The organism is Nonomuraea sp. 3N208, from assembly GCF_052245935.1.
Lineage (GTDB): Bacteria > Actinomycetota > Actinomycetes > Streptosporangiales > Streptosporangiaceae > Nonomuraea.
This window is the reverse complement of the sequence record NZ_JBQQBR010000032.1, coordinates 1-112062: the sequence shown is the minus strand read 5'-3', so window position 1 is coordinate 112062 and position 112062 is coordinate 1. Positions and strand designations below refer to the sequence as shown.

Annotated in this window: 107 protein-coding genes and 1 riboswitch (1 of these 108 only partly in view); of the genes, 56 read left to right on the top strand and 51 right to left on the bottom strand. The window is 70.4% G+C overall.

Going from position 1 to position 112062, the window contains the following annotated elements; translation table 11 throughout:
* The 5 genes in view from ACTWPT_RS39870 to ACTWPT_RS39850 are tightly spaced (at most 19 nt apart) and all read right to left on the bottom strand, a layout consistent with a single transcriptional unit that may run on beyond the window.
* Nucleotides 1–152, bottom strand: the start of a protein-coding gene (locus ACTWPT_RS39870) for an MmgE/PrpD family protein (RefSeq protein WP_443182709.1). It extends 1255 nt beyond the left edge of the window; only the first 152 of its 1407 coding nucleotides appear in the window; it begins with the start codon at nucleotides 150–152; its stop codon lies beyond the left edge, outside the window.
* Nucleotides 142–477 (bottom strand): DUF4387 domain-containing protein, encoded by a 336-nt coding sequence (locus tag ACTWPT_RS39865; RefSeq protein ID WP_443182708.1) that lies wholly within the window; start codon nucleotides 475–477, stop codon nucleotides 142–144. Before ACTWPT_RS39865 ends, ACTWPT_RS39870 begins: the two co-directional genes overlap by 11 nt.
* The gene (locus tag ACTWPT_RS39860) at nucleotides 470–1852 is read right to left on the bottom strand and encodes an acyclic terpene utilization AtuA family protein (RefSeq protein WP_443182707.1); all 1383 of its coding nucleotides are present in this window, start codon (nucleotides 1850–1852) and stop codon (nucleotides 470–472) included. Before ACTWPT_RS39860 ends, ACTWPT_RS39865 begins: the two co-directional genes overlap by 8 nt.
* A gap of 19 nt (nucleotides 1853–1871) precedes the next feature.
* The gene (locus ACTWPT_RS39855) at nucleotides 1872–2822 is read right to left on the bottom strand and encodes a phosphoglycerate dehydrogenase (RefSeq protein ID WP_443182706.1); all 951 of its coding nucleotides are present in this window, start codon (nucleotides 2820–2822) and stop codon (nucleotides 1872–1874) included.
* The gene (locus ACTWPT_RS39850; protein WP_443182705.1) at nucleotides 2819–4099 is read right to left on the bottom strand and encodes an MFS transporter; all 1281 of its coding nucleotides are present in this window, start codon (nucleotides 4097–4099) and stop codon (nucleotides 2819–2821) included. Before ACTWPT_RS39850 ends, ACTWPT_RS39855 begins: the two co-directional genes overlap by 4 nt.
* A 110-nt stretch (nucleotides 4100–4209) precedes the next feature.
* Between ACTWPT_RS39850 and ACTWPT_RS39845 the strand changes: the two genes are divergently transcribed.
* Nucleotides 4210–4953: a GntR family transcriptional regulator gene (locus tag ACTWPT_RS39845; RefSeq protein WP_443182704.1), complete on the top strand. Its 744-nt coding sequence runs from the start codon at nucleotides 4210–4212 to the stop codon at nucleotides 4951–4953.
* Nucleotides 4954–5087: 134 nt separating this feature from the next.
* On the opposite strand, the gene ACTWPT_RS39840 is transcribed toward ACTWPT_RS39845, so the two are convergent.
* Nucleotides 5088–6212 (bottom strand): tartrate dehydrogenase, encoded by a 1125-nt coding sequence (locus tag ACTWPT_RS39840; RefSeq protein ID WP_443182703.1) that lies wholly within the window; start codon nucleotides 6210–6212, stop codon nucleotides 5088–5090.
* Between the two features lie 173 nt (nucleotides 6213–6385).
* Here ACTWPT_RS39840 and ACTWPT_RS39835 point away from each other — a divergent pair, with 173 nt between their 5' ends.
* The 3 genes from ACTWPT_RS39835 (at nucleotide 6386) to ACTWPT_RS39825 (ending at nucleotide 9696) form a co-directional block, all read left to right on the top strand.
* A complete protein-coding gene (locus tag ACTWPT_RS39835) occupies nucleotides 6386–7300 on the top strand; it encodes a LysR family transcriptional regulator (protein WP_443182702.1) in 915 nt (304 codons plus the stop codon).
* A 63-nt stretch (nucleotides 7301–7363) separates the two neighbouring features.
* The gene (locus ACTWPT_RS39830) at nucleotides 7364–8347 is read left to right on the top strand and encodes an alpha/beta hydrolase (RefSeq protein ID WP_443182701.1); all 984 of its coding nucleotides are present in this window, start codon (nucleotides 7364–7366) and stop codon (nucleotides 8345–8347) included.
* A gap of 107 nt (nucleotides 8348–8454) precedes the next feature.
* A complete protein-coding gene (locus ACTWPT_RS39825) occupies nucleotides 8455–9696 on the top strand; it encodes a helix-turn-helix transcriptional regulator (protein WP_443182700.1) in 1242 nt (413 codons plus the stop codon).
* Here the strand turns inward: ACTWPT_RS39825 and ACTWPT_RS39820 are convergent.
* The 3 genes from ACTWPT_RS39820 to ACTWPT_RS39810 all read right to left on the bottom strand — a co-directional run bounded on the left by ACTWPT_RS39820 (nucleotide 9664) and on the right by ACTWPT_RS39810 (nucleotide 12542).
* Entirely contained in the window at nucleotides 9664–10050 is a 387-nt protein-coding gene (locus tag ACTWPT_RS39820; protein WP_443182699.1) for a DUF2255 family protein, read from the bottom strand. The genes ACTWPT_RS39825 and ACTWPT_RS39820 overlap by 33 nt on opposite strands.
* A gap of 91 nt (nucleotides 10051–10141) precedes the next feature.
* Nucleotides 10142–11983 (bottom strand): glycoside hydrolase family 15 protein, encoded by a 1842-nt coding sequence (locus ACTWPT_RS39815; RefSeq protein ID WP_443182698.1) that lies wholly within the window; start codon nucleotides 11981–11983, stop codon nucleotides 10142–10144.
* 82 nt (nucleotides 11984–12065) lie between these two features.
* Nucleotides 12066–12542 carry a pyridoxamine 5'-phosphate oxidase family protein gene (locus ACTWPT_RS39810; protein ID WP_443182697.1) on the bottom strand — a complete coding sequence of 159 codons (477 nt, stop codon included), beginning with the start codon at nucleotides 12540–12542 and terminating at the stop codon, nucleotides 12066–12068.
* Nucleotides 12543–12717: 175 nt separating this feature from the next.
* On the opposite strand from ACTWPT_RS39810, the gene ACTWPT_RS39805 reads away from it, so the two are divergent.
* The 8 genes from ACTWPT_RS39805 to ACTWPT_RS39770 are packed head-to-tail and all read left to right on the top strand — an operon-like array spanning nucleotide 12718 to nucleotide 21760.
* A complete protein-coding gene (locus tag ACTWPT_RS39805) occupies nucleotides 12718–13509 on the top strand; it encodes an IclR family transcriptional regulator (protein ID WP_443182696.1) in 792 nt (263 codons plus the stop codon).
* Between the two features lie 7 nt (nucleotides 13510–13516).
* A complete protein-coding gene (locus ACTWPT_RS39800) occupies nucleotides 13517–14785 on the top strand; it encodes an ABC transporter substrate-binding protein (RefSeq protein WP_443182695.1) in 1269 nt (422 codons plus the stop codon).
* Entirely contained in the window at nucleotides 14782–15678 is an 897-nt protein-coding gene (locus ACTWPT_RS39795; RefSeq protein ID WP_443182694.1) for a carbohydrate ABC transporter permease, read from the top strand. Before ACTWPT_RS39800 ends, ACTWPT_RS39795 begins: the two co-directional genes overlap by 4 nt.
* Nucleotides 15675–16529, top strand: a complete 855-nt coding sequence (locus tag ACTWPT_RS39790) for a carbohydrate ABC transporter permease (RefSeq protein ID WP_443182693.1) — start codon at nucleotides 15675–15677, stop codon at nucleotides 16527–16529. Before ACTWPT_RS39795 ends, ACTWPT_RS39790 begins: the two co-directional genes overlap by 4 nt.
* Before the next feature lie 8 nt (nucleotides 16530–16537).
* The gene (locus tag ACTWPT_RS39785) at nucleotides 16538–19099 is read left to right on the top strand and encodes a hypothetical protein (RefSeq protein WP_443182692.1); all 2562 of its coding nucleotides are present in this window, start codon (nucleotides 16538–16540) and stop codon (nucleotides 19097–19099) included.
* Nucleotides 19096–20190, top strand: coding sequence for a glycoside hydrolase family 88 protein (locus tag ACTWPT_RS39780; RefSeq protein ID WP_443182691.1), 1095 nt, complete (start codon nucleotides 19096–19098; stop codon nucleotides 20188–20190). Before ACTWPT_RS39785 ends, ACTWPT_RS39780 begins: the two co-directional genes overlap by 4 nt.
* Nucleotides 20187–21008, top strand: a complete 822-nt coding sequence (kduI, locus tag ACTWPT_RS39775; RefSeq protein WP_443182690.1) for a 5-dehydro-4-deoxy-D-glucuronate isomerase — start codon at nucleotides 20187–20189, stop codon at nucleotides 21006–21008. Before ACTWPT_RS39780 ends, kduI begins: the two co-directional genes overlap by 4 nt.
* Nucleotides 21005–21760, top strand: coding sequence for an SDR family oxidoreductase (locus tag ACTWPT_RS39770; RefSeq protein ID WP_443182689.1), 756 nt, complete (start codon nucleotides 21005–21007; stop codon nucleotides 21758–21760). The genes kduI and ACTWPT_RS39770 overlap by 4 nt, the downstream gene beginning before the upstream one ends.
* A 38-nt stretch (nucleotides 21761–21798) precedes the next feature.
* Here the strand turns inward: ACTWPT_RS39770 and ACTWPT_RS39765 are convergent, their stop codons facing one another.
* Nucleotides 21799–22641 (bottom strand): NmrA family NAD(P)-binding protein, encoded by an 843-nt coding sequence (locus ACTWPT_RS39765; RefSeq protein WP_443182688.1) that lies wholly within the window; start codon nucleotides 22639–22641, stop codon nucleotides 21799–21801.
* A 94-nt stretch (nucleotides 22642–22735) separates the two neighbouring features.
* On the opposite strand from ACTWPT_RS39765, the gene ACTWPT_RS39760 reads away from it, so the two are divergent.
* Both ACTWPT_RS39760 and ACTWPT_RS39755 read left to right on the top strand, forming a co-directional pair.
* Nucleotides 22736–23662, top strand: coding sequence for an AraC family transcriptional regulator (locus tag ACTWPT_RS39760; protein WP_443182687.1), 927 nt, complete (start codon nucleotides 22736–22738; stop codon nucleotides 23660–23662).
* Between the two features lie 38 nt (nucleotides 23663–23700).
* Complete coding sequence (locus ACTWPT_RS39755) at nucleotides 23701–24951, top strand: ferritin-like domain-containing protein (RefSeq protein WP_443182686.1); 1251 nt, start codon at nucleotides 23701–23703, stop codon at nucleotides 24949–24951.
* A 27-nt stretch (nucleotides 24952–24978) separates the two neighbouring features.
* Here ACTWPT_RS39755 and ACTWPT_RS39750 read toward each other — a convergent pair whose 3' ends face one another.
* Nucleotides 24979–25413 carry a RidA family protein gene (locus ACTWPT_RS39750; RefSeq protein WP_443182685.1) on the bottom strand — a complete coding sequence of 145 codons (435 nt, stop codon included), beginning with the start codon at nucleotides 25411–25413 and terminating at the stop codon, nucleotides 24979–24981.
* 125 nt (nucleotides 25414–25538) lie between these two features.
* Here ACTWPT_RS39750 and ACTWPT_RS39745 point away from each other — a divergent pair, with 125 nt between their 5' ends.
* Entirely contained in the window at nucleotides 25539–26174 is a 636-nt protein-coding gene (locus tag ACTWPT_RS39745) for a LysE family translocator (protein ID WP_443182684.1), read from the top strand.
* A 7-nt stretch (nucleotides 26175–26181) separates the two neighbouring features.
* Here the strand turns inward: ACTWPT_RS39745 and ACTWPT_RS39740 are convergent, their stop codons facing one another.
* Nucleotides 26182–26520, bottom strand: a complete 339-nt coding sequence (locus ACTWPT_RS39740; protein WP_443182683.1) for a hypothetical protein — start codon at nucleotides 26518–26520, stop codon at nucleotides 26182–26184.
* A 174-nt stretch (nucleotides 26521–26694) separates the two neighbouring features.
* Here ACTWPT_RS39740 and ACTWPT_RS39735 point away from each other — a divergent pair, with 174 nt between their 5' ends.
* Nucleotides 26695–28101 (top strand): PhoX family protein, encoded by a 1407-nt coding sequence (locus ACTWPT_RS39735; RefSeq protein ID WP_443182682.1) that lies wholly within the window; start codon nucleotides 26695–26697, stop codon nucleotides 28099–28101.
* 84 nt (nucleotides 28102–28185) lie between these two features.
* On the opposite strand, the gene ACTWPT_RS39730 is transcribed toward ACTWPT_RS39735, so the two are convergent.
* On the bottom strand, nucleotides 28186–28752 hold the full coding sequence (locus tag ACTWPT_RS39730) for a hypothetical protein (RefSeq protein ID WP_443182681.1): 567 nt from the start codon (nucleotides 28750–28752) through the stop codon (nucleotides 28186–28188).
* Nucleotides 28753–28969: 217 nt separating this feature from the next.
* Here ACTWPT_RS39730 and ACTWPT_RS39725 point away from each other — a divergent pair, with 217 nt between their 5' ends.
* Entirely contained in the window at nucleotides 28970–29530 is a 561-nt protein-coding gene (locus ACTWPT_RS39725; RefSeq protein WP_443182680.1) for a TOPRIM nucleotidyl transferase/hydrolase domain-containing protein, read from the top strand.
* Between the two features lie 112 nt (nucleotides 29531–29642).
* On the opposite strand, the gene ACTWPT_RS39720 is transcribed toward ACTWPT_RS39725, so the two are convergent.
* A complete protein-coding gene (locus ACTWPT_RS39720) occupies nucleotides 29643–30500 on the bottom strand; it encodes an alpha/beta fold hydrolase (RefSeq protein WP_443182679.1) in 858 nt (285 codons plus the stop codon).
* Nucleotides 30501–30577: 77 nt separating this feature from the next.
* Here ACTWPT_RS39720 and ACTWPT_RS39715 point away from each other — a divergent pair, with 77 nt between their 5' ends.
* From ACTWPT_RS39715 to ACTWPT_RS39705, 3 genes are all read left to right on the top strand, one after another.
* Nucleotides 30578–31477, top strand: coding sequence for a helix-turn-helix domain-containing protein (locus ACTWPT_RS39715; protein WP_443182678.1), 900 nt, complete (start codon nucleotides 30578–30580; stop codon nucleotides 31475–31477).
* Between the two features lie 105 nt (nucleotides 31478–31582).
* Nucleotides 31583–32296: a DUF4386 domain-containing protein gene (locus ACTWPT_RS39710; protein ID WP_443182677.1), complete on the top strand. Its 714-nt coding sequence runs from the start codon at nucleotides 31583–31585 to the stop codon at nucleotides 32294–32296.
* 268 nt (nucleotides 32297–32564) lie between these two features.
* Complete coding sequence (locus tag ACTWPT_RS39705) at nucleotides 32565–33656, top strand: globin domain-containing protein (RefSeq protein ID WP_443182676.1); 1092 nt, start codon at nucleotides 32565–32567, stop codon at nucleotides 33654–33656.
* On the opposite strand, the gene ACTWPT_RS39700 is transcribed toward ACTWPT_RS39705, so the two are convergent.
* Together ACTWPT_RS39700 and ACTWPT_RS39695 are read right to left on the bottom strand one after the other, a co-directional pair.
* Nucleotides 33639–33932 carry a zinc ribbon domain-containing protein gene (locus ACTWPT_RS39700; protein WP_443182738.1) on the bottom strand — a complete coding sequence of 98 codons (294 nt, stop codon included), beginning with the start codon at nucleotides 33930–33932 and terminating at the stop codon, nucleotides 33639–33641. The genes ACTWPT_RS39705 and ACTWPT_RS39700 overlap by 18 nt on opposite strands.
* A 15-nt stretch (nucleotides 33933–33947) precedes the next feature.
* Nucleotides 33948–34115 carry a hypothetical protein gene (locus tag ACTWPT_RS39695; protein ID WP_443182675.1) on the bottom strand — a complete coding sequence of 56 codons (168 nt, stop codon included), beginning with the start codon at nucleotides 34113–34115 and terminating at the stop codon, nucleotides 33948–33950.
* A gap of 166 nt (nucleotides 34116–34281) precedes the next feature.
* On the opposite strand from ACTWPT_RS39695, the gene ACTWPT_RS39690 reads away from it, so the two are divergent.
* The gene (locus ACTWPT_RS39690) at nucleotides 34282–35190 is read left to right on the top strand and encodes a DivIVA domain-containing protein (protein WP_443182674.1); all 909 of its coding nucleotides are present in this window, start codon (nucleotides 34282–34284) and stop codon (nucleotides 35188–35190) included.
* Between the two features lie 33 nt (nucleotides 35191–35223).
* Here the strand turns inward: ACTWPT_RS39690 and ACTWPT_RS39685 are convergent, their stop codons facing one another.
* From ACTWPT_RS39685 to ACTWPT_RS39655, 7 genes are read right to left on the bottom strand one after another with little or no spacing between them, the layout of a single operon-like run.
* Nucleotides 35224–36414, bottom strand: coding sequence for an ABC transporter permease (locus tag ACTWPT_RS39685; RefSeq protein WP_443182673.1), 1191 nt, complete (start codon nucleotides 36412–36414; stop codon nucleotides 35224–35226).
* Entirely contained in the window at nucleotides 36411–37076 is a 666-nt protein-coding gene (locus tag ACTWPT_RS39680; RefSeq protein ID WP_443182672.1) for an ABC transporter ATP-binding protein, read from the bottom strand. The genes ACTWPT_RS39685 and ACTWPT_RS39680 overlap by 4 nt, the downstream gene beginning before the upstream one ends.
* Nucleotides 37073–38173: an efflux RND transporter periplasmic adaptor subunit gene (locus ACTWPT_RS39675; protein ID WP_443182671.1), complete on the bottom strand. Its 1101-nt coding sequence runs from the start codon at nucleotides 38171–38173 to the stop codon at nucleotides 37073–37075. The genes ACTWPT_RS39680 and ACTWPT_RS39675 overlap by 4 nt, the downstream gene beginning before the upstream one ends.
* Nucleotides 38170–38691 (bottom strand): hypothetical protein, encoded by a 522-nt coding sequence (locus ACTWPT_RS39670; protein ID WP_443182670.1) that lies wholly within the window; start codon nucleotides 38689–38691, stop codon nucleotides 38170–38172. Before ACTWPT_RS39670 ends, ACTWPT_RS39675 begins: the two co-directional genes overlap by 4 nt.
* The gene (locus ACTWPT_RS39665) at nucleotides 38688–39461 is read right to left on the bottom strand and encodes an ABC transporter permease (RefSeq protein ID WP_443182669.1); all 774 of its coding nucleotides are present in this window, start codon (nucleotides 39459–39461) and stop codon (nucleotides 38688–38690) included. Before ACTWPT_RS39665 ends, ACTWPT_RS39670 begins: the two co-directional genes overlap by 4 nt.
* Nucleotides 39458–40351: an ATP-binding cassette domain-containing protein gene (locus ACTWPT_RS39660; RefSeq protein ID WP_443182668.1), complete on the bottom strand. Its 894-nt coding sequence runs from the start codon at nucleotides 40349–40351 to the stop codon at nucleotides 39458–39460. The genes ACTWPT_RS39665 and ACTWPT_RS39660 overlap by 4 nt, the downstream gene beginning before the upstream one ends.
* The gene (locus ACTWPT_RS39655) at nucleotides 40348–41868 is read right to left on the bottom strand and encodes a nucleotide-binding protein (RefSeq protein ID WP_443182667.1); all 1521 of its coding nucleotides are present in this window, start codon (nucleotides 41866–41868) and stop codon (nucleotides 40348–40350) included. Before ACTWPT_RS39655 ends, ACTWPT_RS39660 begins: the two co-directional genes overlap by 4 nt.
* A gap of 372 nt (nucleotides 41869–42240) precedes the next feature.
* On the opposite strand from ACTWPT_RS39655, the gene ACTWPT_RS39650 reads away from it, so the two are divergent.
* Nucleotides 42241–42681 carry a hypothetical protein gene (locus tag ACTWPT_RS39650; RefSeq protein ID WP_443182666.1) on the top strand — a complete coding sequence of 147 codons (441 nt, stop codon included), beginning with the start codon at nucleotides 42241–42243 and terminating at the stop codon, nucleotides 42679–42681.
* Between the two features lie 66 nt (nucleotides 42682–42747).
* Here the strand turns inward: ACTWPT_RS39650 and ACTWPT_RS39645 are convergent, their stop codons facing one another.
* Together ACTWPT_RS39645 and ACTWPT_RS39640 are read right to left on the bottom strand one after the other, a co-directional pair.
* Nucleotides 42748–43341, bottom strand: a complete 594-nt coding sequence (locus ACTWPT_RS39645) for a response regulator (RefSeq protein WP_443182665.1) — start codon at nucleotides 43339–43341, stop codon at nucleotides 42748–42750.
* A gap of 75 nt (nucleotides 43342–43416) precedes the next feature.
* Nucleotides 43417–44070: a GOLPH3/VPS74 family protein gene (locus tag ACTWPT_RS39640; RefSeq protein WP_443182664.1), complete on the bottom strand. Its 654-nt coding sequence runs from the start codon at nucleotides 44068–44070 to the stop codon at nucleotides 43417–43419.
* A gap of 293 nt (nucleotides 44071–44363) precedes the next feature.
* Here ACTWPT_RS39640 and lxmK point away from each other — a divergent pair, with 293 nt between their 5' ends.
* The 14 genes from lxmK (at nucleotide 44364) to ACTWPT_RS39570 (ending at nucleotide 61758) form a co-directional block, all read left to right on the top strand.
* Nucleotides 44364–45431, top strand: a complete 1068-nt coding sequence (lxmK, locus tag ACTWPT_RS39635; protein WP_443182663.1) for a class V lanthionine synthetase subunit LxmK — start codon at nucleotides 44364–44366, stop codon at nucleotides 45429–45431.
* Entirely contained in the window at nucleotides 45428–46435 is a 1008-nt protein-coding gene (locus tag ACTWPT_RS39630; RefSeq protein ID WP_443182662.1) for a T3SS effector HopA1 family protein, read from the top strand. The genes lxmK and ACTWPT_RS39630 overlap by 4 nt, the downstream gene beginning before the upstream one ends.
* A 5-nt stretch (nucleotides 46436–46440) precedes the next feature.
* On the top strand, nucleotides 46441–46653 hold the full coding sequence (locus ACTWPT_RS39625; RefSeq protein ID WP_127931425.1) for an LxmA leader domain family RiPP: 213 nt from the start codon (nucleotides 46441–46443) through the stop codon (nucleotides 46651–46653).
* Nucleotides 46654–46710: 57 nt separating this feature from the next.
* On the top strand, nucleotides 46711–46932 hold the full coding sequence (locus ACTWPT_RS39620) for an LxmA leader domain family RiPP (protein WP_443182661.1): 222 nt from the start codon (nucleotides 46711–46713) through the stop codon (nucleotides 46930–46932).
* Between the two features lie 88 nt (nucleotides 46933–47020).
* Complete coding sequence (locus ACTWPT_RS39615) at nucleotides 47021–48025, top strand: methyltransferase (RefSeq protein ID WP_443182660.1); 1005 nt, start codon at nucleotides 47021–47023, stop codon at nucleotides 48023–48025.
* 26 nt (nucleotides 48026–48051) lie between these two features.
* On the top strand, nucleotides 48052–49932 hold the full coding sequence (locus tag ACTWPT_RS39610) for an ABC transporter ATP-binding protein (RefSeq protein ID WP_443182659.1): 1881 nt from the start codon (nucleotides 48052–48054) through the stop codon (nucleotides 49930–49932).
* 39 nt (nucleotides 49933–49971) lie between these two features.
* Nucleotides 49972–50907, top strand: coding sequence for an LLM class flavin-dependent oxidoreductase (locus ACTWPT_RS39605; protein WP_443182658.1), 936 nt, complete (start codon nucleotides 49972–49974; stop codon nucleotides 50905–50907).
* Entirely contained in the window at nucleotides 50904–52373 is a 1470-nt protein-coding gene (locus tag ACTWPT_RS39600) for a flavoprotein (protein ID WP_443182657.1), read from the top strand. The genes ACTWPT_RS39605 and ACTWPT_RS39600 overlap by 4 nt, the downstream gene beginning before the upstream one ends.
* Complete coding sequence (locus ACTWPT_RS39595; RefSeq protein ID WP_443182656.1) at nucleotides 52357–54969, top strand: M16 family metallopeptidase; 2613 nt, start codon at nucleotides 52357–52359, stop codon at nucleotides 54967–54969. Before ACTWPT_RS39600 ends, ACTWPT_RS39595 begins: the two co-directional genes overlap by 17 nt.
* A 23-nt stretch (nucleotides 54970–54992) precedes the next feature.
* The gene (locus tag ACTWPT_RS39590) at nucleotides 54993–55493 is read left to right on the top strand and encodes a PH domain-containing protein (protein WP_443182737.1); all 501 of its coding nucleotides are present in this window, start codon (nucleotides 54993–54995) and stop codon (nucleotides 55491–55493) included.
* Nucleotides 55494–55504: 11 nt separating this feature from the next.
* Nucleotides 55505–57085 (top strand): PH domain-containing protein, encoded by a 1581-nt coding sequence (locus tag ACTWPT_RS39585; protein WP_443182655.1) that lies wholly within the window; start codon nucleotides 55505–55507, stop codon nucleotides 57083–57085.
* A 71-nt stretch (nucleotides 57086–57156) separates the two neighbouring features.
* Nucleotides 57157–58023: an ABC transporter ATP-binding protein gene (locus ACTWPT_RS39580; protein ID WP_443182654.1), complete on the top strand. Its 867-nt coding sequence runs from the start codon at nucleotides 57157–57159 to the stop codon at nucleotides 58021–58023.
* On the top strand, nucleotides 58024–58764 hold the full coding sequence (locus ACTWPT_RS39575) for a hypothetical protein (protein ID WP_443182653.1): 741 nt from the start codon (nucleotides 58024–58026) through the stop codon (nucleotides 58762–58764).
* Between the two features lie 168 nt (nucleotides 58765–58932).
* Nucleotides 58933–61758, top strand: a complete 2826-nt coding sequence (locus tag ACTWPT_RS39570; RefSeq protein WP_443182652.1) for a BTAD domain-containing putative transcriptional regulator — start codon at nucleotides 58933–58935, stop codon at nucleotides 61756–61758.
* A gap of 243 nt (nucleotides 61759–62001) precedes the next feature.
* On the opposite strand, the gene ACTWPT_RS39565 is transcribed toward ACTWPT_RS39570, so the two are convergent.
* Entirely contained in the window at nucleotides 62002–62907 is a 906-nt protein-coding gene (locus ACTWPT_RS39565; protein ID WP_443182651.1) for an ABC transporter ATP-binding protein, read from the bottom strand.
* Between the two features lie 215 nt (nucleotides 62908–63122).
* On the opposite strand from ACTWPT_RS39565, the gene ACTWPT_RS39560 reads away from it, so the two are divergent.
* Together ACTWPT_RS39560 and ACTWPT_RS39555 are read left to right on the top strand one after the other, a co-directional pair.
* A complete protein-coding gene (locus ACTWPT_RS39560; RefSeq protein ID WP_443182650.1) occupies nucleotides 63123–63344 on the top strand; it encodes a hypothetical protein in 222 nt (73 codons plus the stop codon).
* 355 nt (nucleotides 63345–63699) lie between these two features.
* Nucleotides 63700–64533: a glycoside hydrolase family 16 protein gene (locus tag ACTWPT_RS39555; protein WP_443182649.1), complete on the top strand. Its 834-nt coding sequence runs from the start codon at nucleotides 63700–63702 to the stop codon at nucleotides 64531–64533.
* Here ACTWPT_RS39555 and ACTWPT_RS39550 read toward each other — a convergent pair.
* The 8 genes from ACTWPT_RS39550 to ACTWPT_RS39515 all read right to left on the bottom strand — a co-directional run bounded on the left by ACTWPT_RS39550 (nucleotide 64514) and on the right by ACTWPT_RS39515 (nucleotide 74865).
* Entirely contained in the window at nucleotides 64514–66841 is a 2328-nt protein-coding gene (locus ACTWPT_RS39550) for a glycosyltransferase (protein ID WP_443182648.1), read from the bottom strand. The genes ACTWPT_RS39555 and ACTWPT_RS39550 overlap by 20 nt on opposite strands.
* Nucleotides 66838–67731, bottom strand: coding sequence for a glycosyltransferase family 2 protein (locus ACTWPT_RS39545; RefSeq protein ID WP_443182647.1), 894 nt, complete (start codon nucleotides 67729–67731; stop codon nucleotides 66838–66840). The genes ACTWPT_RS39550 and ACTWPT_RS39545 overlap by 4 nt, the downstream gene beginning before the upstream one ends.
* Entirely contained in the window at nucleotides 67728–70004 is a 2277-nt protein-coding gene (locus tag ACTWPT_RS39540) for a hypothetical protein (RefSeq protein WP_443182646.1), read from the bottom strand. The genes ACTWPT_RS39545 and ACTWPT_RS39540 overlap by 4 nt, the downstream gene beginning before the upstream one ends.
* Complete coding sequence (locus tag ACTWPT_RS39535; protein ID WP_443182645.1) at nucleotides 70001–71053, bottom strand: glycosyltransferase; 1053 nt, start codon at nucleotides 71051–71053, stop codon at nucleotides 70001–70003. Before ACTWPT_RS39535 ends, ACTWPT_RS39540 begins: the two co-directional genes overlap by 4 nt.
* A complete protein-coding gene (locus ACTWPT_RS39530; RefSeq protein WP_443182644.1) occupies nucleotides 71043–72212 on the bottom strand; it encodes a glycosyltransferase in 1170 nt (389 codons plus the stop codon). Before ACTWPT_RS39530 ends, ACTWPT_RS39535 begins: the two co-directional genes overlap by 11 nt.
* On the bottom strand, nucleotides 72209–73336 hold the full coding sequence (locus ACTWPT_RS39525) for a glycosyltransferase (RefSeq protein ID WP_443182643.1): 1128 nt from the start codon (nucleotides 73334–73336) through the stop codon (nucleotides 72209–72211). The genes ACTWPT_RS39530 and ACTWPT_RS39525 overlap by 4 nt, the downstream gene beginning before the upstream one ends.
* 4 nt (nucleotides 73337–73340) lie before the next feature.
* Nucleotides 73341–73805: a hypothetical protein gene (locus tag ACTWPT_RS39520; RefSeq protein WP_443182642.1), complete on the bottom strand. Its 465-nt coding sequence runs from the start codon at nucleotides 73803–73805 to the stop codon at nucleotides 73341–73343.
* A gap of 160 nt (nucleotides 73806–73965) precedes the next feature.
* Nucleotides 73966–74865 carry a glycoside hydrolase family 16 protein gene (locus ACTWPT_RS39515; protein WP_443182641.1) on the bottom strand — a complete coding sequence of 300 codons (900 nt, stop codon included), beginning with the start codon at nucleotides 74863–74865 and terminating at the stop codon, nucleotides 73966–73968.
* A 318-nt stretch (nucleotides 74866–75183) separates the two neighbouring features.
* Between ACTWPT_RS39515 and ACTWPT_RS39510 the strand changes: the two genes are divergently transcribed.
* Entirely contained in the window at nucleotides 75184–77535 is a 2352-nt protein-coding gene (locus tag ACTWPT_RS39510; protein ID WP_443182640.1) for a hypothetical protein, read from the top strand.
* Here the strand turns inward: ACTWPT_RS39510 and ACTWPT_RS39505 are convergent.
* A complete protein-coding gene (locus tag ACTWPT_RS39505; RefSeq protein WP_443182639.1) occupies nucleotides 77532–79688 on the bottom strand; it encodes a WD40 repeat domain-containing serine/threonine protein kinase in 2157 nt (718 codons plus the stop codon). The genes ACTWPT_RS39510 and ACTWPT_RS39505 overlap by 4 nt on opposite strands.
* A 548-nt stretch (nucleotides 79689–80236) precedes the next feature.
* On the opposite strand from ACTWPT_RS39505, the gene ACTWPT_RS39500 reads away from it, so the two are divergent.
* On the top strand, nucleotides 80237–80509 hold the full coding sequence (locus ACTWPT_RS39500; RefSeq protein WP_443182638.1) for a hypothetical protein: 273 nt from the start codon (nucleotides 80237–80239) through the stop codon (nucleotides 80507–80509).
* On the opposite strand, the gene ACTWPT_RS39495 is transcribed toward ACTWPT_RS39500, so the two are convergent.
* Nucleotides 80416–80622, bottom strand: coding sequence for a carboxylesterase family protein (locus ACTWPT_RS39495; RefSeq protein WP_443182736.1), 207 nt, complete (start codon nucleotides 80620–80622; stop codon nucleotides 80416–80418). The genes ACTWPT_RS39500 and ACTWPT_RS39495 overlap by 94 nt on opposite strands.
* Nucleotides 80623–80690: 68 nt before the next feature.
* Between ACTWPT_RS39495 and ACTWPT_RS39490 the strand changes: the two genes are divergently transcribed.
* A complete protein-coding gene (locus ACTWPT_RS39490) occupies nucleotides 80691–81344 on the top strand; it encodes a class I SAM-dependent methyltransferase (RefSeq protein ID WP_443182637.1) in 654 nt (217 codons plus the stop codon).
* Between the two features lie 6 nt (nucleotides 81345–81350).
* On the opposite strand, the gene ACTWPT_RS39485 is transcribed toward ACTWPT_RS39490, so the two are convergent.
* The 7 genes from ACTWPT_RS39485 to ACTWPT_RS39455 all read right to left on the bottom strand — a co-directional run bounded on the left by ACTWPT_RS39485 (nucleotide 81351) and on the right by ACTWPT_RS39455 (nucleotide 87431).
* The gene (locus ACTWPT_RS39485; RefSeq protein WP_443182636.1) at nucleotides 81351–81752 is read right to left on the bottom strand and encodes a hypothetical protein; all 402 of its coding nucleotides are present in this window, start codon (nucleotides 81750–81752) and stop codon (nucleotides 81351–81353) included.
* An 83-nt stretch (nucleotides 81753–81835) separates the two neighbouring features.
* Nucleotides 81836–82837, bottom strand: coding sequence for a 4-hydroxy-2-oxovalerate aldolase (gene dmpG, locus ACTWPT_RS39480; RefSeq protein ID WP_443182635.1), 1002 nt, complete (start codon nucleotides 82835–82837; stop codon nucleotides 81836–81838).
* A complete protein-coding gene (locus ACTWPT_RS39475; RefSeq protein WP_443182634.1) occupies nucleotides 82834–83748 on the bottom strand; it encodes an acetaldehyde dehydrogenase (acetylating) in 915 nt (304 codons plus the stop codon). The genes dmpG and ACTWPT_RS39475 overlap by 4 nt, the downstream gene beginning before the upstream one ends.
* Complete coding sequence (locus ACTWPT_RS39470) at nucleotides 83745–84506, bottom strand: 2-keto-4-pentenoate hydratase (RefSeq protein ID WP_443182633.1); 762 nt, start codon at nucleotides 84504–84506, stop codon at nucleotides 83745–83747. Before ACTWPT_RS39470 ends, ACTWPT_RS39475 begins: the two co-directional genes overlap by 4 nt.
* Nucleotides 84503–85450, bottom strand: a complete 948-nt coding sequence (locus ACTWPT_RS39465) for a 3-carboxyethylcatechol 2,3-dioxygenase (protein WP_443182632.1) — start codon at nucleotides 85448–85450, stop codon at nucleotides 84503–84505. Before ACTWPT_RS39465 ends, ACTWPT_RS39470 begins: the two co-directional genes overlap by 4 nt.
* Nucleotides 85447–86424: a zinc-binding dehydrogenase gene (locus ACTWPT_RS39460; protein WP_443182631.1), complete on the bottom strand. Its 978-nt coding sequence runs from the start codon at nucleotides 86422–86424 to the stop codon at nucleotides 85447–85449. Before ACTWPT_RS39460 ends, ACTWPT_RS39465 begins: the two co-directional genes overlap by 4 nt.
* Nucleotides 86425–86528: 104 nt before the next feature.
* Entirely contained in the window at nucleotides 86529–87431 is a 903-nt protein-coding gene (locus ACTWPT_RS39455) for a LysR family transcriptional regulator (RefSeq protein WP_443182630.1), read from the bottom strand.
* Between the two features lie 111 nt (nucleotides 87432–87542).
* Between ACTWPT_RS39455 and ACTWPT_RS39450 the strand changes: the two genes are divergently transcribed.
* The 10 genes from ACTWPT_RS39450 (at nucleotide 87543) to ACTWPT_RS39405 (ending at nucleotide 97394) form a co-directional block, all read left to right on the top strand.
* Nucleotides 87543–88781: an MFS transporter gene (locus tag ACTWPT_RS39450; RefSeq protein WP_443182629.1), complete on the top strand. Its 1239-nt coding sequence runs from the start codon at nucleotides 87543–87545 to the stop codon at nucleotides 88779–88781.
* A 136-nt stretch (nucleotides 88782–88917) separates the two neighbouring features.
* Nucleotides 88918–90240 carry an SRPBCC family protein gene (locus tag ACTWPT_RS39445; RefSeq protein ID WP_443182628.1) on the top strand — a complete coding sequence of 441 codons (1323 nt, stop codon included), beginning with the start codon at nucleotides 88918–88920 and terminating at the stop codon, nucleotides 90238–90240.
* Complete coding sequence (locus ACTWPT_RS39440; RefSeq protein ID WP_443182627.1) at nucleotides 90237–90572, top strand: non-heme iron oxygenase ferredoxin subunit; 336 nt, start codon at nucleotides 90237–90239, stop codon at nucleotides 90570–90572. The genes ACTWPT_RS39445 and ACTWPT_RS39440 overlap by 4 nt, the downstream gene beginning before the upstream one ends.
* On the top strand, nucleotides 90569–91855 hold the full coding sequence (locus ACTWPT_RS39435) for an NAD(P)/FAD-dependent oxidoreductase (RefSeq protein WP_443182626.1): 1287 nt from the start codon (nucleotides 90569–90571) through the stop codon (nucleotides 91853–91855). Before ACTWPT_RS39440 ends, ACTWPT_RS39435 begins: the two co-directional genes overlap by 4 nt.
* Before the next feature lie 60 nt (nucleotides 91856–91915).
* Nucleotides 91916–92479: a 3-phenylpropionate/cinnamic acid dioxygenase subunit beta gene (locus tag ACTWPT_RS39430; RefSeq protein ID WP_443182625.1), complete on the top strand. Its 564-nt coding sequence runs from the start codon at nucleotides 91916–91918 to the stop codon at nucleotides 92477–92479.
* A gap of 12 nt (nucleotides 92480–92491) precedes the next feature.
* The gene (locus tag ACTWPT_RS39425; protein WP_443182624.1) at nucleotides 92492–93325 is read left to right on the top strand and encodes an alpha/beta fold hydrolase; all 834 of its coding nucleotides are present in this window, start codon (nucleotides 92492–92494) and stop codon (nucleotides 93323–93325) included.
* Nucleotides 93322–94146: a 3-(cis-5,6-dihydroxycyclohexa-1,3-dien-1-yl)propanoate dehydrogenase gene (gene hcaB, locus ACTWPT_RS39420; protein ID WP_443182623.1), complete on the top strand. Its 825-nt coding sequence runs from the start codon at nucleotides 93322–93324 to the stop codon at nucleotides 94144–94146. Before ACTWPT_RS39425 ends, hcaB begins: the two co-directional genes overlap by 4 nt.
* Before the next feature lie 10 nt (nucleotides 94147–94156).
* Nucleotides 94157–95728, top strand: coding sequence for an AMP-binding protein (locus ACTWPT_RS39415; RefSeq protein WP_443182622.1), 1572 nt, complete (start codon nucleotides 94157–94159; stop codon nucleotides 95726–95728).
* Between the two features lies 1 nt (nucleotide 95729).
* On the top strand, nucleotides 95730–96107 hold the full coding sequence (locus tag ACTWPT_RS39410; protein ID WP_443182621.1) for a hypothetical protein: 378 nt from the start codon (nucleotides 95730–95732) through the stop codon (nucleotides 96105–96107).
* Nucleotides 96108–96197: 90 nt separating this feature from the next.
* On the top strand, nucleotides 96198–97394 hold the full coding sequence (locus ACTWPT_RS39405) for an MFS transporter (protein ID WP_443182620.1): 1197 nt from the start codon (nucleotides 96198–96200) through the stop codon (nucleotides 97392–97394).
* A gap of 3 nt (nucleotides 97395–97397) precedes the next feature.
* Here the strand turns inward: ACTWPT_RS39405 and ACTWPT_RS39400 are convergent, their stop codons facing one another.
* On the bottom strand, nucleotides 97398–98837 hold the full coding sequence (locus ACTWPT_RS39400; RefSeq protein ID WP_443182619.1) for an RICIN domain-containing protein: 1440 nt from the start codon (nucleotides 98835–98837) through the stop codon (nucleotides 97398–97400).
* Nucleotides 98838–99134: 297 nt separating this feature from the next.
* Here ACTWPT_RS39400 and ACTWPT_RS39395 point away from each other — a divergent pair, with 297 nt between their 5' ends.
* Nucleotides 99135–100946 carry a pectinesterase family protein gene (locus ACTWPT_RS39395; RefSeq protein WP_443182618.1) on the top strand — a complete coding sequence of 604 codons (1812 nt, stop codon included), beginning with the start codon at nucleotides 99135–99137 and terminating at the stop codon, nucleotides 100944–100946.
* A gap of 73 nt (nucleotides 100947–101019) precedes the next feature.
* On the opposite strand, the gene ACTWPT_RS39390 is transcribed toward ACTWPT_RS39395, so the two are convergent.
* From ACTWPT_RS39390 to ACTWPT_RS39380, 3 genes are all read right to left on the bottom strand, one after another.
* Entirely contained in the window at nucleotides 101020–102714 is a 1695-nt protein-coding gene (locus tag ACTWPT_RS39390; protein WP_443182617.1) for a glycosyl hydrolase family 28-related protein, read from the bottom strand.
* Between the two features lie 190 nt (nucleotides 102715–102904).
* Nucleotides 102905–103321 carry a hypothetical protein gene (locus ACTWPT_RS39385; protein WP_443182616.1) on the bottom strand — a complete coding sequence of 139 codons (417 nt, stop codon included), beginning with the start codon at nucleotides 103319–103321 and terminating at the stop codon, nucleotides 102905–102907.
* A gap of 150 nt (nucleotides 103322–103471) precedes the next feature.
* Nucleotides 103472–104476, bottom strand: coding sequence for a nucleoside hydrolase (locus tag ACTWPT_RS39380; protein ID WP_443182615.1), 1005 nt, complete (start codon nucleotides 104474–104476; stop codon nucleotides 103472–103474).
* A 241-nt stretch (nucleotides 104477–104717) separates the two neighbouring features.
* Between ACTWPT_RS39380 and ACTWPT_RS39375 the strand changes: the two genes are divergently transcribed.
* Together ACTWPT_RS39375 and ACTWPT_RS39370 are read left to right on the top strand one after the other, a co-directional pair.
* Nucleotides 104718–105356 carry a hypothetical protein gene (locus ACTWPT_RS39375; protein ID WP_443182614.1) on the top strand — a complete coding sequence of 213 codons (639 nt, stop codon included), beginning with the start codon at nucleotides 104718–104720 and terminating at the stop codon, nucleotides 105354–105356.
* Between the two features lie 18 nt (nucleotides 105357–105374).
* Entirely contained in the window at nucleotides 105375–105791 is a 417-nt protein-coding gene (locus ACTWPT_RS39370) for a hypothetical protein (RefSeq protein WP_443182613.1), read from the top strand.
* 64 nt (nucleotides 105792–105855) lie between these two features.
* On the opposite strand, the gene ACTWPT_RS39365 is transcribed toward ACTWPT_RS39370, so the two are convergent.
* Nucleotides 105856–106506 (bottom strand): response regulator, encoded by a 651-nt coding sequence (locus ACTWPT_RS39365; protein WP_443182612.1) that lies wholly within the window; start codon nucleotides 106504–106506, stop codon nucleotides 105856–105858.
* Nucleotides 106503–107648 carry a sensor histidine kinase gene (locus tag ACTWPT_RS39360; RefSeq protein ID WP_443182611.1) on the bottom strand — a complete coding sequence of 382 codons (1146 nt, stop codon included), beginning with the start codon at nucleotides 107646–107648 and terminating at the stop codon, nucleotides 106503–106505. The genes ACTWPT_RS39365 and ACTWPT_RS39360 overlap by 4 nt, the downstream gene beginning before the upstream one ends.
* A 143-nt stretch (nucleotides 107649–107791) precedes the next feature.
* Between ACTWPT_RS39360 and ACTWPT_RS39355 the strand changes: the two genes are divergently transcribed.
* Nucleotides 107792–108397 (top strand): hypothetical protein, encoded by a 606-nt coding sequence (locus ACTWPT_RS39355; protein ID WP_443182610.1) that lies wholly within the window; start codon nucleotides 107792–107794, stop codon nucleotides 108395–108397.
* Between the two features lie 27 nt (nucleotides 108398–108424).
* Here ACTWPT_RS39355 and ACTWPT_RS39350 read toward each other — a convergent pair whose 3' ends face one another.
* Both ACTWPT_RS39350 and ACTWPT_RS39345 read right to left on the bottom strand, forming a co-directional pair.
* Nucleotides 108425–109966: a protein kinase domain-containing protein gene (locus tag ACTWPT_RS39350; protein WP_443182609.1), complete on the bottom strand. Its 1542-nt coding sequence runs from the start codon at nucleotides 109964–109966 to the stop codon at nucleotides 108425–108427.
* A 140-nt stretch (nucleotides 109967–110106) separates the two neighbouring features.
* Nucleotides 110107–110451 carry a winged helix-turn-helix transcriptional regulator gene (locus tag ACTWPT_RS39345; RefSeq protein ID WP_443182608.1) on the bottom strand — a complete coding sequence of 115 codons (345 nt, stop codon included), beginning with the start codon at nucleotides 110449–110451 and terminating at the stop codon, nucleotides 110107–110109.
* A gap of 97 nt (nucleotides 110452–110548) precedes the next feature.
* On the opposite strand from ACTWPT_RS39345, the gene ACTWPT_RS39340 reads away from it, so the two are divergent.
* Nucleotides 110549–111670 (top strand): NAD(P)/FAD-dependent oxidoreductase, encoded by a 1122-nt coding sequence (locus ACTWPT_RS39340; RefSeq protein WP_443182607.1) that lies wholly within the window; start codon nucleotides 110549–110551, stop codon nucleotides 111668–111670.
* Nucleotides 111671–111942: 272 nt separating this feature from the next.
* Nucleotides 111943–112062, top strand: a riboswitch (cyclic di-AMP (ydaO/yuaA leader). This riboswitch is flagged as partial in the annotation.

The window sequence follows — 112062 nt, the reverse complement described above, 5'->3', positions numbered from 1 at the left end:
CGTCGCGCCGCGCGGCTGGGCTCGGCGTTGAACGCGCCGAGCCCGCAGCCGAGGGTGTCGACCAGGCGTTGCCGGACCGTGTGGATCGCGTGCTCGCTGACGTCGTCGAAACGCAGCGCAGCCGCCCAGGTACCGAGGTCGTCAGCGATCACGGTCGGCTGGCCGCTTGATCGGCATGCGCGCGAGAGGGACGTGGTGCTGGCCGGCGTGCATGTCGCGGTCTCGGAGCGAACCCTGGCTGATGGGACGCGGAAAGGAGATCTTCACGACGTTCAGCGACGGGATCCGGAACATCTGGACCGTGCTCTCCTCGACCCGGTAGAGCTCGGCGATCACGCGCTCGTTCAGGAAGGACTCGTCCGCGGCGATCCGGTAGCCGTCGGCGTCGCGCAGGAAGAGCTCCATGGTGACCCAGAACGGGCCCGCGTTCTTGGACCGGACCTCGTGGGCGAGGTCCGCCAGGGTGGTCTCAGACATCGGCGTTCTTTCCCATCTCGATGCGGAACAGGCTCGTCGGGTCGGCGCAGTCGACGACATGGTTCAGCACGAACTCGTACGCCGCGCCGCGCTCGACCTCGGCCGGCGAGGACGCGAACGCGAGGCTCGGCAGGTAGTCCATCGCCGGCGTCGGCAGGTGCAGCATCAGCGGGTTGGCGACCTTGGCGATCGCCGTGGCCGTCGCCTGGTCGGGCGCGTTGACCACCAGCATCACGCCCACCTCCCGCGGCGGCCCGGTCTCGGGCTCGAGGTCGTCCAGCACCGCGTTGTGGCCGTAGAGGCGCAGGTCGAAGGCGTACTCGTCGTCCGCCAGCTCCAGCGTCTGGCCCACCCGCCGCTTGATCATCGTGCACATCAGGTCCGCCCAGGCGTCGATGTCAGCGAGGATGAGGGGGTCTCGGATCGCGGTGAACGACATGGTCTCGTAGCCGGTGATCCGGGCGCCTTCCAGCTTGATCGTGTACTGGTCGGCGACGTGGAACCTCGACCCCTCGACGCGGACGATCCGGTCGTCGACCGCGGTGTACCGCGCGTCACGAACGTCGAGGGTGCCGTCGGGCTCCCGCATCTCGAACGGGTTCGCGGTCTCGTAGAGCATGTGGGCGGCCACCGAGATCGGCGTGCACGACACCGCGGGGTCGAGCGGTTCGATGGTGAAGCCGTCGGCGTCGATGGTGGCGAGGACCCCGCCCGCGCGCGGGTTGCTGGTGCACTGGCCGCCGCACTCGACGATCTTGGCGGCGTGCCACGTCGGCCCGGCGGGCAGCCCTTTCATGAGCGGGTAGGCGGCGGCCACCGCCGTGTCGGTGGCACGGCCGGCGAGCACGACCTGGGCACCGGCCCGGAGTGCCTCGACGATCGGTTCGTGGCCCATCGCGCCGACGATGTGGGTGCAGCTCTCGAGGGTCTCGGCCCGCAGCTGTCCCAATGGGGGGAGCGGGTGGATCCGGCCCGCGTCGAGGTGCTCCTTCAACCCGGTCGTGCTCTGCTCGCTGTAGATCCGCGCGACCTGCAGGTCCAGGCCCTCCTCCGCCATCACCTCGGCCGCGATCCCGGCGACCCAGTCGACGCCGCTGTCGGTCCCGCTCGTACCGCAGGAGCCCACGATCACGGGTATGCCCGCGCTGGACGCGGCCGTCAGCAGGCTGCGCAGGTCGCGTGCCACCGCCTTGGCCGTCGTCTTGGGGGTCGCGGAGCCGAGGTAGTAGGGGCCGGAGTCCGTTGACCCGGCGTCGATGCTGATGACGTCGGCACCCAGTGCGATGCCGCGCTCGATCGTCGCGTGGTCCCAGCCCGCGCCGAGCATGCCGCTCGGCGACAGGACCCGGACCGGCTTGACGGGTTCGCTGTCCATGTCCCTCTTTCTCTCGGTGTCAGTTCACCGGGAACTGTGCTCGGCCTTCGAGCGCCGCCACGAGTTCCTCGGCCCCTCTGCGCCCTGCGGCGGCTCGTGCTTCGGCCGTTTGCCCGGCCATGTGGGAGTAGACGACGATGCCGTCGACGCCGCGCAACGGGCTGTCAGGCGGAAGCGGCTCCTCGCTCACGACGTCGAGTGCCGCGCCCGCGATCTGTCCCGCCTGCACGGCCGCGACGAGGGCGTCCTCGTCGACGATGGGACCACGCGCGGTGTTGACCAGCAGCGCGGTCGGCTTCATCTGCTTGAACGCCGACTCGCCGAGCAGGCCTCGGGTCCGTTCCGTGAGCGAGGTGTGCACCGAGACGTAGTCGGCGGTGGCCAGCAGCTCGGGCAGGTCGACGAACCCGACCAAGGGATCGCTCCGCAGCCGCGCCGGCACGTTGGTGGAGCAGACCACGCTCATGCCGAAGGCGCGAGCCAGCGGCACCACCGCCCGCGCCGACGCGCCGTAGCCGATGAGTCCGAGGGTCGACCCACGCAGTTCACGTCCGTCCTCACGCGGCCAGGCCCCCTGGGCCACACCGTGTGCGGACTGCACGAGATGTCGGGTGCCCGCGAGCAACAGACCCATGGTGTACTCGGCGACGGCGTTGGCGTTGATGCCGGGCAGGTTGCTCACGCTGATCCCCAGCCGGGCCGCGGCGGCGACGTCGACCGAGTCGAAGCCCACGCCTGTCCGCACGATGACCCTCAGCCTCGGCGCGCGGGCGAGGACGTCGGCCGTCAGCGGTTCGTTGGCCACCAGCGCGGCGTCGATCCCGGCGAGTGCCGCCACGAGCTGTTCGGGGTCGCGCCGACCGACCATGGGCAGGTGCACGGTCTCCAGCCCGGAGAGCCTCAGGAACTCGTCGACCTCGTCGCCGGGGCGGAGGTAGTCCGTGGTGATCAGCACGCGGGTTGCCGTCACAGCACACGTCCGGAGGAAGACCGTCGTTGCAGGGCACTGACGCGCGCGACCGTCAGCACGGCGATGACCGCGATGATCGCAACGTGGATCAGCAGCAGGGACCAGCTCGTCAGGTCGACCATGCCGCCGACCACCGCCGGCCCGAGGAAGCCGCCACCCACCCATCCGACGGTATAGAGACCGGTATAGGTCCCGACCACTCCGTCAGACGGGGCGAGGTTCCACAGGACGACGACCGCGTTGACCAGGAACGAGGACGCACCCGCTGCCGCGACGCACAGACCGACCACCGCGCCGGTGGGCGTCTGCACCACGGTGCCGAGCACCAGGCCGGCCGCGAACACCGCCATCCCGGCCATCATCACGCGCAGCCGGCCGAAGCGCTCCGCGAGCATCGCCACCGGGTAGGCCGCCACGATGAAGGCCACGCCGCTGGGCAGCGTCAGCCCGCCCGCTTCGCCGCGGGACAGGTCCAGCACCTCCATGCCGTACGGCGTGATGAGTGCCCGGGAGGCGGCCCACGCACCGCCGAAGAGGAGGATGGACACGATGAGCAACAACCTGCTGCGGTTCGGATCGCGCACGATGTCGAGCACGACGTCCCGCACCCGCACCCGCACGTCCGCCGACGCCGTACCCTGTCGCTCGCGGTCCTCCTCCAGTGCCGTCTGGTAGGCCGGGGACCGGCTGTCCCGCAGCTTCGCGGCGAGCAGGATCACGGACGCCACCATCAAGACCGCGGGAATCGCGAACGACAACCTCGGGAAGTCGTCGATCAGGAAGATGCTGATCAGCGCCGCGACCATCACCGTGAGGCTCGACGCGATCTTGACCACCGCGTTGGCCCGGCTCCGGCGCTGCGGCGGGATGAAGTCCGGGAGCAGGGACTCGGCGATGGGCTTGAACGAGTTCGCGACCAGCGCGTAGGCGAACATCACCAGGACCAGCAGTGGTAACGCGGCCGCGGCATGCGGGATGGCGACGAACAGCAGCGCCGCCAACGGCATCCCGACGACGAGGTACGGGATACGTCTTCCCCACGAGGTACGGGTGTTGTCCGACCGGTTGCCCATCCACGGCTGGATGAAGATGCCGAGCAGGTTGTCCATCCCCATGAGCAGGCCGATGAGCGCGGCACTGCCGATGTGCTCGCGGAGCAACGGCGGTACCTGCGAGTCGTAGAGGTTCCACGTCGACTCCTGCGCGAAGACCGCCAGGGAGACGAAGAAGGTGATGCGTCCCGCTCGCGTGGGCTGCCCGCTCATCGTCGTGGACATGGACACCTTCCCTTCGTTCCTGCCGTTGTGGCGAGCACAACGCTACGGTTGCTATAGCAAGACGGTCAATAGTCTCAATCGAGGTTTGCCATGGCAGATAGACTGCTCGCATGGCGGATGAGACGTTGAAGGGCCTGACGGCCGGCACCCTGGCCGACCGCGCGTACCGCGCCATCCGCGACGCGATCACGATCGGCGAACTACGTCCCGGTCAGAAGGTCACCGAACGAGGGCTCGCCGAGCGGTTGTCGGTCAGCCCGACACCGGTGCGCGAGGCCATCCGGCGCCTGGAGCAGGACGGCCTGCTCGAACGAACGGGACCGAGGACGGTGCAGGTGGCCACGTTTGGCGACGTCGCGATACAGGACCTCGCCGAGGTCGAGGTGGCCCTGCGCGGGATGGTGGCCCGCTTCGCCGCCCGGCATGCGTCCCCGGAGCAACTGGACCAGCTCGACGCCATCCTCGACGATGCCGACGACCTGCTGATCCTCATCAAGCAGCGCCAGAAGGCCGGGCAGGAGCCGTCGCGGCACCTTGGCCGGCTACTCGACGCCATGCAGCGCTTCAACGAGGTCGTCGAGTCCTGCGCCGGCAACCCGGTCCTCGTGCGTCTGCTCGACCAGACCCGGGTGTTCTCGTGGCCGGAGCGCCGGGCCAGGCTGATCGAACGGATCAGCCACGACGCCGAGTTCGGCCTGCACCGCTACACGAGCCATCGTGCGCTCGTCCGGGCGTTGCGGGCGCGCGACTCGGCAGCGGCCGAGGCGCTCGTGATCGAGGACGCCCGTGGCGGGCTCGGCGACCTGCTCGCCGCACCTACGACACCGGCGACGGCTTCCGTCGCCCAGCCCTGAAGGACCATGCCTGGGCAAAGCCGACGAGCACGCCCCCGTGGAAGATCGGGATGATCACGGCGATGTCGGGCAGGTCACGGTGGCGAGCCGGTCCCACCGGACTTCCAGGCCGATCGGGTCGGAGAAGGATGGTGTCATGACGTCGTGGTGGCCTTCGGCTGCGAATCGCGCTGCCCGGATGCCCCGGTCGCGATCTCGGCGGCGATCGCCGTGCCGAGACCCGCGGTCGTCCCGGAGCCGCCGAGGTCGGGAGTGAGCACCTCCGGTTGCCCGTCGAGCACGCTCTCGATCGCGGCCACGATTCGCGCCGCCGCGGCGGGCTCTCCCAGGTGGTCGAGCATCATGGCGCCGCTCCAGATCTGACCGACCGGGTTGGCGATCCCGCGTCCGGCGATGTCGGGAGCCGAGCCGTGAACCGGCTCGAACAGGCTCGGCCAGGTGCGGTCCGGGTTGATGTTGGCGCTCGGGGCGATCCCGATCGTCCCCGCGCACGCCGGCCCGAGGTCGGAGAGGATGTCCCCGAAGAGGTTGCTGGCGACGACGACGTCGTACTGCTCGGGGCGCAGGACGAACTTGGCCGCGAGGATGTCGATGTGGTCCTTGTCCGCAACCACGTCCGGATACCGCTCCGCCATCGCGGCCGCGCGCTCGTCCCAGTACGGCATCGTGATGGAGATGCCGTTGCTCTTGGTCGCCCACGTCAGGTGCTTGCGTGGCCGGGAGTCGGCCAGCTCGAACGCGTACCGCAGCACCCGGTCCACCCCGGTTCGGGTCATCACGGTCTCCTGCACGACCGTCTCGCGGTCGGTGCCCTCGAAGATCCGGCCCCCGATGTTCGAGTACTCGCCCTCGGTGTTCTCGCGGACGACCAGGAAGTCGATGTCGCCCGGCTCGTGGTCACGCAGCGGGCTGCGCACCCCGCGCAGCAGCCGGACCGGCCGCAGGTTGACGTACTGGTCGAACTCACGGCGGAACTTCAGGAGGCTGCCCCACAGCGACACGTGGTCGGGCACGACCTCGGGCCACCCGACCGCGCCGAAGAAGATCGCGTCGAAGCCGCCGAGCACCTCCCGCCAGTCCGGCGGCAGCATCTCGCCGTGCTGCACCCAGTAGTCGGCGCAGGCGAACCCGAACTCGACGGTCTCCAGCTCGAATCCATGGGTCTCCGCGGCGGCCCGCAGGCACCGCAGCCCTTCCGGGACGACCTCACCTCCGATGCCGTCGCCGGGGATGACCGCGATGCGGTAACGGTGGGACACAGGCGCTCCTCCGGCCTCGTCGACAGTGCACGCACCCGGTCAGGCCGGCGGGTGCGCCTCCACCTTCGTCGGCGGAAAACGCCGCAACAAGAACGCCTGGAGCAACCTATCCTTTCGCTCATGGAAAGACGCCGGCGTCACACCCGCCGCGGCGCGACGCGATGACCACCTCGATGGACGACCTCCACTTCTTCCAGGTGGTCGCCGCCAGCGAAACGCTCACGGCGGCCGCCCGCGAGCTGGACTGCTCCCTGCCTGTCGTCAGCAAGCGCCTCAGCGCCCTGGAACGCCGGCTCGACGTACGTCTGGTGCACCGCGGCACGCGCCGACTCGCGCTGACCTCCGAGGGGGAGGTCTACGCCGCGCGCCTGGAGACGATCCTCGACCAGGTCCGCGAACTCGAGGACTTGGTCACCCATCGTTCCGGCGACCTGCGGGGCTCCGTGGTGGTCCAGGCGACCCTGGGCCTCGGACGCGCGCACGTGGCGCCGCTGCTCGGCGAGTTCACCGCCCTGCATCCGCGGCTGAGCATCCAGCTCCGCACGACGGCGCTGCCCCTGCGGCCGCACCGGCGCGAGTTCGACATGGCGGTCCACGTCGGAACACCCCCGGACTCCTCACTGCGGATGCGCCGGCTGGCGAAGAACCGTCGAGTTCCCTGCGCCGCACCGTCCTACCTGGAACGTAGGGGAACGCCCGAACGCGTGGAGGACCTGGCCGACCACGACTGCATCGTGCTCCGCGAGAACGAGGGCGACTTCGCCCTGTGGCGCTTCGGCGACGTCAGGAACCCGCGCCAGATACGCGTGCACGGCCGTCTGTCCAGCAACGACGGGGACATCGTGACCGACTGGGCACTGCAGGGCCGCGGGGTGATCATGCGCTCGGAATGGCAGATCCGGTCTCACCTCGAGAGCGGCGCTCTGGTGCGCGTGCTGCCCGAGGTACCGACACCGCCTGCCGACATCTACGCGCTCCTGTCCGACGACGTCCACGTGCCCCGGCGGATCAGCGAGCTGGTCGACCATCTGGCCGCACGACTACCGGACCGGATCGCCGGCTCCGGTGAGCCGGTGCTTTCCCGTTGAGAAAGGTCGCTTTGCCGTCGACGGCATTGTCCGACCGCCACCCCGGTTCCTAGGTTGCGTACCGTGGACATCACCGAGCGCATCGATCCCCAGGTCCGCGCGCGCCTCGATCAGTATCTACAGCTGGTCGGTCCCAAAGGTCTGAGCGGTATCAGGGACATTCCCGAGCGACGCAGGCGACAGGCCGAGTTGACCGCCCTGCGAGCCACCCCGCTTGTGCCCGACGACATCGACGTGCACGACGTGTCGATCACTCACGGTGTGGCTACGCCGGTGCTGCTGCGTGTGTACCGACCGCACCCGAGCACCCGGCAGGCGCCCTGCGTTTACTACATCCACGGTGGCGGCATGGTGGCGGGCAGCGTCGACGGCGATCATGCAAAAGTCATCGGGCTGGCCCGGGCGACCGGCTGCGTCGTCGTCTCGGTCGAGTACCGGCTGGCACCCGAAAACCCGTACCCCGCGGCGCTCGACGACTGCTACGCGGGGCTCGTGGCGGTCGCGGACCGGCACCGCGAACTTGGGATCGACCCCGGCCTGATCGGTCTCTACGGGACGAGCGCGGGCGGCGGGCTGGCCGCGGCAGTGGCGTTGCTGTCCCGCGACCGCGGCGGTCCGGCCATCGCCCACCAGATGCTGGTGTCCCCCATGCTGGACGACATGTCGTCGACCCCTTCGGCCGCGGCCAACACCGGCTTCGGTGCGTGGAGTCGTGAGGCCAACATCCAGGCCTGGCGGGCGCTGCTCGGCGAGGACTTCGGCACCGACCGGGTCCCGCCGTACGCCGCGCCGGCGCGCGCCGGCGATCTCTCCGGCCTGCCGCCGACGTACGTCGACGTCGGCGACCTCGACCTGTTGCGTGACGAGGCGATCGATTTCGCACGCCGGCTGTGCTGGGCCGGCGTTCCCGTCGAGCTGCACGTCTATCCAGGCGGCATCCACGGCGGTGAGAACCTCGCTCCCGACGCCGAACTGAGCGTTCGAGTCCGCGGCCACCGGCACAATGCCCTCCACCGAGCACTCTGCAGCGAAGAGCCGCCCCGATGACGCCGGGTTGTGGCGCCCCTGGCCCGCAGACAACTCGCCCTGGATCGGGCCCACCTCGACCGCCGCCGCGGCAACCGACCGACGGCGCGGCACGGCGGCTGGCCGAGGTGGACCCGGCGTGGTCGCGCGCCTGCTATCTCGACGCGATCGAGATGGGCATCCTGATCGGCGGCCTCGACGACATCGTCGCGGCGGCCAAGAGCGCGCCCCCTGGCGACGGGTCCGACGTGCTCCTGGACGCCATCGTCAGCCTGGTCACCGACGGGCACCGGGCGGCACTGCCCCTGTTGCGGCCTCTGACTTCCGACGTAGGCCACGAGCAGTGGACGCGCCGTCCGTCGCTGGCGCTGATCCTCGCGGCGGAGGTCTGGGACTTCGACTTCCTCTACGACATCGGGCACCGGATCGTGGAGCTGGGCCGCCGGTCAGGCTCGTTCTTCACGCTGCCGATCGGGCTGTCCATGGCGGCCGCGGCCAGCGTGCACGCGGGCGACTTCCGCGCGGCCATGGAGATGATCTCGGAAGGCGCCGCGATCGTCGAGGCGACCGGCGCGTCGCCGCTGGTCTACCCCAGCATCCACCTGGCCGGCCTGCGCGGGCGCAAGCAGGAGGCCACGGAGCTGTTCGACCGCGTCCTCGCGGCGAGCCAGCTCATGACGATCAGCGTGCACTGGGCGACCTCCGCGCTGAACAACGGCCTGGCCGACTACCCGGCCGCGCTCGCCGCCGCCCAGCGGGCCGTCGCCTCGCGCGACCTGGCCAACGCCGGGCTCGCACTGCCCGAGCTCATCGAGGCGGCGGTGCGGTGCGGCGAGCACGAGCAGGCCGCCGCGGCGCTGCGCTCCCTGACCGAGCGCACGCAGGCCGCCGGCACACCCTGGGGGCTCGGCGTCAAGGCGTACGCGCGGGGCATGGTCACCGGGGACGAGGAGTCCTACCGCGCGGCCATCGAGCATTTGGACGGCAGCCGCGCCACCGTCTATCGCGCGCGGGCACACCTGCTGTACGGCGAGTGGCTGCGGCGCGAGGGCCGGCGGCGCGAGGCCCGCGAGCGGCTGCGCCAGTCGCACGAGCTGTTCTCCGACATCGGCATGGAGGCGTTCGCGACCCGCGCCGCGGGGGAGCTGCGCGCGACCGGCGAGCGCATACGCCCCCGCGCCAACCCGGCCGGCGACGGACTCACCGTGCAGGAGGTGCACATCGCCCGCCTGGTGGCCGGCGGCGAGACGTCCAGGGAGATCGCCGCCCGCCTGTTCATCAGCCCCCGGACGGTGGACGCGCACCTGCGCAACATCTTCAGGAAGCTCGGCATCACCTCACGCAGGCAGCTCCGGGATCTCGATCTGTGACCCGGTCTCGACCCGCAGCCGCATCGTGGTGATCGCGATCTCGCGAGCCACGATGGACTCCACAGGACCGGGCCACCTCAGGGCGTACTTGGCCCGGTAACGCCCGGATACGCGCTCGACCAGCCCGGGGTCGCCGACAGCCTCCAGCCGGGCGGGGAAAACCGCCCCATCGACCTGGACCGCAACCTGCGCGCCGCCGCGTACCTCGCGGTACCAGGCGCTGCGGTCGCCGAAGGCGGCGCGTACGTAGGCGTCGCCGTCGCTCACCACGACCCAGATCGGCCGGCTCGACCACGAGCCGTCCGCCCGCCGCACCCACATCACGATCTCGGACTGCTCCGCCAGTTCCTTCATCCGCTCAGGCTTGCGCGACCGGGGGGTGCACGGCATCGGTAATATTCACGTATTCGACGGCGACCTCGCTGCGGCTCCACCCCGGCCTTTTCTAGCCCAGCGCGTGGTCGAGGTTGAAGGCGGCGCTGATGAGCGCCAGGTGGGTGAACGCCTGCGGGAAGTTGCCGAGCTGCTCTCCGGTGTGGCCGATCTGCTCGGCGTACAGACCGAGGTGGTTGGCGTAGGTCAGCATCTTCTCGAAGGCCAGGCGGGCCTCGTCCAGGCGGCCGGCGCGGGCCAGGGCCTCGACGTACCAGAACGAGCAGATGGAGAAGGTGCCTTCCGGGCCTACCAGCCCGTCGGGGCTGGCCTCGGGATCGTAGCGGTAGACCAGCGAGTCGGAGACCAGGCCGCGGCCGAGCGCCTCCAGTGTGCACAGCCACTTGGGGTCGGTGGGCGAGACGAACTTGGCCAGCGGCATCATCAGGATGGACGCGTCGAGGACGTCATCATCGAAGTGCTGGACGAACGCCTGCAGTGAGTCGGACCAGCCATGTCGCATGATTTCGCGGTAAATCGTGTCACGGGTCTCCCGCCAGCGCGGTATGTCGGCGGGCAGGCCGCGCTGCGCGGCCATGCGCATGGCACGTTCGATGGCCACCCAGCACATCAGGCGCGAATAGACGAAGTTCTTGCGTCCGCCGCGGGTCTCCCAGATGCCCTCGTCGGGCTGGTCCCAGTTGTCGCAGACCCAGTTCACCAGCGTGCACACCTCCTCCCAGCGGTCGCTGGAGATCGGGGTGCCCCATTTGTTGTACAGGTAGATCGAGTCGATGAGCGCTCCGTAGATGTCCAGCTGGAGTTGGTGGACCGCGTCGTTGCCCACGCGTGCTGGGCATGATCCCCGGTAGCCCTCGAGGTGGGTCAGTTCGTGTTCGGGCAGGTCGCTGCGTCCGTCGATGCCGTACATGATCTGCAAGGGGCCCGTGCCGCGGTCGGCGTCGAGCCCGACGTGCTTGGACAGGAATCCCATGAACGCCTCGGCCTCCTCGGTGAAGCCGAGCCTGAGCAGGGCGTAGACGCAGAAGGCGGCATCACGCACCCACACGTAGCGGTAGTCCCAGTTGCGTGCGCCGCCGATCCGCTCGGGGAGGCTGGTGGTGGGGGCGGCGACGATCCCGCCGGTCGGGACGTAGGTGAGCAACTTCAGCGTCAGGGCCGAGCGGTGCACGACCTCCCGCCACCGGCCCCGGTAGCGGGAGGCCGACAGCCACTTCCGCCAGAACCGCACCGTGGCGGCGAACTCCTCCTCCGCCTCCTCGATCGGGCAGCCTCGGGGCGCGATCCCCGCGCCGACGCGGTCGAGGGCGAACACCGCGTGCTGGCCCTCGGCCAGCTCGAACCGGCCCCGGGCGTCAAGACCGTCGCACTCCACGGGCACGCTGGTGGACAGGGCGAGGGAGAGCGACTCCGACTCGAAAGTCGTCCGTGACCCGTCCTGGTGGAGCGTGTGAGGTTGCCTGGCGTAGTCGAATCGGGGCGCCACCCGTACGCGGAACGGCAGCGTGCCGCGTACGCAGGTGACCCGGCGGATCAGCCGGTGCCGGTCGGCTTCGAGGCGGTCGCCGGCGATCGGCATGAAATCCTGGATCTCGCCGACCCCGTCATCGGCGAAGAAGCGGGTGATCAGGACGTTGGTGTCGGGGAAGTAGAACTGCTTGGTGGTCGCCGGCATGTCGGCCGCCAGCTCGAACGAGCCGCCCTTGTCGGCGTCCAGGATCGAGCCGAACACGCTGGGCGAGTCGAATCTCGGGCAGCAGTACCAGTCGATCGTGCCGTTGGTGCCCACGAGGGCGACGGTCCGCAGATCACCGATCAGCCCGTGCTCCCCGATCGGCAGGTAACGGGCGTCGTCCCGTGCCCCGGCCGTCGCGTCGGCGTTGTCTGCCTGCATGTTCTCAACATAGGCAGCACACTGGATGGCGGGGCGCAGGGGTTCGTCAAAGGGCCGCAGATCTTCCCTGCCCGGCGCCGGGCTAGGACCCCAGATCGACGACCAGCCGGGAGTCGATCCCCTTGCCATGGACGGGATCACTGCCCCTGACGTGCACCGAATGCTCGGTCACGTGCGCCCGGTAGAGGCGCAGCGGTGCCGAACCCTGCAGCTGCTCTCGCGGAAACACTTGCTGCTCGGGAAACCTGGCGCGGCAGGCATGATCCACGTGCCGCTCGAATTCGTCGTCCGGCAGCCGCTCGGCGGTGGCGAGCAGGTAGACGGCCTGCGCGGTGCCGATCGGCGCGGTCGAATCGAAGATCACCATGCTGACCTCCGGGCGCTCGGCGATGTTGCGCGAGTGCTGCGCCTCCGGTGTGGAGATCCAGTACAGGTCGTGGTAGCCGTCGGGCGCGTAGTAGACGGGCGAGACCCGGGGCCGCCCATCAGGGTCCACGGTGCCCAAGGCCATGTATCTGGTGGTGTCGATGAGGGTCCTGGCCATCTCTTCGAGTGTCATGCGCTCTCCTCTCCGCCTCGGTGTACAGACCTCGCGAGGCGCGGAAAGTAACCGCCAGAGCCATGGGTAATGCAAACCTCCACATTACCGACTATTGACTCGTCGCTGCGATATCAGTAGCTTCGCTCCCAGTTATCGGTATCACCTCCCATTCATCGGGCCGTTAGAGGGAACTATGGCGGAGCTTGACCGTCTGGCCGGGACTCTGGAGCGCGGTTTCGCGATCCTGGAGTTGCTCGCCGCGGAACGGTCGATCACAGCGGTGCAGATCGCGGACCGGCTGGGTCTGTCGCGAAGCGCCACCTACCGGATCCTGGGTACCCTCCGCCAGCGGGGTTACGTGGACTGGGACGGCACCGAACAGGTGAGTCTCGGTCAGCGTGCCGTCACCCTCGGCATGGCGGCTCTCAGCAACTTCGACCCCTACCTCGCCGCTCAGGCGCATCTACGGGATCTGTCCCGGGAACTGTCCGAAGCCGCTCTGATGGCGGTGCGCGACGGCGAGCAGATGGTGTACGTCGCCCATGAGGACGTCACCGACCACTCCATCGCGGTCCGCCGGCTGCTCGGCGTCCGCCGTCCGATGCACAGCACGTCGCTCGGCAAGGCGTTTCTCGCCGCTCTGCCGATCGACGAGGTCGACGCCCTCATCGACCGGCTCGACCTGACAGCGCAGACTTCGACCACGATCACCGATCCTGGCCGGCTGCGTGCCGAGCTCGACGAGACCCGCGCCCGCGGCTACTCGATCGACAACAGCGAGAACGAGCCGGACGTGCTGTGCTTCGGCGCCGCGATCCGCGACGAACGCGGCATGCCCATCTGCGCGATCAGCGTGGCGGGCCCGCGCGAGCGGATGCTCGGAAAACAAGACGTGGTCCCCCACCGAGTGTCCGAAGTGGCACTCGCGATCTCCCGCCGGCTCGGGTTCGTCGGGCCTGTCAACTTCGTGAATCTCGGAAGGTAGCCCAAAGATGCGACGGATCCTGGCCTCCTGCATCGCAATGGTGACGCTCGCCGCATGCGCGCCGGGCACGACAAGCGGAGGCGGGGGCGAACAGGTCGATGACAAGACGCTGACGTACGTCTATTTCACCGACGGGCCCGACGAGCAGGCGACCCGCAGTCTGATCGCCGACTACGAGAAGAAGAGCGGCGTGAAGGTCGATCTCCAGATCGTGCCGTTCGACAACCTGGAGCAGCGGCTCCAGGCCCGCCTGTCCGGGGGGAACGCGCCGGACGTGGCGCGGACGAACGACATCGCGCCCTTCCGCAGCGATCTGCTCGACCTGAACAAGTTCCAGAAGGCGGCGCTGGACGGCCAGTTCATCGACGGCGCCAAGGCCTACATCACGGGAGCCGGCGGCGAACTGCTCGCGGTGCCGAGCGACCTGACGATGAACGGCCCGCTGGTCAATGTGGACCAGTTCAAGAAGGCAGGAGTGTCGCTGCCCGACATCACCAAGCCCTGGAAATGGGATGAGATGGTGGCGGCAGCCCAGAAGGTGCAGAAGGCCAACAAGACCCAGTACGCGATAGCGATGGACGTCTCAGGGCACCGCTTCTCCACCATGCTGAGCCAGTTCGGCACCTCGTTCTTCAGCGCGGACGGCACCTCGGTGGGGCTGGACACGCAGAAGGCCACGGCGGCGGTGAAGCTGTTCGCCGACCTGAACGCCTCCGGCGTGCTGCCCGCGGACCTGTGGCTGCAGGCCGGCTCCAAGTACAAGGCCGCGAACGAGATCTTCCTGGCCCAGCAGACCCCGGTGTACATCAGCGGGAACTGGCAGGTCAGCGCATTCGCCAAGGACGCGACGTTCACCTGGGCCGCCGCACCGAACCCCTGCCAGGAGACGTGCGGCGGGTTCCCCGGCGGAAAGTTCATGGTGTCGTTCAAGCAGAGCAAGCGGCAGCAGGCCGCGGCCGACTTCATCGCCTACATGAACTCGAAGGAGTCGCAGGAACGCCTGGCCAAGGAGGCCAATTTCCTGCCCACCAGGAAGGACCTCATCTCGTCGGGCATCGACTACCCCCAGCGTGACGCCGACATGAAGGTGTTCCTCGCGGACGTGAGCCGGACGCCGCCGCAGGCCTTCGCCACCTCCTACAGCCCGGCGTTCGCCGCCACGGCGAAGGCCACCGTCGACGCCCTGGGCAAGGTGCTCGCCAAGAGCCAGACGCCGGAGCAGGCCGTCGAAACGATCAAGGCCGCGGCGGAGAAGGCGCTCAAGGACACCAAGTGAGCTCTACCTCCTCACGCCGCGCCAAACCGTGGAACCAGCGGCTCGCACCGTATCTGTTCGTCCTGCCCAACATGTTGATCTTCGGGTTGTTCGTCGTGTACCCGGCGATCAACAACTTCAACATCAGCCTGTACGACAGCCGCAACGGCCGCGACTTCACCTTCGTGGGCGGCGCGAACTACCAGGAACTGTTCGGCTCGGAGGCGTTCTGGAGCGCCGCGCGCGCCACCGTGGTGTTCGCCACGTGCTTCGTGGTGCTCACGACGGTCTTGTCGCTGGCGCTGGCCTTGATGCTCAACCGGCGCATCAAGGGCCGGGCGTTCTTCCGCACGGTGTTCTTCCTGCCGGTCGTGCTCTCGCCGGTCGTGGTGGGCCTGATCTGGGGCTGGATCTTCGACCGCGGCAACGGGTTGCTCAACACCGTGCTGGGACGGATCGGGCTGGGGCAGCCGGGGTGGCTGGTCGACGGCGGCCTGGCGACGATCGTCGTGATCTTCGTGGGGTTGTGGATGCACATCGGCTTCTACATCCTCATCATCCTCGCCGGACTGCAGGGCATCGATCCGACGTATTACGAGGCCGCGAGGATGGACGGCGCCACGAACTGGCAACAGCTGCGGAAGATCACGCTGCCGCTGCTGCGGCCGACCACGATGGTGGTGGTGATCCTCAGCCTCATCGCCGGTTTCCAGGCGTTCGACTACATCTGGACGCTCACCGGCGGCGGGCCCATCGGCGCGACCACGCTGATGGTCCAGTACATCTACGAGAACGCCTTCCAGTCCCCGATCCGGTACGGCCTGGCCGCGGCGGCGTCCGTGGTGCTGTTCGTCACGGTGTTCGCGCTGACTCTGCTCAACTTCCTGTACGGCAGGCACAAGGAGGCGACGTGAGCCGGCGCCGGTGGACCTCGATCGGCGGGAGCGCCGTCCCGTCCGTGGGACAGATCCTCACGTATACGATCCTCATCGGGTTGAGCATCGTGGTGCTCGCCCCCGTGGTGTGGGCGGTGCTCTCGTCGTTCAAGACGCAGAGCGAGCTGGCGCAGCGCCCGCCGGCGCCGCTGCCGTCGTCACTGGCGACGGCCAACTACACCGAGGCGCTCAGCTCGTTCGACTTCGCCCTCTATCTGCAGAACAGCGTGATCGTGACGGTCGGCGCGACGCTGCTGACCGTGGTCGTCAACACGATGTGCGCCTACGGGCTGGCGAAGTACAACTTCCGCGGCCGTGACGTGTTGTTCCTGATCGTGCTCGGCACCATCATGATCCCGCTGCAGCTCATCTTCATCCCCGTCTACCAGATGGCCGCGCAGCTCGGACTGGTGAACTCGCTGTGGGGATTGATCATTCCGCCCGCGGCCACCCCGACAGGCGTGTTCCTGCTGCGCCAGTACATGCTGGGCATCCCCGACGACCTCATCGAGGCGGCCCGCATCGACGGCGCGGGTGAGTTCCGCATCTTCGCCAGGATCGTGGTGCCTCTCTGCGGCGCGGCCCTCGCGGTGGTCACGATCTTCTCGGTGATGTGGCGGTGGAACGACTTCCTATGGCCGCTGATCATCAGCCAGGACCAGGCGAAGTACACCCTGCCGGTGGCCTTGGCGCAGTTCAACAGCCAGCTGTCCGTGCCGTTCAACTACATCCTGGCGATGTCGGTGGTCAGCATGCTCCCCGTCGTGGTGATCTTCCTGATCCTGCAGCGCCACATCGTCCGCGGCATCGCCAACACCGGATTCAAGTAGAGGTTCACATGGATCGCACCGTGCACGCGCTCGACGGCCGCGGCACCGTACTGGACTGGCTGGTCAGCCCCGTCTGGAGGGAACCCGCTGACGACCTCGGGAAACACCTGAGAGCCGACGGAGACCCGTGGGGAGAGCGGGGTCGGTGGGTGCTGACCAACGGCCCGGATGTGACCCCGTTCAAGCAGGAGCTGTACCGGCACCGGCCGTTGCCGCGCGACCCGGTCACCGGGCCGATCGTCGACGGCGGCCCGATCGGCTACCTGGAGCACACAGGGGAGTGGCACCGGACGCACACCGGCGCCGACGGACTGGTGGACTGGAGCGCGTTCTGCTTCACGCCGGAGTACCGGGTCGCGGTCGCTGCCACCCACCTGGAGGTCGATCAGGCCGAGTGGCGCACGCTCCGGCTGGCATCGACCGGGCCGACGTTGTTGTTCCTCAACGGCGAGCTGCTGGAGGAGTCCGACGGCTTCACCTACATGGAGCCTGCCGAGCATGCTCGTCGGGTATGGCTGCCCTCCGGCACCTCGACGGTGGTCGTCGCCTCGTGGCAGGTGGCCTTCCGCGAGTGCCGTCAGGTGCTGCGGCTGCGGGTGGAAGGGCTGCCCGTCCGCGTCGTGCTGCCCGGCGGCGGCCGCGAGGACACCGGCGCCGTCGCCGAACGTGTTCTCGACGCCGTGGGTGTGACCCGCTGGGGGACGGCCGACGGCACGGTGCCGATCGTCGGCCCGGACGGCGCCGCGCTGCGCGTCCGCTGGGCGGATCAGGAACGTCTCGTCCGGCTGACCGGCGGACGGGCAACCCTGCGACTCGACAAGACCGAAGGCGACGACGAGGTCGGGAACGCCTCCATGCTGTCGACGGGCGAGACGGTCCTGCGGATCTCCCTCGATGGTTCACCGGTGTTCAGAGAGTTCCCGGTCGCCGTCCTGCCCCCGGAGTACCGCTCGGCTCCGGAAGGTGACCCCGCCACCTGGCGGGAGGAATTCCTGCGCCACGCCGCGACCATGGACGGGACCTCGGCCGCCGAGCTGGTCCGCGTCGTCGAGGACCCGTCATATGTCGTCACCGGTCTGGAACGTGCCCTGTGGATGATCGACAACCGGGCCGACTGCGCCGACTTCGAGGCGGTCGGGCTGGCGCATCTCTGGCACCGGGCCCACGCGTGGGAACCCGGCCTGCGCGAGCGCATACGGGAGGCGATGCTCGGCTTCAAGTACTGGATCGACCAGCCCGGCCTGGACGCCATGTGCTACTTCACCGAGAATCACCAGCTCGTCTGGCACACCGCGGAGCTGCTCTGGGGCACGGCGCTGGGCGACGAGACGTTCTCCAACACCGGCTGGACCGGCGCCCAGCACGCCGCGCACGGGCGCGAGATGGCGGCCGAGTGGATGCGCCGCAAGCTCGCCGGCGGGTTCAGCGAGTTCGACTCCAACGCCTATCTCGCGATCGACCTGCTCGCACTGGTCTCGCTGGTGGAGTTCGCCGAGGACGACGAGATCAGGGCACTGGCGGCGGGGGTCGCGGATCGGGTGTTGTTCAGCCTGGCGGCGAACTCCTGGCGGGGCATCCACGGATGCGCGCACGGCCGCTCCTACGTGTCCACGCTCCGATCGTCGCGGCTGGAGGAGACCGCGCCGATCATGTGGCTCTGTTTCGGCACCGGCGTGCTCAACGACGCCGTCCTCCCGGCCGCGGCCATCGCCACCGCGCGCCGTTACCGCATGCCCGAGGTCATCCGCCAGGCCGCGAACGACCTGCCCGACCGGTGGTGGGGCAGGCAGAGCTATCGCGGGACGTACCGCTTCGCCCACGACCTGCTCAGCAGGCCGTACGGGTCGGATGTGACGGTGTTCAAGACCCCGGACGTGATGCTCTCGTGCGCCAACGACTACCGGTCCGGCCTGCCCGGCCTCCAGGAACACATCTGGGGCGCCACCTTGGGGCCGGAGACCCAGGTGTTCGTGACGCACGCGCCGAACTCCTCCACCTCACCGTCGGCCCGGCCCAACGCCTGGGCCGGCAACCGGATCCTGCCCAGGGCCCGCCAGCACGAAGGCACGGTGCTGGCGCTGTACCGGATCCCCGGTGACGATGTCATGGGCTATACGCACGCGTGGTTCCCCATCGCCGAGTTCGACGAGTGGATTCAGCAGGGCGTGTGGACGGTCGGACGTAAGGGCGCCGGCTACGTCGCCCTCGCCACAGAGGGCGGGGCGGAGCCGGTGACCACCGGGCCCGACGCCTGGCAGGAGCTTCGGCCACGCGGCCCGGGAACAGCCTGGATCTGCACCGTCGGACGGCACGCCGACTTCATCGCGTCCCTGACCGAACCCCGCTTCATCCGCGACGGGGTCGCCTTCACCACCCCCGAAGGCGACGAGCTGAACCTGACGTGGCGCGGCCCTTTCACCGTGAACGGCCGCCCGGCCGACCTGGCGCCCGACGGCACGATCGCCCCGGCTCCCCAGCTCGACAACCCCTACGCCCGCCTCGAGTTCGGCGACACGACACTGTCCATTGGATCGCACATGATCGACCTCCGGAAAGGCCGGAACACATGAGTAAGGGGCGTGGCCTGGACACCAGCCAGGCGAGCCGGTCGCAGCCGCCGCGGCGCCCCGCCGACCTGGCGGACCTCACCCCGGAGGTGCTCGCCAAGACCGCCGGGCGCATCGCGGACCGGGCCGTGGCCATGGGCCTCACCCACTGGTTCTGGGGTGAGGGCGTCGTCCTGCAGGGCATGATGCGCCTGGCCGGCGAAGGAAGCGGAGCTCCCGAGCTAATAAGAGCCGTACACCCGTTCGTCACCGAGTTCGTCGACGGGCATCTTCGCGACGGCATCGAGCTCGGCCACGTCAACAACCTCGCGCCCGGCGCGGTCTGCGCCGACCTGTACGGGGCCACCGGGGAACGCCGCTACGCCGACGCGTGCGAGCGCATGTTGGACTGGCTACGCCACGACGACGCCGTGACCCGCGCGCCCGGCGGTGCCATCGAGCATTGGCCCGGCGGTGTCTGGGCCGACACCGTCTACATGGGCGGCACTTTCCTCATCCACTATGGACTGCACGCCGGCCGGCCCGAGCTGATCGAGGAGGCGGGCGAGCAGATCCTCGCCCACGCCGCGATCCTCCAACACCCCGAAACCGGGCTGTACGCGCACGGCTCCCACGAGGGCCGGACGATCTGGAACTTCTGGGGCCGCGCTAACGCCTGGACCGCTCTGGCGTCGGTCGAATACCTGGAGGCCGGGGGAGCCCTGTCCCAGCCGGTACGCGAGGTGCTGGGCCGCCAGCTGCTCACGCTGGCCGCCCACCAGCCCGCGTACGGGATCTGGGACGTGCTGGTCGACGGGCAGCCGGAGAACCGCGGCATCCTCGAAACCTCCGCCGCCGCCGGCATCGCCGCCGCCATGTTCCGCGCGGCCGCCCTCGGCATCGAGCCGGAGCGACTTCGCCGGTCCGCGTGGCGCGCACTCGCCGGCGTCCACGCGTACGTCGCCGACGACGGCACGCTCACCCGCACCAGCGCCGGCACGGTCCTGCAGCTGCTGCCGTTCGGCTACTCCGTCATCCGCGACGACATGATCCAGCCCTGGGGCCAAGGCCTGGCTCTGCAGGCGTACGCGGCAGCACTCCGGGAGACGACATGAAGGTCAGACATGCCACCGACCCGGACCAGATCCCGGGATTCGACACCGACGCGCTGCGTTCACGCTTCCTCGTCGAGGACCTCTTCGGCAGCGCCATCAGCATGGTCTACAGCCACGAGGACCGCATCGTCGTCGGCGGCGTGCGCCCGTCGGCCGAGCCGGTGACGCTGGAGACCGCCGACCCGCTGCGTGCCGACCACTTCCTCGCCCGACGCGAGCTCGGCGTCGTCAACGTCGGCACCGATCCGGGCACCGTCACCGTCGACGGCGCCGACCACAAGCTAGGGGCCAAGGAGGTCCTCTACGTCGGCAGAGGCAGCCGCGACGTGTCCTTCGCCGGCGAGGGCGGGGCCGCCTTCTATCTCGTCTCCACACCGGCGCACGCCACGCACCCCACACGCAAGGGCACCCTTGCCGACGCCACCCCGATCCGGCTGGGCGAGCAGCGCAGCTCCAACGAGCGCACCATCTACAAGTTCATTCACGCCGAGGGCATCCAGAGCTGCCAGCTCGTCCTCGGCATCACCGAGCTCGCCGCCGGCAGCATGTGGAACACCATGCCCGCGCACGTTCATGACCGGCGCACCGAGGTCTACCTCTACTTCGGCCTCGAGCCGGAGGATCGGGTCGTGCACCTGATGGGCCGCCCCGACCAGACCCGCAACCTCATCGTCGCCGACCGGCAGGCCGTCATCTCGCCGCCCTGGTCCGTCCACTGCGGCTTCGGCACCGGCAACTACGCGTTCGTCTGGGCCATGGGCGGGGAGAACATCGACTACGCCGACGTCGAGCCGTACCCGATCACGGAGCTGCGATGAACCCGCTGTTCGACCTGACCGGCCGGACGGCGCTCGTCACCGGCGCGCGCACCGGCATCGGCCAGTCGATCGCGATCGGCCTCGCCCAGGCGGGAGCCGACCTGGTGCTCCACGGTCACCACGACGACCTCGACGAGACCCAGGAGGCGGTCGAGGCTCATGGCCGCTCGGCCCGGCGGTGGATTCGCGACCTCTCCCAGGTTTCCGGGCTCGCCGACGACGTCGAGGGCCTGCTCGCCGAGACCCGCGTGGACATCCTGGTCAACAATGCGGGCATCATCCGCCGCTCTCCCGCCGTGAGCATGGGCGGCGAGGACTGGGACGCGGTGATGACCGTCAACCTCGACGCCGTGTTCACGGTCACGCGGGCCGCGGGCCGGCAGATGCTGGCGCGCCGCACCGGCAAGATCATCTCAATCGCGTCGTTGCTGTCCTTCCAAGGCGGTGTCAACGTCGCCGCGTACGCGGCCAGCAAGCACGCGGTCGTGGGCATGACCCGCGCCCTGGCCAACGAGTGGGCCGGCGACGGTGTCCAGGTCAACGCCATCGCGCCCGGCTACATCGCCACCGACAACACGACCGCGCTGCGCGCCGACCCGGTGCGGGAGCCGCAGATCCGCGGCCGTATCCCGGCCGGCCGGTGGGGCACGCCCGCCGATCTGGTCGGCGCCGCCGTCTTCCTGGCCGCACCCGCGTCCGACTACGTGTGCGGCCACGTGCTGACCGTCGACGGCGGCTGGCTCGGCCGCTGACACCTGCCACCGCTCTGAAGCCGCCCCTCCGGCATGGGTCAGTGCCCGGCCGGAACGGGTGTCCGCCAGGTGGCCGCGTGCTCGTGCGCGTACGCCTCCAGCGAGCGTGCCGGGTGACCGGTGACACGTTCGACCGTGTCGGTCATCACGGCGTTGCGGCCGTCCCGGATGAGCTGGAACAGGCCCCGCTGCCAGGCGACCGAACGTTCGTCGAGGCCCGCCGCCCGCAGGCCCTCGATGTGCTCGTCCAGGTCGAGGGCGGTGTACCGCAACTCCCTGCCGGCGGCCTCGCCCAGGATCCGTACGACCTGCGCGTACGTGAGCGCTTCCGGGCCGGTGAGGACGTGGGTCTGGCCCGCGTGGCCGTCCTCGGTGAGCGCGGCGGCCGCCACCTCCGCGATGTCGCGGGTGTCGACGAAGCCCACCGCCGCATCGGCCGCCGGCAGCGTCAGCACCCCCAGGTCGCGCAGGGGCGCGGCGAAGCCTTCGCCGAAGTTCTGCTGGAACCAGTTCGGCCGCAGGATGGTCCACTCTTTCCCCGAAGCGCGGACGTCCGCCTCCCACCGGGCCATCGGGATCGTGCCGGGCAGCAGCTCGACGCCCAGCACCGACAGCAGCACGACCCGCCGCGCGTGCGGCGCTGCCGCCAGCAGGTCGCCGACCAAGCCCGGCCGATCCGGATACATGTACGGGCCGACCACGTACAACGCATCGACGTCCCGCAGCGCCTCCGGCCACGTGCCAGGGTCGGCCCAGTCGAAAAGCACCCCGTCCGGGACGGGGGTGCGGCCGGCCGCACGCACCTCCACACCGCCTGCCGCCAGCGCGTCCACCACCGGCCTGCCGGTCTTTCCGCTCGCGCCGATCACCAGAACCTTCATCGTGGTTCTCCCTTCGTTTGAGATGAGAGTACGAATCAGAAACAGGACGCTGAATGCCTCAAAGTCCGGAAAACATGTCTTATAGTCCTGTCTCATGGACGTGCTTTCCGACGCACTCGCCGCGATGCGGACCGGTCGCACCCGCTCGGCGCGCACCGACGTCCGCGCTCCGTGGGGGCTGCGTTTCCCCGCGATCACCGGCACGTCGTTCCACGTCGTGCTCGAGGGCGCCTGCGTGCTCCTGCCGCCCGGCGGCGAACCGCCGCTCATGCTCGGCCCCGGCGACGTGGTCTTCCTCCGCGAGGGCAGCGCGCACGCTCTGGCCGATACCCCGGACACCCCGCTGACCGACTTCGCCCCCGAACGGCCGGACCCCTCCTCGCCGATCGGCCGCGTCCACGTCGACGGCCCTGGAGCGCAGACGATCCTGCTCTGCGGCGCGTACCAGCTCGACCGCACCCGGCCGCACCCCCTGCTGCGCGAGCTGCCCCGGCTCATGCTCCTGCCCGCGCACGACGAGCTCGGCCGACTCGTCGACCTCCTCGCCGCCGAGCTCGCCCGGCCCCGTCCCGGCGGCGACGGAATCGTGCCGTCCCTGGTCGACGCGATGTTGCTATACCTGCTTCGCGCCTGGGTAGAGGAGCGGGCCGCCGCCGATGACACGCCGGCCGGATGGGCGCGGGCACTCGCCGACCAAGCCATCGGCCGGGCCCTGCACGACATGCACGCCCGTCCCGGGCATCCCTGGACCGTGGCGGAGCTGGCGGCACGCAGCGGCCTGTCCCGATCGGTGTTCGCGCAGCGCTTCACCACACTGGTGGGGGAGCCGCCGATGGCGTACCTGACCTGGTGGCGCATGACCAGCGCGGGCCGGCTGCTCCGCGAGCCGGGCGCCTCCGTGCGGACCGTCGCCGAACGCGTCGGGTACACCTCCGAGTTCGCCTTCGCCAAGGCGTTCAAGCGCGAGTACGGTGTCCCGCCCGGCGCCTATCGCCGCCCCACACCGTCGGCTGCGGTGTGACGGTGACGGGTGTGGGTTCGTATGTAACCCTGTAATTCATGACTGAGCCCCCGATCGTCATCGAGCACCGCGAGCACGTGTGGTACCTGCTCGCCCAGGCCTCCCAGCTCGAACACATGATCATGTGCCAGTACCTCTTCGCCGAGTTCAGCCTCAAGACCGAGGGCCTCACCGGCGAGCAGCAGGCCGCGGTCGACCGCTGGCGCCAGGAACTGCACGGCATCGCCGTACAGGAGATGCTCCACCTGGCCCTGGTCGCCAATCTGATGTCGGCCATCGGCGCCGCGCCCACGTTCGGCCGGCCCAACTTCCCGCAGTCCTGCGGCCCGTTCCCGCCTTCGATCCAGATGCGGCTGCTGCCCTTCGGCGAGGCGGCCCTGACCCACTTCCTCTTCCTCGAAAGACCCGAGGGGATGCGGCGGGAGGACGCCGCCGGTTTCATCTCCTGCGACCCGCCGCCCGAGCCCGTCGTGTCCGGTGAGATCTTCCCGCGGGCGCAGGAGTTCGCCACGGTCGGCCATCTGTACCGCGGCATCAGAGACGGCTTGACCGCCCTGGTCGCCAGCGTCGGCGATGCACAGGTGTTCTGCGGCTCGCCCAGGGCGCAGGCCACTCCGGAGCTGTTCCACTGGCCCGAGATGGTGGCGGTGACCGACCTCAAGTCGGCGTGCGCGGCCATCGACGAGATCATCGAGCAGGGTGAGGGCGCACAGGGGGACTGGCAGGACGCTCACTACGGCCGCTTCCTGAAAATCTGGGAGGAGTACACCACGCTGCGGGCCGCCGATCCGGCCTTCGAGCCGGCCCATCCAGCGCTCGGCGCGTTCACCCGCCAGCCCTTCGACGTGCAGGAGCCGCAGCCGTTGATCGGCGATCCCGGCACGCTGGCGCTCGGCGAGCTGTGCAACCTCGCGTACGAGGCCGTCCTGTGGTTGCTCACGCGCTTCTTCACCCACACGGACGAGAGCGAGGAAGAACTCGACGCGCTGGTCAACGCGGCGATCACGATGATGGCGGGCGTGCTGCGGCCGCTCGGCACCGAACTCGCCCGCAGGCCCGTCGGCCCCGGCCATCCGGGACGTACCGCGGGGCCGGCCTTCGAGATGTACTACCTGATGGACAACGTGGTCCCCTGGCGGGAGGCCGCCTGGACGGTGCTGGCCGAGCGGCTGCACCAGATCGCCGGCAGGTGCGCCGCGCACGCGGCCGGCGAACCGGTGGTCGCCGCGGCCGCGCAACGGGCCGCGGCGGTGGCCGACTCGATCGAGGCCGCTCGCCGCGCAACCTGATCGGCTCGCCTACTCAGCGGCCGGCCGTCATCCTGCCGCATGACCCGTCGGCTGATCGGGGAGCACGGCCACCGCTTCGACCTCGACCAGCTGATCGTCGTACCCGAGCACCGTCACTCCGAGCAGCGTGCTGGGCGCGTCGTGGGCCCCCATGTACTCGCGGTAGACCTTCCACGCCGTCACCAGGTCGGCCTGCCTGGAGGAGGCCACGTAGACGGTGGTCTTGACGATGTCGGTCAACGACGCGCCGGCCCCGCGCAGCGCGGTGACGAGGTTGCGCATCACCTGGTGGGTCTGCTCGGCGTAGTCTCCGACCGCCACCGTCTTGCCGTCGGAGTCGAGCGGGCAGGCGCCCGCCACCCAGACCTGCCGTACGGGCGCGTCCGCGACGGACGCGTAGGCATAGTCGACCGTCTGCGCGAGATCGGCATTGCGGATCAGTCTGATACCTGCATCTTTCATATGCATCCGCTTACAGCATCATCGGCACCCTCGACAAATCCAGGAAGGGAGCCGGTGCGGACACGGCGGTCGGCAGGGTCCGGCTCGCGAGTGATGAGCCTGGGGGAATCTGCGACGATGCCCTCATGCCTATCGACGCGCAGCTGCTCGTGCTGTTCACCATGACCACAATCGTCGCCATGATCACTCCGGGGCCGGACATGCTGTTCGTCCTGGGCTGCGGGATGCGCGGCGGCGCGCGGGCCGGCCTGCTCGCCACCGCCGGGGTGGCCACGAGCGAGGCGGTTCACGTCGCCGTGGCGGCGGTCGGCCTCGCGGCGCTCTTCGAGGCGGTCCCGGTGGCCTTCACCGTGGTACGCATTGTCGGAGCCGCGTACTTGATCTACCTCGGCGTGCAGATGTTGCGGAACCGCAAGGGGGTCGACAGCGAGATCACCGTGGAGGGCAAGGGGGCGCTGTCGGGCCGCCGGGCGTTCACCAGCGGCGTGCTGACGAACCTGCTCAACCCGAAGATGGTCACCTTCACGATCGCCTTCCTCCCGCAGTTCATCAACCCGGAGCTGGGCCAGGTCTGGCTGCAGTTCGCGATCCTCGGCGCCATCCTGATCGCGCTGGAGTTCGTGGTCGACGGCACGGTGGGCGTGCTGGCGGGGCGGATCGGCGGCTGGCTGCGCCGCCGGCAGGCCGCCCGCCGCAAGGTCGACATCGCCACCGGAGGCATCTTCATCGGCCTCGGCGTACGCCTGGCCGTCGAGCGCTGACTCGGGTTCAAGCGGGCTTGCGGGCGGCCAGGCGTTCGACGATGCCCACCTTGAAGCGGTCGTGACGTTCGACGGTGAGGCCGTGCTCGGGAAGCAGCCTGATGGGCCGACGAAGGAAGTGCTCGCCGCCCGTGGGCACGGTCACCACTTCGAGCAGGCGCTGCACCAGACAGACGGCGACCTCGAGTATGTGGCCACTGGCCTGCCCGCAGATCCACGAGCGGCTGTCGCCGAAGAACCTCCGGTCGAAGAACGCCATTTGCCGGTTGTACGAGGCGGAATGTTTGTCCCACAATCGGCCGGGCGCTCCTCGCGGCGCTTGGACGTCATCGTCGACTCTTCCCATGCGTCTTGATCTCCTTCCTACCTCGCACCAGGCTCAATAGCTCCCAGGCTGCGTTCCAGCGGCCGTAAGGCGAGGGTCATCCCTGTTTCGCCGGATCGACATCGGAAGGCCGGAGGGTGACTCGCGGGGGTGTCCAACTCAGGGGCACCCCCGCGATGATCAAGGAGCTTTACGATGACCGACATCGACCGGCGGGGATTCCTGCGTACCGGCCTGACGGCCGCCACTCTCGGCGTGGTGGCGGGCGGGCCGCTGGCGGCGCTGTCCGCCCGCACCGCTGATGCCTCCACGATGGTGAAGCGGGCCTTCAGCCCCGACTACGGGCCGCTGTACCCGGTGAAGGACCACACCACCGGCCTGGAGCTGCTCAAGCTGCCCCGCGGGTTCGAGTACCTGACCCACGGCTGGACCGGCGACAAGATGAGCGACGGTCGTCCCACGCCTGGCGTGCACGACGGTATGGCCGCGTTCAAGCCCAGCGACGCGCTCAAGGACCGGACGTCCGCGGGCGGCGGCGAGGGCAAGGGCCACTGGACGGTTCTGGTCCGCAACCACGAGGTGGGCGGCTTCAACGGCGCCTTCGTCGAGCCCGCGTACAACCCGACCGCCGGCGGCGGGACCACGTCGCTGATCTTCGACACGCGCAAGGGAGAGTTCGTCCAGAGCTGGGCCAGCCTGGGCGGCACCATCCGCAACTGCGCCGGCGGGCCCACCCCGTGGGGCAGCTGGTTGTCGTGCGAGGAGACCACCCTGATCAACGGCGACTACCGGCACGGCTACGTCTTCGAGGTGCCGCATGACAAGGTCAGCGACGCCAAGCCGTACAAGGAGATGGGCCGCTTCTCGCACGAGGCCGTGGCCGTGGACCCGGAGACCGGCTGGGTGTACGAGACCGAGGACGCCACCCCCAGCGGCTTCTACCGCTTCCGGCCGAAGGTCAAGGGCGACCTGGCGCAGGGCGGCGTGCTGGAGATGATGACGATCGGCGCCTCGCCGTACACCACCTACAAGGACGGCACCGGCGTCGCCTACCCCGAGATCGGCTGGGTCGTCATCGACAATCCCGACCCCGGCGCGAACGAGACCAGCGTCGTGCGGCAGGGCATCGCCAAGGGCGGCGCCTCGTTCGCCCGTCTGGAGGGCGCCTGGTACCACGACGGCAAGATCTACATCGTCAGCACCAGCGGCGGCCCCGCCGGTCAGGGCCAGGTCTTCGAGTACGAGCTCGCCGGCAACACCATGCGGGTGCTGTTCGCCTCGCCGAACGCGGCCGTGCTGAACAACCCCGACAACATCTGCGTCAGCCCGCGCGGCGGCATCGTGCTGTGCGAGGACGGGTCCGGCGTGGAGTACCTGCACGGGCTCACCACCGACGGCGAGATCTTCCCCTTCGCGGAGAACGCGGTCGTCATCCCGGCCGGTGGCGTGCCTGGCAAGTCCGTGGCACCCGGCACCTACACCGGTTCGGAGTGGTGCGGGTCGGTGTTCGACAGCAGGGACGGCGGGTGGTTGTTCGCCAACATCCAGTCGCCCGGCATCACCTTCGCCATCACCGGCCCGTGGGAGAACGGCTCCCTGTAGGACATATCCCGGCGCGCTCTACCCCTGCCGGTCGTGTCCGCGGCGAGTTGTGCTCGCCGGGCACGGCCGGCACCCTATTTCGGTTTATTTCGGCGGTGGTGTGAGCCGCAGGATGGCGCGGTCGTCTGCGAGGTGGGTGAGTTCCAGCCGCATGTTGTTGATGCGGCCGGGCCTGCTCGGAGTCAGGGTGAGGTTGCCCTCGTCGCGGCAGCGGCCGTTGACGCAGGTACCGCTGACGCTCACGCTCATTCCCTCGGCCCGCAGACCACCGGAGGAGCCCAAGAGCCCGATCACGACCTCGTCCGCGTTGAGCGAGCTGATCGTGAGCCGCTGCACGCCGAACCGCTCGCCGATGGTGAGGCGGTCGCCCGCCTGGATGTCGACCTCGCAGTCGGCGTCCTTGCAGGCCGCCAGATCGTTCCCGTCGGCCGCTTGTGGCTCGGCAGCCGGGGTCGGGGTGGATGTCGTCGGGCTGGATGTCGTCGGGCTGGATGTCGTCAGGGTGGAGGCGGTCGGAGGAGGAGCGCCCGCCGTTCCTGGTGTCGCGGAGAGCGGCGCCGGCGGTGTCGCGGTCGGTGTCGCGGACGGGTCGGCGCAGGCGGCGAGCGTGAGCAGCAGGGCGGCGGCGGTGAACCGGGCGAGGGTCGGCATTGGGCTCCTCTGGTCAGGACGTTGTGCCTTCCACGTGAAGAGATAACCCGCTGACGCCGCGTTCACACAGAAAGTGACTGGTCCGCGCTGAGGCGCCCGCGCGCCACCCGCTCCACATACGACCCGCGGACCGTCACGCGTACCAAGAACGCCGGGACCGGACCGGCAACGCGTAAAAGGGGATGAACCTCTCCAGGTTGGGTGCAAGGCTGGGCTCGTGAGCGACACGCAAACCGTGGTCCTGGTCGAGGGATCCAGTGACAAGTCGGCTATCGAGGCGTTGGCCGAGCGCCGTGGCCGGAACCTGGCGACCGAAGGCATCTCCCTTGTGGCGATGGGCGGTGCGACGAACATCGGGACGTATATCGGCAGGTTCGGCCCTCGCGGTCGCAATCTCCGGCTGGCCGGTCTGGTCGACGTCGGGGAGGAAGGCGACTTCCGGAGGGGTCTCGAGCGCGCCGGTCTTGGATCCAATCTCAGCCGAAGCGATCTGGAGGCGCTCGGATTCTTCGTGTGCGTCGCTGACCTGGAAGACGAGCTGATCCGCGCCCTCGGCACCGCCATGGTTGAGCGCGTTGTCGATGCCGAGGGCGAGCTCAGGTCATTTCGCACGCTCCAGAAGCAACCCGCATGGCGCGGGGGCACCACTCACGACCAACTGCGCCGATTCATGGGATCAGGAAGTGGCCGCAAGATCCGCTACTCTGGCCCGCTCGTCGCGGCACTCGATCTCGATCGCGTGCCGCGACCGCTGGACATGCTGCTGGCCCACCTATGAGGCAGTCGGAGATGGTGATTTTGTCACTGCCGGCTGAGGCGGCTTCGTTGGCGGAACCAGAGGGCGCGGGCTTGGCGTCGTCGTCGCCGGCGCGACCATGGCAATCTCTCGTTCAGTCCGCCCGCGGGGCGTGGATCGCGGTGAAGGCCAGGAGGGGGATGGCGGTCCGCGGCGGATCCTCGAGTATGGGTGAGTGTCCGAGACCGGGCAGCAACTCGACTTTCGCGCCCGGAACGGTGCGGTAGTCGGCGGCGGATGAGGATCGCCATCTGCGGTCGTCCTCGCCGAAGATCACCAGTAGCGGCTTGCCGAGGGCCGTCAGCCGATCCGGGAGCGCCTGCTGCTCCAGATAGGCGCTGGTGCCCTGCATCGTCGTGGTGAGCGTGTGGTAGGTCATAGCGCGCACGTCGTCCAGGAGCTCTTGTGGGATCTGGTAGCCCGCGCGGCTGAAACCGGTGCTCGCAAACTGGCGGATCTGCTCGTCGGTCGGCGGCCACTGCGAGGGTGCGATTGCGGCGGACTCCGGTGCGATGAAGGCGTCCAGGCTGGGTCCGGTGTTGATGAGCGCGAGCGCGGTCACCAGGTCGGGTCGCTGTTCGGCGAGGGCCGTGGCGACCGCGCCGCCGCTGGAATGGCCGACGACTATGGCGTTCTTGACGCCGAGCCGGTCCAGTGCCGCGCCGACCCGGCGTCCTTGGTCCCGGATCGCGTAACTACGGTCGGCCGGTTTGGCCGACCGGCCGTGCCCGAGCAGGTCGATGCGGATGACGCGATGGGATCTGGTCAGCATCGGAACCAGCGCATCCCATGAGCGGGTCGAGGAGGCGGACCCGTGGATGAGCAGGAGTGCGGGGGCGTCGCGGGGGCCGTCCTGGCACACGTGGATGTCGCCGTCGTCCAGGGACAGGGTCGAACTCTCGGTGGCCTCGGCGTCGCCGTTCACCTGCGGTTCGCCGTCAGAAATGGTCATGAGGCCACTGTCGCCGCCGGTACGCGCCGGTGGATTGGACAAATGTTCCCCTCAGCCGGCTCACGTAGCATGGCACCGTGCGGACGTTCGTGCACGGTGCGGCTGCGTGGGGCGTCGCACGCCCGCAGCGGCCCAGCCTGGTGGCCGGTGTCACCATGGCCGGGTTCCGTGTCCGTGACCTGGACGCGCTCCGGATGGTCCCGCACCCGGCCGTGACGCTGCTTCTGGAGTTCGGCACCGGTTCGCCCGTCCTGGACTATGCCGCCGGGCGGCAGCAGCGGGGAAGTGTCGTCGCCGGGCCCGGGCTCGGGTCCGGAGGCGCGGTCTGGGCGCGGGGTGAGAACGTCGAGTGCGTACAGGTGCGGCTGTCCCCGGTGATCGCACGCGCGGTTCTGGGCCACTCGCCCGCCGACCTCGACGGCGCCGTGGTGGCCCTCGATGACCTGTGGGGCCGCGAGGCGTCACGGATCCGTGAGCAACTGGGCGACGTCTCGTCGTGGCAGGATCGCTTCGCGTTGACGGACACGCTGCTCGCCCGCCGGCATGAGGCGGGGTCGCCGGTGGACCCGGAGGTGGCCTGGGCCTGGCATCGGATCGTCGGCGGCCGCGGCCTGGTCCGGGTCGACGGTCTTGCGGCCGAGGTCGGATGGAGCCGTAAGCGCCTGTGGTCCCGGTTCCGGTCGCAGCTCGGCCTGCCGCCCAAGCGCGCTGCCAAGCTGGTCCGCTTCGACCACGCCGCCCATCGCCTGGTCGCAGGTGAAGGCGCAGCCCGAGTCGCGGCCGACGCCGGCTACGCCGACCAGTCCCACCTGCATCGGGACGTCATGGCGTTCACCGGAGTAACCCCCGCGACCGTGGTCGGCGAGCCATTTCTGGCGGTTGACGACATCGCATGGACCAGCCACGAAACACCCGCCAAGCCTCACGTCTCTGGGGATCTCGGTTCGGTCCATCAACTCGGCCGGCCTGCGCACTGAGCGATCGCGGCGATGTCAAAAATTCTAGACATGACGTCAAAGATTTGTTACGTTGGTTGATGTCAAGGATTCTTTACATCGTCGAGAGTGGCAGCGGGAGAGAGCATGACCCCATTAGAGACAGCCCATCAGCCGATACGCCGGGCGGCACTGATCGGGGGAATCGCGCTCGTCGCCCTCGCCGTCCTGGCAGGTCTCGCCAACTTCGGCGTCGTGGAGAACCTCGTCACGGAAGGTGACGCGCAGCGGACGGCGCAGAACATACGCGAGGCGGAGATGCTGTTCCGCTACGGCGTGGCCGGCTTCCTCGTGGCCGCCATTCTCGACGTGGTCGTGGCCTGGGCGCTTCTGGTGTTCTTCACGCCGGTGCACGAAGGTGTCGCCACGCTCGCGGCCTGGCTCAGGGCTGTGTATGCAGGAGTGTTCACCGTTGCGATCGCCCAGCTCGCCGGGGTGACGCCGCTCCTCGGCGTCGCCGACACCACCGGCCGGTTGGACGCCGACGTGCTGTCGAAGATCAACGCCTTCCATGACATCTGGGACGCCGGCCTCAGCCTCTTCGGGCTTCACCTGGCCCTCCTGGGATACCTGGCGTACAAGTCGCGCTATGTGCCCAGGTGGGTGGGCGTCCTGGTCCTGATCGCGGGGCTCGGTTATCTCGTGGACAGCCTCGGTCGGCTTCTCGTGCCGGGCTCTTCGATCGAAGCGGCCATGTTCACCTTCGTCGGCGAGGTTGTGCTCATGATCTGGCTCCTGGTCAAGGGCGGGCACGTCACCGTGGACGAGAGCACGTCCGCCTCGCCGGTACAGCAGAGATAGGGTTCGCGTACAGGGCTTCGGCGAGTGTTGCGGCAAGGCCATCGGTCGCGGGTTCGGGCCGTTTCCCCAGTACGGAGCGCGCCGCTCGACAGCCGCCGTCAAAGAGAGAAAACCTGACTTACCGGTATTAATGGACATTCGAAGCTACCCTGTCTAGACTCGGTTCAGTAACTTGTTTCTCGGGGTGCGAAGCGCTGCTGGGGGGGCCTTGTTGGGCTGTCAGCGACTAAGAGATAACTTCGAGCTGGTCGCCAAGTACGGGGATGGCGTGCCGTTGTACTTGTTCTCCGACATGTTTCTGCGCGCGCCACAGCTGCGGGAAATGTTTCCGGTGAACATGCGGAGCCAGCGCGACCGGCTCATGAGCGCGCTCACGTTAGCCGTGGAGAATTGCGCGAATCTCGCGGAGATCACTCCCTACCTGCACCAGCTCGGCCGCAGCCACCGCAAGTTCGGCACTGAGCCAGAGCAGTACGCCCAGTGGAGCGCGAGCGTGGTCAACACCATGCGGCGTTTCTCCGGAAACGCCTGGGACGACGAGCTCGAGCGCGAGTGGTGCGTGTTCCTGGCCACCCTGTCGCAGGTGCTCGTCGACGGCGCGCGGCAGGACTCGACCAACAGGCCGTCGCACTGGTCGGCGGAGGTCATCAGTCACGAGCGCAGGGCGATCGACACCGCGGTGATCCGGCTGCTGATCGACGAGCCCTTCCCGTACGTCCCCGGTCAATCGGCGCCCATCGAGGTCGGAAAATGGCCGAACATGTGGCGCTATTATTCGATGGCGAATGTGCCGAGGCAGGACAACACCATCGAAATTCATGTGAAAGCTGACGGCGCCGTCAGCCAAACCCTCGTCCGCGAGATGCACGAGGGCGATATCGTCAAACTCGGCGCGCCCGTCGGAACTCTCACACTCAATCCGAATACCGAGCGAAACATCTTGCTCGTCGCCGGAGGCACGGGATTCGCTCCGATAAAGGCGATTCTGGAGCATGTCATCAGATTGCCGGTGCCGCCGTGGGTTTCCCTGTTCGTTGGCGCGCGCGAACCCAAGGGGCTTTACGACTTCGACATCGTGCGTACGTGGGCCGAGCGTCACTCCTGGCTCAACGTCAGGGCGGCCCTGTCCGAGATCGGCGCCCCGGACGTCGCCGCCTCTGGGACCGTGAGTGAGGTCGTCAGCCGCTACGGTCGATGGGGCGGCTACGACGCGTATGTGTGCGGCCCGCCTGCCATGGTCGACAGCACGGTGAGCATGCTTCGCGAGAACGGATTCAGCGACAACCGTATACGCCTGGAGAGGTTCGCGAGCGCGGCCACGCCAACACAGAGGTTCGCCACGTCAACTACCACCGGTTGAGGCCGGTGGTTTGCTCTCACGGTCCCGTCTGGCTGAAGGGAGGCCGGTAGCGTGTGGCTGGTTGACAGCAGCCCAGCCCGCAACGGCGATGTTGCAGGCCGCGATGTGATCGGCGTGCCCAGCGAGGCCACACCCGGTGCAGACGAAACGACCTCGCGCCGGCCGATTCGCTCTGGAGATGCACCCGCAGTCGGGGCAGGCCTGCGAGGTGTAGGCGGGATCGACCAGGAGGAAGGCGACCCCGGCCCGCGCGGCCTTGTAGCGGGTGAACTCGATCGGCTGGGCGAACGCCTAGCCGTGCAGGGTGCGCCGTTGGAGGTACCGGTTGGCGTAGGCACCGGCCACCCGGGCAATCGCCCGCACCGCCGCCTGCGCGCCCAGGCCGGCGAGCGCGCGCACCGGATGGTAGGCAAGCCGGTGCAACTCAACCACGGTGAAGGTGCGCTGCTGCCAGGCCAATCGGGAGACGAGGCTGGCCGCCTCATTGCATACCCGCAGCGCCGCGGTCAGGACGTCCGGCTGAGCAGATTACCGTCTGTTACCCAATTTTTCCATACTGTTTTCGAAAGGAGGATGGCGCTTCCTTCCGGTCCTGAAGGATCGGGTCTCCGCGCCACCAATCCTGATGAATGACTCGGTCCAGCACTTCCATACGGGATACCCCGCCCAGCAGGACAACGGCAACGGCTTCCACGTCAACGACGACGCGTTCCACTTCGCCGACGACGACGGCGGCGCGGAGGCCGAGGTCTGGCGGGAGCCCGGTGACACGACGGACGGATCCTGGGAAGAGCCGCAGTGGGACGAGCCGCGGAAGGCCGAGTCCTCGTCGTTCGGGCGCTCCGCTGAACGGCTGACGCCCGGGCAACTGCGCTCCATCGTCTTCAGACGCGCTCCGCTGGGCAAACGAGGGCTGGACGAGCACCAGGTGAACAGCCTCCTGGACCGGGTGGAGGAAGAGCTGACCCGGCTGTCGCAGGAGAAGAACGCGCTCGCGAGCGAGCTCGAGCTCCTGCGCGGGTACGTCACCGACTCCGGGCAGGCAGCCCTGCCACAACAGCAGGAGCAGCAGGCCCAGCGGACGGAGGCGGAGGGCACCACCCCCGTCGGCCGCGGGGGCGGGCTGACGCGCGTGGAGCCCGCGGGCGCCGCGGAGTCGCAGGCGGTCGCCGGCAAGATGCACGAGGCCCACGTGTACGCGGCCAGCCTGTTGTCCCAGGCCCAGCAGACCGCCGACCAGTACATCCAGGACGCCCAGCGATACAGCCGCGAGCTGGTCGAGGACGCGCGCAGGAGGCGGCACGAGCTGCTGTCGACGGCGAGCTCTGAGCACACGGCATCGGCATCGGGCGATGAGTCATGGGAGCGCGAGGCCGCCCGGGTGCGCGCCGCCAACCGCGAATACCGCGGCAAGCTCCGCGACTACTTCGAGCTGCTGTTGATGAGCCTCGAAGAGTGGGAGACGGCCGAGGGCGTCGGCGCGCCCCTTCCGTCGGACGAGACCCCTCACGGAGAGCCTGGTGGTACGGCATAACTGCGCGGTGAGCGCCATCGTCGGCGGTACACCTCACTGTGCGGTGAGCGCCACCGTTGGGGGAACGCGCGCCGCCCGGAGCGCCGGGTAGAGTCCGGCCAGCGCGCCGATCAGGATCGTCGTGCCCAGCGCTCCGCCCAGCGCCCACATCGGCACCACGGCGGGCAGCGAATTGAGCCGCGCGTAGGCGAACGTCGCCAGCGAGCCGAGCAACACCCCGGCGCCCCCGCCGAAGGCGGACAGCAGCACGGCCTCGACCAAGAACTGGCTGCGGACCTGCCCCCTCGTGGCGCCGAACGACCTGCGCAGCCCGATCTCCCTGCGCCGCTCCAGGACCGCGACCACCATGGTGTTGGCCACCCCCACCGCGCCGACGAACAGGGCGACCGCGCCCAGGCCCAGCATCAAACCGGTGAACGCCCCTGCCGCGGCGGCCTTGGCCTTGAGTGCGTCGGACGGTCTGCTCACCTTGGCCTCGTTCGGCTTTTCCGGGCTCACCGTGCGGGCCAGCATCGCGCGGACGCTCTCGACGGACTCGTCCGCCGAACGCTCGTACACGGTGGTCGGGTGACCGTCGTGGTTCAGGTAGTCCTTCGCGGCGGGGAAGCCGATCAGCGCGGACCGCTCGATCTCCTCGGCCAGCGGCATCCGGTCCAGGATGCCGATGACGGTGAACCACCTGTTGCCGATCCAGACCTGCACGTCGGGCGCACTGAGGCCGAGCCGGTCGGCCGCCACCGCGCCCAGCACCACCACGGGCTGCCTTTCCGTGGCCGCGTTGAGCCACGTGCCGGTGCGGATCCTGCCGTCGAGGGTGTCGAGCAGGTCGAGGCTGCTGGCCTGGACCGTGATGCCGAGCGAGACGCCGCTGGGGATGAGGTCGTTGCGCCGCATGGTGACGCCCGTCTCGCCGGTCTGGCTGGCGTTCGTGACCCCGTCGATCCGCCCGACCATGTCGGCGGCGGCCTTGGGCAGCTTGACCTTGTCGCCGAAGAGGCTGTCGCCCGGCTGGACGCGCAGCAGATTGGTTCCGAGCGCGTCGAGCTGGCGCAGCAGTTGCTCCTGACTGGAGGCGGAGATGCCGACGACGGTGACCATGGTGGCGATCCCGATCGAGATGCCGAGCGCGGCGAGGATCGCGCGCATCGGCCTGGCCCGCAGCCCCGAGGTGCCGAGCCGGGCCAGGTCCGTCGCCCGCAGCCGGGCCGGGCGAAGAGCCGTCATGACACCTCTGACCTGACCAGACCGTCGCGGACGCGGATCCGGCGTGGGCACGCCATCGCCACCTCGGAGTCATGCGTGATGATCACGATGGTGATGCCTGCCGCGTTCAGCCTCCGGAACAACGACATGACCTCGGCCCCCGCTTCGGAGTCGAGGTTGCCGGTCGGCTCGTCAGCCAGCAGCAGCGGTGGCTCGCCGGCGACGGCCCGCGCGACGGCCACCCGCTGCATCTGCCCGCCGGACAACTGGTGCGGCCGATGATCGAGACGGTGGCCCAGGCCGACCCGCTCAAGCGCCGCCGCCGCCTTCTCGCGCCGCTGCCTCCTGGACAGCCCGGAGTAGAGCAGGCCATCGGCGACGTTGTCGAGCGCGGACGAGCCAGGCGCCAGGTGGAACTGCTGGAAGACGAAGCCGATGTAGCGGGCACGCAGCGCCGACAGTTCGCTGTCCGACAGCCTGCTCACGTCATGGCCGGCCACGCGTACCGTCCCGGAGGTCGGCCGGTCGAGGGTGCCCGCGATCTGCAAGAGGGTCGACTTGCCCGAGCCGGACGGGCCCACGATGGAGACCATCTCCCCGCCGCGGATGACCAGGTCCACCTCGCGCAGAGCATGCACCTTGCCGTAGCTCTTGCTCACGCCGCGGATCTCCAGGATCTTCATCGGCCCGACACCGAGACCTGCATGCCTTCGGCGAGACCGGCGCCGCTCACCTCCACCCGGCCGTTGCCGAAGGCGCCGGTCTTCACCGGGATCCGCGCGGGCGGCTTGCCCGGCTCGACGACCTCCACCCCGTACCCGCCTTCGGGCAGCGCGAGCAGGGCCTCCACCGGCACGGTGAGGACGTTCTCGGCGCGCCGGCGTTCGAGTTCGACGGTCACCGGCGCTTCGTCCAGGGAGCCGAGCGACTTGGCGGAGACCTTGATCTCCACCTCCACCGTGGCGCCGCTCTCCTGGTTGTCCGACCGCTTGACCGTCTTGGCCACCTTCGCGATCCGGGAGATCTTGCCCGCGGCCTTCTGTCCGCCGGCCAGCTTGACGGTGACCTTCTTGCCGACCTTGGCGATGTCCTGCTTGTCGGCGTCGAGGTTGATGCGTACCAGCCGGTCGGTCTCGGTGACGTCGAGGACAGGACGTTGCGGCGCGATCTGGTCGCCTACCTCGACGCTCGTCTCGCTCACCCGTACCTCCTCCGGCAGGAAGACGATGTCCGAGGGCGACACCTTGCCGTCGCGCTCCATTCCCCGGTCCTTCTGCCACTCGCGGACGGCCCGCCGGGTCGCGTCGGTGAAGCGGGTGTCGACCGTCATGTCCTTCTTGTAGCCGAGGGCACGCAGGTTGCGTTCGAGCTGCTCGACGTCCGGGCCGCGCTTGACGCCTTCCTTCAGCGTCCGGTACGCGGGCAGCTTGCCGTACAGCAGGATCCGCGGATGGCGGTCGATGTGGTACAGCGCGCCGCCGCGCTTGATGACCTTTCCCTCAGCGGGGAGGCTGGTGATCGTGCCGCCCGAGCCGGCCTTGATCGTGCGGTTGCCGGCGTACGTGAGCGTGCCGTCGATGCTCTCCCTGTCGACGAGGTCGCCGCGGGTGATCGGCTTGGTGGCGGTGGAGACCGTACGCGGGGTCGGCGTGCTGTCCGCATGCGCGCGTGGCCCCGCGTCGAAGAACGCGGCCGAGGCGTGCACGCCCCCGGCGGTCACCGCGCTGCCGACGGCCGCGGTGCCCAGCGCGACGAGGACTCCTTTGAGCCGGCCGTTCACGGTGCACCTCCTTGGCCCTGCAGGTGCTGCTGCGCGCACTTCTCCGCGGCTGCCTGGAGCTTGGGATCGTTGGGGTTGAGGTTGGGGTTCTCCTGGGGCGGATCCGGTACGTCGAAGCCCTGCTCCCGCATGCACCTGGCGACCTGGATCAGCTGGTCGCGCACCTTCGGGTCCTCGAGCGGGTTAGGGATCTGCGACGCGTACTCCTGGCAGGCCTTCGTCGCCTTCTCCAGCGTGGCCCGGTCGCCCTCGTACTTCCAGGTCTTCTCCTCGGGAGAGCCGGGGTCGGGCACGTCGATGCCGTTCTGGCGTAGGCACTGGGTGAGCTTGAGCATCGCGTCGTTCGGATCGCCCGTGGGCGCCGCCGATCCCTTGGGAGCGGCCGCCGCCTTGGCCGTGGCACCCGGGGTGGCCGCGATGGCGATGGCGATGGGGTGGCGCTCGTCCCGCTGGGCGCAGCCGGTGAGCGCCGTCAGGCCGAGGAACGCGGTGGCGAGCGTGGCAAGGATCCTGGTCATGGGCGGCCGTCCCAGTCGAAGGTGCGCCTGGTCAGCACGTTCACCACGACCGCTGCCACGAGCAGCCCGGCCACGGCGGGCCAGGTCTCGGACAGCCGCCCCAGGGAGGCCTGGAAGACGAAGTCGTTGAGCTGGGCGAGCGGGTTGTAGATGGTGATCTCGTAGAACCACGGTGCCACCCCCTTCCACCCCTCGCGGGGGACACCCAGGCCGCTCCCCGCGAACAGCAGGACGAAGCAGAGCGGCGCCGCCACGCGGGCGCCGGCGGACGGCATGCGCAGGCCGCCGAGCAGCAGCCCGGTGCTGAACGCGCAGTAGGCGACGATCAGAGCCGCGCCGGCCAGGCTCAGCGGGTTCCAGGAGCGCGGCGGCCCGTAGATGAGGAACGTCACGGCGGCGAACAACGCCACCGAGGCGATGACCAGCACGCCGGCGGCGACCGCGTGGGCCAGGACGTAGGAGCCCGCACCCGCCGGCGTACGGCTCAGGCGCCTGAGCATCCCGCGGCCGCGCAGGTCCGCGACATGGGTGGTGAGCACCATGATGCCGACCGACGCGGCGACGGTGCCCGCCATCTCCGGCAACAACCGGTCGATGACCCGCACCCCCGGCATGGCGCCGAACTCCAGCGTGGGGAACGAGAAGCCGATGAACACCATCAGCAGGAGGAGGACGGCGAACGGCAGGATGACCGCGGACGCGAGCACGGCCGGGGACCGCACGAGCAGCATCAGCTCGATGCGGACCATTGCCCACAGGGTGCCGTTCATCGCCCGCTCTCCAGTGCCGCGGGTTCCGGAACGGCGGCCAGGGTGAGGTAGGCGTCCCTGAGCGTGGGCGGGCGGATCGACCAGATCCGGTCGCCGCTCATGGGCGACAGCTCCTGGATCGCCGCCTCCAGCGCCTGCCGCGACCCGTACAGGTAGGTCGAGCTGGCATAGGGCAGGACGCGTACGTCCTGCGGCCGGCCGACCTTCATGTGCGACGGCACCCGCAGCACGAAGACCGAGCCGAGCAGGCGGATCAGCCGCGACGGCGAGCCCTCCGCGAGCACCCGTCCCCGGCGCAGCAGCACGACGCGGTCGGCCAGCTTCTCCGCCTGGGCCAGGTCGTCGAGCGTGACGCACACCCCGCCGTAGCCGTCGCGCAGCTCGCTGATCGTCTGCTCGACGCGCTGCCTGCTGCCCGGCTTGAGCCCGGTCGTCGGCTGGTCCAGCAGGACGAGCTCGGGGTTGCCCACCAGTGCGAGCGCGATCATGGTCCGCCGGCGCTGGCCCTCGGTAAGAGTCTTGAAGCGCTTGGGCAGCAGCGGCTCCAGATCGAGCAGGTCGATCAGGCGCGGGGGCAGGCCGCGCGTGCCGTACAGGCGTGAGAACAGCGAGATGGCCTCGGCCACCTTCATCCGATCGGGAAGGCTCTCGTCGCGCACGCTCACCGCCAGGCCCGGGGGGAGGGGATCACCTGGCCCGACCGTGCGGCCGAGGACCTCCACGCTGCCCGAGTCGGGCTCCGCGGCGCCGGCCAGGCACTCGATCAGCGTGGTCTTGCCGCTGCCCGGCGGCCCCACCACACAGACGATCTCGCCCCGCTCCACGGTGAACGACACCTCCTCCAGCGCCTGCGCCTTGCTGAGGTCGGTGACGTCGAGCAACGGCGTCATGCGCCTGCTCGCTGGCTGAAGCGGTCGGCGATGGTGGCGCCCACCTCCAGGTACGTGTCCCGCGTCGCGGTGCGCAGGAGATCGAGGTCAACTTCCGACCCCTGCTCCAGGTGCGGATCGAAGGGCACCCCGATCACGGCGCGGCAGCGCTGCGCGAAGTGGCCCTTGAGCTCTTCGAGGTTGACCGCGTTCCTGCGGGTGTTCTTGACCGCGGACAGGACCACGACCGCCTCCCTGGCCAGCTTCTGATGGCCGTGGGCCTGCAGCCAGTCGAGGGTCGCCGACGCCGACCTGGCCCCGTCCACCGTGACCGGGCTGACCAGGACGATCTGGTCGGCCATGGCCAGGATCGCGCCCATCGCCGAGTGCAGCATGCCGGTGCCGCAGTCGGTGATCGAGATGGAGTAGAACTGCTCCAGGATCTGGGCGACGGCACGGTAGTCGTCGGCGTTGAAGGCCTCGGAGATCGCGGGGTCGCGGTCGGAGGCCAGCACCTCCAGCCGCGAGGGCGCCTGGGAGGTGTACGAGCGCACGTCGGCATAGCGCCAGATGCCGCCCCGGTCGTTGAGCAGGTGGCGGACGGTGGCGGGTGACTCCAGCCGGAGCTTCTCCGACAGGGTGCCGCGGTCGGGGTTGGCGTCGACCGCGATGACCCGGTCGCCCCGCTGGTGGGCGAGCGTCGAGCCGAGTCCGATGGTGGTCGTGGTCTTGCCGACGCCGCCCTTGAGGCTCATGACGGCGATCCTGAAGTGGCCCGAGGCGACAGGCTGCCTGATGCGCTCGATCAGCTCGTGGCGGCGGCGCTCGGCCTTGGAGTCCTGCGGCCTGATGAGGCCGCCGGTGAGCGTGTACACGGCTTTGCGCCAGCCACCCGACGGCGGTCTCCTGCGGGTACGCAGTAAGCGCTCCGGACGCAGGCTCTCGGACGACATCGCCGCCCCAGCCGTGTCAGGATCCGGCGTGGCCCCGGCCGGCTGCTGCTGGACAGGCGCCGCCGCTTCCCACGAAGGCTGCTCCTGCGGGAGGGGCGGGGACGCCGCCGGCTCCCAGGGGGGCTGCTCAGACTGGGGGAGCAGGGAGACGTGCGGCGGCTGACCAGGTGGCGGGAAGACCCGCCGGGGCGGCGCGGTTTCGCCGGGCTTGGGTACGCCCGCCTCGGGGATGCGCGGCGCGGCCTCGGCCGGCTGGGGAACGCCTGCCTCGCCGATCCCCGGAGCGCTCGTCCCGGGGACGCCCGGCTCGGGCGCGCCGCTGCGCCATCCGGCTTGCTCGTTCTCGGGAGAGTCCCCCGTGCCGGGAGCAGGGTCTCCGGGGCTGGGCCAGGCGACCGGCCCGGCGGAGTTCCACCCCTCGAAGTGCCCCTGAACCGGAGCCGGGGCAGGAGGCTCGGAGCCGGTCCTGTCCTGCTGCCGCCACAACCCGGCCGGCGGTGGCGGCGGTGGCTTGTCGACGGCCGGCGCGCCCGTCGACCTGTTGGGTGGCGGGAAGCGTATGGTGCGCGTCAGATCCGGATCCACGACTGATTCCCCGTTTACCCCGCCCTTGTTCTGCTCGTCCGCGTTCCCCTGAGACTGTTCATCCGGCCCGCCGTGCATGCCTCACCCGTCCGCACTCCGTGCGCATCAACGCTCCGCAGGACATTCCACGAATAACAACGATCGCACTCACTTGTCAAGGTTGACGATCAAAAATCGAGATTTAGTCAAATCTGTGACTCAAGGGGCAAATGTCCGGTTTGTCCGAACCGGGATCGTGTTTGAGTAATCTCCTTAGCGGGGACTGCAGAATTTGCCGCTGGGCTACTTTGCAATTGTTCTGAGACTATTTGCCCCTGGAGAGCGACTCGGTGGCTCGCTTACGATTTCGTTCGACCCAGAGAGGAAAGACCGATGGTTCACAACAATGAGTTAAGCCCCCAGATGCCGGGGACGGTCAGAGTCGTCCAGGTTTTCATGTGGATCGGTGTGGTGCTCGGCGTCATCCTGCTGGTGATCGGCTCGCTGAGCCTCGTCGCGGTCAGCGCCCTGTCGGCCGACCCTGAGATCGCCTCCGCCTCCGCCGCGCTGCCGCCGATGGCAGTGATGTGGGTGCTGATGCTGATCTCGGCCGTCCTGGTGGTGGTGCAGCTGGTCCTGGTGATCAGGATCCCCCGCCAGCAGGCGGCCACCCGTACCGCCATCATCTGGCTCTTCGCCATCTCCGCCGCCGTCAACATCGTCACGGCGGTCCTGACCACCGACTACGCGTCCAACGGGGTCTCCCTGCTCCTGTCCGCGCTGCTCATCGGGCTGCTGATGACCGACGGCGCGAAGCGGTACTTCGTGAGGTGACCGCCCGCGTGCCGGGCTCCGCTGAGGCCCTCCGCCGCCGGGCGGAGGGCCTCGGTCATGCCCGTGTCACAACCAGCCGAGCCGCTGCGCGTTCCTGACGGCCTCCGTGCCGCTGGCGGCGTTGAGCTTGGACATCGCGCTCGACAGGTGGCCGCGCACGAGGGCTTCGGTGAGGTGGAGCGCGATCGCGATCCTGGGGATCGTGGCGCCGCCGCCGGCCAGGCGCAGGGCATCCCGCTCGCGCTCGGTGAGCGGGCTGTCGGTGGTGGCCATCGCGGCGGCGGCGAGCTCCGCGTCGAGGTAGCGACCGCCGGCCGCGACCTTGCGGATCGCCGCCGCCAATTCCTCCGCGGAGGCGTCCTTGCCCAGGAAACCTCCCATGCCGGCGGCCATCGCACGGCGGAGGTGACCGGGGCGCGCGAGACTCGCCAGGATGACGATTCCGCACCGGTGGGCGATCTGCGCGAGATCGTCAACGGGCATCTGGATGTCGAGGACGGCGACGTCGGGGCTATGCTGCTCGATCGCCCGGGCGATCTCGTCCCCGTGGCCGACCTGGGCGGCGACCTCGATGCCCGCTTCGAGGTCGAGCAACGTCGCCAGGGCTTCTCGGATCAGGCGCTCGCCGTCGGCGAGCAGCACTCGGATGACGTCCCCCATCGGCGTCTCCCACGACGTGCGTACGGCTGGCGCCGGACTATGCAGGAATCCGGCGCCAGCCGTACTGAACAGATATTATGACCCGCCCGCGGCCAATATGGTCACGCTGTCACCCGAGTCGTCGGGCTTCGTCGTCGTCTTGTCCACGTAGGCCTTGACGGCCTGCCCGGCCCAGTCGTCCTGGACCAGCTGCTCGACCCGCTTGCCCGGGTTGGCCAGGCGCCCTAGCACGCCGCTGCCGTGGGCCAGGGCGAGCAGGGTGACGGTGCGGGCGTCGGGTTTCTGGCCGCGTATCACCTTGCCGATCCTGTCTTTGACGGCGCGCACCAGCGTGGGGTCGTCGTAGCCGTACCGCTCGACCGGGATCAGCCCCAGCATCCGGGACCTGTCGGCCTTGAACGCCCCCCGTTCCGCCAGTCGCCGCAGGTAGTTCCGGTGTTTGCGGACGGGATTGATCATGATCAGCCAGCGGCCGGCCGGCAGCGTTTTGCCCACCTTCACCATCCGGGCGAGCACGGCGTCCAGCTCGGCGTCGCCGACCGGCCGCCTGTCCACCACCGCCAAGTCGGCGCCCCTCACTTCCACCTTGCCCGACGCGGCCAGCTCGGCCAGCTCGGCGGCGGTGAGGCTGATGTTCAGCACATTGTTGGGGATCAGCTGCTTGCCGTCGGTCTCCCGATGGGCGAGCAACATGAGCTCTTCCGCGAACGTCAGCTGTTCCGTGGCCATACCACGAGTCTGACTCCGCCCCGTCGGCCGGCGTAGACGCTGATGTCATCAGCGGGATGTGACATCTGTCATGTGGCGGCCGCCGGGTGCCGAGGGGAGCGGTCCCTAGCGTGGAGATCCCGCATTTGCACAGGTCGGGCCATGGAAGTTGCGAGGAAGCCGGGAGGAAGTGGCGGTTGTTAGCTTTGCTCCCAGCACCTTGGAGCTGCTCGGACGGGGGAGCGATGACGGCGCTGGCAAACGGGGAAACGGACACGGCCAAAGGCTGGATGGCTCCGATCGATCTTGATCGGGTGCCTGACGTCGAGGCGTTTCTCGACCGGCTCGGCTACGGCCGGTTCGATCGGGAGACCCTGGTGGCGCCCATCGGTCGTAACGAAGTGTGGGCGGGCCGGACCGACAGCGGCAGGAAGGTCTTCGTCAAACGTCTCATCGGGGGAGACGACGCGAAGCCGAGGCTGCGGCGCATGCTCGCCTTCGAGCGGTTCAAGGCGGCCCGGCCGGTCCTCGCGGACCAGGTCAGGACCCCCGCCTACCTGGGCGCCGACGAGGACGCCGGGCTCGTGGCCTTCGACTTCATGGACGAGGCCAGGAACGGCGCCGAGGCGATGATCGAGGAATCGTTCGGCGACGAGCTCGCCAGGCAGGTGGGCGAGGCGATCGGCCACCTGCACAATGCCGGGACCCAGGCCGGCGAAGGGCTCGACGACGGGCCCTTCCCGCTGCCTGACCTGCGGCTCCTGCGCGGGCTGCCGCTGGAGATGTGGCACAACCTGAGCTACGGCGAGATGGAGAGCTGGAGCATCCTGCACGGCGACCCCGAGCTCATGCGCGGCATCCTCGCGCTGTGCGAATGGGAGAGCCGGTCGGCCAAGGTCCCGGTCCACGGTGACTTCCGGGTCGACCAGCTCCTGCTGCCCGAGGACGGCGGATTCCAGATCACCGACTGGGAGGACTTCCGCCTTGGGGATCCGGCCCGCGACGTCGGCGCGTTCGCCGGCGAATGGCTCTTCCGCTCCATCCTGGACATCGTCAGCGCGCGCGGCGACGAGGTCGTCTTCGAGGCGGCCGAGTTCACCCATGAGATGGTGCTCCAGCGTGGCGCGGAGAAGATCGAGCGGCTGCGGCCGCGCATCCACGGCTTCTGGCAGGGTTACCGGGCCGTCCGGCCGGGACTCGACGACGAGTTCGCGGCGCGGGCCACGGCGTTCGCCGGCTGGCACATGATGGACCGCCTGCTGGCCTCGGGGGCGCGCTCGGCCAAGCTCTCCGGCATCCAGCGCGCCGCCGCCGGCATCGGCCGCACCGCGCTGCTGGCGCCCGCCCGCTTCACGATCGCCCTGGGTTTGGAGGATGAATGAGCGTCACTGACCTCGTGGCGCCGGGCGGGATCGCCCCGGTGCTGGACGCGGTGACCGTCGACATCGACCGGCTCCGCGCGACCGTCGCCGACGTCACGGTCGAGGCCGACAGCGCCGCCGAGCTGGCGGTGAAACTCTCCCAGGCGCTCTACGAGGTGCTCCACACCGGGCGGCGTTCGGACGACGGCCAGGGACTGCCGTTCCACCTGCGGGACAGGGAGTTCGAGCTGGCTCTCGCGGAGAACGTCCCGCATGAGACGACGGTGTCCGAGGGGCTGATCGCCGACGGCACGGAAGAGGGCGGGAAGGTCCTCGTCGTGTGCGGGGGGCCGCGGGTCTGGGTGCCCCGCGACAGGATCCTGGAGGAGCCGCCGTTCGCGCCGGGACAGCGGGTGAACGTCACCCTGTCCCCGCTGCGGCCGGCGCTCTCACCGGGCTTCTTCTTCGTGCACGGCTCGGCGCCGAGCGACATGCGGGGCGACATCCTGCGCGTTTACCTCCACCTGGCGGCACCGGAGCAGGCCCCGGCCGTCTGGCGCCTGGCCCTGACCCATTTGGAGGAGCAGGAGGCCGAGTACCGCGCGAAGGTGCTGTCCTCCCCGCTGCTTTACCCGCGGCGCGACGGGCTCGTGATCTATCTCGGCGCCCGCTCCCGCGACCTCGCGACCGACCTCGCCGCCCTCGTGGCAGGCGTGCCCGGCGTGGGTACGGAGACGTCCGCGTTCGCGCACGCCCTGGGCCCCGGAGTGGCCACCGCGTGGGAACCCGACGACCGCAGGCCGGTCATGCGTGGCATGAGCTTCGGCCAGCACCGGGCCGGCGTGCTCGGGCAGGCGCTCGTGGAGGCCGCCGCCGGCAAGGTCCCGGCCTCCACGCTGGTCGCCGCCCGGTTGACCGAAGCCAACATCGACCCGTGCGACCTCGCACGGAATCAGACGTCGCCCCAGGCGATGACGGGGGGCGGCGGCACATGCCCCCCGGTACCTGATGCAGGAAGGAGGTGAACAGCATGACGAAGAGCACCGCCATCATGGAGTTGGTCGCGGGCTACGACTCGTACGCCGAGCCGGGTGAGTTGCAGGTCTCCGCGATCTCCGACGCCCCCGAGCTGTGGTTCACGATCTGGGCCGTCAGCTACGGCGTTCGCGTGAGCTCCGCCAAGTGCGCCATTTGGGCCTCGGCCGCGTCCGGCGCCGTTTCCGGCTGGATCCTGAACCGTTAGTACCGCGCTGCGGACAGGACCCTATTTCGTCGCGATGAAAGCGAAGGGAGGGAAATAATGCACGATGTCGTGCGGCCGTCGAAGACGGCCGCGATTATGGAACTCACGGCGGGCTACGACGCTTATGCCGATGCATCTGAGTTCAGTTTGCCGGCAGAATCCGAGGCTCCCGCCGGCACGCCTGTGACGATTCTTGTACTTGGCGGTTTCGCCACCAGTTACGTAGTCAGCGGGATCGCCCGCAAGGCGTGGGACAGAACCTTCATCTTCGGTTGCTGAAAAGCCGGATGTAAGGGTGGGCAGGCGATATATGCAGGGCGCCTGCCCACACCCGACCGGTCCAGTTCGTCACGTCTCAAGGAAACGCATGCGAGATTCGAACGCCGACGACCTGACCGCGATGGCGGACCTGCTCACGCCGCTCGCCATCCGGGTGGCGGCCACGCTCCGCCTGGCGGACCACATGGCCGCGGGGGTGACGACGGGGGCGGGCCTCGCCAAGAAGGTGGACGCCCATCCCGCGACGCTGAAGAAGCTGCTGCGCTACCTCGTCTCGCGCGGGATCTTCGAGTGGAGCGAGGAACGCGGCTACGAGGTGACCGAGCTCGGCGCTCCTCTGCTGGACGACGCGCCCGGCAGCGTGCGCCGGCGGCTGAGCATGGACGGGCTGCTGGGCCTGGCCGAGCTGGGCCTGGTGGGGCTGCTGCACACCGTCCGTACGGGGGAGGTCGGCTACAAGGCGGCCTTCGGCAGGGACTTCTGGCAGGACGTGAGCGACGTGCCGGACGACGCCAACGTGCTGGCGGATGAGGTCGCGAGCGGGCTGGCCGGAGACGGCCGGCTGATCGTGCACACCTACGACTGGTCCGGCGTGCGCCGGGTGATGGACGTCGGCGGCGGCAACGGGACGCTGCTCATCGAGCTCGCCCGCACCCACCCCCACCTGCACGGCGCCGTGCTCGATCTGCCCGGGATGGCGCGGGCCGCGGCGCAGCGCATCGAGTGGTCCGGCCTGGGGGATCAGTGTGAGGCGATCGAGGGAAGTTTCTTCGATCCGATCCCGCCGGGGTTCGACGTCTACCTGCTGTCGGCCATCCTGTGCGACTGGCCGGACGACGACGCCGTCAAGATCCTGCGCCGGTGCGGGGATGCGGCGGGCGCGGACGGCCGGGTGCTCGTGGCCGACATGAACCTCATCTACGACGACGACGCGGACGCCGCCCGGATGAACCTTCTCCTGACCGGCACGGTCCCGGTGCCCGTACGCACGCTCAAACAGCTCAAGCGGCTCGGCGCGGCCGCCGGCCTCGAGCTCTCGTGGGAGGGCCCGACGACGAGAAGGCGGACGCTCCTGGAGTTCCGAGCTCATTGACACGCACTCTCTTGGACAGGTGAGAAGTGGAACAGCAGGCGCCCACGAAGATCGCGGAAGCACAGCCTTCCGCGGAAGAGCAAGCCTCCACGCAGGCCGCGCAAGAGCAGGCCTCCACGCAGGCCGAGCAGGCCTCCACGGACGAGCGGTCCACCACGCAGAAGCTCGCGCTCTCACGCGAGATGACGGCCGGCAAGGCGAACCAGGTGGCCGCGATCGTGGTGCTTGCCCTGCTGTCGACCATCACCACGCTCGCCCTGCCACTGATCGGCGGGGCCTTCGTCGCCGAGCTCGAGAAGGGCGGCGGCGCGGTGACCTCGGCCGCGCTCTGGATGGTCGGGGTGGGGCTGGCCGCGGCGGTCACCGGCACCCTGTCCGGCTACCTGCTGTCCAAGCTCGGCATCGACCTCGTCACCAAGCTGCGCGTACGCACGTTGAAGCACTCACTGGGACTGCCGCTGAAGATCGCCAGGCGGGAGGGGACGGGAGACCTGGCCGCCCGGCTCACCTCGGACTCCTCCCAGGTGCGCGGCCTGACTGAGGTTGGGCCGCTGCAACTGCCCATGGCTGCGCTGCAGGTGCTCGCGACGCTTGTCATCATGGGCTTCCTGGACGGGATTCTGCTGCTGATGACGGTCGGATCGTTCCTGATCGCGATCATCGGGGTCGTCTTCGTAGTCAAGGCGATCCGCAAGAAGTTCGAGGCGCTGCAGGCGGGTGTCGGCAAGCTGTCCGACGACTTCGTCGCGACCCTGGAGGCCCTCACTGTCGTCAAGGCCCACCGAGCCGAGAGCAGGCTCGTGCGGAGCTTCTCCGAGCGGGCGGAGAACCTGGGCGGGCTCGAGATCGCCGCCGCCCGGCTTGAGGCCATGGTGGTGCCGGTGATGACGCTCGCCCAGCAGGTCGCCCTCGTCGTCGTGATCATGGGTGGCGGCGTGCGCTACGTCGCCGGTGAGATCTCGCTGCCGAACCTCGTCTCGTTCCTGCTCCTGCTGCTGCAGCTGGCCGCTCCGCTGGTCATGGCCATCCAGGCGATCGGCGCCATCCAGGCCGGTCTCGTGGCCAAGCAACGGTTCGAGTCCGTCTTCTCGCTCCCGTTCGAGCAGGTGGACGACCGTGCGGAGGGCGGCGAGCCGGTGGCCGTGGCGCCCGGGACCCCCGCCGTCGTGCTGCAGGGGGTCGGCTTCGCCTACGAGGCGGGCCGGCCGGTGCTCGAGGACGTCGGCTTCGCTGTGCCGCCGAGCGGCCTGACCGCGATGGTCGGCAGGTCAGGGGCCGGCAAGACCACCGTGCTCGGCCTGATCGAGCGTTTCATGGAGCTCGACTCGGGGTCGATCTCCGTCTACGGGCGCGAGGTGTCCGACTGGCCGCTGTCGGAGCTGCGCGGCCGGATCGCCTACGTCGATCAGTCCTTCACACTGCTGCGGGACACGGTACGCAACAACCTGCTGCTCGGGCTCGACAAGACCGTGCCGGACGAGGTTCTGCTCGACGTGCTGGAGCAAGTCGGCCTGCGCGAGGAGATCTCCGCCCTGCCCCAGGGCCTCGACACGCCGATCGGCGGGGAGAACGATCTGTCGGGCGGCCAGCGGCAGCGTCTCGCCCTGGCCGGCGTGCTGCTCAGCGACGCCCGGCTGGTCCTGCTCGACGAGCCGTCGTCCCAGCTCGACAGCCTCAACGAGGGCCGGCTCCGCGAGGTCGTCGACCGGCTCGCCGAGGACAGGGCGGTCCTGGTCGTCGCGCACCGGCTGTCCACTGTCCAGCACGCCCGCCACGTCATCCTCCTGGACCAGGGGAAGGTGCTGGCGCAGGGGACGCACGAGCGGCTGATGAGCGAGAGCGAGCCCTACGCCGAGCTCGTTCACGGCCAGATGCTGCGCCCCGTGGATTCCGTCCGGATGTCCTGAACAGGAGTGATGATGCCCAGCCTCTCTGTCTTGTTGCCGATGATGCCCACCCGGCACGAGCAGATCCTGTCCTTCGCCGCCCTGGTGCAGTGGACGGGCGCGGTGCGCCTGTGGCAGGGCCAGGTCCTGTCGCTCGACCCGCACCACAGCTTCGTCTTCGCGGCGGGCGCCGGCTTCAGGGTGCCGATGGGTACGGGCGTCGCGCTCATGCCGCTCCGGCACCCGCATGACGCGGCCGTGCACGCCCGTTCCGTGGCGGTGGCCTCCGGCCACCCCTTCGTCGCCGGGATTGGGCCGGGCGGGATCGACTTCCAGCGCAACATCGCCGGCGCCGCGTACGGCAACCAGCTGAAGGCGGTCAGGGAGTACGTCTCCACGATGCGCGGCCTCCTCGACGGCGAAGAGGTGGACCTGGACGGAGAGCACTTCACCGCCCACGACGTGCTGCCGCCCCTGCCGACGCCGCCGGTGGAGATCGGCCTCGGCGTGCTGAGGCCGGCGATGTCCCGCCTGGCCGGCGAGATCGCCGACGTGGCGATCACCTGGCTCACCCCCGCCTCCTACATCCGCGACGTGATCGTCCCCGCGATGGAGGAAGGCGCGAAGCAGGCGGCGCGTCCCCTGCCCCGGCTGGTGGCGATGGTGCCGATGTTCGTGGCCCAGCCCGACCGCGACCCGACCCGCATCGTCCTGCAGTCCAACGCCGGGCACCTCATGCTGCCCCACTACGTCGACATGCTGACCAGGGCGGGCATCGAGATCGACCCGCAGCAGCCGGTCGAGACGGTCAAGCGGCTGATCAGCGGCGGGGCGTTCCTCACCGGGGACCCGGAGGAGATCGGCCGGCAGATGGGCGAGTTCCACGCCGCCGGCGTGGACGAGGTCGTGATCAACCTGACCGGAGTGGCGGGCTCCTACGGGCCGCAGGCGGCGCTGTCCGAGATCGAGACCATCTTGGGGCAGGCCGCACTGTGAAGGCGCCGTCCACCTCACCCCGGCCCGGCTTCTCCCGGCTGCTGCTCGTCGCCACGGGCTCCCTGGCGGCGCGCAATCTGCCGTTCGCGCTGACCCTGCTGCGCGAGTCCCGGCCGGGACTGAGCATCAGGGTGGTCGTGACGCGCAGCGCGGAGCGGTTCGTCACGCGCGCGGCCCTGGCGCCCGAGGCGGAGGTCATGGTGGACGAATGGCCGCAGGACGCCGCGCAGGCCCGCCACGTCGACTGGGCCGAGTGGGCGGAGGTCATCGTCGTCTACCCGATGACGCTCCACTTCATGGGCCGGCTGGCACTCGGCCTGGCCGACACCCCCGCGCTGCTGGCCGCTCAGTGCACGCGCGCGCTCGTCGCCCTGGCGCCGGCGCTGCCGCCCGGCGGGGTGGAGAGCGCCGCCTACCAGGCGCACTGGAGCACCCTGAGCGCCCGCCCGAACGTGGTGCTCGTCCCCCCGCGTCCCGGCATCAGCACCGCGACCGGGCGGCCGGACTCGTGGTTGTCGACGCTGGCGCAGGCGATCGAGGCGGTCGACACACGGTGGGAGGAGCACTCTCGCCAGGAAGCGGCACCCGCCGAGGAGGGCACGGGCCACCTGGTGATGGAGGTGGCGCCCGACGCCGGCGGATTCGTCTGGCGCCGCAGACCGGGGGCGCTCGCGCACAGCGCCTTCCGGCCCGTCGATCTCGCGCTGAACGCCACGCTCGCCGGGCTGCTCGACGGCGCGGACGTACGGCTGGCGCCGGGCGAGCAGCACGGCGAGTCCCGCGTCTACCACGTGGCCGGTGCCCAGTCCGCAGCGCGGATCCTGCTGCGTGACGGCCCGGGTGAGCCGCTGGAACGGCTGCTACGCGGCGTCGGCCGGGCACTGCGCGAGCTGCACGCCCTCCCGCCTGGCGAGGTCACCGGCCCGCCGCGCGCGATGCGCAGGCTCGAGGAGTGGCTGGCCGGCCGCTCGCGCAGCGCGACGGCCGCCGCAGCCGGGGCCGTGCTGGCCGACCGGCTCGGCGCGAAGTCCTGGGACAGGCTGCGCGGGTGGTACGCCGAGCAGGACGCCGATCCCGACGTCGTGCTCTCCCACGGCGCGCCGGGCCTGGGCTCGCTCGCCGTGGACCCGGACAAGGGCACCGGCGAGCTGCTGATCGGCGAGGACCTGTGCGCGGCCCCCTGGTATCACGATCTCGCCTGGCTCGCCGGGGAGCTCGTGGAGATGCGGTGGCTGAACGAGGGCGACCCGCAGGACTGGCAGCGCCTGATCGACGCGCTCTTCGACGGGTACGGCCGGGACCTGGGCGAGGACACGAACCGGCTCGTGGCCGTGAGAATCGCCGTCCACCTGTACGACATATCCGCTTACGTCGGGCTTGACGCCTCGCTCCTCGCCACGTACGCGGGCTTCCTTGATTTCCTTGTCAATCTCGATGGAGGATCGCCGCATGCCCGGAATTCATAGGCGGACGCTGGCGAACGGGCTGAAGCTGCTGGTTGCGCCGGTCCCCGGCGCATCGCGGGTCGCCGTCGCGGCCCACTACCGCGTGGGCTTCCGGGTCGAGCCTCCCGGCATGGAGGGCTTTGCCCACCTGTTCGAGCACCTGATGTTCGTCGGCAGCCAGAGCCTGCCCGACGGCGGGTTCTTCGACCACGTGCGGGACACCGCCGGCGTGGCGAGCGGGCGCACCCACCAGGACTACACGGAGTTCTACCAGGTGGTGCCGCGCTCGGCGCTCGATCAGGCGCTGTTCAGCGAGGCCGACCGGATGCGCGCCCCGAGCTTCACGCAGGAGGCGCTGACCGAGCAGCTGGCCGGCGTCGCGGCCGAGATCCGCGAGATGATCGTCGAACGGCCGTACGGCGGCATGCCGTGGCCGCACATGGCGGGGCTGCTCTACACGTCGTTCGCCAACGCGCATGACGGCTACGGGGATCCCGAGCAGCTGAAGAAGGCGACCCTGGAGGACTGCGAGGAGTTCTTCGCCCGCTACTACACGCCGGGCAACGCGGTGGTCACGGTGGCCGGCGACGTCGATCCCGGCGACGTGGCGGATCGTGTGGAGCGCTACTTCGGCGACATCCCCGGGAGGGAGGCGGCCCCGCAGCCGGACCTGTCCGAGCCCGGGTTCTTCATGGACCAGACCGCCTCCTTCACCGAGCCGGGCATCCCCGCCACCGCGATCACCATCGGGCAGTGGCTGCCGGATCCGGCGGCCGACCTTCCGGGCTACCTCGCGCACGTCGTCCTGGCCCGCATGATGGCCCGGCAGATCACCCCGGACGGGACGTCCGCGGTCAGCACGAGCTGCGGGTTCTTCGGCCCGCTCGATGCGCATGCCCCGGACGCGCTGCTCCTGACCGTCCTCGTGCCGCCGGCCACCCCGGCCGTGCAGATGGTCGGAGCCGTACGTACGCAGTGGGGCATGTGGTCGAAGGACGATATCTCCGGCGAGGTGGCGGCGGCCGTCAACGAGCTGGTGTCCGAGCATCACCGTGACCACGACGACATCGAGGCACGATGCCGCGCACTGGGCCGCCTGGAGACGCTCTTCGGCCGGGCGGAGCTGCTCGACGAGCTGCCGGAGCGGCTCGGCGAGGTGACCCCGGCGCAGGTCGGCAAGGCGGCGGCGCGCCTGCACGGCGCGGCCTGCGCGGTGATGACGATCGAGCCCGGCCGCAGGCGCACCCGGCCCAAGCCCGGGCACACGGAGCGGCCCGAACGCGAGGCCGGCCAGGCCGTCCGGATCCCGGAGCCGGCAGGCGGGCCGAGGACCGTGCCGGGTCGGGAGGACCAGCCGCGTCCCGTGCTGGGCGAGCACGTCGAGGCCACGTTCGGCAACGGCCTGCGGGCCGTCGCCATCCGCGCGGGCGGCGCACCCGTGGTGGAGCTGCGCCTCCGCCTGCCCGCCGGTCCCGTGGGCTGGCGGCGCCCGGACCACCTCGAGCTCCTGGCGCACGTCCTCGGCCGGCGCGCCCGCGTGGGCCTGCACGCCCGCGGTGCGGGCGGCGAGCTGACCGTCAGGACGGATGGGCAGTGGCTCGACGTCGCCGGATACGCCGCCACGGACGGACTGGACGCGTGCCTCGGCGTGCTGTCGGAGGTCCTCACGCCGGCGGCCGCGGCCGAGCCGTTGTCGCAGGGCCGGGCCCTGCTGCGCGGTCGCATGCCGGCGCGGATCGCCGACGACGCGTTGCGCGCGTACCTGCTCGGGCCCGCGCCGTCGGAGGCTGCCGGGCTCGCCGACGTGCACCGAACCGTGATCGTGCCCGAGGGCGGGTCGTTCGTCGCCGTGGGGGACGCCGATCCCGCCTGGATGCTTTCCCGGCTGGAAGACGCCCTGGAGTGGTGGCAGGGGCAGGCGCAGCCGGTGCCCGCCACGGCCGCGGGCGGCGGGATCCTGCTGGTTCCCAGGGAGGATCTGTCGAACGTCCTGGTGACCTTCAGCGCGCCGGAGCCGCCCGACGGCCCGGACGACGTGGCACGCTATCTCGCCACCGGACTGCTCGGCCGCTATCACCGCAACCGCTCGATCCGCGACGCCCCCGGCACCACGGGCCTCGGCGCCAGCGGCTACGAGGCGTTCCTCGGCAGGGACGTCCTCATCGATTTCCCGCGGGCCTACATCCAGGTGATGCGGCCCAAGGAGCAGGTGCCGGACGTGTTCACCGAGGTCCTGGACAGGCTGCCCGAGCTCACGGCCAAGCCGCCGGAGCCTGTCGAGCTCGACCGGGCCAGGGAGTACTGCGTCATGGAGATGTTGTGGGGGCTGGACTCGCCCGCGAAGATCGCCGATCTCGTCCGCATCGGCGTCTCGTTCGGCCAGGGAGCCGGCCTGCTCACCCGCCTGTACGACCGGCTCGGGCAGATCACCGCTGACGAGGTCGTGGAGGCGGCGGTCAGCACGTACGGGCGGATGCCCCTGCCGAGCATGGTTGTCGGCGATATCGAGGCCGACTGGCTGGCGGACGAGATCGAGCGCAGGAGCGGCGAACGTTCAGGCCCGAGAGCGATAGCTTGCGTGACCAGCGAGGGCCAAGTGAGCGCGACCATTCAATAGGTCACCCAACTGGAAGGAGACTGATCGTGGCGCAGCAGGCCGGAGCGGTACGCCTGAGGCCACCTCAGAACGCCGTGCACCCCCGGGCGATCACGATGTGGACCACCCGGTCCGCCGTGGCGTACGGGCTGGTGGCCCTGGTGTTCCTGGGCCTGGCGGCGTTCGTCGACGGGGCGGGGACCCTCTTGCTGGCGTTCCTGACGGCTCTGGCCGGCGCCTGCTACGCGATCGTGGTGCCGCGGTGGCGCTATCGCGTGCATCGCTGGGAAGTCACGGACGACGCCGTCTACACGAGCTCGGGCTGGCTGTGGCATCAGTACCGGGTGGCGCCGATGTCGCGCATCCAGACGGTGGACACCATGCGGGGCCCGTTCTACCAGCTCTTCAAGCTGTCGGCGGTGACCGTGACCACCGCGTCGGCGATGGGGCCGCTGCGGATCGACGGTCTGGACGAGGAGTTCGCCAGGGACCTCGTGGACCGGCTCAACAGGGTCACCCAGGCGACACCGGGGGATGCGACGTGACTGTGGAGGACATGAGGGTGCAGTCCGTCGGCTGGCGCCGGCTCGACCCCCGCATGTGCCTGGTCAACCTGCGCTGGCTGCTACCGCCGCTCGGCATCATCGCCCTGACCGCGCTGGCCTCGGGCGGCGTCAACTGGGAAGATCACAAGCTGCAGATCGTCTCCGCTCTGCTGTTCGTCTACCTCACCTGCAGCGAGATGATCCGCTGGCGGACCACGCGCTACCGGGTGACCGATGAGCAGGTCGAAGTCCACTCCGGCCTGTTGTGGCGGCGTCACGTCGCGATACCCCGCGACCGCATCCGCACCGTGGACGTGGCATCAGGGCCGGTGCACCGGATTTTCGGCCTGTCGATCGTCACCATGGGCACCGGCCAGGCCCTCCGGACCGACCGTCGTGATCAGGTCAAGCTCGACGCCGTCGCCGCGGCCGAGGCGGCGACCCTCCGCGCGGAGCTCCTGCCCCGGGCACAGGCCGCCGCCACGATCCCCGCACCCGCCGAACCGCAGGAAGCCGCCGAGCCGCACGAACCCGCAGAGCCGAGACAAGTCGTCGAGCCGGCGGCGGAGGAGATCGCCCGGATCGATCCGAGGTGGGTGCGGTACGCGCCGCTGAGCCCGCTCGTGTTCGTCATCGGCCTCGCCCCGCTGACCCAGGCGTACAACCTGGCCGAGAGACTCGGCGTTCCCGTGGACATCGAAGGGGCGGTGCTGGGGGCCGTCGCGTTCCTGGAGGCGGCGCCCGGCTGGCTGTTCGCCGTGTTCGTCCTCCTGATGCTGGTCGCCGGGGCGATCGGCACCGTGCTGCTGTTCACCGAGTCGTGGTGGCGCTTCCGACTCGAGCGCGAGCCCCAGAGCGGAACCCTGCGCGTGACCCGCGGGCTGCTCACGACGCGCTCCTTCACGCTGGAGGAGCGGCGGCTGCGCGGTGCCGAGCTGATCGAGCCGTTCATGCTGCGCTGGGGCAAGGGGACCCGGCTCAAGGCGCTCGCGAGCGGGCTGCGCCACACCTTGGACGGCCCGCGCGGCGGCTCCGGCGCGTTGCTGCCCCCGGCACCCCGCCAGACGGCGCACGCGACGGCGGCGTCGGCGCTGGGGGACCGGGAGAGCCCGCTGCTGCCCACGCGACTACGTACCCATCCCCGGGCCGCGCTGCGCCGCAGGATGGTCCGCGCCGCCCTTGCGAGCGCGGCGGCCATCGCCGGGGCGGCGGTGCTCGCCGCGCTGACGGGGTGGTCCGCCGGCTGGTCGATGGCGGTCACCGCAGCGGTCGCGGTGCCGGTCTCCCTCCTGCTCGCGGCCGACTCCTACCGGTCGCTCGGACACACGCTCCACGGTGCCTACCTGGTGACCCGGTCCGGCGCGCTGGTACGCCGCACCGTGGCGCTGCAGCGCACCGGCGTCATCGGCTGGACCATCACCCGCTCGCCGTTCCAGCGGAGGTCGGGCCTGGCGAACATCGCGGCCACGACGGCGGCGGGCACGCTCGGCGCCTACACCGTTCGGGACGTCGGCTACGGGGATGGTCTCGTCCTCGCCGATAAGGCGGTTCCCGGGTTGCTGGCGCAATTCATCGAGCGGGCGGAGCAATAACGCATGATGACGAAGGACGGATATTCATGACTGTTCTGCAGGCAGTGGGGTTGACAAAAAGATATGGACCGGTGTTAGCGGTAGGCAACGCGAGTTTCTCGGTCCGGGCCGGCGCCATAACCGGCTTCCTGGGGCCGAACGGCGCCGGCAAGTCGACGACCCTGCGGATGTTCCTCGGCCTCGACCACCCCACCAGCGGTTCGGCGCTCATCGATGGGAAGCCCATCGGCGAATGGCCCGTCCCCGCCCGCAAGATCGGGGCGGCCCTCGACACGCAGTGCGCTCACCCCAGCCGGCGGGCGATCGACACCCTGCGCTGGGTTGCCAAGATGATCGGGGTCGATCCCAAGCAGGGCGAGGTGATGCTCGACCGGGTGGGCCTGACGGAGGTGGCCAACCAGCGGGTCGGCAGGTTCTCCCTCGGCATGAGGCAGCGGCTCGCGCTGGCCATCGCGCTGATCGGCAACCCGGAGATCGTCGTGCTGGACGAGCCGATGAACGGGCTGGACCCCGACGGCATCTCGTGGATGAAGGACCTCCTGCGGCAGTTCCGCGACCAGGGCCGCACGGTGTTCGTGTCCAGTCATCTCCTGGCGGAGATGGAAGATCTCGTCGACGACCTCGTGGTCATCGCCCAGAGCCGGATCGTGGGCAGCGGCTCGGCATCGGCGTTCATGCAGCGGTTCCAGGTGAAGAAGGTCACCGTCCGGTGCGAGAACCCGAAGGCGCTGGCGCCCGCGCTGGTGAAGGCCGGCGGCCGGGTGCAGGCGAGCGGCTCTCATGGCATCCAGGTCACCGGGCTGGGCTCCGGGCAGGTCGGGACCATCGCGCGGGACACCATGGTGGCGCTCTACGAGCTGCGGGAGGAGCGCAGCCTGCACCACGCGTTCGCGCAGGCCACACAGGACCGGTCGAGCATCAAGGGAGAGGTGGGCTAGGTGAGTTTCGCCAACGTGTGCGCCGCGGAGCTGCTCAAGTTCCGTACGCTCCTGAGCAACAGGATCACGCTGCTGTGCGCCCTCGTGGGCGTGGCTGCCGTGGGCCTGCTGATGGGGTCCAACATCGGTCCCAACGGCAATCTCATCCAGGGCCCGCCCGGCTCGCAGGCCGTTGCCTCGCCCATGCAGTTCGTGATGTTCTCGATGATGATCCTCGGGGTGCTCTCCGCGACGAGCGAAATCAGGAACGGCACCTTCCGGATCACCCTTTCCGTCGCTCCCTGGCGGAGGCGGGTCCTCACCGGCAAGATGGTCACCCTCGCCGCGATCTCCTTCGGTGTCACGATCGTCGGCCTGCTGATCGCGTACGGCAGCTCGCTGATCACCGCGAACGGCACCGCCTACGCGCCACTGTCCGACGGGGGAGCCGCCACCATCCTGGCGTTCCTGGGCAGCGTGCCGCTGGTCACCGCGCTCGGGGTCGCGGTCGGAGTACTGGTGAAGAGCACCGCGGGGGCCCTGTCCATCCTTCTGGTGTGGGCCTTCGCCGGCGAGGGGATCCTGGCGATCGTCCTCCCGGACACCATCGACCCCTATCTGCCGTTCATGATGGTCGGCGCGGGCCCGGGCATCCTTCCCGAAGGGCCGGGGCCGGTGCTGGGCCTCGGGATCTTCGCGGTGTACGTCTCGATCGTGATCGCCGTGACCTTCTTCGTCGCCGAACGGCGGGACATCGCCTGACCATTCGCCACGGAGAAAATGCCAGCTCACTTGACCTGGCCAGGGGGCAGGAGTCAAGTGGTGACGGTGACAAGCGGGGTCGAGGTCGCGAATTGTCGCGTGTTAGGCCGGGACAAAGCTGCTTAAATAGGGGATGATCAGAGGGGAACTAGGGGGATCGTGCCTCTGATGCGCTTTGGAATTCTGGGCCAACCGGCAATTTGGCGCCATGACCAGGAGATCAGGCTCGCCACCCGGCGGTCGCGCGCGGTGCTGGCACATCTGCTGCTGAGCCCGGCCCACTCCGCCTCGATCGAGAGCCTCATCTACGCGATCTACGGGGACGCGCCCACGAAGAGCGCCAGGAACCAGGTGCACCGCGGGGTCGGTGAGCTCAGGAAGTACGGCGTCACCATCGACGTGCACGACAACGTCTACCGGCTGGAGGCGGCCGAGGACACCATCGACGCCTTCGTCTTCATGCGCTTATATGACCAGGCGCGTGCCTTGGCCGGCGATCGAGATCATGCCGGGGCGGCCACGATGCTGGGCGAGGCCCTGGCCCTGTGGCGCGGCTCGGCCCTGGCCGGCCTCGACAGCGAGGCGTTCCTCGCCGAGGCGGCGGTGTGGGACGAGCGCAGGCTCACCGCGATCGAGGCCCGCATCGACGCCGACCTCGCGCTCGGCCGGCACCGCGAGGTGATCGCCGAGCTCCAGCAGCTCGCCGACCAGCAACCGCTGCGGGAGGCGTTCTGCGGTCAGCTCATGCTCGCGTTATACCGGTCGCAGCGGGGCAGCGAGGCGCTGCAGGCCTTCACCGACCTGGAGGAGCGGCTCAGGGAGGAGCTCGGCACCGATCCCAGCCCCGCGCTGCGGGACCTCAGGACACGCATCCTGCGCCAGGACTCCGCCCTCGACCTCAGGACGCGGATTCCGCCCCAGGACTCGGCCCTCGACCTCGGGACGCCGATCCCGCCCCAGAACCCCGGCGAACCGGCGCGCCCGCCGGCGCCCGTGCCACGGCAGTTGCCCGCACGCTCGGGCGCCCTGGTGGGCAGGGACGCGGAGCTGCGGCGGATCACCGACGCGATCGACGACCACGGCACGTGTCCCGTAGTGGTGGTCACCGGGCCGGGCGGCGTCGGCAAGACCGCACTGTGCCTGGAGGCCGCACACCGCGTGGCCGTCCGCTACCCCGACGGCCAGCTCTACGCCGACGATCTGAGCGAGCCCGGCGACGTGCTGGCCGCGTTCCTGACGGCGCTCGGGGGCGCCGCCGACGAGATCCCGGACGGCGTGGGCGCACGCGCCGCGCTGCTGCGCAGCCTGCTGGCCCGCCGCCGCGTACTCATCGTGCTGGACGGCGTGAGCGGCGCCCGCTACATCGATTCCTTCCTGCCCGGGCATCCGGGCTGCGCCGTCCTCGTGACGAGCCGCTCACCGCTGGCCCTGCTGCAGGGCGCCGTCCGGGTACCCGTGTCCGCGCTGGATCGCGCCGACGCCCGGGCGCTGCTGGCCACAGGCGCCGGCGAGGAGCGGATGACGGCCGAGCCGGAGGCAGCGGACCGGATCATCGACCTGTGCGCCCGGCTGCCGGTGGCCCTGCACATCGCCGCGGCCAGGCTGGCCACCCGGCCCCACTGGACCCTCGCCCGCCTGGCCGAACGCCTCGCCGACCCGGCGAAGATCCTCGGCGAGCTGCGGCACGACGGCCAGAGCGTCGTCCCGACGTTGATGCGGGGCTACGAGGTGCTCCCCGCCGGTCCGCGCTCACTGATCCGCAGGATCGGCTTCTACGGCAGCACGGAGGTCACCGCCAGGACCACCGCGGCGCTCGCCGACGTCCCCATGGACGTGGCGGAGAACATGCTGGAAGAGCTGGCCGAGAGCCATTTCATGGTCACCCTGCGGGACGGCGCGCGGTTCCGCTGCCACGAGCTGCTGCTGGGCTTCGGAGCGGGCCGCGCGCTCGCCGAAGACCCCGAGGAGGACCTGCGTGAGGCCGTGCAACGCGCGCTCGGCGGCTGGCTGACGCTCACTGATGCCGCGCACACCTCGATGCGCGGCCAGGACAACTCCATCCCACGCGGTACGGCTCCGCGCTACCAGCCGCAGGGAGCCGCTGTGTGGTCCGGCGAGGGAGCGGCCTGGTTCGACGACAACCTGGAGGCGATACTGGCGGCCGTACGGCGGGCGGTCTCGTTCCCCGAGACGTGCTGGGAGCTGGCCGTCGCACCGCTCGCCCGCTACGAGGCGGGGTCCCGCTTCGACGAATGGCTCGAGTCCCACGAACTGGCCCTGTCCAGCGTCCGCGGCGCCGGGAACGTCCGCGGTGAGGCGGCCCTGCTCTACTCCCTCGGCTATCGCTCACTGCTGGTCGGCGACTACGCCGGTGCGGCCCGCCGGCTGGAGGAGGCCTTGCGGCTCTTCCAGCACCTGGCCGACGACCACGGTCGCGGGCTGGTGCTGCGGTTGCTCGCCGACCTCGACCGGATCCGCCGGGAGCCGGCCAAGGCGCGCCGGACGTACGAGGAGGCCGCCGAGGTGCTGCGCAGGAGCGGGGACCCGGTGGGCGAGGCCGACGCGCTGGGCGGGCTCGCGATGGTGCTGCACAGCACGGGGGAGGAGCAGGCGTCCCAGGAGTGCCTGGAAAGGGCGCTCGTCCTGTGCCGCGAGGGCGGCAGCCTGCGCAGCGAGGCTCAGATCCGGCGCGGGGTGGCCATGCACGCCGCCCGGGCGGGCACACCGGAGGAGGCCTATCCCGAGCTGCTGCAGGCGTTGGAGATCGCCACGTTCATCGGCGATCGGGTCGTGTTGTCGGACATCCTGCTCGACCTCGGCACGACGCGGATTCTGCTCGGCGACCCCCGGGCCGCCTACGACAACCTGCTCACCGCTGAGGAGATCGCGAAGGTCGCCGGCGTGAAGCGGACCGCCCTCCGGGCGCGGCGGGCCCGAGCCTTCCTCAACGGCAACGGCGAGGCGACCCGCAAACCGGCGCGCGACGACCACTAGCGTCGTCCACCGCACGTCACTTCCCGCCGCTTCGGTGCGGGTCCTTTGGGTGAGGGGTGGCTGTCCGCGTCCCTTCGGTCCCGCCGCACTTCAGTGCGGGTCCCTTCGGGAGGGGAGGAGTTGCGTTGGGCGACGGTCCTTTGGGAGGAGGGCCGAAAGGGGCGGAAGGCACCGAGGAGAGTCCAAGGTGCGGGAACGTGGCGCGCGGGGAGTGCGGCGAGGCGGCAGGTGCGCAAGAGGCCACTAGCCGAGCTCGCTGGGGATGTCGGTGATGGTGGCGGTCGCGTGGGTGAAGGCCTTCTTCAGGCTGCGCTCCTCCGTGAGGCCCAAGAGCGCTATCCCCGCGTCCCGAGCGATCTCGCCGAGCTGGATGGAGGTCAGCCCGCTGATCTCCATGCGCTGGCCCTGCATGTCGAGCACCTCGCCGCCCGCCTCGATCACGGCGGCGCACAGCGGTTCCGGCTTGTCCGACAGGAGGCTGATCGTCTGCGGATGGAACCGATCGATGAACGCGGTGGCGGACCCGCTTCCGATGATCCTGCCGCCCGCGATCACCACGAGGTCGTCCACCAGATCCTCCAGCTCGGCCAGCAGGTGGCTGGAAATGAGCACCGTACGCCCCTGGTCGCGGAGCGAGCGCAGCAGGTCCTTCAGCCACGCGATGCCTTCGGGGTCGAGACCGTTCATCGGCTCGTCGAGCACCACGATCTCGGGGTCGCCCACCAGCGCGATCGCCAGCGCGAGACGCTGCCGCATGCCGAGGGAGAACTTGCCCGTGCGCTGACGGGCCACCGCGCTGAGCCCGACCTGCTCCAGCAGGTCCTCGGCGTGGGAGGTGGGTACGCCGGCCAGCCGGGCCGCCCACCGCACGCTGTCGATCGCCCGCCGGGAGGGATGGACGCACTGGGTGTCCAGGGCGGCGCCCACCTTGAGGCTGGGAATGGGCCATTCGTGGATCGGTTTGCCGTCGATGAGGGCGGAGCCGGAGGTCGGTTGCACGAGACCGAGGAAGAGGCGCAACATCGTCGACTTGCCGGCGCCGTTCGGCCCCAGGAAGCCGGTGATGGCGCCTGGCCGGATGGCGAAGCTGGCGTCGCTGACCGCCGTGACCGGACCGAACCGTTTCGTCAGGTTCCGCGCTTCCAGCATCGGCTGCATGGTCAGCGCAGCCCCTGGTTTCGCCGCCGCTCGCTGGGGTCGTCTGCTGGACACCGGCGCAAAGGGCTCACGATTCCCCAGTCTTTGCCGCAGTAGAGTTGTGGATCTGGCGTATGGAGCCAACTGTAAACACCGCACTACAGAGCGTGTCAAAACGGTAAGAATGTCCCGAACGGTATCCGCTTGTGGGGCCATGGTAGCTCTCCGTGGCCGAGCATCTGGCTTTTGCTCATTTTGCTGCGGACCACTTGAGATCCACTTTCATGCGCTTAAACAGCCCTGCATGGGAGGATGTCGGCCGCCTAGGCGGCACGGGAATCCCGGACTTCAGGCCAGGGAGCAAGTCAAATCGCGACGAGCAGCACAGGGAGGTGCGCGGCGACCGGTCGACGCTGGAAGCGATGGGCTTCACCCCCGCGTTCGCCTAGCGTTGCGTGCTCACGCAACGCCCCTCCACGTGATCAACGCGGCGGCGGAGGCCGGCGATCCTCGTCTTCCACGACCACTGCGACGGCTGAGGGCCCTTACGGGTGAAGATTAAGTTCCTCACTAGACTACGGCTTTCCTACATCCCGTCTCCGCTCGTTCGCGGCGGCTCGGACTCGCCGGAGAAGCGCCGTACGATGACACAGCATGCCGTCGGGAGGGTAGAGGTCCGTGTCCGATGACCGCGCATGGCACCGAGATCCCCGCCACGGTGCGCGCCACCGGCGGGCGCGAGGCGCGAGCGGTTCACCCCACACCGCCAGGGCGGCGTCGGGCCGCGATCGGACGGGCTGGTGGGTGGCTGGGGCGTTGGTCCTCACGTTCACGGTCGCGGTCGCGGCCACGCTCTACGTGGTGACCGTGCGTGAGCCCGCGCCGACGCCGGCGAAGGCGCCGTCGGGGTGGCGGTTGGTCTGGGCGGACGAGTTCGACGGTCCCGCCGGGCCGCCGGATCCGGCGAAGTGGAATCTGGTCGACGACCATCTCGGCTACAACAACGAGCTGGAGTATTACACGCCGCGCAACGCGGTCGTGGACGGCCAGGGCCGGCTGGTCATCACCGCCCGGTCCGACGACGCTGGCGCCCACGACTGCAGCCCCCGCGTGTGCGCGGCCACCTCCGCCCGGTTGTTCACAGCGGGGAAGTTCGTCCAGCGCTACGGGCGGATCGAGGCCCGCATCAAGTTGCCCACAGGTCAGGGTATGTGGCCGGCCTTCTGGGCGCGGCGATCTCCCCAGGGCAGCGGACGCGGGGAGATCGACATCATGGAGCACCTCGGGCGCGAGCCGGACACGGTCCACGGCAACCTGCACGGGGAGAAGGGCTACGACGCGCTCAACTCCTACCGGCTGCCCAACGGGGGCAGGTTCGCCGACGACTTCCACGTCTTCGCCGCCGACTGGTATCCCGACCGCATCTCCTTCCTGGTCGACGGGCAGGTCTACGGCACCGAGCACAAGGCGAACGCCCCGCCCGGCGGCTGGGACTTCGACGTGCCCTACTACCTCCTGCTCAACTTGGCCGTCGGCGGCGACTGGCCCGGCCCGCCCGACTCGACGACCCGCTTCCCGCAGCAGATGATCGTGGACCACGTCCGCGTGTACGCCGCCGCTACCGATCCGCCGCGCTGACCTCGGCACGCCGCCCGGCGGCGAAGTTGGCGATCAGCACGCCCGCTCCCAGCAGCAGGGACAGGCCTTGCGCGAGCGTCCAGCCGAGGGCCGCGGCGGTCAGCCCGTACGGGAGCAGCGCCGCCACCAGCCCCAGCACCAGGACCGCGTTGGCGCCGTTCATGAAGACGTACGCGCCGGTGCGGTCCCTGCTGATCAGGATCGTGTCCACCAGGTAGTTACCCGCGCCGACCAGCGCCGCCAGGCCCAGGACCCGCAGCGTCCCCGTCGCCTGCGCCGAGTAGCCCTCCCCGAAGACCCGCAGGATGTACGGCGCGCCGACCACGATCACCGCGACGGCGGGGACGAGCAGGCCGTAGATCCCCACCACGGCCTTGCGCAGGTACCGGCGCAGCGAGATCCGCTGCGCCTCGGCGAACAGCACCTGCGCGCTCGTCGAAGGGATGAAGTTGAGGAACGCCGCCACCTGGAAGGCGATCGCGAAGTACGCCGCCGCCTGCGGCCCCCGGACGGCCATCACCTCCAGCGGCACCACGGTGCTCGGCAGCATGCCGAGCGCGGTCGCCAGGTAACCGGCGGCGGAGAACGGCAGGTACCGCCGCAGCACCTCCGTCGGCCGCGCGCGGTCTCCGGCGCGGCGCAGCCGCGGCCACAGCGCCGCCCCGCCGAGCAAGCAGGCGAGCAGGGCGCCGCCGCCGTAGGCGAGGACCAGGCCGGTGAACCCCAACGGGACCAGCGGCAGCAACGCGCCGACCTTCAGCGCGGTGCCCGCCAGGTTCTTGGCCAGCAGCGCCGCGGTGCCCCGGACCGCGATCAGCCCCGCGTCCAGCGTCCCGCCCACGGCGGTGACCATCACCAGGACGGTGACCAGCGTGATCGTCCCGGGCTGCCGGATGAGCTCCGGACCGCCGGGCAGCAGCGGCGCCAGGATCAGCAGTGACAGCAGGGCGAGCACGCCGCCGATCGCGCCGACGGCGGTCACGGCGATCGCCGCCAGCCGGCGCGGGTCGTCGGCTTTGACGAGATGGCGCAGCAGCGTGGTGGGCAGGCCGAGGGCGGCGACGGTCGACAGCAGGTTGACGCTCGCGGTCACGGCGGTCAGCCAGCCGACGGCCTCGACCGGGTAGTTGCGCGCCGCCAGCGTGAAGAACGCGAAGCCACCCGCCGCGAGCAGCACCGTGTTGGCCAGCAGCAGGAAGGTCCCGCGGACCAGGACGTTGCGGAACAGCGAGCGGGCGCGCTCCCCGACCCGCCCGCCTCGATCCTGCAGCACGGTGGCGTAGCCATTCCGGGTCGCGCGGGCGATCTCGGTCCAGCCGACGCCGTCCACGTGCTCCAGCGCCGCCTCCGACATCGCCGCCAGCGTCACCGCGTCCCAGCCCGCCGCTGCCCGCAGGGCCGCGGTGAGCCCGGTGACACCGCCTCGGTAGCCGGCCAGGGCGGCGGCCGGCAGCCCCGCCAGGGCGGGCAGCGCCGGGACGATCACCGGTCTGCCGTGGGCGAGCGCGAGCAGCGCGCTGCCGCTGGTGGTGATCTCGCGGAACGGCAGCACGACGACGTCGGCCTCCGCGAACAGCCCGGCGACGTCCTCGTCGCGTACGCGCCCGAGCCGCAGGTCGACGCGGTCGTCGGCGGCGGCCGACGCCTCCAGCCGGGCTGCGAGCGCCGCGTCAGGGCAGGCTCCGGCGACGACGAGGCGAACGTCCAGCCCGGCGGGCAAGGCCGTGAAGGCCGCCAACAGGTCCTCGACCCCCTTGTACGGCTCGATCCGCCCGAAGAACAGGAACGTGCGGGGCTCGCCCGACCGGCCCGGCGGCGGCAGCGGTGGCGCGGGAAAGGGACCGTGCGGGATCACGGCGGACCTGGACGGCACCGCCCCCAGAGCCGCCAGCCGGTCCAGTGCCGTCGAGTGGTGGGCGATCACGAGGTCGCAGTGTCGTACGAGTGTGCGCCGGGCGGCGGCGTCGTCGGCGAAGACCGGCCGGTGCGGCAGCACGTTGTGCGCGGTCCACACCAGCCGCAGGCCGAGCAGCCGCATAATGCCGAGGATGACGGCGAACCACAGCTGCGCCGGCCGCCGCATCCGGGCCCCGCCCGGCAGCGCGAACTTCCACACCCAGTGCAGGTGCACGATCCGGCCCCCGGCCAGCCGCCGGACGGCCAGCTCGGCCGGCAGCAGCAGGAGGTTGAGCGTGTGGGAGAAGGTCAGCTCGCCCAGGTAGTGGACGCGGACGCCGGTGCGGCGTAACTCGCCGTACAGCAGGTCCTGATACGGGTTGCTGTCACGGGGGAAGACCAGCACCTTCATCGGCCGGCGCGGCCGCGGGGAGCGGCGAGTTCGGCGAGCACGCCCGCGCCGTACACCAGGTGGTCGGCAAGGACCCGCACTGGCCCGTTGTGCCGGTTGCGCCAGGCCGGCAACAGCAGCAGCGCCGGGTAGAGCGGGAACCACAGGGTCAGCGGCAGGCCGAGCAGGAAAAGGGGATAAGCCACGACCATCGGCTCCCGGCGCAGCAGGTGCGCCCGGCGGCCCCGGTGCTTGAGATAGAGCCGGGCGCGGGCCTTGCCGTAGACGTACGAGCGGCGGAGCTGCCGGCGGCGGTCCCCCCACTCGTGGGTGACGACCGCGTCCCCAGCGCTGCGGATGCGGTGCCCGGCGTCCTGGACCCGCCAGCTGAAGTCGACGTCGGAGCCGTACCCGAACGTCTCGTCGAAACCGGCGACCTCGTCGAACACCTCCCGGCGCACCGCCAGGTTGCCGGTGCCGCACTCCGGGAGGTAGCGGGCGGCGGCCCGGCGCCGGGCGTCGGCGTCGTAGAGGCTGCCGTGCCCCTCGGGACCTGTGACCAGCCCCGACACGACGCTTTCGCCCTCGTCGAGCATCGGCGCGACGAGGCGGCGCAGCCAGTCGCCCTGTGGGAGGCAGCCCACGTCGGTGAACACGACGATCTCGCCCTTGGCGGCGCGCACACCGGCGTTGCGCTGGTGCGGGATGGTCACGCGCACGCCCGGCGGCGGGGTGAAGGCCGTCCACCGCACGTGCGGGTGGGCGGCGGCGACGGCGTCGAGCCGGCCTTCGGAGGCGTCGACGACGATGATCTCGTACGGCAGGCTCGCGGACTCGGCCGCGCGGGTGACGCCGTCGAGGGTGCCGTCCAGCGCGGGCTCGTCCTTGCTGATGATGACGATAGAGATCATCGGTGGAAGACCTTCGTGACTCCGCTCGTGTACACGAGATCGTAGTGCGCCTCGATGAAGCCGGTCGGGAACGCGTACAGGGCGAGCTGGTTGTCGAACAGCGACCTGGCGCGGCCGACGGCGGTGTTGGTCCAGCTCGCGTACACCCAGGCCCGCCGGTCCAGGGTCAGGGGGGTGATGTCGGTCTGGATCCGCCGCCCCGGCCCGAGCTCGGCGAACAACCGCAGCTGCGCGTACCGGTCGGCGTAGAGGCGGTCGGGCGAGCCGCGTGCCGCCTCCTTGAGCCAGCGCGCCCCCGCCAGCTCGGCCTCGTACATGCAGAACCGCTCGCAGTCCTCGCCGCGCGTGGAGAGGTTGGTCGCCCGCTCACCGCCGAGCAGCACGTTGTCCAGGCCGCTGCCGGTCGCGAAGGTGACGACGACGGCCGCTCCCGCCAGCCCGTACACCGTCCGGCGGAGCCCGGCTGGGAATTTGGCCGCCGAGACGCGGTGCAGCAGCCAGCACATGGCAATGGTGACGAGCGTCAGCGCCTGCAGCTGGGCGCGGCTCTGGTTGTACGCGGCGGCGAGGGTGCCGGAGAGGCGCAGCAGCACCAGGGCGCCCAGCATCGGCACGGCCAGCACGCCGATCCGCCGGACCAGCCACGACGAGCGGCGGCGCACGGCCATGACCAGGGCGCCGATCAGACCGAGCAGGTTCGCCAGCTGCTGGACCAGCAGCACGCCGAGGTCGAGCGACGCGCTCACCGCCGGCGCGGTCTTCGGGGGGACCGGCACGCCCGCGTCCCCGAGGGCCCACCGGGGATCGTCCGCGTCGGCGGCAGGCGTCACGGTGGCCTTGGGCGGACGGTATTTGGGCACGACCCGCTTGGCGTAGAGGTACGTCGGGATGCGAGTCACGTCGGTGCCCCGCAGATAGGCGGAGAGCAGCGTCCCGGCGGTCTCGGCGCCGGGCAGCAGCCGCAGGCCGTCGGAGCTCAGCGCGGTGCGGAACTCGCCGATGTTGGCCGTCGACCGGGTGATCGGAACGTACCAGAGCACCCCGGCGAGCAGCCCGGGCAGCAGCGCCGCCGCGACCGCCCGCGGCGCGATCCGCGGCCGCCGCAGAGCCCACAGCACGGCCTGCAGGGCCAGCGCCCCGCCGAGCATCACGGCCGTGAAGTACGCGGTCGTGTAGTGCGAGACCACGATGCCCGGCCCGAACAGGCACAACAAAGCCGCCTTGGGGAAGCGCCGCAGCCGGGCGTCGAGCAGGGCCCCGCACAGCGCGGCGAACAGCAGCATGGCGATCTCCTGCCGGGCCAGCGCCGGGAACTGCTGGGACAGCGCGCCCTGCGCCGTCACGAACGCGGCGGCGGCGAACGCCCATTGGCCCGGCAGGAAGCGCCTGGCGAGGTGGAAGATCCCGACGGGGAACATCGCGAAGGTCGCCGGGTAGACGACCTTGAGCACCAGCAGGACCGGCAGCCCGGTCAGGGCGTGCAGCTCGGCGGGCAGAACGGTGATGCTGAGCATCGCCCCGTACGCGTCGGGGTGCGGGCCGGTCACCCAGATCCCCGAGGTCGCCGTCTCCTGGGCCACGGCGTACTCGGAGGCGATGTCGAACCCGTAGACCAGTTCGCCGCGGAGCGCGTACGACCACATCATGGCCAGCGAGACGGCGTACAGCAGGACGGCCGAACGCCCGGCCCCTAGCCGCCCGGCCCGGACGATCCCGAACGCCAGCACGAGCACGCAGCCGGCGATGGCCGCGATCGCCACCTCGGGGCCGTACCCGTGGTTGAGCCGCAGCGCCCCGGCCGCGGTGAGCAGCGGCAGCAGCAACGGCAGCGACAACCACCCGGCGGAGGGCAGAGACCGCCACGGGACGGCCGTCTCCTGCGGCGCCTTCACCCCGGCGAGGAACAACCCCAGGCAGACCAGCATGAGCCCGGCGAGCAGCGGCCCGGGCCGGAGCGGCGCCCCGGGGTCCGAGCCGGGGCCGAACACCGCGTCGAGGACGGCACCGTCGACCAGCGGCACGAGCAGGGTGACCGCGAGGCCGGACACCATGAGCACGACCAGCGACGCGGCCGGCACATACAGCGGGAACGTCGCCACCCGGTGGCCCGGCACCCGCAACGCCCGCAGCAGCAGGCATCCGGGCACGATCAGCAGCAGCGGCACGAGCAGCAGCTGGGCCGCCCACACCTGGCGCGCCTGGGTCAACCCGACGATCAGGACGAGGGCCGCGCCGTACAGCACCATCCGCCTGTCCTGCTCGCGGACGGTCACGTGCTCTGCCCTCCGCCCCGGCCGGTCCTGTCCTCGGCGAACATGCGGCGGAAGGCCCACAGACCGTGCAGGAAGCCGATATTCTCGCACGCTTCCTGGGCGATCCGGAGGTACGGGTCGGCGAGCGCCTCGATCCTGCCCGTCACCGCGTTCCGCAGCCCCACGGGGTAGAGCAGCAGTGGCAGCAGCACGGGCACGACCGCGACCGCTGGCCGCAGGACGGCCGCGAGAGCGAGGCCCGCGACGAGCACCGGCCACGGGAACACCGTCGGCCGCACCGCGGGCCACTTGAGGTACTGCATCGCGGCGCCCCGCCCGTACGCCAGGCTGCGGCGCAGCATGCCCCGCACCGTGGGTGTGTACCGGTGCGCGACCGGCGCGTCGGGGACGAAGACCAGCCGCCCCGGCCGGTCCCGCCGGAGCCTGCGGGACAGGTCCTCCTCCTCGGCCGCGTACCGGAACCGGGTGTCGAACCCGCCCGCGGCCAGCAGCCGCTCCCGCTCGAACGACATGTTGCCGCCGCTGAAAGCATAGACGTCCCGCCGCCCGCGCGCCGCCTCGGCCGTCGTCCACTGCCGCCGCAGGTACAACCACAGCCGGTACGGCAGCGCCGCGCTGACGGTGAGCTCAAGCTCCAGCGGCTCGTGCCGGTTGTTACGTTCGAGGAAGCGCGACAGGAAGCCGTCCCCGGTCACGGGCACGATGGGGCCGCCCACCCCGGCGACACCCTCTTCGGCATAGCCGCCGAGCAGCAGCTCGGCCCAGCGGGGGCACGGCTCGCAGTCGTCGTCGAGGAAGGCCACGACCCGCCCCTTCGCGGCCCGCAGGCCGGTGTCGCGGGCCGCCGCCGCGCCGCGATTCGTCTCGTGCCGGATGACCGTGACCCCGTGGCCGCGCGCGACGTCCCCGGTCCCGTCCAGGGACGCGTCGTCGACGACGATGATCTCCAGGTCGGCGTGAGTGGTCTGGGCCGCCAGCGCGTCGAGGGTCCGCCCGAGGCGGGCCGCGCCGTTGTAGGAGCAGATGACGACGGACAGGTTAGGGGGCATCGGGGCGGTTCCCGGGGATGGGGGCGAGCGGGCGGCGTACGGCCTCGTACACGGCGATCGTCCGCGTCGTGACGGTGCTCAGGTCGGTGTCCGACGTGCCCGAGTCCGGCACCATGTCCGACGTGCCCGGGACGCCGCCTCTCTCCGGACCGGTCACGAGGAGGTCGGCGATCGCCGCCGCCAGCCGGTCAGGGGCGCCAGGGGGGACCGCCCACGGGGAGCCCTCGAACAGCTCGGCCAGCCCGCCCGCGGTGGTCGCGATCACCGGTACGCCGAAGGCGCGGGCCAGGTTGGCCACCCCGCTCTGCTCGGCGTCGCGGTAGGGCAGCACGACGGCCTCCGCCGCGGCGAACCAGGCCGCGATGTCGCCGTCCGGCACGTACCCGGTGAACACCAGCCGGTCGCGCAGCCCGTGCCGGCGCGCCAGGCGGCCCACCTTCGCCTTGTGCAGGTGGTCACGCGCCTCGAACACTCGGAAGGGGCCGTGCCGCCGCCGTACCGCGCCCGCGACCACGACCCGCACCTCGCCCAGCGTCGCGGGCGGCAGTGTCGCCAGTGCCCGCACCAGGTCGTCGAGCCCCTTGCTGACATGGATGTGGCCGAAGGCCAGGAGCACGCGGGCGTCGCCCAGCCCGAAACGGGCCCGCAGGCCGGCGGCGGTGCCGGTCGCGGGCGGCGGCGGCGCGGAGAAGTGCGGGACCACCGTGGCGTCGTCGTCGAGCCCGAGGGCGCCGAGCGTGTCCAGCGCCGCCCGCGTGTGCACGATGAGCCGGTCGCAGCCCCGCGCGACGTGCCGGTACAGCACCCTCCCGGGCCCACGCAGCAGCGCCGTGTCGCGGTTGACCTCGTGCAGCGTGGCCACCGCGGGAACCCCGGGGTCGGCCAGCCAGCGCGCCACGGCCAGGGTACGAGCGCCGAACGCGGGCACCGCGAACTGCACGTGCACCACGTCCGGCCGGAACCGGGCCACGGCCGCACGCAGCGGTGCCACCCCGCCGCCCAATGCGCCGATGACCTCCTCGGGCGCGTCCGGATGCGGGCGGGCGGCGACCACCGCGACCTCGTGGTCGCGGTCGCGCACGGCGCGGGCGAGCACGTGGGTGTAGGTCCCGATGCCGTCCCGGGCCGGCGGGTAGGGGCTGACGTAGAGGATCCTCACGGCAGCATCGCCTTCACCACGTGCGAGGCGATCGAGTCCAGGGCGTACTCGCCGACCCACGGCTCCGCCGGCGCGTCGTCCGCGGGCCCGTCGAGGGCGTCGGCCAGGGCTCCGGCGAACGCGTCCAGCGTGTGGTCGCAGACGATGCCCCGCCGGCTGTGACGCACCAGGTGCTGGGCCAGGTTGTCCCTGGCCGAGGTGGTCACCACCGGCACGCCGCAGGCGATCGCCTCCAGCACGGCGATGCCGAACCCCTCCCTGGTGGACGGGAAGGCGAACACCCGTCCCGCCTTGACCAGCGAGTACACGTCCTTCTGCTCGCTGACGTCGTGCCGGAACTCCACGGCGTGCGCGATGCCGAGCCGTTCGGCCTCCTCGCGCAGAGCGTCGCGTTCCGGGCCGTCGCCGATGATCCGGCAGGTGACCGCGCGGCCGCGCTCCCGCAGCCGCGCGACGGCGGCCAGCAGCAGGTCCAGGCCCTTGTGCCGCATCAGCCTGCTCACCACGACCAGGTCGGTGCGCTGCCCGTGCGGTGTGGACTGGTTCACCCTGTCGAGGTCGACCCCGTTGGGTGCGATCGTGATCGGGGCCCGCTCGCCGAGCTCGGCTCGCAGCCGCCGGGCCGTCTCCGGGGAGACGGCGATGATGCGATCGGGCGCCCGCATCGCCAGCCGCTCGATCCACCACGCGGGCCGCCAGCCGGTGCGCATGCTGTAGCGCCAGTACTCCGGGCCCCACACCTCGTGCCAGGTCGCGATCAGCGGTTTGCGGCGCAGCGTGGCGACCAGGCGCAGCGTCAGCAGGTGCAGGAACGGGATCTGGTCGACGTTGAGCACGTCGAACCGATGCCGCAGCAGCCTGAGGCAGGCCACCGCGAACACCAGCGCCTGCCAGGTGGAGCGGACGCCGTGCCGGTACATCGGCAGCAGCGGGGAGATGGCGTGGAACGTGACGCCGCCCTCGGTGCGCACCCGGGGGCCGTGCCACCAGCGCATGGTGAACACGTGGAGGTCGGCGTGCGGCGTAAGGTGCGCGTACAACTCGTGGTAGCGGATCTCCCTGCCGCCGAAGCTGTACGGGTGGATGGCATCGGTGACCAGCGCCACCACGGGCCGTCTGGGCACGCGCCTACCCCTCGTCGATGTCCGCGGAGCAGGCGGCGCGGAACGCGATGGCCTCGCCGCCTTCCAGCAGGACCCCGAGGGTGATCGGGCCGGGCTCGCACAGCGCCTTCGTGGGCGGCGTGATCGTCACCGGCTGCCCGTCGGCCAGGGTCACGCGCCCGCTGGCGACGGTACGGGTCCTGCCGGACTCGGTCAGGCGTACCGACCAGCCGTACTCGCGCTGCCGCCCGGTGACATTGCGGATGGTGAAGGAGGGCGGGACCAGGAACGACGTGGCGGGCAATCGGGCCGGCAGCGCCTGGGGAGCGGCGAACGCCAGCTCGGTGTACCCGGCGGGCGCGCCGGCCAGCCCGGCCGTGAGGAGCAGGTGGCGCCCCTGCTCGGTCTGCGCGCCGAGCGCGGCCACGACGACCGCGCCGAGCAGGGCGGCAGTCGTTAAAGAGGTGAAACGGGGAAATAATCGCGTCATTTACGGCGTGACTTCACCACGATGCTGATGGGGACGCTTGATCCTAATGTGCCGGAAGGGGCGGCCGCCCAGAATGACGAGTCACAACGGTACAAACGTTATTAAGGACCGTTCCAAGTGGATATGCCGTAAATTTCGGCGCTTGCGGCGAAGGGTGGGCTTAGCGCTGGCGGTACACCCGCACCCAGTCGACCACCATCCGCGCCGGGAAGCGGGTCGTGGTGTTCGGGTTTCCCACCCAGCTGCCGCCCACCTGCAGGTTGAGGATCAGGTAGAAGGGCTTGTCGAACGGCCAGCCGGGATAGCGCGGGTATTGGGCGTACGGCTTGCCGTCCACCCACCAGGTGATGCTCTGGGGCGTCCAGTCGACGCCGTACACGTGGAAACCGGCGTCCAGCCGCTCCGGCAGGGTGATCTGGCCGCCGCCCTTGCGGCCCTTGGAGTGGGTGTAGGCCCTGACGAGATGGGTCTCGTGGCCGCGGTTCTCCATGATGTCGATCTCGCCGTACGTCGTGGAGCCGGAGCGGCCGGCGTCGCTGCGCTTGAGCCAGAAGGCCGGCCACAGCCCCTTGCCGAGCGGCAGCTTGATACGCGCGGTGAACCGCCCGTACGCCTGGTTGAAGGTCCTCCTGGTCTCCAGCCGGGCGGAGCTGTAGTCGCATGGGCCGTACCAGCAGGCCGGCCGGTCCACGGCCCGCGCCCGTCGGGCGGAGATGACCAGGCGGCCGGAGCCGTCCTGCACCGCGTTCGCGGGGGTGTAGTAGTGCAGCGCCTTCCGGTTGGACCAGCTCGTGCCGGACAGGGCGGTCCACTTGGCGGACCGGCCACGCCCGTTGAACTCGTCGGACCAGCTCAGTTTCCAGGAGGCCTCGGGCAGCGCCAGCGGCGGAGGCTCGATCGACTGTGCGGGCGGCGGCGTCGCCCCCCCGTTCCGAGCCCCGTCCGAAGACGTCTCGCCAATGGTGCGCACCCCTGCCGCGCTGGCCGCGACCACAGTGGCGCAGATCGCCGCGGCGAGGATCCAGGTGCGGGAACGGGCCGCGCCGTCAGCCGCCGTCATCGGGCCGACTCGCGCTCGGACTTCGTTTCGTCGCGCTTCCCATAAATAATGACTTCCGGCGAGGGGCTCCGTCCTGGCCGGAGAATACCAAAGGGAGAGGCTGCGGTGACCGGAGGTGGCTGGCGAAGCGAGACGGGTGATCCGGACGGTTCCCCCGAGCAGGTGAACGAGCGGCTCTCCCAGCCGTCACTGCCACCGAACGAACGGTTGTCCCAGCCGTCGTCACCGCCGGTCGAACGCTTCTCCCAACCCTCGCTGCCGCCGGACGAACGGGTCTCCCAGCCCTCGTTACCGTTCTCTCAACCGTCGCTACCATCCTTGCCACCGACCACAGAGCTGACCGACCCCGACGTCGGCTACCCGGCGACCGACCCGATGCCTCCGGGTCGGCAGAAGCGACGCTTCCGTTCGCTGCTGATCGGCGGCGCCTCCGTCACGTTCGCGATCATCGTGGCGGGCGGTGTGGTGGTGGCCTCCCGTCAGAGCGACGAGCCGGCGGCCGCGGAGCTGGCCGGCAACCTGTTCGCGGCGGGTCCGGCCGGCAGCGGCGACGGCCGGCAGCTGGAGCTCAACGGCGTCGCCGCCATGGGCGCCACGGTGGTGATCGCGGGCGGCGAGGACGCCGACTCCGGCTACCGGACCGGGTTCTTCCTGTCCAAGGACGCGGGCCGCACCTTCGCCCGCGCCCAGGTGCGGACCGCGAAGGGCGAGCCGCCCGTCGCCGGCGAGATCCCCCGCCACCTCGCCGCGGGCCCCGGCGGCTGGCTCGCGCTTGGCGACCGCGTCGGCGGCACCGTCGTCTGGACGAGCCCCGACGGCGCGGCCTGGACCCGTCAGCCCGACGCCACCGCCAGCCTCGCCTTCGGCCCGCGCGACCGGGTCGCCGACGTCGCGTGGACCGGAAACGGCTTCACCGCCGTGGGGCAGACCTCGGACAAGGGCGACTTCACCGACGCCTCCCCGGTGGTGTGGCTGTCCCGCGACGGCCGGAGCTGGGAACGCCGGGCCGGCTGGCGGCTCCACCCGCCGACCGGCGGCACCCTTGCCCTCACCGACGTGGCGAGCGTCAAGAACGCCATCGTCGTCCGCGGCGAGAGCTCCATCAAGCCGTACGACGTCACCTGGCGCTCGACCGACGCCGGCAACACCTGGCAGGCGTTCGCCGTCCCGGGCAAGTCGCGCAAGCCGGAGCTGGCCTTCGCCGCGACCGCGACGACCATGCTCGCGGTGCGCCAGGACGGCTCCCGCGCCACCACCTACACCTCGCCCGACGGCGTGCGCTGGACGACGGCGGCGAAGATCGACGTGCCGGGCTTCCGGCGCCTGTTACGGCTGACCGCCACCTCCCAGGCCGCGGTCGCCGCGATCGGGACCGACAGCGGGATCCAGCTGGTCCGCAGCACGGACGGCCGCTCCTGGCAACCCGCCGGCACGACGGCCGACGGCGCCGAGGTGCGTGACGCCGCCGCGGCCGCGGACAACACCGTCGTGGTGGGCGCCGACACGGCCCACGGTGGCACGGGCGCCCTGCTCGCGGTACGCGACAAGGCAGGGAAGGACGTCCCCACCGGCATCCCGAGCACCACCGGGAGCGGCAAGGTCGTGGACGCGCTCGGGACGGCCGACGGCCGGGTGGTCGCAGTCGGCGGTGCCAATGGGGAGGCCACCGTCTGGACCTCTGCGGACGGGGCCACCTGGCGGCGCGTCCAGGACAAGGAGAAGGCCCTGGCCGGCCAAGGGAGGCAGCGGCTGACCGGCGTCACGCCCGGCTTCGCCGGCTGGCTGGCGGTCGGGTCCAGCGGCCGGACGCCCGGTCGCCCCCTGGTCGTCACCTCGGCGGACGGCGAGAGCTGGCGGCGGGCCGACGGCGCGGCGGCGTTCCAGCCCAACGGCACGAACCCGCTGATCGCCCGCGGTGCCGCTGCCGGCCCGGACGGCTACGTGATCGTGGGCGAGGACGGCTTCGGCGCGGGCACCTGGTGGTCGCCGGACCTCAAGACCTGGGAGCGCGGCATCCCGGCGGGCGAGGACAACCTCGTCGGCACGCCGACGACCAGGCGGTGGATGCACTCCGTGACCAACGGCATGTTCGGCTTCGTCGCCGCAGGCGGCGTGACCGACCCCGACGCCTACGGTGGCGTCTTCGTCCGCCGCCCCACTGTGTGGATCTCGCCGGACGGCCGCAAGTGGTCGCTGGTACGCCTGCCGATCCCGGCCGGCGTCAACGAGGGCTGGCTGCCCCACATCGCCTCCCACGACGACGTCCTGGTGACCGCCGGTACGGCCGTCACCGGCAACGGCACGGGCACGGCCGCGTTCGGGTACGTGTCGGTCGACGGCGGCCGGAGCTGGCAGCCGATCTCTCTGCCGGTGGTGGCCGGCGAGCAGTCCAGCGTCACCGCCATGGCCGCGACCCCGCGGGGCTTCGTGGTGGCCGGCACCGTGGGCAGGCCCGGCGACGTGGTCATCTGGACCTCGGCAGACGGGCGCTCCTGGAAGCCCGAGCAGCCGCGCGGCACCGGCATGTCCGGCCCGGGCGACCAGCGGCTGACAGCGTTCACCACGGTGGACGGCGAGCTCGTCGGCGTGGGTTCCACGGCCACCGGCCAGGGCGACGAGCCGACCGTCTGGCGGCGCCCGCTGTCGTCGGACGAGACCGGCACTCCCTAGCGCGTGCCCCACACTCTCAGCGTGCCGTCACCCGCAACCCCGGTGACGGTCGTGCCGTCCCGGCTGAACGCCACCGAGTAGACCCAGTCGGCAGGCCCGTCCAGCTCGCCGGTGCCGCGTCCGCTCGCCGCGTCCCACAGCCGTACCTTGCGGTCATAGCCGCCGCTGGCCAGCGTCTTCCCGTCCGGGCTGAAGGCGACCGCGGAGGCCCAGCCCCGGTGACCGGCGAGCACGGTTCGCTCCTTGCGGGCGGCGACGTCCCACAGCCGGACGGTGCGGTCGGCGCTCGCGCTCGCCAGGGTCTTCCCGTCCGGGCTGAAGGCCACCGAGAAGACCCAGTAGCGGTGGCCGGAGAGCACGGCGGTGCCTTCGCCGGTCGCCGGATGCCAGAGCCGTACGGTCCGGTCGTGGCTGCCCGTGGCGATCATGGCACCGTCGGGGCTGAACGCCACCGAGTCCACCCAGTCGGTGTGACCGTTGAGGATCGCGGTGCCGTCGCCGGTTGCGGCGTTCCACAACCGCACGGTCCGGTCGCGGCTGGCGCTGGCCACGGTCTTGCCGTCGGGGCTGAACGCCACCGACCCGACCCCTCCGGTGTGGCCGGTGAGCGTGCCCCTGCCGCGCCCCGAGGGCAGGCTCCACAGCCGTACGGTCCCGTCGTCGCTCCCCGTCGCGAGCGTCTTGCCTTCCGGGCTGAACGCCACCGCGTGGACGCCCTTGGTGTGGCCGTCGAGCGAGGCCGTGACGCGGCGGGTGGCGGCGTCCCACAGCCGCACGGTCCCATCGGCGCCGCCGGTCGCGAATGTCTTCCCGTCCGGGCTGTATGCGACCGCGTATGAGGGTTCCTGGGAGAGGGTCCGGGTCACCTCCGGTTGGATCACCGGCGTCGTAGGCCCCGGGACAACGGTGGGTCGCGTCACGACCGTGGGCGTCGCCGCCGTGGCCAAGGCGAAGTAAGCGCCCGTGGCGACGGCCCCGGCGGCCACCAGCCCGAGGGACGCGGCGACCAGGGTGCGCCGCGACCTGAGACCGGCGCGAACGCGCGGACCCACCAGCGATTCCGTCGCCGAGACCATCCCCGCATCAGGGAGCGACGCCCCGCCCGAGACCAGGGACGGACGCGAAAGCGAGGTGGGACCGGACTGCGACGACGGACCCGACGGTGACGGCGGAACCCACTGCGACGACGGACCCGACTGCGAGGACAAGCCGGGCAGTGAGGACGATCCCGAGAGCGGTGGTGCGCCCGTCTGGGACGCGGCACCCTCGCCACCGCTCTCCTGCGGCCGCGTCCCGACTGAGAAGAGGGATTCCTGGCCCGCCGCCTCCCGCGCGGGATTGGGCACGCCGTGGCCGAGCAGGTTGAACAGCACGTCGGTTGCCGACGGCCGGGCCGCGGGACTCTTGTCCAGGCACGCCACCACCAGTGACCTCACCGGCTCGGTGAGCCCGGTGAGGTCCGGCTCCTCGTTGAGTATGCGCTGGAAGATGGCCGGGATGCTGTCGTTCCCGAACGGCGGTCGCCCGCTCGCCGCGTAGGCCATGGTGGCTGCCCAGCTGAACATGTCCGACGCCGCCGTCACCACACCGGCGCTGAACTGCTCCGGCGCCATGTAAGCCGGCGTTCCGAGGATCTCGCTGCTCTCGGCGACCGTGGAGTCCAGGGCGCGCGCCAGCCCGAAGTCGATCACCCGGGGCCCGTCAGGACCGCACACGACGTTGCTGGGCTTGAAGTCGCGGTGCACGATTCCGGCCTGGTGGATGGCCACCAGCGCAGTGACGGTGGCGACCGCCAGCCGCTCCAGCGTGTCGGGGTCGCGGACTCCCTGCGTGGCGATGAGCCGGCTCAGCGAGATGCCCTCGACGTACTGGCTGACCACGTACGGCTGGTCCCCGCTGGTGTCGGCGTCCAGCACCCGGGCCGTGCAGAACTGCCGCACTTGCCGGGTCGCGGCGATCTCCTGGAGGAACCGCTCACGGGCCTCGGGTTCCTCCGACAGCCGGGCGTGCAGCACCTTGATCGCAACGACCTGGCCCCCGGGCGACTCGCCGACGTACACGGTGCCCTGGCCGCCCGCGCCCAGATAGCCCGTCAGCCGGTAAGGACCCACCTGGCGCGGGTCGGTCGGCCGCAGAGGACTGAGACTGGGCACACGTACCTTCCCCAAGAAGGATGCTCAGCAGAATGATGGCTTACGGACGCTTATGCACGATAGGCAGCGCTAAAAGCCTACTCTCATGAGGCGCGCATCCGGCCTATCCGGCAGGGCGGCGGGCGAAGAGGCGGGCCTGTGAGAAGCCCCGCTGGGGGGCTCCCGAGAGAGCGGACGGCATATCGGGTTTCGGGAGGCCGAAGACGAATGGGATATCTATGCCATGGGTTGCGCCGACCGGTCCTTGCCAGGCGAAGTCGTACAACCAGGTGCGGCACCCTGACCGGGCGTGAGCCTCGGCGGTCATGGTAGTGAGCATGCGTACCAGGGCGTCGGACATGAGCGTGGTCACCACCTCGGCTGTGGAGGCATCCGGGTAGGCGGCACGATGGGCGACGGCGGCCTTGGGGTCGAGTCCGAGTCCCGCGGCGGCCGACTTCAGATCGATCCCGGCGGGGGCCGAGCCGCGGTATTCCTCGTGGGTGAAACCGCAGAGGAGGCCGATGTGACGGGCCCTCCCGTCGCGGAGGGCCTGCCAGGGCGGCGCGGTGACCAGTTTCCCGTCGATGACCCGGGGCGTACGCGCCGCCGGGGCGCCCGCCCGTAAGCCGGACGTCCGGCACCTCGAGCAGGACCTGCGGGGGCAGTGCGGCCAGATCGTCCCTGGTGGAGGCGGCACCAGTGCCCGCCGGGAGCCGCTCGGTGACCTGCCGGGCATCAGCCACGGTCAGGTACCCGGCAGGCAGGCTTTGCAGGACGCACCGCCCGAACAGGCCGGCGCCGCGGCGAGCAGGGCGGCGGAGGTGGCGCTCGCCGACTGACCGAGAACGGTGACGTTGCCGGGGTCACCGCCGAAAGCGGAGATGTTGTCCTGGACCCAGGCGAGCGCGGCGAGCTGGTCCAGCAGGCCCCGGTTGCCGGGAACGCCGGGCAGGTGGCCGCCGAAGCCTTCGAAACCGGTGTGGTAGTTGAAGGTAACAGCGGGCGCGGCCGATGGCGGTGATGCGGTCGGCGACCGAGCGCTCCGCGCGGGTGCTGGACTGCGCGTGCGGTATCGGGACGGACGCCATGGTGCTGGCGCACGCGGGGTTCCAGGTGACCGCCACGGATGCCGGCCCGGCCATGGTGGCCGAGGCCAGGCGGCGGTTGCCCGCCGAGGTGGAGGTGCTCGTCGCCCGATGGGAGCACCTGCCCGCCGTCGTGACCGGGACGTACGAGCTGATTCTGTGCCTCGGCAATTCCCTGGTGCACGCCGGCTCGCACAAGGCCATGGTCTCGGCGTTGTCGGCGATGCACCAGATGCTGGCGCCCAATGGCATGCTGATCGTCGACTCCCGCAACTGGGAGCTGCTCTATCGGGAACGGCCCCGGATCGTGGCCGCTGACCGGGTACGCGAGCGCGACGGGGTCCGGGCCTGCTGCGTGTACGTCTGGAACATCCCCGAGCGGTTCGGCGAGCCATGCCTGGCGGAGCTGCTGTTCTTGCTGGAGCACCCGGACGGGAGCGTCACGCACCGCCGCCATCCCATCGACTTCCAGCCGTTCACCCCAGCCGATCTGGAGACCCAGCTCACCGAGACCGGGCTCGCGGTCGTGGGCTCCACCTACCGCCCCGACAGGCAGCGCTACGCCTTCGCTTGCCGGGCGGCGGAGTAGGCGGGCCTACCCGCCCTGGGTCATGATGGTCTTCTGCTTCGAGCATTCGCCGGTGGGGCGCTTGGAGTTGCCGCGGCAGACCTGGACCTTGATCTGCAGGACGCTGCCGTAGTTCTTGCGGAAGGTCCCGGTGCCGGGCGTGCAGTTGTAGAAGCCGTAGACCTTCCAGCGCCCGTTGCGGGCGTCCTGGGCTCGCAGCACGGCCCAGGCACAGCCCTTGCCGCGGGTGTCCTCCAGGTTGCCGTACACGACATAGCCGAACTGGCTGATGGCCACCTTGCCCCAGGCGCTGGCCATGCCGTCGGCGGAGTGGACGGTGCGCCACTTCCAGATGGCCGGCGTGGCCGCGGCGGGGGCGGCCACGCCCAGCGGGAGGAGGACGGCGGTGAGAAGGGTGAGCAAACGCATGAGGGGACTCCGGGAATGGAACGTGAATCGGACACTCCTAGAGATAGGCCCCCATACTTGTGAGCGACTTGGAAGCCACGTGTTCAGGCGTTGAGCAGGTCGAGGGCGATGTCGACGATCATGTCCTCCTGGCCGCCGACGAGGCGGCGCCGGCCCACTTCGAGCAGGATGGTCCGTACGTCGATGCCGTACTGCCGGGAGGCGGCCTCGGCATGGCGCAGGAAGCTGGAGTACGCGCCGGCGTAGCCGAGGGTGAGGGTCTCGCGGTCCACCTGGACCGGGCGGTCCTGCAACGGGCGGACGAGGTCGTCGGCGGCGTCCTGGAGGGCGAACAGGTCGCAGCCGTGTGTCCAGTTGTTGAGGCTGGCGACGGCGATGAAGGGTTCGATGGGGCAGTTGCCGGCACCCGCGCCATGGCCGGCCAGGGAGGCGTCGACGCGGGTGACGCCCTCTTCAACGGCGACGACGGAGTTGGCCACGGCGAGCGAGAGGTTCTGGTGGGCGTGGATGCCGAGCTGGGTGCCGGGGTCGAGGACATCACGGTAGGCGCGGACGCGGTCGCGGACGCCGTCCATGGTGAGGCGGCCGCCGGAGTCGGTGACGTAAACGCAGTGGGCGCCGTACGACTCCATGAGCTTGGCCTGCTTGGCCAGCTCGGCAGGGGGCGCCATGTGGCTGAGCATGAGGAAGCCGGCGACGTCCATGCCGATCTCGCGGGCGGTGGTGATGTGCTGGGCGGCGACGTCGGCTTCGGTGCAGTGGGTGGCGATGCGGATGGAGCGCACGTCGAGGGAGTAGGCGCGCTTGAGCTCGGCGATGGTGCCGATGCCGGGCAGCAGGAGGGTGGTGAGCGTGGCCCGGTTCACCGCCTCGGCGGCGGCCTCGATCCATTCCCAGTCGGTGTTGCTGCCGGGGCCGTAGTTGACCGAGGCGCCGGCCAGGCCGTCGCCGTGGGCGACCTCGATGGCGTCCACCCCGGCGGCGTCCAGGGCGGCGACGATGCGGCCCACATCGTGCGGGGTGATGCGGTGCCGTACGGCGTGCATGCCGTCCCGGAGGGTGACGTCCTGGATGTAGAGGTTCATGCGGTGGCTCCTGCGATGCGCTCGGCGACGCGCAGGGCGGCCGAGGTCATGATGTCGAGGTTGCCGGCGTAGGCGGGCAGGTAGTGGGCCGCCCCTTCGACTTCGAGGAACACCGACACGCGGGTGGTGACCGGCTCGGGGGTCAGCGTGGTGACCGGCTCGTCGATGGGGGTGAACTGCACGTCCTGCTTGAGGCGATAGCCGGGGACGTACTTGGCGACCTCGGCGACCATCTCCTCGATGGACGTCCGGATGGCGTCGTGGTCGGCGTCGCCGATCAGGCAGAAGACGGTGTCGCGCATGATGAGCGGCGGGTCGGCGGGGTTGAGGACGATGATCGCCTTGCCGCGGGCGGCGCCGCCGACCGATTCGATGGCGGCGGCCGTGGTCTCGGTGAACTCGTCGATGTTGGCGCGGGTGCCGGGGCCGGCCGACTTGGAGGCGATGGAGGCGACGATCTCGGCGTAAGCCACGGGGGTGATGCGGGAGACCGCGTGCACGATCGGGATGGTGGCCTGGCCGCCGCAGGTGACCATGTTGACGTTGCGTGCGCCGAGGTGGGAGTCGAGGTTCACCGGAGGGACGACGAACGGGCCGATCGCGGCGGGGGTGAGGTCGATGAGGGTCTTGCCGTGGGGTTCCAGCTTGGCGGCGTTGCCGATGTGCGCCTTGGCGGAGGTGGCGTCGAAGATGATGTCGATGTCGGCGAAGCCGTCCATGGCGATGAAGCCGTCCACGCCGTCGTGGGTGGCGGGGACCTTGAGCCGGCGGGCGCGGGCCAGGCCGTCGGAGTCGGGGTCGATGCCGATCATCGCCCCCATTTCCAGGGTTCCCGAGAGCCGGAGGATCTTGATCATCAGGTCGGTGCCGATGTTGCCGGAGCCGATCACGGCCACCTTGGTCTTGTTCATGACGGGTCCTTGAAGGTCACGGCCACCGCGCCGAGTCCGGAAATTTCGGCACGTACGGTGACGCCGGGGGAGACGGGGACCATCGGTCCCAGGGCGCCGGAAAGGATCACCTGGCCTGCCCGGAGCGGGTCGCCGAAGTCGCGGGCGGTGCGGGCGAGCCACAGCAGCGCGTTAAGGGGGTCGCCGAGGCAGGCGGCCCCGTTGCCCTCAGAAACGATCTGGCCGTCGGCATACATGCGCATGGTGGCTTCGACCGGTTCGAACGCGCTCAGCGGCAGCCGCTCGGCGCCCAGGACATACAGCCCGCTGGAGGCGTTGTCGGCCACGGTGTCGACGATGGTGATGTCCCAGTTCGCGATGCGACTGTCCACGATCTCCAGAGCAGGGGTCGCGTAGTCCACTGCCGCCCGGACGGCCGCCAGGTCGAGGTCCTCGGAGAGGTCGGAGGCCAGGACGAAGGCGATCTCGGCCTCGACCTTCGGTTGCAGGAGGTGTTCCAGAGGAGCCGTGCCGGACACTTCCATGTCGGCGAACAACACGCCGAAGTCCGGCTGGTCCACACCGAGCTGCCGCTGCACGGCGGGGGAGGTGAGGCCGATCTTGCGGCCCGTCACCGGTGCGGTGCGGCGGGCGTTGAGGCGGCGCTGCACCTCGTAGGCGGCCGCGACGTCGGTGATGAGGCCGCGGACCGGCCGGCACGGCTTGCCGGTGAGAGCCGCGTCTGCCAGCCGGTCCACGGCCTCGTCGATGGCGGTCATCGGGTCGCCTCCGGTGCCGCCGTCGCCACTGCGAAGCCGGCGATCCACTCGGGGATGGCGCGGTAGAAGCGGGAGGTCATCCGGTACTTGGCGGTGGCCGCGAGCGAGGCGAAGGCGGCGATCCACGTGCGCACCTCGTGCGCGGAGCCGCCGCCCTCGGCGCCCATCCACTCCACGCTCCAGCCGTCCACGTCCTCGAGGCGGCCGCTCGCGAGCGTGTCCAGGACGAGGTTGTCCCAGTTCGGGTTGATGGGGATCATCGCGGTGGAGCCGGCGGCGTAGTCCCGGCCTGCCTGGATCACGCGCTGCTCGCCCCGGGCGCGCTGCTCTGGAGTGGGCGGGTGGCCCTCGATGAGGGCGTCGGCCACCCGCGGCGGAGCGCCGTCGAGCACCGGGACGGGCGGATCGTGGGAGAGCCCGCCGGAGCTGAGGAACAGCACCCGCCGGTCCAGCCCGGCGGCGGCCTCGCCGATCGCGGTGCCGAGGGCGCGGATGCGGCTGACCGGGCCGAGCGGGGTGGCCACCCCGTTGACGAAGACGGGCACGACAGGCACGTTCGCGATGCCGCCGAACAGCACCTCCAGCGGCTGCACGAACCCGTGGTCCACGGTCATCCGCGCCGAGATCGTCAGGTCGACGCCGCGGTCCAGCACACCGCGCGCGATGGCGCGGGCGGCCTCGGTGTCCACCGACAGCGCTCCCGCGGCCGAGCCGAAGTCGCCGACCGCGTTCGCCTCGGTGGCCAGGCAGAAGGGCGGCATCTCCTTGTAGAAGAAGCCGTTGTAGTGGTCGGGGGCGTACAGCACGACCAGCTCGGGGTCGAACGCGCGGACGAAGGCCCGGGCCTCGTTCACGGCGGCGTCCACGGCCGCGACGACCTCGGGCGCGGGGTCGTTCTTGCCGATGAGAGGCGAATGGGACAAGCCGACGGCTGCGGCTTTCATGAGGCGATCTCCTTAATGACGAGCTTGCCGGTGAGCCGCCCGTCGATCATGAGCTGGAAGCCCTTGTGGATCTCGTCGAGCGGCAGCGTGCGGTCGATCACCGGACGCAGGCCCGTGGCGTCCATCATCTTGAGCAGGGCGACGAGCTCGCTGCGGGTGCAGCCGGTGGAGCCGAGGATGCGCTGCTGCAGGTAGAAGATCCGGCCGAGGTCGGCGGGCGGGTTCGTGCCGCTGGTCGCGCCCGCGATGACGATCGTGCCGCCGGGACGCAGCGACTTCAGCGAGTGCGACCAGGTCGCCTCGCCGACTGTCTCGATGACGACGTCCACCCGCTCGGGCAGCCGCTCGCCGGTCGGCACCGCGGCGCGGGCTCCCCAGGCGAGAGCCTGGATCCGCTTGTCCTCGCTGCGGCTGGTGGCGTACACGACGGCACCGGCGGCGACGGCCAGCTTGATCGCGGCCGAGGCGACGCCGCCGCCCGCGCCCTGCACCAGCACCCGGTCGCCGGCGGTGATCCGCGCCTGGGTGAACAACATCCGGTACGCCGTCGTCCAGGCGACCGGCAGGCACGCGGCCTCGTCGAACGACAACCACGACGGCTTGGGGATCAGGTTGCGGGCCGGCACCGTCAGGTACTCGGCGAAGGCGCCGTCGTGCTGCTCGGACAGCAGGGCCCGGTTCGGGTCGAGGGTCTCGTCGCCCCGGCCGGCGTCCGGGTCGGCGATGACGGGGTGCACGATGACCTCGTTGCCGTCCTGGTCGTACCCGGCGGCGTCGCAGCCGAGGATGATCGGCAGCCGGTCGGGCGGGTGGCCGACGCCGCGCAGCGTCCACAGGTCATGCATGTTGAGCGAGGACGAGACGACCCGGACGATCGACCAGCCGGGCCGGGGTTCGGGCCTTGGTACGTCACCCAGGACGAGCCCGGCCAGCGGGTCGGTCGCGCTCTGGGAGACGGCGGTGGCGGCAAGCATGGCTCAACGCTGTCCGACGATCGCCGCCTTCCGACAGCGCGTGTGCCGCCGTACGGAACGACCTGTGGAACGAGCCCGGGAGAGGTGCCCCCGGCCTGGTGGCGTCAATGGTCCTCTGGCACGTGGACGTGGGTGCCGACCAGGCGGAGCAGTGCCCGGAGCGCGGCGCTGCGGCGGCGGTGCGCGGGGGTGGCGATGGACAGCTCCCAGCGCAGGGAGCTGTCTGCCAGGGGTAGCACCTTCAGGTGCGGGTCGCCGGACGGGACGGCGTACGACGGCATGATGGCGACGCCAAGACCGTGGCGGACGAAGTCGGCGGCAGTGCGTATGTCGTGGACCTCGATGCGGACGTGGCGGTGCAGGCGTGCGGCGGCCATGCGCTGGTCGACGAGGGCGCGATTGCCGTATCCGATGGGTGAGTCGACGAAGGGTTCGTCCGCGAGGTCGGCCAGCGTGACGTCGTCCTGCCGGGAGCGGGAGTGGTCGGCGGGTAGCACGGCCAGCATGGGGACGGAGGCCAGCGCTCTCAGGTCGAGTCCTGCCGGTGGGGGGCCGGGCAGGGACAGGAACGCGGCGTCGAGGGTGCCTTCCACGAGGGACTGGGCGAGGTCGGCCGATCCTCGGGCCGCCGCCCGAAGACTGACGGTGACGCCGGGGTGGTCGGCATGGAACCGCCCGATGAGCGCGGGCAGATCGAGGATGTCCAGCGAGGTCAGGGTGCCGATCGTCAGACTGCCACGCAGGCCGCCGCGCACCTGGTCGACGGCGTCGCGGGCGGCCTGCGCCGCGTCCAGTGTGGTGCGGGCCTCGGGCAGCAGGGCGACGCCGGCGTCGGTGAGTGCGACGTGTTTGGATGTGCGTTCGAACAAGAGGAGGCCCACCTCGCGTTCGAGGCTCCGGATGGCGGCGGAGAGGCCGGACTGGGCCACATGGAGGCGGCGAGCGGCTCGGGTGAAGTTCAGCTCCTCGGCCACGGTGACGAAGTACTCGAGGTGACGCAGCTCCATAAGCCATAACTATCACTATTTCTGATTGATGCGAGCATTAACGTGTGTTGGACACGATCGATGCCGGGGGTGATTGTTGGATTCAACAACGTTCGCCGATCGGAGCAGCTCATGTTCGTCAGCTCGCTGGACCGTTTCACCGGCTCCCGGCGCCCCGCGTCGGGGACGCGGGCGGTGGGGCACGGGGCCGGATTCTGGCTGATCGCGGCCGCCTTCCTGACGTCCATGGCCTTCTCGGGCGCGCCGACCCCGCTGTGGGCGGTGTACCAGCAGCACGACCACTTGTCCACGTTCACTGTCACGGTGGCGTTCGCCGCCTACGCGCTGGGCGTGGTCGTCAGCCTCTTCCTCGCCGGCCACGTTTCCGACTGGCTGGGACGGCGACGGGTTCTGCTTCCGGCTGTGTCGCTGGAAGTCGTCTCGGCCGCGATCTTCCTGTCCTCGACGTCGCTGCCCTTGCTGATCGTGGCCAGGATGGTCTCGGGGCTGGGCGTAGGTTTGATCACGGCGACGGCCACGGCGCACCTGGCGGAACTGCATCTGGCCGCGCGCCCGAACGCCTCTCGCGTCCGCGCCGATCTGGTCGCCACCGCCGCCAACCTGGGAGGCCTGGCCGTGGGGCCGCTCGTGTCCGGGTTACTCGCCCAGTACGTCTCCGAGCCGCTGCGCACCCCCTATCTGGTCTTTCTCGGCCTGCTGCTGATCAGCGCGGTCGGCGTGGCGCTCGTGCCGGAGACGGTGGAACCGGCCGGGGAGCGGCCGCCCTATCGACCGCAGCGGGTGTCCGTACCGCGAGCTTCCCGTAGCACCTACTTCGCCGCCTCCGCGGCCGCTGGCGCCGCCTTCTCCGTGCTGGGCCTGTTCACCTCGCTGGCGCCCGGCTTCGTCGCCGTCACTCTGCACCACCCCTCGCGGGCCCTGGCCGGCCTGGTGGCCTTTCTCGTGTTCGGTGCGGCGGCCACCACCCAGATGGTGCTGGCCCGCATCACGGTCAGGCACCAACTTGCCACTGGCCTGCTGCTGATGACTCTGGGCATCAGCGGTGTCACCGCCGGGGTCTGGCTGGCGAACCTCGCCCTGTTCCTGACCATGGGCATCGTCGCCGGAGCGGGCGCGGGCATCCTGTTCAAGGGTGCGGTCACCACGATCGTGTCCCTCGCCCCCGCCCATGCCCGCGGCGAGGCCCTGGCCGGTCTCTTCCTGGCCGCGTACGTCGGCCTGGCCATACCGATCCTCGGCATCGGCGTCGCCACCCGATTCGTCTCGGACCAGGCCGCCCTGCTCGGCTTCGCTGTCGCGCTCGCCGCCCTCAACGCCACGGTCGCCGGCCGCCTGCTGCGCAGGCGGTGAGTCCGCCGGCTTCCGAAGCGCTGCCTGGCGACACGGCAGCAGGCTGTCGGACGGTCGGCGGCCCCTCGCCATGACGTGTGCCGCCGTGCGGAACGATGGTTGGCACGCGGGGCGTCCGTGGCTGTTACCTGGCCCCATGACCATCGAACCCCCGCGCGGGGCCCTGCGGCGCCCGGCCGAGCTGGCGCGGACCATCGACGTCTCCGGGCTCGTCGATGCCGAGGGCGGGCTGGTGGATCGTGCCATCTTCACCGACCAGCAGATCTACCGTCAGGAGCTGCGCCGCGTGTTCGCGCCGAGCTGGCTGTTCCTCGCGCACGCCGACCAGTTCCACAAGCCCGGCGACTTCTTCACCACCTACATGGGCGAGGACCCGGTCATCGTCACCCTCGACCGCAGCCGGCGGGTCCGCGCCTACCTCAACTCCTGCCGGCACCGGGGCGCCCGCGTCTGCCGCGCCGACTACGGGGCCACCCGCAACTTCACCTGCACGTACCACGGCTGGTCGTACGACCTCGAAGGCAAGCTGGTCAGCGTGCCGAACAAGGCAGGCTACCCCGAGTCGTTCGACACGGGGGAGTGGGGCCTGGTCGAGGTGCCCCACGTCGAGAACTACCACGGCCTGATCTTCGGCACCTGGAGTCCGGACCCGGTGCCGCTGCGCGAGTCGCTCGGCGACATGGCGTGGTACATGGACGCGATGCTCGACCACGACGACGAGGGCACGGTGGTCGTGGGCGGCGTGCACAAGTGGGTGCTGGAGGGCAACTGGAAGCTGGCGGCCGAGCAGTTCGCCACCGACTGGTACCACGTCAACATGAGCCACGCCTCGGCACTCATGCTGCTCTCGCCCACCGGCAAGGGCCCCAAGGACGAGATCGTGCACCGCACCGGCCGCCAGTACGCCGGCCGGAACGGCCACGGCGCCGGCTTTCCGGTGCACCCGAGGAACCGCTTCGATGCCAAGACCGTGCACCAGTGGATGGACTACGACGCGCTGCGCGAACGCCTCGGCGACGCCCGCGTCGAGGGGCCGCTGACCAACGGGCACGCCACCGTCTTCCCCAACTTCTCCTATCTGCCGGTCAACGGCTCCATCCGGATCTGGCACCCGAAAGGCCCGGACCGGATGGAGGTGTGGGCGTGGACGATCGTCGACAAGTCCATGCCGCACGAGGTCCGCGAGGCGCAACGCCTGTACAACCTGCGCACGTTCGGCCCGAGCGGCATCTTCGAGCAGGACGACGGCGAGAACTGGAGCGAGGTGCAGGCCGTCTCGCACGGCTTCATCACCAACAACGTGCCGCTCAACTACCAGATGGGCCTCGGCTCCGAGCGCGAGGACGGCCGCCACCCCGGCACGACGAGCGAGCTCTACAGCGACGCCGCCGGCCGGGCCTTCTACGCGCGCTGGCGCGAGCTCATGACCACCCCGGCCTGGCACGAGGAGGACAAATGACTCAGGGAATCCGGGTCGCGGCGCTGGACGACATCCCCGAGGGCGAGGGCCTCGCCATCGACAAGGCGATCACCGGCACCGCCGACGACATCGCGCTGCTGCGCGACACCGACGGCAGCGTGTGGGCGCTCGACGACACCTGCACGCACGAGGACGCCTCGCTGGCCGACGGCTGGGTCGAGGACGGCTACGTGGAGTGCCCGCTGCACTCCAGCAGGTTCTGCCTGAAGGACGGCGAGGTCCAGGGCTTGCCCGCCACCAAGAGCACCTGCCCGCACCGGGTCGAGGTCCGCGATGGGGAGGTCTACCTCTTCCCGAACCAAGCGCCATGAGGGTCGTGGTGGTCGGCGGCGGCGTCGCCGGCGTCAGCACCGTCGCGGCCCTGCGCGCGGGCGGCTTCGACGGCGATCTCACGCTGGTCGACGCGGGCGAGTTCCCGTACGACCGCCCGCCGCTGTCGAAGGAGTACCTGGCCGGGTCGAGGGAACTCAAGCAGCTCGCCCTGCAGCCCCCACACTGGTACGACGAGCAGGGCGTACGGCTGATCAACGAGTCCACGGTCGCCGCCCTGCGCCCGGCTGATGGCGTGGTGGAATTGGCGAGCGGCCTGCTGCTGCGCGCCGACCGAGTGGTGCTGGCCACCGGCGGCGGCGCGGCCCGCCCGCCGATCCCCGGCGTCGGCGGCGACCACGTGCACGTGCTGCGAACGGCGCAGGACGCCGACCGGCTGCGTGCCGTGCTGACCCCCGGCGCTCGGATCCTGGTCGTCGGCGCCGGGTTGATCGGCGCCGAGGTCGCCTCGACCGCCGTCGACCTGGGCGGCGACGTCGTGCTGGCCGACCCGGTCGCCGCGCCGCTGGCCGCCGCGCTCGGCACCGACCTGGCGGCCTGGCTTCATGGGCTGCACGCTACGCGTGGCATCGCCACCGTCCGCGCAGGCGTCGAGGCGTTCGAGGAGCGGCCGGACGGCATCGTGGCCCGCTTCTCCGGCCCAGCGGCCGCGGCAGCGGATCCGTCGCGGGTGTTCGACGCGGACGCGCTGGGCATCGGCAGGCCGCACGGCGGAGCGGCTGCGGCGGCGGCCGAGCTGTCGCTGACGTTCGACGCGGTCGTGCTCGGCGTCGGCATGACACCGCAGACCGCTCTCGCCGAGTCGGCCGGACTCGACGTCGATCGCGGTGTCCTCGTGGACGCCGGCCAGGTCACCTCGAACCCGGCCGTGCTCGCGGTGGGCGACGGCGCGCGGACCCGTCAAGGGCCGCGGGCCGAGCACTGGGAGGCGGCCCAGCACGACGGCGCCCGCGCGGCGGCCACCATCCTCGGCACCGGCGCACCCGCGCCCACCGCGCCGTGGTTCTGGACGGACCGGCACGGTCGCCACGTCGAGGTCGCCGGCCACATGGAGACGGCCGATGAGGTCGTCGTCCGCGGCTCGTTCGACGACCCGTCCTTCTCCGTCTTCGGCCTGCGTGACGGGTTGGTCGTCGCGGCCGCGGCGGTCGACGACTCCACCGCCGTGCGGGCCGCCCGCCGCATGATCGACCGCCGGATCCCGGCCGACCCGGCGCGGCTGTCCGACCCGTCCGCGAACCTGCGCACGCTGCTGCGCGGCTGACGTGCCGCCCTGCGGCACACCCCGTTCCACTCCACCCTCCAGAAGGGATCGAATGAAACCGTGAGCACTGCCACCGACGCGCGGGCCGGGCTGCGTGCCGACCGCGACACCCACTTCGAGGTCGAGCAGTTCTACTACGAGGAGGCCGGCCTCCTCGACGCCGGCCGCTACGCCGACTGGCTGGACCTGCTCGCCGACGACCTCGACTACTGGATGCCCACGCGCACCAACCGGCTGCGCCGCCAGCAGGCCCTGTCGGTGGCCGCGCGCGGCGAGGCCGCCTACTACGACGAGAGCAAGGAGAGCCTGGCCTGGCGCATCCGCCGCTTCGACTCCGGCATGGCCTGGGCCGAGGACCCGCCTTCGCGGACCCGCCACCTGGTGACGAACGTGATGGTCCGGCACGTCGACCCCGCCGAACACCCCGGCTTCACTACCGATGACCTGCATGTACGCTCGGCGTTCTTGGTCTACCGCAACCGGCTGGAACGCGAGGAGAACGTCTTCGCCGGCAGCCGCACCGACCTCCTGCGCCGCACCCCGGACGGCCTCAAGGTCGCCCGCCGGACCATCCTGCTCGACCAGAACATCCTGCTGGCGAAGAACATCTCCACCTTCTTCTGAGGGGAACCCCCCGTGAAACACCACGTAGTGACCACCACCCTCGGCGACATCGCCGTCGCCGAGACCGGCGAGGGCCCGGTCCTGGTGATGCTGCACGGCGGCGGCCCCGGCGCGTCCGGCGTCAGCAACTACCACCAGAACCTGCCCGCGCTGGCCCGCCACTTCCGCGTCGTGCTGCCCGATCAGCCCGGTTTCGGCGGCAGCTACCGCCCTGCCGAGGAGGACCTGGACAAGCGGTCCATCACCGAGATCACTGTGGACGCCCTCTTCCAGGCGCTCGACGCCCTCGGCATCGGCACCTTCCACCTGCTGGGCAACAGCCTGGGCGGCGCCGCCGCGATCGCGATGGCGCAGGAGCGCCCCGACCGGGTCACCCGGCTGGTGCTGATGGCCCCCGGCGGCGGGTGGCTGCCGTTCGGGCCCACGCCCACCGAGGGGCAGAAGGAGATGTTCCGCTACTACAACGGCGGCGGGCCGAGCGAGAAGAAGATGGCCGCGTTCATCCGCACCATGGTCTTCGACCACCGGCAGTTCGGCGAGGACGTCGTCAGGAGCCGCTACGAGGCCTCGCTCGACGAGAGCCACATCGCCTTCTACCACCGCTACAACGCCGCCTTCGCCAAGCGCGGCGGCATGGACCCGCTGTGGAAGGACCTGCACAAGATCAAGGCGCCGACGCTGCTGCTGTGGGGCCGCGACGACCGCACGATCACCCTCGACGGCGCCCAGCTCATGCTCAAGCAGATCCGCGACGTGCAGCTGCACGTGTTCGGCCGCTGCGGCCACTGGGTGCAGCTGGAGCGGCAGCGCGAGTTCGAGGACCTCGTCACCGGGTTCCTGACATGAGCGGCTGGCTCGACGGGTACGCCGCCCTGATCACCGGCGGCGGCTCCGGCATCGGCCGTGCCGTCGCCGAGCGTTTCCTCGCCGAGGGCGCGTCCGTGACCATCCTCGGCCGCGACCCGCACCAGCTCGACGAGGTCATCAGCGCCGCGCCCGACCCGGCAAGGATGCACGCCGTCACCGCCGACGTCCGCGACGGCGAGGCGCTGCACGCCGCCGTCGCCGAGACGGTCGAGCGGTTCGGCAAGCTCGATACCCTCGTCGCGAACGCCGGCGTGTGGGACTACCAGCGCCAGCTCACCCGCCTGTCCGCCAAGGAGATCGACTCCGCCTTCGACGAGGTCTTCTCCATCAACGTCAAGGGCTACCTGCTGGCCGCGGAGGCCGCCTGGCCGGAGCTGGTCAAGACCCGCGGCAGCATTGTCATGACGCTGTCCAACGCGTCGTTCCATGTCAACGGCGGCGGCCCGCTCTACACCGCGAGCAAGCACGCCTGCCTCGGTCTCATGCGCGAGCTCGCCTACGAGCTCGCCCCCAAGGTACGGGTGAACGGCGTCGCCTGCGGCGGCATGAACACCGACCTGCGCGGCCCCGAGTCGCTGGCGCTCGGCGACCGCTCGATCGCGGCGTCGTTCGCCAGAAGACGGGAAAGCCCGCCGATCCCGCTGCACGACTCCAGCATCGACCCGCGCGACTTCACCGCACCGTACGTCCTGCTCGCGGCCCGCGAGCAGAGCGGTCCCATCACCGGACACGCGATCTCTGCCGACGGCGGCATCGGCGTTCGGGGTTTCGCCCGCGCCGCCGGCGGCGACCACCTCTGAGGAGCCGATCGTGCCCCACCCCCACCCCCCGGTCGACGTCAATCCCGCCTCGGCGGTCGCGCGGAACGCCCGTTACCACGCCGACGTCGTCGTCATCCGCTACCCGGACGGCGACCTCACCTACGCCCAGCTCGACGACAAGGCGGCCCGGCTGGCGACCGTCCTGTCCGACGGCGGCGTTACGGACGGAGACCGCGTCGCCTACCTCGGACTCAACAGCGCCTCCTTCCTCGTCACCATGCTGGCCGCGTTCCGGATCGGCGCCATCTTCGTCCCGGTCAACTTCCGGCTCGCCGCGCCGGAGCTGGAGCGGGTGCTCGACAAGAGCGGCGCCCGCACGATCGTCTGCGAGGAGGGGCACCGCGCACTCGTCGAGAACGTCCGCGACGGCACCGCGCTGACCCGGTTCCTCCTGGTGGACGACGACGCGGCGGTGCCTGCCACCTTCGGCGTCCCCGGATGGGAGCCCTGGTCCGGCCCGATCGCCGCGGCCGCGCCGACGCCGTCGGTGGTCGCGAAGACTTTCGACGACCCCGCGATCCTGATGTTCACCTCCGGCACCACCGGCCTCCCAAAGGGCGTCATCCTCACCCACGGCAACGCCTGGTGGAACGCCGTCAACGTGGACTTCGTCCTCGACACCCGGCGTGGCGACGTCACGTACGCGGGTGCGCCGCTGTTCCACATCGGGGCGCTCAACAGCTTCGCGTTGCGGGCCCTCGTGCGTGGCGGCACCGTGCTCGTCCGCCGCGCCTTCGACCCGGTCGGGTTCCTCGACGACCTGGCGACGTACCGGATCAACTCGATGTTCGGCGTGGCCGCGATGTTCGCCGCGCTCAGCCGGGTCCCGGGCGTCTTCGACATGGACTTCACCCCGCTGCGCTGCATCGTGGTGGCCGGCGCGCCGGTGCCGCCCGCGCTCATCGAGCTGTACGCGGCGCACGGCGTGCTCCTGCAGCAGGCGTGGGGGCTCACCGAGACCGCGCCGTTCGCCACCCACCTGCCCGCCGAGCACACTCTGACGAAGGCCGGCTCCGCCGGCATCCCGATGCCGTACACCGAGGTACGCGTGGTCGACGCGAACACCAACCAGCCGCTGAAGCCGGGCGAGGCGGGGGAGCTCGTGGTCCGCGGCCCCAACGTCACCCCCGGCTACTGGGAGAACCCCGAGGCCACCGCCGCCGCCTTCGACGAGGAAGGCTGGTTCCACTCCGGCGACATCGGCTACCTCGACGTGGACGGCTGCGTGTACATCGTCGACCGGCTCAAGGACATGATCATCAGTGGTGGGGAGAACGTCTACCCGGCCGAGGTGGAGCGGGTGCTGGCCACCATGCCGGGCGTCGTGGACGTGGCCGTCGTCGGCGCGCCCGACGAGCAGTGGGGCGAGACCGTCGTCGCGGTGCTGGCCCCGGCTGAGGGCGTGACCCTCACGCTGGAGGACGTCCGGGAGTACGCCTCCGCGCACCTGGCCAGATACAAGCTGCCCAGGCTGCTCAAGGTCGTGCGGAACGTGCCGCGCAACGCCTCAGGCAAGCTGGAGAAGATCGCCATCCGGCGCATGGTCGAGGAGGACAGCTGACATGATCACGGTGCCGCCCGTGCCCGGCCTCCCCCCGGCCCTGCATGGTGCTCGTGTCCGGCTGGAGCGCTGCGCCGCGGGGCGGCTCCGCGACGCCTACCCCGTGGCCGCCCACGACGTGGAACTGCAGGTGGACGGGGCCGGGACCGAACTCCTCCTGGCGCTGGTCGACGCCGTGAGCGTGGCCGACCCGCGATGCCGCCGCGTGGTGTACGCCGTCCAGGAAGGCGATCTGCCCCGGATCGCCGCCGCGGAGGCGGCCGGGTTCCGGTACGTCGTCGACGTGGACCTGGCCGACGCGCAGCTCAGCCTCCTGGTGGCCGAGCCCGGGTGGGCGACCAGGACCGACACGGATCTCGACCACGTACCGGACAGCTGACCCGGGGGTGGGCGCGTCTCCGGGCGGATCCTAGAGTGTGGTCGATGACATACGCAGGCATGTATGACGGCGCTCTCTGATGGGGGCGCGGTGACGGAGGTCGTGAATCCTCCGGTACGAAGCTGGGGGCCGGTCCTCAATCGCACGTTGATCGTCGTGTGCCAGAGCATGCAGGCCCTCTGCTTCGGCGGCGTCGCGTTGTTCCTCCCGCTCATCAGACAGGACCTCGGGATCAGCCCTTCGCAGGCCGGGCTGCTGGCCGCGGCGGGCACGTTCACGTACGCGCTCATGCAGATCCCGTCCGGATACCTGTCCGACCGGTTCGACACCAAGCGGCTGTTCGTGGTGGGGCTGGTGGGTACCAACCTGCTGTCGATCACGTTCGCGTTATTGGACTCCTTCGGCTGGCTCCTGGTCAATCAGGCGGTCTCGGGCGTCTTCCGTGCGCTGGTGTTCGCGCCGGGGCTGCTGCTGATCAGCCGGCAGTTCCCTGCGGACCGCAGGGCGACGGCCATGGGGCTGTACGTCGCCGGCGGTTTCTCCTCCAACATCCTGCTCAATGCGCTCGGCCCGGTGCTGGTCGGCCCGCTGGGCTGGCGCTGGCTGATGATCATGTTCGCCGCCAGCGGCCTGCTGGTGCTGCTGGCCTTCGCCAAGCTCGGCGACTCCGCCCCGCACAAGGCCGACGCGAAGCCGCCGACCTGGGCGGACGCCCGCGAGATCCTGTCGCACCGGGCCGTGTGGCTGGCCGGCTTCATCCAGTTCGTCCGGCTCGCGGTGGTCACCGGGATCGGGTTCTGGCTGCCGAGCCTCATCGTCGAGGACAAGGGTTTCTCGCTCGGCGTGGCCGGTGCCGTCGTCGCCATCGGCGCGGCGGTCACGGCACCGGCGAACTTCCTCGGCGGCTGGGTGTCCGACCGTCTCGGACGTCCGCTGGCCGTGGTCGGCGTGTCCCTGGCCATGCTGGCCGTCACGATCTTCCTCATCCCGTTCGTGGACGCCCTGCCTGCGGTGGTCGCGGTGATCGCGGTGAACTCGGTCTTCCTCCAGCTCTACTTCGGGCCGTTGTTCGCCGTGCCGTTGCAGCACGTGGGCACGGCGAACGCGGGCCTGGTCACCGGGTTCAGCAATTTCTGCGCCAACCTCGGGGGAGTGGTCTTCGCCTACGGGCTGGGCGCCTTCAAAGAGGCGACCGGCTCCTTCGACGCCGGCCTGTGGGCCCTGGCCGGCATGTGCGCCGCCGGGCTGGCCGTCACCGGGCTGATCGCCCGCCTGCCCCGCCGATGAGGCTCAGGTGCCGATGTTGGTCTGCGGTCCCGCGTACGTCCTGAGCAGGGACGGCACGTTGGCGGCCGGGTCGAGGGTGTAGGAGTAGAACGAGCTCGGGGTGAAGGCCGAGCCGCCGGTCTCCTGTTGCCCGGACGAGTTGACCACGATGCTGCCGGACTGACGCAACTGGGCGGCGTCGTCCTTGTAGTACGGGTCCTTGACCGTGTCGTAGTAGCTGTTCTCGATCACCATCTTGGTGGCGCCGCGCGCGTAGTTGCCGTAGCCGGTGACGTTCTGCAGGTAGTTGTTGTAGAGGTGCGCGTAGGCGACGTTGTCGGTGCTGGGGTTGCGCGAGTTGGTGCCGCGGAACCAGTTGTGGTGGATCGTCATCCGCGCCGTCACGTTCTCGGTCCAGCCGATGCCGAAGGTCTTGTTGTTGTCGGCCAGGACGTTCCAGGACACGGTCAGGTAGCTGTTGTCCTTGCGGCTGTCGATCAGGCCGTCGTTCATGCGGGTGATGTGGTTGTGGTCGATCCAGATGTGGTGGGCGGTGTCCATCTGGATGCCGTCGTAGTCGTAGGTGTCGTCGCCGGGGTCGTCGTCGGCCATCCGGGTGTCGCGGATGGTCAGGTTCCTGATGATGACGTTGCTCACGGCGGCGCCGAGGAAGAAGCCGCCGTTGACGATGTGGCCGCTGGTTCCGACGCCGACGATGGTCTTGTTGGACGTGACCTTGATCTCGGTGCCGTATGGCGTGACGGTGATCGGGCCGCCGACCTTGATGACGTAGGGGGCGCCGGCAGTGGCGTACCTGACCAGGTCGGCGTAGGTGGTGACGGTGACCGTGGCGCCGGCCGCGCCGCCGGTGGTGGTCGTCAGGCCGTTGCCGCTGGTGGCGGCGAAGCCGTCGGCGGTGTTGGACCAGGTGCGTCCGCCGACCGCGGTGAACAACCATTGTTTGTTGGTGTTGGCGGTGCAGGTCTCCTGGATGATCGCCGCTCCCGAGGCGGTGGAGGCGCCCTGATCGCTCATGCACAGCCCGCTGGCGACGCTGACGATCTGGTACGTGCCGCTACCGGACGCGGCCAGCCGCCACTGCTGGTTGGGCTTGGTGCCGTCGCCGCATCCCCACTGCTGGAGGCGTACCCCTGAGGCCGTGGAACCGCTGGGGACGTCCACGCAGCGTCCGCTGTTGACGTTGACCAGGTTGTAGACGCCCGAGCCTGCCGAGCGGAGGGTGAACTGCTGCCAGGCGGCACCTGAGCACCCCCACTGCTGCAACAACGCGCCGTTGTCCATCGAGCCGCCGACCACGTCCAGGCACATGCCGCTCTTGGTCACTTTGAGCTGGTAGACCCCGCCCGGCACGGGCGTGTCCGCCTGCGCCGCAGGTGGGGCCAGTCCCCAGGCGATCACCGTGAGCAGGACAACGCCTGCTGCGTGCTGCTTGCGCACGAACATGTCGTGTGCTCCTTCCTCGTAGCCACCGAGGAAGAAGCACACGTAAGAGATCTGTCAACTCAACAACCGCGATCGGGCCGGAAAGCCATGGTCGCGGATGAAACTTTCATACGGAAGCCCGTGACGGGCCGTCCGGCGAGCGCGGCCGGTCTTTTCACTGCTCAGCCACGAAAATTTCGAAATTGCGGGAATCCTGCCTGCTAGCAGGGTTCGCGGGCGTTTTCATGCCGTTGACGTTGCGTTCGTGCTACCGCAACGTTTCCTCCGACCGATAGCACCCCCAGCCGGAGGCTCCTGATGAAACGCCCCACTCTGCTTGTGCTGCTCGCGGTGGCGCTGACGGTGGCCGTCCCGTCCCCGGCCACGGCGGACACGCCGTGGTCCGGACGCGCCGACGGGTTCGCCGGGCTGAGCGCTCTCGGCGTGGACGGCACCACGGGGGGCGCCGCCGGCCCGACCGTGACCGTGGACAACCAGGCCGATCTGGAGCGGTACGCCACGGCGGCGGAGCCGTACGTGATCAAGGTGAGGGGCTCGATCAAGATGGAGCCCTACGGCAAGGAGATCGCGGTGGCCTCCGACAAGAGCATCGTCGGCGAGGGCGTGGGCGCCGAGATCGTCCAGGGCGGGTTCTTCCTCAACGGCGTGCACAACATCATCATCCGCAACCTCACCATCCGCGACTCCTACGTCGCCGGCGACTGGGACGGCAAGAGCAAGGACTACGACGGCGTCCAGATGGACGGCGCCCACCACGTGTGGATCGACCACAACCACTTCACCAGGACCGGGGACGGCCTGCTCGACATCCGCAAGGACAGCGACTACGTCACCGTCTCCTGGAACGTGTTCAGCGACCACAACAAGGCAGTGGGCGTCGGCTGGACCCCGAACGTGGTGACCAAGGTGACCCTGCACCACAACTGGATCCGCGGCACACACCAGCGCAACGCCAGCATCGACAACACCGCGGCCGCGCACTGGTACAACAACTACGTCCAGGACACCGCGATGTACGGCACCATGATCCGCGGCAGCGGCAAGCTGGTCGTCGAGAACAGCTTCTACCGGTCGGTGCCCGACCCGATCGTGGCCAAGGACGCGACCGCGCAGGTGGTCCAGCGCGGCAACGTGTTCGACGGCACGTGGGGCCGCAGCGACAACGTGGGCGCGGCCTTCGACCCGTTCGCCTACTACGCCTACCGGCTCGACCCCGCCGACCGGGTGCCCGCCATCGTCAGCCGCGGCGCCGGTCCGCTCGGCGGGGAGCGGCCCGCGTCGCAGCGGATCACCGTCGCGCTCGACGGAACCGGCGACTTCGGCAGTGTGCAGGCGGCCGTCGGCGCGGCCCCGCGCGGCGCGGTGATCACCGTCAAGCCGGGCGTCTACCGCGAGATGGTCCGGGTGTGGGCGGGCCGCAGGGACCTCACGATCAAGGGCGCGACCGGCGACCCCGACGACGTGGTCATCACCTACGAGCTGCCCGCGAACGGTCAGAAGTTCTACGGCGGCACCTGGGGACCGGCCGGCAGCGCCACCTTCGGCGTGCTCGGCAGCGACATCACAGTCGAGGGCGTCACGCTGCAGAACGCCTACGACGAGTCGCTCGCCGCGGGCCCGGCGCCCGCCGTGCAGACGGCCGGTGACCGGATCACCTTCACGGGCACCCGGTTCCTCGGCAACGAGGGCACCTACCAGGCGGACGGCCGGGCCTACCTTCGGGACTGCTACGTGGAAGGCGACGTGGACATCGTCCACGGTCCGGGCACGGCCGTCCTGGACCGCTGCGTGATCAAGTCGCTCGGCGCCGGCACCGTGGCCGCGGGCGGCTCCGTCCTCATCGTCGGCAGCCGGCTGGAAGGCGATGCGGCCGAGTCCATCTCCCTGGGACGGTCCGGTGTCGGAGCTCAGGTCGTCGTCCGCGATTCCTGGCTGGGCGGGCACGTCAAGGACGACCCGTGGGAGGGCGAGGGCCGCTTCGCCGAGTACCGCAACACCGGCCCCGGCGCGGCCGTCACGGTGGACCGGCCGCAGCTCACCGACGACGAGGCCCGCGCGTACACGGTCCAGGCCTTCCTGCGGAATTGGACTCTTCCGTCCGGGACCTGACGTCACCACTCACTCTGTCTGGAGATGGAGCGGCCCGGCGGTCGGCGTCCCGCCGGGCCAGGCGGCTGCGCCGCTATTCGTTTTCCCGCGTGCGGTCACGTTGGGCGGCGTACAGGTCGGTGACGCGGGGACGTGAGCCCTGCTCGACAAGGAGATTCTCCAGATCGCCGGTGAAGTCCCGAGGCAGCTCGCCGGCGGTGCCGTTGGTGCCCTGGACGCCCACCGTCACGCTGCGGGGGGCGACGTCGGCGATCGTCACGGCGTACGCGCTGCCGCTGGTGACCCGGACGTTCCAATGCGCGATCCGGGCCCCGAACAGCGGACCGGACGCGGCCGAGCCGCCGACGCGGCCGTTGTTCACCAGGGTGATGTCGGTCCTGGCGTTCTCGAAGGGGAGCGCCCGATGGGTGTCGAAGGTGCCCTCGGCCATCCGGCCGCGCCGCCAGACGTTGCCCGACGACAGCCCTTCCACGTTGAGTCCGTGGTGGACGGCGCCGGACGGCACCGGCACGGTGAACGCCTCGATCTCGAAGTCGTCGACGAGGTTGTCGTGGGACTGCATCCGGCAGGCGAAGCTGTGGTGCGCGGCCCGGCCGCCCACCGCGACTCGGGAGAGCGTGGTCGACTTGGCGTAGGTGAAGCCGAACCCGAGGTCGCAGTTCTCCACGCGGACGTCGCTTGCCCAGCAGTCGTGCACGGCCTGGAAGCACACCCCGTTGGAGCCGGGGTGTTTGTTGTGCGCGGTCATCGCGACCAGTTCGTTGCGGATGGTCAGCTGCTCGACGCCGCTGTCGTGCACGGTCGGGCCGATCGCGCGCAGCCGGGCCGGCCAGCCGGGGCGCAGGTCGTACTTGAGCGGTTGGGCCAGGAGGACGAGGCGGTCGCCGAGGACGGCCTCGATGCGGACAGGCCACTGGAGGGAGGAGTACTGAATGTACTGTCCACCGGAGCCGGTGACGAGCTGCGGCGCCCGGCGCGGCCAGTCGTAGGAGCGAGTGCCGGCGATGTCGCCGGCGAGATGGGACAGGAGGCTCGCGTCCGGCGGGTTGTCGCACTCGAGCATCACCATGTCGCCCGCGCGCAGCGCGCTGGTGCCGGAGACCAGGAGCGTGCGCTGGCCGCGGGAGGCGGCGCCGGCCTCCGCGAGGGTGTCGCCGAGCAGCCAGCCCTCGGTGCCGGCGAAGTCCTCGGCTTCCGAGCGGGCCCGCCGCTCGGCCGCCATGAACCACACCTGCCCGCCGGTCCACGACCAGCGGCTGTTCCCATTGGACTGCCGGGCCGGCCGGTAACCGTCGTCCAGCGTCCGGGTGAAGTGCAGCACGGTGGCGTCGCGCCCGGCGCCCCGCAGGACGACGTTGGACCAGTGCACGAAAACCGGCGACGACAGCAGGTAGGTGCCGGGTGGCACCAGCACCACACCGCCGCCCCGTTCGCCGGCCGCGCGCAGCGCCGCGTTGAACGCCGGGGCGCAATCCGTCGTCCCGTCCGCGCGGGCGCCGTGGTCGGTCACCCGGGTCACCACGTTCGGTCGCGGCGGACGGGCCCCGAGGCGGTGACCCGCACGGGAGATGTCGGGTATCAAAGGGTGGGATCCGGGCGCCTGCGCCCACTGGTCCAGCAGGGCGGCAGACATGTCCGCGGGCCGGCCCGACGCGCGGGCGGGTCCGGCCGCCGCCACGGCTCCGCTCGCGAGCGCGGGCGCGGCGATGGCCGCCGCCGCGCCGCCGACGAGCGTCCGGCGGCTCAGCTTGGCAAGGTCCTGACGCATGGTGCTCCTCGGGGGTCGAGCACTCCACTCAAAGATGGGATCTTTTGATGGTGATCCCACAGAAAGTCAGGACTGTCAACAGGCTAGAGCAGAGGAATGTCGCATGCCTGGCACTGGCGAGGTTTGCGATACGTCGGACGTGTTTCCCCGACGGCCAGGGGCCGAACGGGATCGGCCCCTGGCTCGCTGGTTACGAGTAGTACTCGTAGTGGACGTTGGTCCTGGTCTCGAAGTCGAAGTCGATCTCGCCGTCGAGGTAGCGGGTCCACATCTGGGCGAGTTTCGCCGACCGTACGGTGCACCCGGCCCAGCGGACTCCCTTGGCGCGGACGCCGCCGACGTAGTCGTAGCAGGCTCCGACCTTCTTGCCGTTGACCCAGAGCCGGGCGTTCAGGCTGACGTCGTAGAGCCTCTGGCGGGAGACGTTCTTGATCCGTACCTTGATGCGGCAGGTGTCCTCGCACTTACCGAAGTAAATCTTGTAGGTGAGCAGATGCGGACGAGCCGTCGTCGCTGTCTCGGACGCCGAGGCCGCCGCCGGCGTCGCCGCGAGCACCCCCGTCGCGACGGCAGCCGTTAAGAGCATGCCGACAAGACGCTTGGTCATGTTTCCCCCATGGCCATGAACAGCCGCTTCCCCCGTTGAAAGCGGCACAGTCTTCTCGATTAACCATCAGGAAAGCGCAAAGGTCAACATTTCTTGGCCTATATGCCGAGATGTCGGGCGTGGTATCGCGTCGTTCGCGATGCGGCTTCGCTAGGTCCGGCCGTTGAGGGTGTCGAGGAAGCGTTGCTCGAACGCGGCGGTGTCGGCCGCTGTGCCGTACCCGAGCAGGCGTCCGGAAGGGGACAGGAACGTGCGCCCGGCTGAGGGACCGTCCAGCACCACGTCGATGCGTCCAGAGGTGAACTCGACGTGCCCCGGACGGATGGCGCTCATCGCGGCAAGGGGATCCCACCAGTAGAGGAGGCCGTCCGCGATCAGGGGCTGGACCTCGGGATGTGTGACGATCTCCAGTACGGTGCCGGCGGCCGGAGTGCGGTGGTCGGCGCCGAGCCGATCCAGGAACACGCTGGTGATGGGCACCTCGTTGGCGGCGTCCAGCGGGACCATGCGCACGGTCCCCCGGCTCTGGGTGAGCACCGCCCGTGCGGCAGCGGGATCGAGCCAGTAGTTGAACTCCTGGGTTCCGTCGAATTCCGGCGGGGTGCCGCAGCACAAGTTCCCGGCCACCTTGACGGCTCCGCCCATCGAGGTCAGGCGGGAGGCGGAGGACGGAAGGGCGGCGGCCGGGTTGCTGAGCGGGCCGGTGGCGATGATCTGAGCCGAAGGATCGTCGCGCAGCACCTTTCTGATCAGCTCCGGGGCACGCAGCCTCGACGGCGTCTCGTCGCCGGCGCACCCGGGCGTGGCTGCCGTGAGCACTCTGTCGAAGAGTTGCCTCAGCTCGGCGGGGAAGGAGTTGGGCGCCGTGCCCGACCCGTCGGCGATCCACACGTTCCGCAGGCCAAGGCGCTCGGCCAGGCACCTCGCGTGCCGGATCGCCCGGCCCGGCAAGCCGGCGCCGTTGTTCGTCACCGTGATGGCGCGTAAGTCGATGCGGCCGGCCTTGTGCTCCTGAGCGAGGTAGGCCAGCGTGGCAGCGTCGTCGAAGTCCATATCGGTGTCGAAGATGATCGCAGGCGGACGAGCATGGGCCGCCACAGGCAGCATTGCAAGCGTCGCCGCGGCGAGGACGAGGGAGAGCAGGATTCTTTTCACCCTGCCTTTGTGCCCGCGCAGTCGCCTGGAGTAAAGCGCGTTCCAACGGCCAAGGCCCTGGAACGGCGGGCCGAGCGGTCGCGAAGGAGGCGGTCGCGACGCTCGGTACAGGCCACTGGTTCGGATGCGACCGACCAAGAATCTTTGGATCTCCGATGCGGGGTGGCTCGCGTCCGCGAAGGCCTCCACGAGCTTACTTTCTGTCATGGCTCTTATCCGTATGTGATCGAGAGGAACTTCCATGCTTCGTGGCATGCTCGCGGCCGGCCTCACGCTGGCCGCCACCGGTCTCGTAATGGCCACCGGCCCAGCCGCTCAGGCCGACATCAGGTCCTCGTACGCACGAGCTGCGGCGATCGTCGACGCCGACGGCACGCTCACCAGCGGCAAGAACGTCATCAGGTCATGGCGGGCCGGCCTCGGCCGGTACTGCGTCCAGGTCGCGCCCAGGGTGGATGTGACCCACTCGCTGATGCAGGTCGCTTCCCGCGAGGCGCTGCGACTCGCCCACGTCGTCTACGGGAGCACGTCGCCGGTCTACAGGAACCCGTCGCCGGTCCAGAGGCATCCGTCGCCGATCTACAGGAACCCGTCGCAGGGCAACTGGGACGCGTCGCCGGGCAACCGGGACGCGGCGCCGGGCCACAGGGACGCGTCGCCGGGCAACCGGGACGCGGCGCCGGGCCACAGCTACGCGGCGCCGGGCCACAGGTACGCGGCGCAGGGCCACAGGTACACAGCGCCGGGCCACAGGCACGCGCCGCCGGTCTACGGGAGCCCGTGGGCGACCTGCGGCCAGCACAACACCGTCACCGTCAACGTCTACAACCCCAGCACCGGACGTCTCGCCGACGGCAGCTTCGATCTCGTCATCGCCTGACCAGGAAGGAACACCGACATGAAGACCATCCAGCGCATCTCCGCACTCGCGCTCGCCGCAACCGCCGTCCTGACGCCGGCCGCCGCCCGCGCGGACATCCCGCACGGCCCGCACGGCATGCACGGCACGCACGGCACGTATACCCAGGCCTCGGCCATGGTGAGGGCGGACGGGTCGATAATGAGGAGCAGGAACATCGTCGACGTCTGGCGAGCGTACCCGGGAACCTACTGTGTCGTCGTGGAGCCCGGCGTCGACCTGCGCGGTGCGGCGCTCTACGCCAGGTCCGTGGGCCGATACTGGTACCCCCGCTCGCTGTCCGTGGAGCGCGGGGCCCGTACGTGCGGCGGTGACTGGTTCCACACCCTCGCCGTCCGCAGCCACGCCGCCCACGGATACGCTGCCGACGCCGCGTTCTACCTGACCGTCTCCTGAGATTCTCCGCTGCCGTCTCGGCTCCCGGCCGGTCGATCCGTACCAGCCGGGAGCCGGGGCGGCTTCAACCCCCCGGCTGGATCAGACCCGACTCGTAAGCCGCTATGACCGCCTGCACCCGGTCCCTGACTGCCAGCTTGGCGAACACGTTGCTGACGTGGGTCTTCACCGTGTGCTCGCTGACGACGAACGCCGCGGCGATCTCCGCGTTGGACAGGCCGCGACCGAGCAGCGTCAGCGTCTCCCGCTCCCGGGTGGTGAGGAGGTCGAGCCCGACAGGTCGTCTCCTGGGCCGCTTGGACACCATGTCGTCGATCAGCCGGCGGGTCACGGCCGGTGCGAGCAAGGCCTCCCCGGCGGCCACCACCCGGACGGCGTGTACCAGGTCGTCCCTGCGCACGTCCTTGAGCAAGAAGCCACTCGCCCCGGCGTGGAGGGCGTCGTAGATGTAGTCGTCCTGGTCGAAGGTGGTCAGCATGAGGACGCGCGTGTCCGTCTCCGCGCACACCACCCGGGCGGCGTCGATGCCGTTCATGTGCGGCATGCGAATGTCGAGGAGAAGCACCTGGGGCCGGTGCTCGCGCACGGCTTCGATCGCCGCGCGGCCGTCGCCCGCCTCGGCGACCACGGAGATGTCCGGCTGCGTGTCGAGGATCAGCGCGAATCCGCTACGCACCAGCTCCTGATCGTCGGCCACCACCACCTCGATCGTCATCCGGTCGCCTCCGCATGCCCGTGCGGGAGCCGTACCGAGACCTGGAAACCCGGGCCTGAAGGTGCGGGCCCGAACGTGGCCTCCCCGCCGCACGCCGTGGCCCGCTCCCTGATGCCGATCAGCCCTTGGCCGCCCGCGCCGGCCTGGTGCGGGCCGTGGCCGTCATCGGTCACGGTGACCCGCAGCGCGTCTTGCTCCCACGCGAGGTGAACCTCCGCCGACGTCGCACCCGCGTGCTTGACGACGTTGGTGAGCGACTCCTGGACGATGCGGTACGCGGCGACCTCGACGTCATGCGACAACTTGAGCGGTGTCCCCGTCTCGGTGAGGGTCGCCTGGGCGACCCGGCCGACCAGCTCGGGGATGCGGGCCAGTGTGGGCTGCGGATCGCGCGACCCCTCCGACTCCTTGAGCAGCCCCAGCATCCTGCGCAGCTGCCCCATGGCGTCTCTGCCGCTGGCGGCGATCGCCTCGAACGCCGCCTCCGCACGCTCCGGCCGGGTGCGTACGGCGAGCGGTCCCGACTCCGCCTGGACCACCATGAGGCTGACCGCGTGGGCGAGGATGTCGTGCATGTCCCTGGCGATCCTCGCGCGCTCGTGCTGGGCCGCCCGCTCGGCGGCCAGCTCCCGCTCCCTTTCGAGCAACTCCCGCTCTCTTTCCAGCCGTTTCGTCCGCTCCCGCAGCGCGAGAGACTGCTGCCGGGTCAGGGTCGCCACCCGGCCCAGGGCATAGGCCGCCACCCACGTCGCCAGTCCCCTCACGTACGTGTCCACCGACACCGATTGGAGCAGCGTTCCCACCGCCGTGACCACGATGGCCACCATCCGATGGGAGGGCGGCGAGGTGTAGGCGACGGTGTAGACGGCGACCAGCCATCCGTACCAGATCGGCTGGTTCGGTCCGTTCCCCACGATGTCGTAGAAGGGGATCGCGATCATGACGACGAACATCACCGTCAGCGGGAAGCGGCGCCGCAGCAGGACCGGCAGCGTGGCCACGAGCACGGGCAGCAGGAGCGCGATCGGCCACTCCCGCTCGGCCGACGTGAACGGTGCGAGCTGCGCGGCGAGCACGGCGATGGTCAACATGAGGTCGACCAGGGCAGGCGGCAGCGCACGGAGCCGGTCCAAAAGCACCATGAACGACAAGAAACCACACCCGCCCGCCCGAGCACATCGCCAGCGCGGGGGAGTTCCCGGTACGCCTCTCCCTCGTCGGACCGAGGAGCAGGATCGCCCCCGCCGGTGATCACATGTGGCGGCCGGGAGCCGACTCTGTCGGTATGAATCTCACTGCGAAGTCATTCGTCCTCGCTCCCGTCCTCGTCCTGATCTACGGCCTGGTCCGCATACTCGACGGGCTCGACGGCTCCCACGGGCCCGGCCTGGCGTGGACGGCGGGCCACCTCGCCTTCCTCACCGCCCTGGCCTTGTTCGTGCCGCTCATCCTCGAGCTCGCCCGCAGGGCGAGGAACCGGCGGGCCGCGGCCGCGGTCGCGGCGTTCGCGCTGCTCGGCGTCGCGGCCGGGGCCGTCCAGTTCGGCATCGACCTGGTCGTCGGCTTCCTCGCGGCGGACCGGCAGGAGATGGGCGCGCTCTTCGACCGGATCCAAGAGGTTCCGGGCGTGCTGCCCGCCTTCTACACCGTGGTGCCGACGTTCTTCTACATCGGCCTGGTCGTCCTGGTCGTCATGCAGGCCGCCGCCGGGCGCATCGGCTGGTGGAGTCCGGCGCTCGTCGCGCTCGGCGTCGGCGTCGTGGTCGCCAGCAAGGATCTCCTCCCGCTCAGCGCCCTGCTCAGCCTCACGGGGCTCGCCCCGCTGGGCCGAGAGCCCGGTAGTGAGAGCATGGCTGCCGACCGGCGCCCGCACGGAACGCGAACCAGCTGACGCCCGCCGTGTGCGGCGACCAGCGCGTCAGGACAACCGGCAGGTCACCTCGGTCACCGCCGCGTTCGCCGGCTGCTCGGCGACCGCGTTGCGGCCCGGGTACTTCCACTGGCACACCGTCGTCGCGGTGATCTTCGTGCCCCCGAGGCACCACAGGCTGTCCCAGGTGCCGTAGGCCATGTTCTGCCCCTGCGCCGCGCAGTAGTCATGGGCGTCGTTGAAGACGACGGCGCCCTGGGAGGGCGCGGGCGGGTCGTCGCTCGGGGGCGGCGTGGTCTTGGTCGCTTTGGCTACGGGCTTGCGGGTCGGCGTGGTGGTGGGCTCGGCCGGGACTTGGCTGCGCGGCGACTTGCGGGTCCGGCTCGGCGTGCTGCGCGGGACGGCGCTCGTGCTCGGCACCACCTTGGCCGACTGCGACCGTTTGGTGGCCCCTGGAGTGGGCGTGTCCCGCGTTCCTGGCGCGCTGGTGTGAGGCGCAGCGGACGGCGAAGCCACGGGTGGCGATGCCGCCGAGGTCGCCCCCGCCACCTGGGTGCCGGTGAGGCTGGGCGCGAAGGCGAAGTAGCCGGTCCCCGCGGCGACGAGCAGGGCCGCGCCCGCCGTACCCATGATCAGGCCGCCCCGCCGGCCGCCTGCTTTCTGAGCAGGTGCGGCAGGGCCGCCCGTAACGGCGGCTCCAGGAGCGGTGGGGACACCGGGCGCGTCCGGGACACCGTGGCCCGCCGAGCGGGCGTCCGGAACGCCGTGCCAGGCGGGGGCGGGAAGAGCGCGCAGGCGTTCGATCACCTGGGTGGCGATGGGCCGCTGGGCTGGGTCCTTGGCCAGGCAATCCTCCAGCAGCGCCCGCAGCGCCCCCTCCAGCCCGCGGAGGTCCGGCGCGCCCTGCAGGATCGCGTGCAGGATGCCGGGGATGGACTCGCCGACGAATGCCCGCTGCCCGGTGGCCGCGTAGACCATGGTCGCGCCCCAGGCGAACAGGTCGGCCGCAGGCCCGGCGTCGCCGCCGGCGATCTGCTCGGGCGCCATGTAGGCGGGGCTGCCGATGGGCTGGCTGCTGACGACCGACTGGCTGAGGTCCAGCGCGCGGGCGATGCCGAAGTCGATGACGACCGGCCCGTCGGGCCCGAGCAGCACGTTGCCGGGCTTGAAGTCGCGGTGGACCACCCCTGCCTCGTGGATGGCCGCCAGGGCGGTCGCGGTGTTGATCGCCAGCCGCTGCAAGGCGGCCGCCCCGCGTGGTCCGTGGTCCTGCACGGCGCTCTGCAGCGACGGCCCGTCGATGAACTCGCTGACGATGTACGGCCTGCCCCCGACGAAGCCGAAGTCGAGCATCTGGGCCGTGCAGAACGGCGCCACCCGCTTGGCCGTCTCCACCTCGCGCAGGAAGCGTTGCTGCGCGCGATGGTCGGCCATCAGGTGCGGGTGCAGCAGCTTGACCGCCACGAGCACGCCGTCGCCGCCTCGCCCCACGTAGACGGTGCCCTGCCCGCCAACGCCGAGCCGCCCTTCCAGGCTGTAGGGCCCGACCGCCCTGGGATCCTCAGCTAACAGGGCCAACACCTCGGCCACCAAGCCTCCAGCCAGTCAAGAGGCTCAAGATCGTAGCAGAGGGGCGCCGCCATTGGCTCACCTATCTGACAGGCGGTCAGATTCGTGGTGACGTCACCATGCACCACGAGCTTGCGCACCTCATGGGCGCCGTGTCCTGCTCACTCCTCCGGCAGGTGCTCCTGTGCCCATCGGGCGATCTCATCCAACGCGGGCATGAGGGCCCTGCCGCTGGCGGTCAGCTCATAGGAGACGCTGACGGGCGGCCCCGCCTCGACGGCGCGGGCGATGAGCCCCATCTTGGTCAGCTCGGAGAGCCGGTCGGACAGCACCGAGTCGCTGACCTGGCCGATCGCGCGGGAGATCTCGCGGAAGCCCGCCGGCCCGGGGCGGAGGCAACCGAGCACGACGCCGCTCCAGCGCTTGCCGAGCACGCCGAAGGCGCGCGTCAGGGCCGCGTCGCCGCGCTCGCACTCTTCCAGGTCATGGCTGGAGACCGTCGCCATAGTGCCCCAAGACTAGCAGATCCGCTGCCGCTTTGATTTTAGAAGTCCATGTGATTAACCTAGCGACATCTCCAAACCTAGCGAAGTGAGAACTGGCATGACTGATAGCGCTGGTGCACGCCCCACGGTGGCGGTCCTGGGCGGCGGGTACGGCGGCCACAAGGTGGCCAAGCTGCTCGACGACGTCGCCGACGTGACGCTCGTCGACCCCTCCGACTCCTTCACACACAACGTGGCCTCACTGCGTGCGCTGGTGGCGCCGGAGTGGCTGGATCGCATCTTCCTGCCCTACCGGCGGCTCCTGACGCGTGGCCGATTCCTGCGCGACCGCGCCGTCGCGGTGGACGGGCGGCAGGTCATGCTCGCCTCGGGTGCCCGGCTGGAGCCGGACTACCTGGTGCTGGCCACCGGGTCGGCGTATCCGTTCCCCGCCAAGGTCACCGATTCGGCCGCCGAGACCGCCAAGGCCAGGATCCGGGAGGCGCACGAGGCGCTGGCCGGCGCGCAGCGGGTTCTGCTCATCGGCGCCGGTCCCGTCGGCCTCGAGCTCGCCGGAGAGATCAAGGCGGCCTTCCCCGGCAAGCACGTCACGATCACGGACGTCGCGCCCGACATCCTGGCCGGACCCTACGACCAGGCGCTGCGCGAGGAGCTACGGGCGCAGCTGGACAAGCTCGGGGTCGAGCTCAAGCTGGGCAGCCCGCTCCAGGAGCTGCCCACGGTCGCGCCGGCCACGGCCGCGCCCGTCGCGGTCGCCACGGAAACCGGCGAGAAGCTCACGGCCGACATCTGGTTCCGCTGCTTCGGCGTCACCCTGCACACCGATTACCTGCGCGGCTCGCTCGCCGACGCCCGCGACGCCGCCGGGTACCTGACGGTGGATGAGTACCTTCGGGTGCGGGGGCAGGACCACGTCTACGCCATCGGCGACATCGCCGACGCCGACCGGAACATGGCGGGCTTCGCCGGCATGCAGGGCGAGTTGCTCGCCAAGAACATCCGCGTGCACATCACCGGGGACGGCGAGCCGACCCCGTACGAGCCGCAACCGGCCCTGATCCTCGTCCCGCTCGGACCGGAGGGCGGCGCCGGCCAGCTGCCCGGATACGACGGCATCGTGGGATCCGAGGCCACCGCCGAGATCAAGGGTCGCGCCATGCTGGTCGAGCGGAGCACCGCTTCCTTCGACGCGCCCGAGCCGGCCGGCCGGCCCGGCTGACTGAGCCTGAGCGTCTTTGCCGATGCGCGGCGCGTCGCCTGCCAAACAGGCGACGCGCCGTTGGCCATGGGGGGAGTAGGTAAAGAATTTCGCCCCGATCGCCTACGAGATAGGGCATTCTTGTGCCTTATCCCCATCCTGGTTTGCATCTTTCTATGCCGTTCGCTTACGTTTAAGGACTCAGGGCGTACGCCAGGCAACATTCATGCCGCGTTAGCGCCCTTCGTTTTGCCGAGACCGCGTCTCACCAGCACGGACATTCAGGTTCGTGAGGGACGCGGCCGCCGAATTCGCGATCACGCGGAACCGGGGACCCAATTCTCTGGGGTGAATCGGCGCGCTCAACACGAGCGCCCCGTAGGGCACTTCCACGCCCGAACCCGTCAGCTAAC

What these genes read in the sequence shown, in the direction of transcription:
- dmpG (WP_443182635.1), bottom strand. Translation starts at nt 82,837, where the DNA reads ATGAACCTCTACATCCAGGACGTCACCCTCCGGGACGGCATGCACGCC.
- ACTWPT_RS39400 (WP_443182619.1), bottom strand. Translation starts at nt 98,837, where the DNA reads ATGTTCGTGCGCAAGCAGCACGCAGCAGGCGTTGTCCTGCTCACGGTG.
- hcaB (WP_443182623.1), top strand. Translation starts at nt 93,322, where the DNA reads ATGAGCGGCTGGCTCGACGGGTACGCCGCCCTGATCACCGGCGGCGGC.
- ACTWPT_RS39630 (WP_443182662.1), top strand. Translation starts at nt 45,428, where the DNA reads ATGAGCGTCACTGACCTCGTGGCGCCGGGCGGGATCGCCCCGGTGCTG.
- ACTWPT_RS39765 (WP_443182688.1), bottom strand. Translation starts at nt 22,641, where the DNA reads ATGAAGGTTCTGGTGATCGGCGCGAGCGGAAAGACCGGCAGGCCGGTG.
- ACTWPT_RS39440 (WP_443182627.1), top strand. Translation starts at nt 90,237, where the DNA reads ATGACTCAGGGAATCCGGGTCGCGGCGCTGGACGACATCCCCGAGGGC.
- ACTWPT_RS39485 (WP_443182636.1), bottom strand. Translation starts at nt 81,752, where the DNA reads ATGCGTTTGCTCACCCTTCTCACCGCCGTCCTCCTCCCGCTGGGCGTG.
- ACTWPT_RS39785 (WP_443182692.1), top strand. Translation starts at nt 16,538, where the DNA reads ATGGATCGCACCGTGCACGCGCTCGACGGCCGCGGCACCGTACTGGAC.
- ACTWPT_RS39810 (WP_443182697.1), bottom strand. Translation starts at nt 12,542, where the DNA reads ATGACACTCGAAGAGATGGCCAGGACCCTCATCGACACCACCAGATAC.
- ACTWPT_RS39385 (WP_443182616.1), bottom strand. Translation starts at nt 103,321, where the DNA reads ATGACCAAGCGTCTTGTCGGCATGCTCTTAACGGCTGCCGTCGCGACG.
- ACTWPT_RS39845 (WP_443182704.1), top strand. Translation starts at nt 4,210, where the DNA reads ATGGCGGATGAGACGTTGAAGGGCCTGACGGCCGGCACCCTGGCCGAC.
- ACTWPT_RS39490 (WP_443182637.1), top strand. Translation starts at nt 80,691, where the DNA reads ATGCGGTCGGCGACCGAGCGCTCCGCGCGGGTGCTGGACTGCGCGTGC.
- ACTWPT_RS39670 (WP_443182670.1), bottom strand. Translation starts at nt 38,691, where the DNA reads ATGACCAGGATCCTTGCCACGCTCGCCACCGCGTTCCTCGGCCTGACG.
- ACTWPT_RS39820 (WP_443182699.1), bottom strand. Translation starts at nt 10,050, where the DNA reads ATGAAGGAACTGGCGGAGCAGTCCGAGATCGTGATGTGGGTGCGGCGG.
- ACTWPT_RS39605 (WP_443182658.1), top strand. Translation starts at nt 49,972, where the DNA reads ATGATGCCCACCCGGCACGAGCAGATCCTGTCCTTCGCCGCCCTGGTG.
- ACTWPT_RS39465 (WP_443182632.1), bottom strand. Translation starts at nt 85,450, where the DNA reads ATGAAAGCCGCAGCCGTCGGCTTGTCCCATTCGCCTCTCATCGGCAAG.
- ACTWPT_RS39665 (WP_443182669.1), bottom strand. Translation starts at nt 39,461, where the DNA reads ATGAACGGCACCCTGTGGGCAATGGTCCGCATCGAGCTGATGCTGCTC.
- ACTWPT_RS39645 (WP_443182665.1), bottom strand. Translation starts at nt 43,341, where the DNA reads ATGGGGGACGTCATCCGAGTGCTGCTCGCCGACGGCGAGCGCCTGATC.
- ACTWPT_RS39355 (WP_443182610.1), top strand. Translation starts at nt 107,792, where the DNA reads ATGAATCTCACTGCGAAGTCATTCGTCCTCGCTCCCGTCCTCGTCCTG.
- ACTWPT_RS39570 (WP_443182652.1), top strand. Translation starts at nt 58,933, where the DNA reads ATGCGCTTTGGAATTCTGGGCCAACCGGCAATTTGGCGCCATGACCAG.
- ACTWPT_RS39535 (WP_443182645.1), bottom strand. Translation starts at nt 71,053, where the DNA reads ATGCCCCCTAACCTGTCCGTCGTCATCTGCTCCTACAACGGCGCGGCC.
- ACTWPT_RS39450 (WP_443182629.1), top strand. Translation starts at nt 87,543, where the DNA reads ATGTTCGTCAGCTCGCTGGACCGTTTCACCGGCTCCCGGCGCCCCGCG.
- ACTWPT_RS39690 (WP_443182674.1), top strand. Translation starts at nt 34,282, where the DNA reads ATGAATGACTCGGTCCAGCACTTCCATACGGGATACCCCGCCCAGCAG.
- ACTWPT_RS39660 (WP_443182668.1), bottom strand. Translation starts at nt 40,351, where the DNA reads ATGACGCCGTTGCTCGACGTCACCGACCTCAGCAAGGCGCAGGCGCTG.
- ACTWPT_RS39755 (WP_443182686.1), top strand. Translation starts at nt 23,701, where the DNA reads ATGACTGAGCCCCCGATCGTCATCGAGCACCGCGAGCACGTGTGGTAC.
- ACTWPT_RS39650 (WP_443182666.1), top strand. Translation starts at nt 42,241, where the DNA reads ATGGTTCACAACAATGAGTTAAGCCCCCAGATGCCGGGGACGGTCAGA.
- ACTWPT_RS39740 (WP_443182683.1), bottom strand. Translation starts at nt 26,520, where the DNA reads ATGGGAAGAGTCGACGATGACGTCCAAGCGCCGCGAGGAGCGCCCGGC.
- ACTWPT_RS39760 (WP_443182687.1), top strand. Translation starts at nt 22,736, where the DNA reads ATGGACGTGCTTTCCGACGCACTCGCCGCGATGCGGACCGGTCGCACC.
- ACTWPT_RS39865 (WP_443182708.1), bottom strand. Translation starts at nt 477, where the DNA reads ATGTCTGAGACCACCCTGGCGGACCTCGCCCACGAGGTCCGGTCCAAG.
- ACTWPT_RS39455 (WP_443182630.1), bottom strand. Translation starts at nt 87,431, where the DNA reads ATGGAGCTGCGTCACCTCGAGTACTTCGTCACCGTGGCCGAGGAGCTG.
- ACTWPT_RS39815 (WP_443182698.1), bottom strand. Translation starts at nt 11,983, where the DNA reads ATGCAGGCAGACAACGCCGACGCGACGGCCGGGGCACGGGACGACGCC.
- ACTWPT_RS39365 (WP_443182612.1), bottom strand. Translation starts at nt 106,506, where the DNA reads ATGACGATCGAGGTGGTGGTGGCCGACGATCAGGAGCTGGTGCGTAGC.
- ACTWPT_RS39680 (WP_443182672.1), bottom strand. Translation starts at nt 37,076, where the DNA reads ATGAAGATCCTGGAGATCCGCGGCGTGAGCAAGAGCTACGGCAAGGTG.
- ACTWPT_RS39720 (WP_443182679.1), bottom strand. Translation starts at nt 30,500, where the DNA reads ATGACCATTTCTGACGGCGAACCGCAGGTGAACGGCGACGCCGAGGCC.
- ACTWPT_RS39390 (WP_443182617.1), bottom strand. Translation starts at nt 102,714, where the DNA reads ATGCGTCAGGACCTTGCCAAGCTGAGCCGCCGGACGCTCGTCGGCGGC.
- ACTWPT_RS39850 (WP_443182705.1), bottom strand. Translation starts at nt 4,099, where the DNA reads ATGTCCACGACGATGAGCGGGCAGCCCACGCGAGCGGGACGCATCACC.
- ACTWPT_RS39685 (WP_443182673.1), bottom strand. Translation starts at nt 36,414, where the DNA reads ATGACGGCTCTTCGCCCGGCCCGGCTGCGGGCGACGGACCTGGCCCGG.
- ACTWPT_RS39730 (WP_443182681.1), bottom strand. Translation starts at nt 28,752, where the DNA reads ATGCCGACCCTCGCCCGGTTCACCGCCGCCGCCCTGCTGCTCACGCTC.
- ACTWPT_RS39800 (WP_443182695.1), top strand. Translation starts at nt 13,517, where the DNA reads ATGCGACGGATCCTGGCCTCCTGCATCGCAATGGTGACGCTCGCCGCA.
- ACTWPT_RS39435 (WP_443182626.1), top strand. Translation starts at nt 90,569, where the DNA reads ATGAGGGTCGTGGTGGTCGGCGGCGGCGTCGCCGGCGTCAGCACCGTC.
- ACTWPT_RS39340 (WP_443182607.1), top strand. Translation starts at nt 110,549, where the DNA reads ATGACTGATAGCGCTGGTGCACGCCCCACGGTGGCGGTCCTGGGCGGC.
- ACTWPT_RS39475 (WP_443182634.1), bottom strand. Translation starts at nt 83,748, where the DNA reads ATGAACAAGACCAAGGTGGCCGTGATCGGCTCCGGCAACATCGGCACC.
- ACTWPT_RS39515 (WP_443182641.1), bottom strand. Translation starts at nt 74,865, where the DNA reads ATGACGGCGGCTGACGGCGCGGCCCGTTCCCGCACCTGGATCCTCGCC.
- ACTWPT_RS39345 (WP_443182608.1), bottom strand. Translation starts at nt 110,451, where the DNA reads ATGGCGACGGTCTCCAGCCATGACCTGGAAGAGTGCGAGCGCGGCGAC.
- ACTWPT_RS39770 (WP_443182689.1), top strand. Translation starts at nt 21,005, where the DNA reads ATGAACCCGCTGTTCGACCTGACCGGCCGGACGGCGCTCGTCACCGGC.
- ACTWPT_RS39710 (WP_443182677.1), top strand. Translation starts at nt 31,583, where the DNA reads ATGACCCCATTAGAGACAGCCCATCAGCCGATACGCCGGGCGGCACTG.
- ACTWPT_RS39445 (WP_443182628.1), top strand. Translation starts at nt 88,918, where the DNA reads ATGACCATCGAACCCCCGCGCGGGGCCCTGCGGCGCCCGGCCGAGCTG.
- ACTWPT_RS39750 (WP_443182685.1), bottom strand. Translation starts at nt 25,413, where the DNA reads ATGAAAGATGCAGGTATCAGACTGATCCGCAATGCCGATCTCGCGCAG.
- ACTWPT_RS39370 (WP_443182613.1), top strand. Translation starts at nt 105,375, where the DNA reads ATGAAGACCATCCAGCGCATCTCCGCACTCGCGCTCGCCGCAACCGCC.
- ACTWPT_RS39780 (WP_443182691.1), top strand. Translation starts at nt 19,096, where the DNA reads ATGAGTAAGGGGCGTGGCCTGGACACCAGCCAGGCGAGCCGGTCGCAG.
- ACTWPT_RS39620 (WP_443182661.1), top strand. Translation starts at nt 46,711, where the DNA reads ATGCACGATGTCGTGCGGCCGTCGAAGACGGCCGCGATTATGGAACTC.
- ACTWPT_RS39595 (WP_443182656.1), top strand. Translation starts at nt 52,357, where the DNA reads ATGCCCGGAATTCATAGGCGGACGCTGGCGAACGGGCTGAAGCTGCTG.
- ACTWPT_RS39585 (WP_443182655.1), top strand. Translation starts at nt 55,505, where the DNA reads ATGAGGGTGCAGTCCGTCGGCTGGCGCCGGCTCGACCCCCGCATGTGC.
- ACTWPT_RS39835 (WP_443182702.1), top strand. Translation starts at nt 6,386, where the DNA reads ATGGACGACCTCCACTTCTTCCAGGTGGTCGCCGCCAGCGAAACGCTC.
- ACTWPT_RS39520 (WP_443182642.1), bottom strand. Translation starts at nt 73,805, where the DNA reads ATGACGCGATTATTTCCCCGTTTCACCTCTTTAACGACTGCCGCCCTG.
- ACTWPT_RS39470 (WP_443182633.1), bottom strand. Translation starts at nt 84,506, where the DNA reads ATGACCGCCATCGACGAGGCCGTGGACCGGCTGGCAGACGCGGCTCTC.
- ACTWPT_RS39460 (WP_443182631.1), bottom strand. Translation starts at nt 86,424, where the DNA reads ATGCTTGCCGCCACCGCCGTCTCCCAGAGCGCGACCGACCCGCTGGCC.
- ACTWPT_RS39735 (WP_443182682.1), top strand. Translation starts at nt 26,695, where the DNA reads ATGACCGACATCGACCGGCGGGGATTCCTGCGTACCGGCCTGACGGCC.
- ACTWPT_RS39805 (WP_443182696.1), top strand. Translation starts at nt 12,718, where the DNA reads ATGGCGGAGCTTGACCGTCTGGCCGGGACTCTGGAGCGCGGTTTCGCG.
- ACTWPT_RS39545 (WP_443182647.1), bottom strand. Translation starts at nt 67,731, where the DNA reads ATGATCTCTATCGTCATCATCAGCAAGGACGAGCCCGCGCTGGACGGC.
- ACTWPT_RS39625 (WP_127931425.1), top strand. Translation starts at nt 46,441, where the DNA reads ATGACGAAGAGCACCGCCATCATGGAGTTGGTCGCGGGCTACGACTCG.
- ACTWPT_RS39860 (WP_443182707.1), bottom strand. Translation starts at nt 1,852, where the DNA reads ATGGACAGCGAACCCGTCAAGCCGGTCCGGGTCCTGTCGCCGAGCGGC.
- ACTWPT_RS39550 (WP_443182648.1), bottom strand. Translation starts at nt 66,841, where the DNA reads ATGAAGGTGCTGGTCTTCCCCCGTGACAGCAACCCGTATCAGGACCTG.
- ACTWPT_RS39375 (WP_443182614.1), top strand. Translation starts at nt 104,718, where the DNA reads ATGCTTCGTGGCATGCTCGCGGCCGGCCTCACGCTGGCCGCCACCGGT.
- ACTWPT_RS39565 (WP_443182651.1), bottom strand. Translation starts at nt 62,907, where the DNA reads ATGCTGGAAGCGCGGAACCTGACGAAACGGTTCGGTCCGGTCACGGCG.
- ACTWPT_RS39410 (WP_443182621.1), top strand. Translation starts at nt 95,730, where the DNA reads ATGATCACGGTGCCGCCCGTGCCCGGCCTCCCCCCGGCCCTGCATGGT.
- ACTWPT_RS39640 (WP_443182664.1), bottom strand. Translation starts at nt 44,070, where the DNA reads ATGGCCACGGAACAGCTGACGTTCGCGGAAGAGCTCATGTTGCTCGCC.
- ACTWPT_RS39395 (WP_443182618.1), top strand. Translation starts at nt 99,135, where the DNA reads ATGAAACGCCCCACTCTGCTTGTGCTGCTCGCGGTGGCGCTGACGGTG.
- ACTWPT_RS39745 (WP_443182684.1), top strand. Translation starts at nt 25,539, where the DNA reads ATGCCTATCGACGCGCAGCTGCTCGTGCTGTTCACCATGACCACAATC.
- ACTWPT_RS39615 (WP_443182660.1), top strand. Translation starts at nt 47,021, where the DNA reads ATGCGAGATTCGAACGCCGACGACCTGACCGCGATGGCGGACCTGCTC.
- ACTWPT_RS39360 (WP_443182611.1), bottom strand. Translation starts at nt 107,648, where the DNA reads ATGGTGCTTTTGGACCGGCTCCGTGCGCTGCCGCCTGCCCTGGTCGAC.
- kduI (WP_443182690.1), top strand. Translation starts at nt 20,187, where the DNA reads ATGAAGGTCAGACATGCCACCGACCCGGACCAGATCCCGGGATTCGAC.